Here is a 115,343-nt window from a genome sequence, read left to right on the forward strand (position 1 = left end):
GCCAGTCGATGGACGGCTCGTTGGACATCGCCTTGCGGATAGCCTCCGTCATCCCCTTCCGCTGGATTTCGAACAGGGCCTTGTGATCGACGGTCTCGGCCTCGATCACACCGGGGCTCAGCCAGACCGAGCAGATGATCCCGAGATCGTTGGCTCTGTCTTTGGGAATGTAGCCGAGCCGCACAGCGTCCAGCACCCCATTGGCGATGGCGAACTGCACAGTGCCCATGAGGATTGAGGTGTACTTGCTCTCTGTCACGCTGACCTTGGACACGCACAAGGTCACCGGCCGGACCATGATATCCGTATTCAGCAGCGCAAAAACGCGGCTGTGTCCCACCACCTGATCGCCCGTCAGTGTAGCGAGCGCGGTGCCGACGGGCCCATCGAGTTCCCCGATGATGACTTCCGGCTCGGCGGCGGTGTTGGGCGGGCCACCCGCGACCAGGGCCTCGCCGGCTCGCAGGATGATGCGTTCGCTCATGGGCTTTCCCGTTCCGTCTCGTTGCGTGATGGTAGCCAGATCCCCCCTTGCGCACCGAATGTCCAGCCCCGGCCCCCACCTGACAGATGCCGTCCCCTGTCACGGCGTGATGGGTCCCTGGCGGCTTTCGCCGTCGGAACGCCCGCGCTATGACCCTGCCCGCGGCCGCACGGCATTTGCATGGGGCCCCTCGGGATTTTTGCGGAAGGCCTGACACGCGATGGATAAGATCAAGGTAGCCAAGCCCGTCGTCGAACTCGACGGCGACGAGATGACCCGGATCATCTGGAGCGAGATCAAGACCAAGCTCATCCATCCCTATCTCGACCTCGACCTCGAGTACTACGATCTGGGAGTCGAGCACCGCGACGCCACGGGCGACCGGGTGACCGTCGAGGCGGCCGAGGCGATCAAGCGCCACGGTGTGGGCGTGAAGTGCGCCACCATTACCCCCGACGAGCAGCGGGTAAAGGAATTCAACCTCAAGGAAATGTGGAAGTCGCCCAACGGCACGATCCGCAACATCCTCGGCGGCGTGATTTTCCGCGAGCCGATCATCTGCAAGAATGTGCCCCGCCTCGTGCCGGGCTGGACTCAGCCCATCGTCGTCGGCCGCCACGCCTACGGCGACCAGTACAAGGCGACCGATTTCAAGGTGCCGGGCAAGGGCCGCCTGACCATCAAGTTCGAGGGCGAGGACGGCACGGTCATCGAGCGGGAGGTGTTCAACTTCCCCTCCCCTGGCGTCGCCCAGGCGATGTACAACCTCGACGATTCGATCCGCGATTTCGCCCGCGCCTCAATGAACTACGGCCTCAACCGCAAGTACCCGGTCTACCTCTCGACCAAGAACACGATTCTCAAGGCCTATGACGGCCGCTTCAAGGACCTGTTCGAGGAGGTGTTCCAGAACGAGTTCAAGGCCAAGTTCGATGCCGCCGGCATCACCTACGAGCACCGCCTCATCGACGATATGGTAGCCTCGGCCCTCAAGTGGTCGGGCGGCTACGTCTGGGCCTGCAAGAACTACGACGGCGACGTGCAGTCCGACACCGTGGCGCAGGGGTTCGGCTCGCTCGGCCTGATGACCTCCGTGCTCCTCACCCCGGACGGCCAGACCGTCGAAGCCGAGGCGGCTCACGGTACGGTGACGCGGCACTACCGAGAACACCAGAAGGGCAAGGAGACATCGACCAACTCCATCGCGTCGATCTTCGCATGGTCGCGGGGCCTCGCGCACCGGGCCAAGCTCGACGGCAACGCGGATCTGGCCAAGTTTGCCACGACCCTGGAGACCGTCTGCGTCGATACCGTCGAGGCCGGGTTCATGACCAAGGACCTCGCCCTTCTCGTCGGCCCTGATCAGAAATGGCTCTCGACCACAGGCTTCCTCGACAAGGTCGATCAGCACCTCAAAGCCGCGATGGCCTGATCCGAAGCCGAGCGCGGCCCTGCATCGGGCAGGGCTGCGTTTCAGGCGTTGGCGGCATTCCGCTTGCGCGTCTCGGCACCTTTTTTCGCCGAGGCCGAGCGCTGTTCCGCCGTACGCGCTGCAGACGTCTTGCCGCCAATTTCGCCGCCTTTCCTGGCAGCCGGATGATCAGTCGAGCGGCCGCGGCCGGCTCCGCCAGGCTTTTTTCCACCACCGTCGTCCTTGTTCACGGTGGCCCAGGCACGAGCCTTGGCTTCATCCTCCGGAACACCGCGGGCCTCATACGACTCCGCGATGTGGTCGGCTTTACGAACTTGCTTATCGGTGTAGCGCGACTTGTCTCCCTGCGGCACCGCGTTGTCTCCTTCCGTCGCTCCCCGCCCCAACGACGCTCCCTGATCCACAGAGCGAACATGACGCAACAATCGGGGTTTCGAGGATGCCTGACCTTCACGAGCTCAACTCGCCTATCGCACCTTCGGTTCGCTGCAGGGCTATGTCCGTTAGCACGCGTGCGTAGACGACAAGCGGGACGATGCGAACGAAGCACCGTCCCGGACCCACATCAATCCTTGCGCGCGCCGAAGCGGACGCTGTCGATGTTGGCGCGCTCGAACGCCTGCATCACATGCTGGTATGAACGCTCCATCTCGGTCACCTCGGCGTCCTCGACCTCCTCGGGCTTGAGCACAAACATAAGCATCGAGCGACCCGTGACATCGTAGCGTTCGCCGATCGGTACGCTGACCACTTCCTGACTGTCAGGCAGATTGGTGTCGAGGAGGCGCGTCCACGCGGAAGCGCCTATGGTTGCCGGCAAAGTGAACGACACGAGATCGTGGTAGGCATTGTAGAGCAGCAGCAACGTGGCGTCGCCGCCCCGGCGCTGGATACCCGAGACCTGCGCCCGGCCGTCGAGAACGACCGCCAGTGACCGAGCATCACCCTGCGACCAGTTCTCCGGCGTCATCTCAGTGCCGGCCGGGGTTAGCCACGTCACGTCGCGTACACCGAGTTCCTCGTCGAACTCACCGGTGAGGAACCGCCCACGGGTGAGAATCGGCAACGATTCACGAAGAATCATCAGCCGCTGCGTGAACTCGGTGAGGTCGCGCTCCTCTGGGCCGATGGCGCCCCAATCGAGCCAAGAGATCTCGTTGTCCTGACAATAGGCATTGTTGTTGCCGTTCTGGGTCCGGGCGAACTCGTCACCAGCGAGCAGCATCGGCGTGCCTCGAGACAGAAACAGCGTCGCCATCATGTTGCGCATCTGGCGCAGGCGCACGGCCCGGATTTCTGGATCCTCCGTCGGCCCTTCCACGCCGTAATTGTTGGAGAGGTTGTGGGAGTGCCCGTCTCGGTTGTTCTCCCCATTCGCCATGTTGTGCTTGTCGTTGTACGAAACCGTATCGTTCAGCGTAAAACCATCATGGGCGGTTAGGAAGTTCACCGATGCCCAGGGCTTGCGCCCGCGCTTGTTGAATTTGTCCGCTGAGCCAGTGATTCGGGACGCAAGCGACGGAAGCAAGCCGAGATCCCCCCGCCAGAAGCCGCGAACGTCGTCACGGTACCGGTCATTCCACTCGGCCCAGCCGGGTGGAAAACCACCGACCTGGTAGCCGCCGGGGCCGCAATCCCAGGGCTCGGCGATCAGTTTGACGGAATTGAGCACGGGATCCTGGCGACAGGTATCGAGGAAGCCGCCCCCTTCGTCGAACCCATGGGGCTCGCGGCCGAGGATCGTCGCAAGATCGAACCGGAATCCGTCGACGCGCATCTCGGTCGCCCAGTAGCGTAGCGAGTCGGTAACGAGTTGCAGAACCCGCGGGTGGGAAAGATTGAAGGTATTCCCGGTGCCGGTGTCGTTGATGTAGTAACGCGGCTCCTTGGGCATCAAGCGATAATACGAAGCGTTATCGACACCTTTGTAGGATAGCGTCGGCCCCTTCTCGTTGCCCTCCGCCGTATGATTGTAGACGACATCCAAGATTACTTCGAGACCGGCGCCATGCATGCGCGCGACCATCTCCTTGAATTCGGAGAAGGCAAAATCAGGCACTGCCGAATAACGCCGGGCTGGGGTGAAGAACGAGATCGTGTTGTAACCCCAGTAGTTCACCAGGTCTTTTTCCTGGAGATAGTCGTCCTGCACGAAGGCGTGGACCGGCAGCAACTCGACGGACGTGACGCCAAGGCTCTTGATGTAATCGAGCACCGCCGGTGTCCCAAGACCTGCATACGTGCCGCGCAGCTTCTCCGGAACGGCCGGATGAAGCTTGGTGAAGCCTTTTACGTGCGTCTCGTAGAAGATCGTCTTCTCCCACGGCACATGCGGCTTGCGGTCCCGCCCCCAGGTGAAGGCCGGATCGATCACCCGGCTACGGCGGGTGAACGGCGCGGAATCGCGCTCGTCGTAGGTCAGGTCGTCGCCTGTCTCCATCTGGTACCCGAACAGGGCCGGGTTCCAGGTGATGGAGCCAACGAGACCTTTGGCATATGGATCGATGAGCAGCTTGTTGGGATTGAAGCGGTGACCGGCTTTCGGATCGTATGGACCGTGTACGCGGTAGCCATAAATGGTACCTGGCCTCGCATCGGGTAGATACCCGTGCCAGATCTCATCCGTGTACTCCGGCAGTTCGATGCGCTCGAGTTCCTGTTCGCCCGCATCGTCGAACAAGCAGAGCTCGACCTTCGTGGCATGGGCCGAGAACAGGGCGAAATTTACCCCAAGCCCATCCCAATTTGCCCCCAGCGGATAGGGTGAGCCTTCCTTGATACGCGAGCGGGTGGCGGACGCCTTGCCCGTCTGAGAAAAATCGTCGGCCATAACTGCTCCAGGGACGGCGCCCTGCCCGATGCGGCGCTCTCATCGGGCACGTCGGCACGCCAAAACCGAAACGGGAACGCTCACGCTTCCCTCGAAGGTCCGCGCCCGAGAAAACTTTTTGCGTTGCGAAGCCTGGCGCGGGGCACCATTCTGGGGTCGAGGGTGCATCACGGAGTCCGGCGGGATCGATCGCTTCCCGATGCATCGCCTCACCCTCCCATTGGGTACTCAACGATGACCGACCAACCGAACGGCCTGCAAACCATCGCCGACCGGTACGGAGTAAGCCTCGACGCCATCCGCCATCTCGTCGATGCCTTACAGGCCGGAAACGGCACCATGGCACAGTTCAACCACCGCGAACTCGGCGGCTTCGGTCAGTGGTCCTCGGGTGGCATGACGATGATCGGCAACATGTTCGACGCGGAGCTCAAAGCCCGCGTCGGTGCATTGTGCAGCACTCTGGCCGAAGCCCTGCCGGCAGTCGGCTTTCCAATCACCAGCGTCACGTCGGATGCCTGGTGGCCGCAGCACCTCGGACGGCCCGCGACTTCGGGCTCCCAAAACGGTCTGCGCTATGCTTATTTTCCGCATGCCCAACGCCTCGCCATCGCGATGGATGGGAATGTCATTCTCTATGGAACGGCAGGGCAGCACATCACCGGGGTTTCGCAGCAGCAGGGTGGCACTGGCGGCCTACGGTTCTCCGGTCCTGACGGGGCCATTCCTCTCGAATCCCTGCGTCGGATCGACGACGATCGTGGCGAATCGTTTGTTTCCTCATCGACCTCCACCGAACCCGACACGCTCGTCCAGCGAGATACCACCCTTCAGCCCAAGCCGTTCACGCCTGAACCCATTCATCGGGTGGAAGCGGGCCCGGCGCGCGCGCAATCCCCGGCCGACGAGGTTCTGACGACCCTGGAACGACTGGCCGAACTCCAACGCAAGGGAGTGCTGACGGAAGCGGAATTCTCGTCCAAGAAAGCAGAGCTGCTGGCGCGCCTCTGATGGGTGTCGATGTCCTGCGCCGACGTGTCCACAGCCAGCAGGTTGCATGCGGGTCGCCACCGGCTCGCCGAGTCCCATTTCTCCTCGATGGGACTCTCGCGCGACTTCATCGATGTTCGGACGATCTATCACGAGGCGGCAGTCACGACGTTTCCGCGCGGCCGTGAGATCTTGGATCGCTTCCCCGACGCACAGCGCATCCAGGTACCGTCACATTGGAACATCCCGGACCTCCACGGCAACGCCGGCTCGGTTGACGATTGGGTGCGGATCAAGCGCTCGACGCTTGTCCTGGGGGTGAAGAAGGGGCTGGCCATGCGTCCGAATGGGCGCAGTGCTCACTTCATTGCCCCTTCGACGTCGAACGGCTGCGCTATGGCGTGCGCCTATTGTTATGTGCCGCGCCGTAAGGGATTCGCCAATCCGATCTCACTGTTCGTCAACGTCGAGGCGGTTTGTGCCGCGATCCGTCGGCATGCCGAGCGTCAGGGGCCCTTGTCCGCGCCGGACAGCGTCGACGCCGCCCTCTGGGTCTACGATCTCGGCGAGAACGGCGATCTTTCGGTCGATGCCGCGATCAGCGACACCGTGCGCGACCTCATCGGCCTGTTCCGCGCATTGCCCAACGCAAAGGCGTCCTTCGCAACCAAGGCGGTAAACCGCGACCTTCTCGCCTACGATCCGCAGGGAAAGACCCGCATTCGGTTCTCGCTGATGCCCGAGCGCATCGCCCGTGTCGTCGACGTCCGCACGAGCCCGATTCAAGAGCGGATCGCCGCCATCGACGACTTCGTGGCCGCCGGTTACGAAGTCCATTTGAATTTCTCGCCGGTCATCCTTTACGAAGGCTGGGAAGCGGACTGGGCTGAGCTCTTCACAGCGATCGATGATGGGATCGGGCGCGCAGCGCGGGCGCAGGTGAAAGCCGAGATCATCATGCTGACCCACAATGCCGATCTGCATGCGGTCAATCTGGGTTGGCATCCCAAGGCCGAGGATCTCCTCTGGCGCCCCGACATTCAGGAAGCCAAGATCTCCCAAGGTGGGGGTACCAATCTGCGCTACCGCACAGGCTGGAAAGGCCGGTGGCTCGCCCGTTTCACCGCACTCCTCAGCGAACGGATGCCCTACTGCACCGTCCGCTACGCATTCTGACCATCCGTTTTGAAGCCCGGCCCTGGAGAGCCTTCAGCCATGACCCATGAAGCCCATCTTCTCGACGCCGTCACGCTGGCCCACAGCAATGTGCTCGCCGAAGGCCGTCCGTATGGGGCCGTGATCGTGCGGGACGGGGCTGTCCTCGTACGTGCCGTCAATCGCACGGCCGAGACGCGGGATCCGACTGATCATGCCGAGATGGTTGCGATCCGGGAGGCGAGCCGCATTCTGGGATCGGCAAAGCTCGACGATTGTGTCGTCTATGCCAGCGGACGTCCCTGTCCGATGTGCCATGCCGCCATGCGACTCGCAGGCATCCGCGAAGCCTACTTCGCCTATACAGCGGAGGAGGCCGAAACCTACGGCCTCATCAGTGCGGGCATCTACGCCGAACTCTGTCGCCCCTTGGCTGACCAACCGATGCAGGTGACGCATCACCCGGTACCCGCCGAAGATCATCCGTACGCGGCATGGCGTGAACGCCAAAAGACCAAAGATTAAGTCATTGGCTTTGTAAGTTGCCGGCGCTAGCCTGGGGCCATGACAGAGAACGATCTTCGCGAATCGCGCGCTGCGCTGATCCTGTTGGCTGTGACGGTTACCGCAGTGCTGATCTTCGGTGCAGTGACGATACTGATGCAGCTCTGACCGGAATAGACTCGGCTGCGCTCAATGCGTCCAAGGCGCCGTACGATTGAACTTGAAGTTATCGGAGTAGGACAGCCCCTTCCGAGCGATCGGTTTTTGAGGCTCCTCGACCCGGTAGGATAAGCCGGTACGCGCGGCATAGGCGATGGCCTCGTCGCGCGTCTCGAACTCCAGGCGGACCTGCTGGAGCATATCCGAGGAGCTCGTCCATCCCATCAGCGGGTCGGTCTCACGCGGTGCGCTTTGGTCGAATTCGAGGACCCAAACCTTCGTGCGGGCGAGTCCTGACTGCGACGCGTCCTTCGCAGGTTGATAGATCCGGGCGCTCGACATCGGACGATTCCCAACGGTCTCGGGTTACCAGTCGAAAAATGGTCGGGGCGATAGGATTCGAACCTACGACCCTCTGGTCCCAAACCAGATGCGCTACCAGACTGCGCTACACCCCGACGCGTTCTCGACGCCCTTGGCTCTTAGGAGCTTTGCGTGTTCCCGGCAAGGATGGAAGCGGTCAGGCGAGAATATCGAGGACACGCTTCTCCATATCGAGCGAGGAGCGGAGCATCACGGTGTTCAGGGAAACGTCCGTCTTGGCCGCGAGAAGCTGCATCGCCGTGGTCGATAGATCGACCTGTGCCGCCGCAGGCAGGCTCGTGCCGATCGTGGCGATCCCCTCCGCGGCTTGGGCGAACCGTTGGGTGGCCGCCGCTATGCCGCCGCGGCTGATCGACACCGCACTGATCATGTGCCGCTCCTCGCTTTTCCTGGACGCCCCCCATCAGGCTGCGGCCTCTGGCCAACAACCTGCGGCGGTTGGAGAACTCATTCGTCTCGGACAGAAAGGTGCACGGACCTCGTTAAGCGAAGCGATCCGGGACGCATCGGATTCTAATGATTCGGTGGAAAAAAACGTCTCACATCGACTGGGCAGCGGGTTAGATGATCGACCAGCAAGTCCGGTCCTTCGAGCCGCATAGGGAAAGTTGGACCATTCCGAAATCGAACTCCGGAGCAAAGCCGGACGTCACAGGCACGATCTATGCCCCTTTCGATGGTGACGACGATACTGATCGATTCACGATCGAAACGGACGGTTCTTCCCGTTGACTGTCGTGTTGACTGAATGTCCAACGGTCCCGAGTGCGTACGCAACGGGAGCGCGCACCGGCCGCAACGATACGGCGGCGCGAGCCCCATTGCGGACCGCGTCAGGCAGCGTCGGCCCGGCGCGGCAGCGTCCAGTTCGGCCGTATGAAGTGACAGGTGTAGCCGTTCGGAATGCGCTCCAGGTAGTCCTGGTGCTCTGGTTCGGCCTCCCAGAATGGCCCGACGGGCGAGACTTCAGTCACCACCTTGCCGGGCCATAGCCCGGATGCATTGACATCGGCGATGGTGTCTTCGGCCACTGCCTTTTGCGCCTCGCTCTCGTAGAAGATCGCCGATCGGTAACCCGGTCCCCGATCGTTTCCCTGCCGATCGACGGTGGTCGGATCATGAATCTGGAAGAAAAACTCCAGAAGCTTGCGATAGCCGATCACCTCAGGGTCGAACAGGATCTCGATCGCTTCGGCATGACGGCCGTGATTGCGATAGGTTGCGTTCGGCACCTCACCGCCGGAATAACCGACTCGCGTCGCGATGACGCCCGACTGTTTACGGATGAGGTCCTGCATCCCCCAGAAACAACCTCCTGCCAGCACAGCGCGCTCGGTGGTCATGCATGGGTTCCTTCCATCTGGGCGGCAGGCTGCCGCCGCTACTCAGATGGTGAATCGCGTGGTCGTTTCCAGCACCCTAGGCACCGACCGTGGCATCGCGGCAAGAACGGAGGCGCTCTGAACCGCTCAGGCGGCGCGGACCCTGGCGAGGAACCGCTCGACCTCGGCACTGAGATGGCCGGACTGACGCGACAGGTCGGAGGCCGACGCAAGAACCCGAGTGGCGGCCGTACCGGTCTCCTCGGCGGCCGACGCGACGGCGGCGATGTTCACCGTCACCTCGCCCGTACCCGCAGCCGCCTGGGAGACGTTTCGGACGATCTCCTGGGTTGCTTCACCCTGTTGTCCCACGGCCGCCGCAAGTGAGATCGCGACGGTGCTGATCTCGCCGATTCGACCGCGGATCCCGGCGATGGCGGTCACGCTGTCTCCCGTCGCCCCCTGGATGCGGGCGATCTGGCTGCCGATCTCCTCGGTTGCGCGTGCGGTTTGACTCGCGAGCTCCTTGACCTCCGCCGCGACCACCGCGAATCCGCGTCCGGCCTCGCCAGCTCGCGCCGCCTCGATGGTTGCGTTCAGGGCAAGAAGGTTGGTCTGCGACGCGATATCGGCGATGAGTTTGACCACGTCGCCGATCCGGGCGGTGGCGCCACTGAGATCTTGCACCAGGGCGGCGGTTGCACCAGCCTCGCGCACGGCGACCTCCGCCAGGTGGGCCGAGCCCTGGACCTGCCGTCCGATCTCTTGGACCGTCGAACCGAGTTCTTCCGCCGCGGCCGCCACGGTCTGAACGTTGATGGCAGCCTCTTCGGCCGCCGCTGCGACGGAGACGGACCGAGTGCCCGCCTGAGTCGCCGTCGCGGTCATTGTCTGAGCCGTCGCCTGGAGCTCGGCTGCAGCGCTTCCCACCGAACCGACGATTCCACCGACCGCCCGTTCGAACGAATCGGCCATGTCACGCATGCCTTGCCGGCGCTGGGCCTCGGCTCCGGCACGCGCCAAAGTGGTCTCCTCCTCCAGATGCTTCATGCGGATGAGACCGTCCTTGAAGACCTGAACGGCGTCGGCGATGCGGCCGATCTCGGTGCCATTGCCCTGGTTCGGGATCACGGCGGTGAGATCGCCTTCCGCGAGCGCGGTCATCGGCCGGACGACGGCACCGATCCCGCCGGAAATGCCTCGAATGATGAAAACTGCGAGCAAGATCGACAGGACGAGCCCGCCTCCGACCACGGTCAGCACGATGGTTTCAGTTCGCTCGAACGCCTGCTCGCTCGCGAGGCGTGATTGTGCGGCGAGGCTGCTGTTCAAAGCGGCCAACTCGTTGGATGTGTCGATCGACGAGCGTTGGAGTTCGGAGGCTTTGCCCTGGAGACGCTCGAAAGCATCCTCGTTCAAGCCTCTGCGTGACAGCGCCAGGATCTCCGTGACCTCAACCTGATAGGCAGCCCAATTGGCTTTGATCCGGTCGTACAAGGCTCGCTCTTCGGGCGAACTGATGAGAGCCGCGTACTCTCCGACCACCTTCGCCACATGAGCCCCACGCTCATCAAGCTCGGTGTCGGCCCGCTTCTTGGAATCCGGGTCGAGGAGCGCGCTGTGGCGATAGACACTGATAGCGTAACGCGCCATCCAGGATGTAATTTCGCCAGCCTTCGCCACGCTCGGCAAAGAATCCGACTGAACCTGCACGAGATAATCATTGATGGTACGCGTGGCCTGCAGCGCCACCACCCCGATACCGGTCATGAGAACGATTACGATCGCGAAAGCACCGATCAGACGAGTCCGGATCGACAATCTGAATTGTGTCATCGATATTACCCGATCGAGTTCGGAAAGAGCATCGATCTGGTATAACCATGAGAAATGAAGATTTTCTGAAATCGATCGCGACTTTGACTGCCATTAAATCGCAGGCCGCATCTTTAATTTGAATAAACCCAGCATTTGAATGCAAGATACTTCCAGGCTGGCTAGGCAAGCCGCGTGCTTTGTGCGTCGCGCACTCGGCCTCGCTCGGATATCCGTGCAATGTGTCGGGTCGGCGGACCTTTCGGATCAGCCGAGGAACAACCCGGCCGGAGCCGAGAGTTCTCAGGCTTCTTCCGCGTCGTCCGATCGCCGCCCACCACGATAGCCCGAGGCGAGAACGTAGAGTTCGCTCGAATCGGCACGGCTGGCATTCGGCTTGACATGCCGCACACTGGCGAAATCGCGCTTCAGATCAGCGAGAAGGCTGCCTTCGGTACCGCCTTGGAAAACCTTCGCAAGGTAAGACCCACCGGGGGCGAGAATCTCACGGGCGAACTCGGCGGCCGTCTCGGCCAGACCGATGATGCGCAGGTGGTCGGTCTGCTTGTGACCGGTGGTATTGGCAGCCATGTCAGACAGGATCAGGTCTGCCGGCCCGCCAAGCAGGCCGGTGAGCAGTTGTGGTGCCGCAGGGTCGAGAAAGTCGAGGGTGATGAACTCGACACCGGCCATGGGCTCGATTTCGAGGAGATCGATCCCGACGATGCGACCGGTGTCGCCGACGATCTTAGCCGCCACTTGCGACCAGCCGCCGGGGGCGGCGCCCAGATCGACGATACGCTGGCCGGGCTTCAGGAGTTTGAAGCGCTCGTCGATCTCGATGAGCTTGAAGGCGGCCCGCGAGCGATAGCCCTCGCGTTTCGCACGGGCGACATAGGGATCGTTCAGCTGGCGCTCCAGCCAACGTTTCTGCGAAGCCGTACGACCGCGCCCGGTCTTCACCCGTTGCTTGAGTTCGCCGCGCAACCCTGCACCGGCACCACGCCTGTCACTCACCGGTAACCCCCACGGCGCCACACGCCGTCCTCACGCATCATGTTCATCAGGAGCCCCTCGCGAAGGCCGCGATCGGCGATCCGCAGGCGATCGGATGGGAACGCCCGCCGGATTGCTTCCAAGATCGCACACCCCGCCAGCACCAAGTCGGCCCGGTCACGCCCGATGCAAGGATTGTCCGCCCGCTGGTCGAGACGCGTGTCGAGGAGGTCGTCGATGGCGCCCCCGACCTCGCCGTCGCTCATCCACAGGCCATCGACGCGGCGACGCTCGTAACGGGCGAGGCGCAGATGCATGGCCGCGAGCGTCGTCACCGTTCCCGACGTGCCGAGCAGGTGGAAGTGCCGGGCATTGGCGGCGGGCGCCGCACGGATCGCGAAGCGGGCGAGCATGTCGGCCACTTCTTCCACCATGCCTTCGAAGGTCAGGCGCGTCACGTCGGCGCCGCCGTGACGCTCCGCGAGAGTGACCACGCCCACCGGCAGGGAGTCCCAGGCGCGGATGCGCAGGGTCGGGTCGGTGGACGGGTTCGTGGCCGCGCCGTCGAGCCATGCGATCTCCGTGGAGCCGCCGCCGATATCGAAGATCACCACCGATTCGGCATAGGGGTCGGCCAAAGCCGCGCAGCCCGTGACCGCGAGGTAAGCCTCTGTCTGACGATCGACGATCTCGAGATCGAGACCGACCTCGTCGCGTACACGCTCGACGAAAGCCGCGCCGTTCACTGCGAGCCGGCAGGCTTCCGTGGCGATGATCTTGGCGCGTACGACACCGCGCGCCTGCATCTTCGCACGGCAAACACGAAGGGCATCAATGGTACGCTCGATGGCGGGCTCACTCAGGCGGTCGGCATTTCCGAGGCCTTCGCCGAGGCGTACGATGCGCGAGAACGCATCGATGACTCGAAACCCGTGGGATGCGGGCTCGGCGATAAGGAGACGGCAATTGTTGGTGCCGAGATCGAGGGCGGCGTAAGCGTTCCGCCGCGGCGGCCGGTGGGCGGTGGCCTGCGTTCCGGATCGTTGCATTTCCCCCGGCGCGACCGTGGGGGTGATCGGGCCGGCCATGGAGCGGGCCGGGATGGTCGCGGCACTCTCTTCCCGCATCGGCTGTGCCGAAGTCCTTCCGCGTGATCCCAGGCGGAGAGCCGGATCATCATTCAAGATCCACGCTACAGGTGTCGCGGGCAAACTGCAAAGCCCTGGATTCGTTGCGCGGATCGCCCTTGGCGCGGCGCTTCTGCGTCGGTCAGGCTACGCCTTGCCGGCGGCGGCGAGCCGCGGCACTGGCCGCAGCAGGCTCTTGACCTGGGAGAATGGGCGCGGCCGGTGGATCACCTCGTCGAGGCGCGACCAAAGGGTCTTCGGCGAGAAGGGCTTGGCGATGATCTCGTTGACCCCGAGCGAGATCGCACGGTCGACCACGTTGCGGCGCGGCTGAGCGAGCATCAGAATGATCGGGACCGTCGGAGAAGGCGATGTGGTCGGTGTGCGGGCGAGACGAATGAACTCTTCACCCGAGAGAATCGCCAGATCCCAATCGATGATGGTGATGTCCGGCTTGCTCTCTGCCAGCACCCCGAGCGCCTCGGCCCCGTCGGGAGCCTCGAGGACGCGCTTGATGCCGACGCGCATGAGCATGTCCCGCACAATACGGCGGATGTACAAGCTTTCGTCCACGACCAGGGCGGACAGGTCCGGAAACGTTGGTGTGGCGATCATGCGGCAGCATTCGGCTCCGGTCCGCTCACTCGGATCGGCCTGGCATCACCATTAACCCACGAGCCTTTTCGCTTTCCTAACGTCGGACCCAAATCCGCCCGCGTTCGACGTACAAGGGCGATCGGAACCAAACCTTCCCACAGTCTTCCTGCACCCACCCCGATCCGCTACGCATTTTGCCGCACAAAATTAAGGGAACCGTCGCTCGGGCGCCCAAATGGACCTTGCGAGAGTGGCGCGTTTCAGTCAGGACTAAGGCGTTATTCTTGGTCACCGCTGCCGGGGGTAATGATAGTGCGGAGCGTGGGCTGTCTGGGATGGCGCGCACGCGGTATTCACAAATGATGGTCGGCGGACGGTTTTTGCGAGCTTTCTATGGGACGTGGTCGTGATTTCAGGGGGCCGCAGAAGCGCGGCTTCGATGAGGGTGGAGCCGAGCCGCGTTGGCCCGATCAGGCTCCGCCGAGCGGCGGTGGCTACGGTGGCGGCTTCGGCGGTGGCGGCGGCTTCGACCGCGCCCCGTCGCGCGCGGCGGCAGCCCCCTCGGGACCGGAGCGCGATGCGACGGTCAAGTGGTTCAACAAGGAGAAGGGCTTTGGTTTCGTCGAGCTGGCTGACGGCTCGGGCGATGCCTTCCTCCATATCCGCGCCGTCGAAGCCGCAGGCCATGCCGACCTTCTGCCCGGCACGCGCCTGACGGTCCATACGGCCCAGGGCCAGAAGGGTCCGCAGGTGACCGACGTCACCAGCGTCGACACCTCCACGGCCGAGGCGGCCCCCATGCGCGATGCGCGTCCGCCCCGTACCGGCGGCTTCGGCGGCGGCGACCGCTTCGGCGGCGACCGTGGTGGTTATGGCGCCCCCGCCGGTGGCGGCGATCGCTACGGCAGCGCTGGCGGCGGCGACCGTGGCGGCGGACGCTTCGCCAGCGGCCCCTCCACGGAGATGAGCGGCACCGTGAAGTGGTACGATCCGGCCAAGGGCTTCGGCTTCGTGTCCGTCAACGATGGCGGCAAGGACGTTTTCGTGCACCGTTCAGCCCTGTCGCGCGCCGGCCTCGAATCACTGGCCGAAGGCCAGCAGGTCGTGCTCGGTGTTGTCGAGGGTCAGAAGGGTCGTGAGGCTCAGAGCATCAACGTCGACGATTGATCCGTGAGCCCGGCCGTCCTTTGGCCATGGTTCCAAGTTCAGTTCGAGCGAGCGGCGGTCCCCCGGGGCCGCCGTTTCGCGTTTCAGCCCCGAAATTCCAGGTGGAGAGACCATGCGAATCGTCCCGCTCAGCCTGATCTGGCTCGCGGCCCTGGCCGTCCCGGCCTGGCCGGAAGACTTTACCGGTGCCTATGCGGGCGTGAACGCAGGTTATGCCTTGTCCGGTCGGGACCGGACCGACGCGGGACCCGGTCTCCTCGCTCCGGATGGCGCCCGCGCCCAGGAGATGCCGCCGAGCGCGCAGCAGGCGTCGGAGGCGTTGCGCGCACGGAACCTGAAGGATCGCCCCTTTCTTCCCCGTTAGACATCGGCCAAGCGTGGACGCCGGGTCTCGGTAAGGGCCGATGCGAAACGGCGCCCACCAAACCCACGCCTCGCGAAGGAACGCCCGACCAACAAAAAGGGCCGCCCCATGGGGCGGCCCTTTTCACATCGGCTGCGATCCGGGCGGATCAGCGCGAATAGAACTCGATCACGAGGTTCGGTTCCATCTGGACGGGGTAGGGCACCTCGCCGAGGTTGGGGATGCGGGTGACGCGGGCGGTCATCTTGGCGTGATCCACCTCGATGTAATCCGGTACGTCACGCTCGGCGAGCTGCGATGCCACGACGACGATTTCGAGCTGCTTCGAGGAATCCTTGACCTCGATCACGTCGCCGGTCTTCACGAGGTAGCTGGCGATATTCACCCGCTGGCCGTTGACCTTGACGTGGCCGTGGTTGACGAACTGGCGCGCGGCGAACGGGGTCGGCACGAACTTGGCGCGATAGACCACGGCGTCGAGGCGACGCTCGAGCAGGCCGATCAGGTTCTCGCCCGAATCGCCCCGGAGACGGATGGCCTCGGCGTAGTAGCGGCGGAACTGCTTCTCGGTGATGTTGGCGTAGTAGCCCTTCAGCTTCTGCTTGGCGCGCAGCTGAGTGCCGAAGTCGGACATCTTGCCCTTGCGGCGCTGGCCGTGCTGGCCTGGGCCGTACTCGCGGCGATTGACGGGGCTCTTCGGGCGGCCCCAGATGTTCTGACCCATGCGGCGATCGAGCTTGTGCTTCGCCTGAATACGTTTTGACATCGCGGTTCCTCTCGCAACGGAGATTTATCGAGGAACGCGCCCTCCTCTTTCCGGACCGGCCCTATGGCCTGACCCGGAACGACAGAGCGGCCGAAGCCGACTCACGGGTGCGCTTGAAAACGTTTCGGGGCCCCTCGTCGGGACCCCGTCACGTGCGTTTCCCTAGAGTAGGGCCGTGCCCCCGTCAATGCCGAGCCGGTTTCGTCGTCGGGAAAGTGCTCTCACTGGAGCCCGAGGGGCATCGCCTCCACGGCGACGGAGGTGACGTCGCGCAGGGCGAGGGAGGCCCGCAGGGGCTCGGTGAGCCCGGCGCCGCCCGTGAAGGCGCCGAGTATGGAGCCAGCGCGGTGGTCCATACCACGCGGCGGCGCGCCGAGGAGCTGCGTCACCCGGCGGGCGATGGCAGGAGCGGGGTCGATCCACAGGACCGGCCACGGCGCCAGGGCCTGGAAACGGGCCAGCAGCAGGGGGTAATGCGTGCAGGCGAGGCACACCACGTCGGTGCGGCGCCCGTCGTCGCTGATACTGAAGCACGGGGCGATCTCTGCGGAGAGCCGCGCATCGTCCACGGGGGTACCGGCAAGCTCCGCCTCGGCGAACCCGGCGAGGTTCGGGGCCCCCACCAGGGTCACGGCGCAGGCCGCGGCATAGGATTCGATGAGTTCGTGGGTGTAGGTGCGCGCCACCGTGCCGGGGGTGGCGAGCAGGCTGATCCGGCGCGAGCGCGTCGCTTCCGCGGCTGGTTTAATTGGTGGAACGACGCCGACGAACGGAATCGTGAAGCGCTGGCGCAGGGCCGGCAGGACGAGGGTCGAAGCGGTGTTGCAGGCGATGACCACGAGGTCGGGCCGGTGGAGCGCGACGAGGCGGTCCATCACGGCGAGCACCCGGTCGACGAGGGCTGCTTCGTCCAGGCGGCCATACGGGAAGGCGGCGTCGTCGGCCGCGTAGACGTAGGCCGCGTCCGGGCGGGCGCGGCGCACCTGCTCCAGCACAGTGAGGCCGCCGAGTCCCGAATCGAACACGAGGATCGTCGGGGTCGGGTTCGCGCCCGTCGCCACGGGAATCGTGGCCGTGCCCGCCATGAGATTGTTCCGCATCCGAACCTGGTCCGACGTCCCACCCAAGGGAGCAAGTGTCGATGGCGCCCGGTTAAGAGGATGTGACCAAGGCACGAAAAAGGCGATCGTCCTCGAACACCGCGTCGCAAGCCCGACGAACCGCGACGAACCGACCGGCCCGGCGGCCGTTGCCGAATGTCGCGTCCACCATATGTTCCGAAACCACGAGCTTCTGGAGACATCGGCATGGCAGCGACCGCAGCGTTTCGCGACACCAGACCCGCGTTGTCCGGCCGCCCCGCTTTCCCGCCCCCGAATCTCGGTGCCAAGCCCGTCGACTGCACGGCCTGGATCGCTGCCTTCCACCATGTCCGTGACGAGACCGAGCGCCGGGCCGCCCCCCTGTCGCCGGAGGACCAGCAGGTCCAGTCCATGGCGGATGCGAGTCCAACGAAGTGGCACCGCGCTCACACGACGTGGTTCTTCGAGCAGTTCCTGCTCCGAGCGCACCTGCCGGGATACGCACTTTATGACGAGCGCCTGCACTACCTGTTCAACTCGTACTATGTCGCTGCTGGTCCGCGTCAGCCCCGTATCCTGCGCGGTCTCATCACCCGGCCGACGACCGCGGAGGTGGCGGGCTACCGGGCGCATGTCGACCGCGCCGTGGACGCGCTTCTCGCGCAGGCCTCGGCGGCGGCCCTCGAAACGCTGCTGCCGATTCTTGAAATCGGGCTCTATCACGAGCAGCAGCACCAGGAATTGCTGGTCACTGATATCCTGCATGCCTTCGCGCAGAACCCCCTTGGCCCGGCCTACGACGCGGACTGGCGTTTTCCTGCGCCATCCGCCGCGTCGGGCAAGGTCGACCTGGCCCGGGGCATCACCCGGATTGGACATGGCGGCGAGGGGTTCTCGTTCGACAACGAATCACCCCGGCACGACGTGCTGATCCAGGGCGGCACCCTCGATCGCGCGCTCGTGACGAACGCCGAATGGCTCACTTTCATGGCCGATGGGGGCTACATCCGGCCCGAACTCTGGCTTTCCGACGGCTGGCTCGCGGTCCAGGCCGAGGATTGGAACGCGCCGGGCTACTGGCGCCAGGACGAAGCCGGCTGGGCTTCCATGACGCTCGCCGGAATCCGGCCCATCGACCCGTCCCTGCCCGTCAGCCACGTGAGCTACTACGAGGCCGACGCCTACGCGCGCTGGGCCGGACGCGACCTGCCTACGGAGTTCGAGTGGGAAGTGGCGGCCCGCGACGGTTGCCTCGCCGATGCCTTCGGCTCCGTCTGGCAATGGACCCGCAGTGCCTACACGGCCTATCCGGGCTATCGGCCCGTGGACGGGGCGCTCGGCGAGTACAACGGCAAGTTCATGTCGAACCAGTTCGTTCTGCGCGGCTCGTCGGTGGCGACGCCCGAAGGCCATGCCCGCGTGGGCTACCGGAACTTCTTCTATCCGCATCAGCGTTGGCAGTTCACGGGCCTGCGCTTGTCCGACATCCGCATCTGAACTGAAGCCCGCGTCCCGGAGACTCCAGCGTTGACCATCAATCCCGTCTTCACGAACGCGAAGCCCCTGGCTGCCCGGGACGCCCGCCAGCAATTCGAGGACGACGTCGTCGCCGGCCTCTCGGCGCCGCAGAAATTCCTGTCCGCGAAGTATTTCTACGACGCGGCCGGGTCGGACCTGTTCGAGGCCATCACCCGCCAGCCGGAGTATTATCCGACCCGTACGGAACTCGGCATCCTCGATACCAGAGGTGCCGAGATCGCCGCATGCCTCCCGGCTCGGGCCAATCTGGTCGAGCTCGGCAGCGGCTCAACCGTGAAGGTGCGTCGCCTCCTGGTGCACCGGCCGGACCTCGCCGCCTACGTGCCGGTGGATGTCTCCGAGACGTTCCTGCACAGCGAGGCCGAGACCCTGGCCGCCGACTTCCCGAACCTCGCCATCGCGCCCGTGGCGGCGGATTTCACCCGCGCCTTCACCCTGCCGGACGGGCTGTCGCACGATGCCGTCGCGGGGTTCTTTCCCGGCTCCACCATCGGCAATTTCGAGCCGCCCCAGGCGACGTACCTGCTGGCGCATTTCGGCCGGGTGCTCGGGCCTGGCGCCACCCTCATCGTCGGCGTCGACCTCGTGAAGGACAGGACCGTGCTGGAGGCGGCCTACGACGACGCGGCTGGGGTGACGGCGGCGTTCAACTGCAACCTGCTCATTCGCATCGCGGGCGAACTCGGGGCGATCCTCGACGTCGAGGGGTTCGGCCACCGGGCCCTCTTCAACGCGGACGCGTCGCGCATCGAAATGCATCTTGTGAGCCGGCGGGCGCAGACGATTCACCTCGCGGGCCACACCTTCGCCTTCGCCGAGGGCGAGACGATCCACACGGAAAACAGCTACAAGTACACGCTCGACAGCTTCCGGACCCTGGCTGTCGCGGCGGGCTGGATGCCACAGGCCGCCTGGACCGATGCCGAGGGTCTGTTCTCGATCCACGCCCTGACGCGGGCGTGAGAAGTCGCGCCTGAAACGTCGTCCCGGACATCGTATCCGCGACGAGACCTCAGCTGCGCTTCTCCATCATCGCTTTGACCTGCATCAACTGGTCCCAAACCTGCCCCGGCGACGTGCCCAGCGCGTCGAAACCGGCATTGATTCCCCAATAGAGTCCCACCACCATGATCGGGACGAGGATCCAGCCGAGAATCTCCTCTCCCCTGTGGCGACGGCGGCGGCGCGCGCGTCGATCGTCGCGCCGAGTCGGAGCAGGCGCGGACTGATGTTGTACCGGCGTGAGGGGGCCCTCATGCAGATCGCTCATTCGGATGCCCCCTGATGATTGACTGGACCACGCGCACCGTGCGCTGAACCGAAGCGCCGGCGCCTCAAGGCCCGCTTGCTAACCATCCCAAGCCCGCGTGTCGACCGCTTGAATCGAGGTGCCGTTCGCCTCCCTGAAACAGCAGCGGGACCGGCCGGCACGACTCGACCGATCCCGCTCCATGTCTCGACGGCTCAGGCTTTGACCAACGGTACTTTCGGCACGGTGCGAACGTTTCCGGAGCCCCCGTTGCCGGACCCGTCGTCCTTCTTCCGCGGGGAGACCTTGGCCCGCGTACGCTTGTGCTTCTTGACCGCGTTGGTCACGTCTTTTTCGGGCTTCGGGGTCACCGGACCGGCTGGGAACTCGAAGCCGACGGCCTGCTTCTCACCCTCCTCAGGCGTCTTCACCACCACCCGTACGGCACCGCCGTCCTTGAGGCGTCCGAACAGCACCTCGTCGGCGAGCGGCGTCTTGATGGTGGACTGGATCAGGCGCGCCATGGGGCGGGCACCCATGGCATCGTCGTAGCCGTGCTCCACCAGCCACTCGCGCGCCTCGTCGGACAGTTCGATGGTCACGTTGCGGTCGGCGAGCTGCGCCTCGAGCTGGAGGACGAACTTGTCCACCACCTTGGCGACGACCTCCTTCGGCAGGTGACCGAACGAGATGATCGCGTCGAGACGGTTGCGGAATTCCGGCGCGAACAGCTTGTTGATCGCCTCGACATCGTCGCCCGTGCGCTTGGTCTGGGTGAATCCGTAGGCCGACTTCGCCAGATCGGAGGCGCCCGCATTCGTGGTCATGATGATGATCACGTTGCGGAAATCGACCTGCTTGCCGTTGTGATCGGTGAGCTTGCCGTGGTCCATCACCTGCAACAGGATGTTGAACAGGTCTGGATGGGCCTTCTCGATCTCGTCGAGCAGCAGCACGCAGTGGGGGTGCTGGTCGATGCCGTCGGTCAGCAGGCCGCCCTGGTCGAAGCCGACATAACCCGGGGGCGCGCCGATGAGGCGGCTCACCGTATGACGCTCCATGTATTCCGACATATCGAAACGCAGCATCTCGACGCCCAGGGAGGCCGCGAGCTGCTTGGCCGCCTCGGTCTTGCCCACACCCGTGGGGCCGGCGAAGAGGTACGAGCCGATGGGCTTGTCGGGATCGCGCAGGCCGGCGCGGGCCAGCTTGATCGCCGAGGTCAAGGCCTCGATGGCGCTGGGCTGGCCGTAGACGACGCGCTTGAGGCTGTCGGTGAGGTTCTTCAGCACCACCGCGTCGTCCTTCGACACGGTCTTGGGCGGGATGCGCGCCATGGTGGCGATGGTGGCTTCGATCTCCTTGACACCGATGGTCCGCTTGCGGCGCGCCTCCGGCACCAGCATCTGCGAGGCGCCGGTCTCGTCGATGACGTCGATGGCTTTGTCGGGCAACTTACGATCGTTGATGTAGCGCGCCGAGAGTTCCACGGCCGCCTTCACCGCCTCGGTGGTGTACTTTAGCTTATGGAATTCCTCGAAGTACGGCTTCAGCCCCTTCACGATCTCGATGGCGTCCGGGATCGACGGCTCGTTGACGTCGATCTTCTGGAACCGGCGCACGAGGGCGCGGTCCTTCTCGAAGTACTGGCGGTACTCCTTGTAGGTGGTCGAGCCGATGCAGCGGAGCGAGCCGTTGGCCAGTGCTGGCTTCAGGAGGTTCGAGGCATCCATGGCCCCGCCCGAAGTGGCGCCGGCGCCGATCACCGTGTGGATCTCGTCGATGAACAGCACCGCGTTGGGGTGCGCCTCGATCTCCTTCATCACCTGCTTGAGGCGCTCCTCGAAGTCGCCGCGATAGCGGGTGCCGGCGAGCAGCGTGCCCATGTCGAGGGAGAACACCGTGGCGTCGATGAGGACTTCCGGCACCTCCTTGTGGATGATCTTGCGCGCCAGCCCCTCGGCGATCGCGGTCTTGCCGACGCCGGGATCGCCCACCAGCAGGGGGTTGTTCTTCTGACGCCGGCACAGAATCTGGATCGTGCGTTGCACCTCGGTCTCACGGCCGATGAGCGGATCGATCCGGCCGTCGCGGGCCTTCTTGTTGAGGTTGATGCAGTACGCCTCGAGGGCATCACCCTTCTTCTTCGGACGGGCGTCGTTGTCCTCTCCGCTCGGGCGTTCGGCTGCGGATTCCTCTTCGGCACCCCGTACGGGCTTCGGCTCAGACGACCCGGGCCTCTTGGCGATCCCATGGCTGATGTAGTTGACCGCGTCGTAGCGGGTCATGTCCTGCTCCTGCAGGAAATAGGCGGCATGGCTCTCGCGCTCGGCGAAGATCGCCACGAGCACGTTGGCCCCCGTCACTTCCTCGCGGCCCGAGGACTGCACGTGGATCACCGCGCGTTGGATCACGCGCTGGAAGCCCGCCGTGGGCTTGGCGTCCTGGCGTCCATCGCCGATGAGGTTGGCGAGTTCGGTGTCGACGTACTCGACGAGGCTACGCTTGAGCGTGTCGACCTCGACGTTGCAGGCCCGCATGACTGCCGCGGCGTCCTGATCGTCCACAAGGGCGAGGAGGAGGTGCTCCAGCGTCGCGTATTCGTGCCGCCGCTCACCGGCGAGCGCCAGGGCGCGGTGGAGAGCTTGTTCAAGGCTGCGAGAGAAGCTGGGCAAAGCGTGGCCTCTGTGTGGGGGTGCCTATTTCTTTTCCATAACGCACTGGAGAGGATGTTGGTGTTTGCGGGCGAAGTCCATCACCTGCGTCACCTTGGTCTCGGCGACCTCATAGGTAAATATGCCGCATTCGCCGACACCATTCTGGTGTACGTGCATCATGATTTGGTAGGCGTCTTCCTGAGATTTGTTGAAGAACTTTTCGACGACGTGCACGACGAACTCCATCGGCGTGTAATCGTCGTTGAGCAGCAGAACGCGATACAGACTCGGGCGCTTCGTCTTCGGCTTGGTTCGCGTGATGATCGCCGTGCCGGACCGGCCGTCATCGCCGTTACCCGGATCGTCGGGATTCGAGGCCGCCCTTGGCTCGGGTCGGAGCGGCGCATCGCGTGCGTTGCGATAATCCTCGCGCCGTTGCGTCATGGCTATGCCCTGCTTCAGGACGTCGGACATCTGAATCGCATCGACCCCATGAGGCGGCACGGCACCGTCGAGACACCCCGTCTCGCGAGCCGTGCGGGTGGTGAACACAATCTATAGGGCGATGGGCGACTTCGCCAGTCGGCTGCGCGCACTTGTCCGCCGGCCGACCCCGGCTCGGGGACGAGGCAAGCGAAAAAAAGCCCCACGCGTCTGTGACGCGCGGGGCCGATGGAACGATGGGTCCGGGAGGACGATCAGATGGTGGCGGGCAGCTTTGCACTGGAGCCCTGGGGCTTCATCGTACCGGCGAGGCCGGAATAAAGGTCGCGCATGACTTGGGTCTGGGTCATCAGGCGCTCGTACGAGCCCTTGAGGTAGGCGGCCTGGATTTCGAAGACGGCCTGCGGGGTGCGCGCGGCGGCGAGCTTCTTCATGGTGGCACTGCCCTCTGCAAGGGACTGGCGGGCATAATCCGCCCACTCGATGCTGGCGCTTTGGTTCGCCTTGGCCACGGCCGTGAAGCCTTTGATCGCGGTGCCCAAGCCAGCCTTGTCGTCGGCGCCAGCCTTGAAGAGGGCGGAGGTCTTTTCGAACGCTTGCGTCATCATGTTCATCGTCTGGCACTGCCCTGGCGGGCATCCCCTTGGCATCGACATCGGTCTGCCGCGGACAGCGGCCCGCCCGGCGCGGACCGCCGGCTCCGCTTATTTGTGCGATGCAATATAGAACGTCAAGGGTTATGATGCATCGCAATATAACTGGCAAAATCCAGCGCACCTCATTAACCCGGCCGTAACTGCATCCACCTAGCCTGATTGACAGATGTTGCGGGGTAACGGCGGCGCAGATGCCTCCCCGCCCCGATGTTGCGGTGCAAGCCGGCCCCGTGCCGTGCCTGTCGAGGCAGTGAGTCGTGATGCGTAGCGTTCCCAACCACGCGATGGCCGACCCCGCGCGAGCCCCGCGTCCGGGCCTGAAGCGATCCCTGCCCGCGTTGCTCGCGGCGGCGGCGGTCCTGGCCACGATGGCCTCCCCCGCAGAAGCCAAGCGGCGCGCCCATCATCGTGGCGGCGGCGGCTATAGCCCGCCTTACGCGGCGATGGTCGTCGACGTGAAGACGGGCAAGACCCTGCACGCGGTCAACGAAGATTCCCTGCGTCACCCGGCGTCCATCACCAAGGTGATGACCCTCTATATGCTCTTCGAGCAACTCGAGCGCGGTCGCTACACCCTCGAGTCGCCCCTCACCATCTCATCCTTCGCCGCGTCGCAATCACCGTCGAAGCTCGGCCTGCGTCCCGGTTCGACCATCTCCGTCGAAGACGCGATCAAGGCCATCGTGACGAAATCGGCCAACGATGTGGCCTGCGCCATCGGTGAAAACATCGCCGGGTCCGAGCCGCGCTTCGCCGAGATGATGACCGCGAAGGCGAAGGCTCTCGGCATGGGCCGGACCAATTACGCCAACGCGTCGGGCCTGCCGGATTCCGATCAGATCACCACGGCCCGCGACCTTACGGTGCTCGCCCGTGCCATCCAGGATCGCTTCCCCCGCTACTACCGCTATTTCCAGACCCGCTCCTTCGCGTTCCGTGGTCGCGTGATCGGCAACCACAATCGTCTCCTCGGCAATGTCCAGGGCGTCGACGGGATCAAGACCGGGTACACGCGCGATTCCGGCTTCAACCTCATGACGGCTGCCCGGCTCGACGACCGCCAGATCGTCGCCATCGTCCTCGGCGGCAAGTCCGGGGCGAGCCGCGACAAGATCATGGCTGATCTCGTGCGAGCCAACCTTCCCCGCGCTTATGCGGGCAACCGCCAGACCCCGGCCACGATCGAGGTCGCCGAGCGCGCGCGCCCTGCCGTGGTGGCCGACGGCGCTTCGCGCACGCGCACGCAGATGGCATCGGCGGACGACGAGGATGTCGAGACGACCGCCTCGACGGCGCAACCCCTCGACATTTCCCCGAGCCGGGCAACCACCACTCCGGGTAGCGCCGGCGTCAAGGGACGCCTGCCGGCCAACGCCCAGGCCTACGCCCCGACGGCACCGGGTTCTCCGTTTCCGATGGGCGTGAAGAGCCCGGCGCGGCTCGCCTCCGTCGACGGTCCGCGCACGGAATCCGCGCCCAAGACCGTCTCGGGCGCCAAAGTGACCCCCACCGCCTGGGTGATCCAGCTCGGTGCCATGGACGACGAGGACAAGGCGAAATCCATGCTCGCCGAGGCGCGCAGCCGTGCCGGCGGCTCCCTGTCCCGAGCTGCGCCCTACACGGTGAAGGTCGAGCACGGCGGCGCCACCCTTTACCGCGCGCGCTTCTCGGGGTTCTCCGAGCAGGATGCGGCCCAGGATGCCTGCAACACCCTGAAGCGCAGCGGTTTCAGCTGCTTCGCCACCCGAAGCTGATCCATCCGCGGATTCGCCGATCCCGTCCGGATCGGCGCTCGACCCGAACCGTCCCTCGCGGCGGCGCGGGGCCGGCTCGTCATGCCGGCAGACACGTCCCTACGATCCCTCTGGCACGCGCGTGGAGTATCAGCGATGTCGGTTCGTCAGCCTGTCTCGGGCCGCGTTGACGCGCGCCGCCTGCTCGGCCGTCCCCCCCTGGTCGGGATGGAGCCGCTTCATCAGCGTTCGGTGAGCCGTGCGGACGTCCTCCAGGGACGCCCCGCGCTCAAGCCCCAGGACCTCATAGGCCTGCTCCTGCGTCATCGCCCCTGGGTCCGCCGGACGGCGCGACCGCGGGTCGGCGTCAGCCTCAGCGTGTTCACGCCGGCCGGCGTGCCGGCGGTCGAGATCCGCCTGTAGAGGAAGCTTGCCGCGGACCCGCCGCGACAGCGCGCTCCACCGGTGGCGCAGGCCGGCGTCACCCTCGAGGAGCCAGAGACCCGCGACGACGAGGATCATCCCGAGCTCAGGCCGGCCCCGGACCAGGACCAGTCCGGCCGCAGCCAGGGCCGCGTACCCCCCGATCCGCCGCAGGAGCCGCGTCGTGGCGGCGGGCGAACGGCGCAGGGCGTTTCGGCCGAGCCACCACATCAGCAAGAGGCCGAAGCCCGCGAGCAGCAGGGTCATCGGGCGCTTCCGTACTCGGCGCCAACGCGGCCCCCGACACGCAGACGCACGCCCCCGACATCGCGAAACCCATCCCCATCGCGCGGCCTGGCCGTCGGCAGGGTCGAACAGCCCGGCCGGTCCGGCAGGCGCACGCCCTCCGGCGCATCCTGCGGACAGGGCAGCCGCGCCGCGCGCGGTCGTGCCCCCTCCCCCGCCTGTGCGCTGGAGTTCAACAGAATCAGTGTGAGGATCGCCAGAAGGCGAGGGTCAGGACGCATCGGCCGCTCTCGTGATCTTCGACCTTAGACCATTCGCGCGTCCAAAGGACATGAAGGGCGGCGTCACCTGTCAGCGTCGCGCTTCGGCGACATCCGTCGTGGTGACACGGACGCGCCGAGGACGGCCGTCGCGCTCGACCGTGAGATCCATGGTGGCGTCGATGCCTGCGGCCGCCATGGCGGCGGTGAGGTCGGCCAGGCGATGGATCGGCCTATCCCCGGCCGCCACGATGACGTCGCCGATGGCGCCCGTCTGTGGATCGACGCCGCGCAGGCCGGCTTGCGCCGCCGGCGACCCCCGGATCACCCGTACCACCACGACCCCGTCGATTCCCAGGCGGGCGGTGACCGATTCCTGTCCGGCGATGATGCCGATACCTGGATTGCGCGTGCGCCCGTTCCGGATGAGTTCGGGCACGACGCGGTTGACCACGTCCACCGGGATGGCGAAGCCGATGCCGGCGCTGGCCCCGGACGGCGAGAAGATCGCCGTGTTGACGCCGATGAGGCGTCCGGCCGAATCGAGAAGGGGGCCGCCGGAATTGCCCGGATTGATCGCCGCATCCGTCTGAATCACGCCCGAAAGTTCACGGCCCTCGGCCGTCGGCAAGCGGCGCTGGAGTGCGCTGACGACGCCGGTGGTCAGGGTGTGGTCGAGGCCGAACGGATTGCCGATGGCATAGGTGGCTTGGCCGACCTTGAGGTCGGCGGAGGTGCCGATGGCGAGCGGCGGTGGGGGCGTGGTGCGGCCGAGTCGGAGTACGGCGAGGTCGTAGCTCGGCGCGGCCCCGACGATGCGAGCCGGCACCACCACCCCGGAGGAGAGCCGAACCGAGACGGAGCCGCCCCCCTGCGCCGCAGCGGCCACGACGTGGTTGTTGGTGACGATGTGCCCACCCGCATCCCAGACGAAGCCCGTGCCCGTTTGCGATCCGCTGCCCTCCTGCTCTCCGCCATCCTCGGACTCCGCGCCGAGGAGCGCGCGCCCCTGTGCCGCGGCCTGTGCGAAGACATGGACCACGGACGGGCTCGCTTGGGCGAAAAGCGCAACGGTGGCGGTCTCCGTCGATGCCAGATCCCCCCGAGCCGTGATGGCGCGTGGGGTTCGTGCCGCGAACAGGAAGGCCGTCACGTAGGGCTGCGCCACGAGGAGCGCGAGCAGGACGAGCGCCGCGCCCGCCGCCATTCGCACGAACCGGTCCGCCATCAACATCCTCTTCCAAAAAATGGGAAAACCCATTTGCTGCACTGCGGCATTAACCGCTCGGTGACGCCTCTAGGGTCAACTGATGCTCAAGCGCAGGGACGATCCGGGTGCGTTCGCACACCGTTCAATTCCAAGGCGACAGCTACAGCCTACCTATAGGGCAGACCCAGAGAAGACCCGTATCCCGACAAAGCGGTATCTCCAAAGCAGCATCGGACGCAGCGAGGCTCATACCGTCGGTCTGAGCCTGCGTCGAAACGGACGCAACCTTCAAGATTGCGCCCGAAAAGATCGCGAAGCCGCCCCAGAGATGCTGCCATTGCCGATCACTTTCCGCAGCGGCCGTTCAGGTTGCCCCCCTTACAAAGGGTGAGACCGAACAGCCGGCATCGCGGGGAGCAACCCTCTCGATCAAGGAACAGGACCCATGGAAACCGAAGCCCTCGAACGTCCCGCCGACCTGACCATCTGGCGGACTGCGCCGATCCCGGCTCCTCTCGCTCAGCCCGAGCGCTACGACACCCTGCGCGAGGCTATCAAGGCCGCCGCCGGCGCCCTCACCGATCCTGCCAAGCAGCCTTGGATCATCACCGAGGAAGGCGAAATCCTTTCCCCGAACTGGATTCGGACGTACCTCAACTGAGATGATCGGCGACGCTACCGGCCTTTGCATTGGCCGGCCTTCCCCGTGAGCCGACCGCCGGACTTCCCGCGGCCGGCTCACGAGGGTGACGAGCACATAAGACGCGATCATCAGACGGTCCCACGAGCCGAACTTCCCCCAAGGGTACCACTGCCCATCCGGCGTGCTGGTCGGGATAGCGCCAGACCCGTGCGATGTAGAAGCCGATGCTGGCATAGAAGAAGCCCGTGAAGGGCGGGACGCATGAGAAGCGTGGAACGCTGGCCTCCGGTTAGATCCAGGATCCGACCCTGGTCCTGAAGAGTTTCACGACGGTTCCGATCCCTTGATACGGGGCGATGACTTTCGCCTCCTCCCAGGTTTCCCTCCGCACTGCGAGCATCGCGATCCAGATCTTGACCACCGCCAGGGTGAGGGCATCGTAGCGGTGCAGCGAAGCGTCCGCCGAATCGAACAGGACGCTCGCGATAAGCGGCATCCAGATCGAGCCCCCGGAAGAGGCAGGCCCGGGCCTGCTTCATGCCGAACCTCAAACTCGGACACGCCTGCGACGAGGGGACTTTGTGCCTGCGCCCTAGCTCCCAGCCCTGCCTCGGTAGCGGTAAAATGGGTGAGCACTGGCCACAGCCGAGCGGCGCCGTGATCCAAATCGAAACTTGAATCGTGATCTCAGCGACATTTGCCGGTCTGGGCGGCCGCCGTATCGGACACAGGACGCTCATCGCGCGTGGCTAGTTCACACAGAAAAAAAGGCCGCTCCGAAGAGCGGCCCGAAGTCTAGGGAGGAAACGCCCAAGAAGGGCAACGGGAGCGCGACGCCATCGCGCTCCCGCAATGCACAAACTAGTGTGCGCCGCACAAAACGCAAGAGTTTTCGGAGGATTTGCTCAGCTTTTCGCTGAGGCCGTCCATCGCTCGCGAGCGGCGCGGGTGCCGGCTAAGCCTCAGCCAGCAGACGGGCGATCTCGGCCCGCAACGGACCGCCGAGGTCTTGGCGTTCCAAAGCGTAGGCGAGGTTGGCCGTGAGGAAACCGAGCTTCGAACCGGTGTCGTAGGTCCGACCCTCGTAGCGCATGCCGAAAAAGTCCTGCGACTGCGCCAGCTCGATCATCGCGTCGGTGAGTTGGATTTCGCCGCCAGCGCCCTTCCTGCCGTGGGACAGCACTTCGAAGATTTCCGGCTGAAGGATGTAGCGACCCGAGATGATGAAATTCGACGGGGCGGTGCCCTGCTTGGGCTTCTCGACCATACCGGTGATCTCGAAGGTCTGACCGAAGGTGTCGCCGACGCTGACGATGCCGTACTGGTGGGTCTCCTCGGGGGCGACCTCCTCGACGGCGATCACGTTGCCGCCGTGGCGTTCGTAGGCCGACAGCATCTGTTGCATGCAGCCGCGGCTGAGCATGTCCGGCAGGAGAACGGCGAAGGGCTCGTCGCCGACGATCTCGCGGGCGCACCATACGGCATGGCCCAGGCCGAGGGGTTCCTGCTGGCGGGTGAAGCTGGTCTGGCCAGCCGCGGGCAGATCGCGCTTCAGGTCGTCGTAGGCCGCCTGCTTTCCGCGCTCTAGGAGCATCCGGTCGAGTTCGAACGAGATGTCGAAATGGTCCTCGATCACCGCCTTGCCGCGCCCGGTGACGAAGATGAAATGCTCGATCCCGGCTTCGCGCGCCTCATCGACGACGTGTTGCACCACGGGGCGATCGACGACGGTGAGCATCTCCTTCGGCATCGCCTTGGTCGCGGGAAGGAATCGGGTCCCGAGGCCAGCGACGGGAAGAACGGCCTTGCGAATCGGTTTCATCGAGCGGGACCCGGTATCGAATGGGGTGGGACGAGCCTCGGAGGCGTCGCACGACAGCATCCCGAGACCGGTCTTACAGCGTGACCGTGAGACGGCATAACCGATGCGAAGGTTTTACGATATATCGGGTGTCCACGGTCCTGAGCAGGTTCGCATCGGCCAGCCAACGCCTCACCCGCTTAAGAGTTGGTGAACCGGAGGTTTTCGATGCAGACCCGGTGACCACTCTTGCGCAATCTGCTTGGGGATGTCGGCATGGCTGTTCTGGTGACGGGTGGGGCGGGCTATATCGGTAGCCACATGGTTCTGGCCCTGCTCGACGCAGGTCATGAGAGTGTCGTGGTGCTCGACGATCTCTCGACGGGCTTCGACTGGGCCCTGCCGCCGGAAGTGACCCTCGTCACCGGTGATATCGCCGATCAGACACTGGTGGCCGGCATCATCCGCGAACATGGCATCGACGCCTTGGCGCATTTCGCCGCGCGCATCGTCGTTCCGGATTCCGTCGCCGATCCCCTGGGCTACTACCTCGCCAACACGGTCAAAACCCGCGCCCTCATCGAGACGGCCGTGCGTGAAGGCGTCCGCCACGTCATCTTCTCGTCCACGGCAGCGGTCTACGGCGAGCCCGATATCGTACCCGTGCCGGAAGATCTCACGACCGCTCCGATCAATCCCTATGGGCGTTCCAAGCTCATGAGCGAGTGGATGATCGCCGACGCCGCGAGGGCGCACGGCTTCACCTACGTGATCCTGCGCTACTTCAACGTCGCGGGTGCGGACCCGCGCGGGCGCACCGGACAGTCGACCCCGAACGCGACCCATCTCATCAAGGTCGCGACGCAAGCCGCCCTCGGTCAGCGCAGCCACCTCGACGTCTACGGCACCGACTACCCGACGCCGGACGGATCCTGCCTGCGGGACTACATCCAGGTCTCGGACCTCGCCGAGGCGCACCGAGTCGCCCTCGACCACCTGCGCGGCGGCGGCGAGAGCCTGACCATGAATTGCGGCTACGGCCAGGGCTACTCCGTCCTCGACGTCATCGAGGTGGTCAAACGCGTGTCCGGCAAGGATTTCGAGGTTCGGCTGTGCCCGCGCCGTCCTGGCGACCCGGCGCGGATCATCGCCCAGGCGGACCGGATCCGGGGGTTAGGCTGGACGCCGCGCCATGCCAGCCTCGAAGGGATCGTCGGCCAGGCGCTCGCCTGGGAGGATGCCCTGACGAAGCGCAACCGCACGTGACGGGCCTTCGCCTCGCCGTCGTGCTCCTGCTCGCGGCCTGCGGTACCGCGAGGTCCGAGCCCACGAAGCCCACTTCGAAACTGCCCGCAGCGGAGAAGCCTCCGGCGCCAACGGATCTCCGTGCCTTCATCGAAGCACTGCGCCCCGACGCCCTCAGCCGCGGGGTCTCGCCCAGGACCTTTGCCGCGGCCTTCTCCGGCGTGACCACGGCGGACCCGGATGTCCTCGCACGCACCCGGCGCCAGGGCGAGTTCGCCCGTCCCGTCTGGGAGTATCTCGTCGGCGCGGTCTCTCCGGGCCGCATCGCACGTGGACAGGCACAGGCGGCGCGCCTCGCCCCCACCCTCGCGGCGATCGAGGCACGCTTCGGCGTACCGCGCTGGATCGTCCTGGCATTCTGGGGGGTCGAGTCCGATTTTGGCGCCAGCGCCGGCACGGTGCCGACGGTCCGGGCGCTCGCCACCCTGGCTCAGGCGGGATTCCGCGGCACCCTATTCCGTGATGAACTCCTGGCGGCGCTCGCGATCCTGGAACGCGGCGACATCGCGCCGTCCGGGATGAAAGGTTCCTGGGCCGGGGCGATGGGGCAGGTCCAGTTCCTGCCCTCGAGTTTCCTCGCCCATGCCGTCGATTTCGACGGCGACGGCCACCGAGACATCTGGGGCTCGCAGGCCGACGCCTTGGCCTCGATCGCGAACTACCTGAAGTCCCTCGGCTGGAATCCGGCCCTCTCCTGGGGTTATGCCGTCACCCTGCCGCCGGGCTTCGACCTGACGGCCTACCGAGCCGACCTGTCGGACTTTGCCCGGCGGGGCGTGCGCCGAACAGATAACGCGCCCCTGCCGTCCTCGGGAAACGCCAGCCTTTTCCTGCCCGGAGGCCTCGGGGGGCCGGTCTTCCTGATCACCGACAATTTCGAGGTGGTGCGGGCCTACAACACCTCCGACTCCTACGCCCTCGCCGTCGGCCACCTCGCCGACCGTCTCGCCGGGGGACCTTCCCTCGTCGCGCCATGGCCGAGCGACGCGGCCCGCCTCGACAAAGGCGGCCTCCAGGCCCTGCAGACGGGCCTGTCCGCCCGAAAGCTCTATGCCGGCGAGGCCGACGGCCGGGCCGGGCCGAAACTGCGCGAGGCGGTGCGCCGCTATCAGATCGAGCAAGGATTGCCGGCCGATGGTTACGCGACACCCGCGCTTCTCGAACACCTGAAGCACCGTCCCTGACGACGTTGCCCTTAGACCGAGGGCCCGTCCTCGGTTAGGATTAGGTCTACCGCACCGGCCCGTCCGGTTCTCGAGAAGGTTCGTCATGACGCTGCCGGCACCTCGCGCGGCTTGGTCCTCCCTCGTCGGCCTCGTCCTGCTCCTCGGTGCGGCCCCGCCCGCCGCTGCGCAATGGGGCGATTCCTACGACGCGCCTTCGCGAAGGGCGCGGGAGTATTACCGCGACGACGGCGGCTATGGCGCCCGGCAGTCGAACCGTCGTTACGCGCCGCCGCAGCAGGAAGCACCGCGCCAGTTCTATTGGCCGTGGGAGGACCGGCCCCAGCAGGCACAGCCGGCGCCGACGCCGACCATTCGCCCGACGCCGCGGCCGCGCACGCCCACCTATGCCGACGATCCTCGTGCGGTCCGGCGCAAGCCGCGCCCGGCGCCGGTCATCGCGCAGCCGAAGCCCACCGTGCCCAAGGCCGAGCCCGCCACCCGGATCGCGGTATTCGGGGATTCCCTGGCCGGCTCCCTCGGCACCGGACTCACCGATGTGTTCGAGGACAACACCGAGATCGGCATCGTCGACCGATCGCGCGCCGACAGTGGCCTGGTACGCAAGGATATCGTGGATTGGCCGAAGGCCGTCGAGGACACTCTCAAGTCCACTCCGAAGGTCGCGTATGCGCTGGTGATGGTCGGTGCGAACGACCGTCAACCGATCCGGGATGGCGACCAGACCATCGAGCCCCTGAGCGAACGTTGGCGCCAGATCTACGGGGAGCGCGTCGAAGCCCTGGTGAAGGTATTCTCCGACCACAAGATCCCGCTGATCTGGGTCGGAGTGCCGCCGATGCGCAGCGAATCCCTCACCAAGGATCTCGCTGAAATCAACGATATCGCCCGCGAGCGCGTTGCCAAAGCGGGTCAGACCTACGTCGATATCTGGCCGGGTTTCGTCGACGACCGCAACCGCTACGCCGCCACGGGGCCGGATCTCGACGGACAGGACGCGAAGCTGCGCGCTGGCGACGGCGTCCATTTCACCAAGGCCGGTGCGCGCAAACTCGCGCACTTCGCCGATGTCGAGTTGAAGCGGATGATGGGGACGAGCGCGACGCCGGCCGTCCCGGTCGCAACCGCTCCCGCTGTACCGGCCGAGGGTGAGACCCCTCGCCTCGACGATGCGGCGGCCATCGACCGCCAGATCACCGCCATGCTGCCGAGTCTCCCAGAGCCACCCGGCATCCCAGCCCTGCCGGTCAAACCGGCCGCCGGGCCGGTGATTCCGCTTGGAAGGGCTGAACTCGCGCCTGGAGGAACGCTTGTCAGCGGGCGGCCCCGCGACGCCGATCCATCCGGCAACGTCGAGCGGGCACTCCTACGGGGTGCCGCACCCGTGACGCAACCGGGGCGGGCAGACGACTTCCGCTGGCCGCCGGGCTGAACCGGCGACCCTGCTTTCCTATCGCGGCAGGACGCTGGCGCCCATGAGCGCCTCGTCGATGGACCGCGCGGCCTGCCGGCCCTCGCGGATCGCCCACACCACGAGAGATTGCCCACGGCGCATGTCGCCGGCGACGTAGATCTTTTCGTTCGAGGTCCGATAATCGACGGTGTCGGCAGTGACGTTGCCACGCTTGTCCATGGTCACACCGGATTCTTCCAGCAAGCCCTTACGAACGGAGCCGGCGAAGCCGATCGCCAGGAAGACGAGATCGGCCGGCAGCACGAACTCGCCGCCCGGGATAGGCTGGCGCTTCTCGTCGACGCGGGTGCAGACCACGCCGGTGAGCTTGCCCTTCTTGCCTTCGAGACGCAGGGTCGCCGCCTGGAACTCGCGCTCGGCGCCCTCGGCCTGGCTCGACGAGGTTCGCATCTTCGTCGGCCAGTACGGCCAGACCGAGAGCTTGTCCTCGCGCTCCGGCGGACGCGGGCGGATATCGAGCTGCGTCACAGACAGGGCGCCCTGGCGGAACGAGGTCCCGACGCAATCGGACGCCGTGTCGCCGCCGCCGATGACGACGACGTTCTTCGCCGTTGCGAGGATCGGCTGTTCGCCGTTGCCTGGCATCGGCTCCGCCCCGACCCGGCGGTTGGACTGGACGAGGAACGGCATGGCGTAGTGCACGCCGATCAGGTCCTGACCCGGCAGCTGCGGGTTACGCGGGTCTTCTGCGCCTCCGGCGAACAGAACCGCGTCGTGCTCGGCCGAGAGCTCGTCGAGGGGCTTCGTCACGCCGACATTCACGCCGTAGTGGAAGCGGACGCCCTCCGCCTCCATCTGCTTCACACGCCGGTCGATATGGCGCTTCTCCATCTTGAAGTCGGGGATGCCGTAGCGCAGCAGGCCACCGGCCTTCGGCTCACGCTCGAAGACATGGACCTCGTGGCCGACGCGAGCGAGCTGCTGCGCCGCGGCCATGCCGGCGGGACCGGACCCGATGACCGCAACCTTCTTGCCGGTCTTGTGGCTGGCCGGCTCGGGCTTGACCCATCCGTTGTTCCAGGCGCGATCGGCGATGGCCTGCTCGATGGTCTTGATCGCCACAGGCTGATTCTCGAGGTTCAGCGTGCAGGCCTCCTCGCAGGGCGCAGGACAGATGCGGCCGGTGAACTCGGGAAAGTTGTTCGTGGAGTGCAGGTTGCGCGCCGCCTCCTCCCAATCCGACTGGAACACGAGCTCGTTCCAGTCCGGAATCTGGTTGTGGACCGGGCAGCCGGTATCCCCGTGGCAGAACGGAATGCCGCAATCCATGCAGCGGGCCGCCTGCTTTTTCAGGTCATGCTCGTCCAGCGGCAGCGTGAACTCACGAAAATGCCGCACGCGGTCGGCGGCGAGCTGATACTTCTGCTCCTGCCGGTCGAATTCGAGGAAACCCGTGACCTTGCCCATCGTCTGACTGTCTTTCGCGAGTCTGTCTGATCCGTCGCACGGAAAGTGGCCGGATCGGCCTGTTCCGCTTTCTTCCTCCGAACCGGCTTCTTCGCCAGTTCGCTTCTCATGTCGTTCGCCCGGTCGCGCAAACCGCCACCCTCTGGGTAGGATCACCCGAGCGACGATCGTGTCGGGTTACGACACGGGTCTGCAGTGCGGAGCCTACTCGGCTGCCACAGGCATCCGCGCCATTTCCATCTCGCGCAGTGCCCGGCGGTACTCCACCGGCATCACCTTGACGAACTTGGTGCGGTAGCCGGCCCAATCGTCGAGAATTTCCTTGGCACGCGGGGAGCCCGTGTACTTCAGGTGGTTGGTGATGAGTTGGCTCAGGCGCTCCTCGTCGTGGCCCGACATGTCGGCCAGGATATCGACGCGGCCCTTGGTCTCGAGATCGCCGTCCTGATGGAAGCGACGCATCAGGTCGTCCTCCTCCTCGATGGGCTCGAGATCGACCATGGACAGATTGCATCGTGCCGAGAAGGAGCCATCGGCATCGAGGACGTAGGCGATGCCGCCCGACATGCCGGCCGCGAAGTTGCGCCCGGTCTCGCCAATGGAGACGACGACGCCGCCGGTCATGTACTCGCAGCCATGGTCGCCCATGCCCTCGACCACCGCGATGGCGCCGGAATTGCGCACGGCGAAGCGCTCGCCGGCCGAGCCCCGGATGTAGGCCTCGCCCGCGATGGCGCCGTACAGCACGGTGTTGCCGGCCATGATCGTGTGCGCGGACGGCGCCCGCAGAGCGTCGGACGGGCGGATGATGAGCTTGCCGCCCGACAGGCCCTTGCCGACGTAGTCGTTGGCATGGCCCGTCAGCACCACGGTGACGCCTGCGGCGAGCCAGGCACCGAAGCTCTGACCGGCGGTGCCCGACAGGTTCACCCGGATGGTGTCGTCGGGAAGCCCCTCGTGGCCGTAGCGCTTGGCCACGGCGCCGGACAGCATGGCGCCGGCGGTGCGATCCGAGTTCTTGATCACATCCTCGACCACGACAGCCTCGCCGCTGTCGAGCGCCGCGCTGGCACCGGCAATGAGGCGCCGATCCAGGACGTGGTCGATGGGGTGCTTCTGCTTCTCCGTATGCCGGATCGCCACGTGCGCCGGCACGTCCGGACGGTGGAACAGCTTCGAGAAATCGAGGCCCTTCGCCTTCCAGTGCTTGATCACCTCGAGGGTATCGAGGAAGTCCGCCCGGCCAATGAGGTCTTCGAGCTTAGTGTAGCCCATGGCCGCCATGAGCTCGCGCAACTCCTCGGCGACGAAGAAGAAGTAGTTGACCACATGCTCGGGCGTGCCCTTGAAGCGCTTGCGCAGGACGGGGTCCTGCGTCGCCACACCCACCGGGCAGGTGTTCAGGTGGCACTTGCGCATCATGATGCAGCCGGCGGCGATGAGCGGCGCGGTGGAAAAGCCGAACTGGTCGGCACCGAGCAGCGCCGCGACGAGGACGTCGCGACCTGTGCGGATGCCGCCATCGGCCTGAAGCACCACGCGGCCGCGCAGGTGGCTCAGCACAAGGGTCTGCTGGGTCTCGGCGAGACCCGTCTCCCACGGACCACCGGCGTGCTTGATGGAGGTGAGCGGCGCCGCGCCCGTGCCGCCATCGAATCCCGAGATGGTGATGTGGTCGGCCCGTGCCTTGGCGACACCAGTCGCCACGGTGCCGACGCCGACTTCCGACACCAGCTTGACCGAGACGTCGGCATCCGGGTTGACGTTCTTCAAGTCGAAGATGAGCTGGGCGAGATCCTCGATGGAATAGATGTCGTGGTGCGGCGGCGGCGAGATCAGGCCGACGCCCGGGGTGGCGTAGCGGACCTTGGCGATCTTGGCGTCGACCTTGTGACCGGGCAGCTGGCCGCCTTCGCCGGGCTTGGCGCCCTGCGAGACCTTGATCTGCATCATGTCGGCGTTGACGAGATATTCCGTCGTCACGCCGAAGCGGCCGGACGCCACCTGCTTGATCGCCGAGCGGCGCGAACGCCCATCGGCCATGGGCTTGAAGCGCTCGACCTCCTCGCCGCCCTCGCCCGAATTCGAGCGGCCGCCGAACGAATTCACGGCGATGGCCAAGGTTTCGTGTGCTTCCTTCGAGATGGAGCCGTACGACATGGCGCCCGTGGCGAAGCGCTTGACGATGTCGACGGCCGGTTCGACCGCCTCGATGGCGACGGGCGCTCGGCCGAGCTCGGCCGCCTGCTTGATGCGGAACAGGCCCCGGATGGTCTTGAGGTGGCTCTCCTGCTCGTTCACGAGGCGGGCGTATTCGCGGTAGCGCTCGGGAAGGCCGAGGCGCACGGCGTGCTGGAGCGTCGCCACGGAATCCGGCGTCCAAGTGTGGCTCTCGCCGCGCAGGCGGTAGGCGTACTCGCCGCCCACATCCAGCGCCGTGCGGTAGACCGGTGCATCGCCGAACGCGTCGGTGTGCCGGCGCGCCGTCTCCTCGGCGACCTCGGCCATGCCGATGCCCTCGATGGTGGTGGCGGTGCCGAAGAAGTCGCGCGCCACGAAGGCCGAGTTCAGGCCGATGGCGTCGAAGATCTGCGCACCGCAATAGGATTGGTAGGTCGAGATGCCCATCTTGGACATGACCTTGAGCAGGCCCTTATCGATGGACTTGATGTAGCGGTAGACGATCTCGTCGGGGGTCAGGTCCGGCGGGAACTCGTCCTTCATCGCGATCAGCGTCTCGAAGGCGAGGTAGGGGTTGATCGCTTCGGCGCCGTAGCCGGCGAGACACGCGAAGTGGTGCACTTCGCGTGGCTCGCCCGATTCCACCACGAGACCCACGGAGGTGCGAAGCCCCTTGCGGATGAGGTAGTTGTGTACGGCGGCCGTGGCGAGGAGCGCGGGAATCGCGATGCGATCGGGGCCGACGCCGCGATCCGACAGGATGATGATGTTGTAGCCACCGCGCACGGCGACCTCGGCCCGGTCGCACAGGCGGTCGACGGCGCCCTCCATGGCGGCCGCCCCGGTCTCGGCCGGGAAGGTCATGTCGAGGGTCTTCGTGTCGAACCGGTCCTCGAAGTGCGAGATCGAGCGGATCTTCTCGAGATCCCCGTTGGTGAGGATCGGCTGCCGGACTTCCAGGCGCTTCTTGCGGGACGCGCCTTCCATGTCGAGGAGGTTCGGGCGCGGACCGATGAACGAGACGAGGCTCATGACAGCCTCCTCGCGGATCGGGTCGATGGGCGGGTTGGTGACCTGCGCGAAGTTCTGCTTGAAGTAGGAGTAGAGCGACTTCGGCTTGTCCGAGAGGGCCGAGAGCGGCGTGTCGGTGCCCATGGAACCCACCGCCTCCTGGCCGGTCACGGCCATGGGCGCCATGAGCAGCTTGAGGTCTTCCTGGCTGTAGCCGAACGCCTGCTGGCGATCGAGCAGCGACACGTCCGAGCGCGAGGCGCGCGGGATCACGGGCTTCAGGTCCTCCAGCACGATCTGGGTGTTCTTCACCCACTCGGCATAGGGGTGGGCTGCGGCGAGCTCGCTCTTGATCTCCTCGTCGGAGACGATGCGGCCCTTCTCCAGATCGATGAGCAGCATCCGGCCCGGCTGCAAACGCCAGGACTCAACGATCTTCTCGTCGGGGATCGGCAGCACGCCCATTTCGGAGGCGAGCACCACGAGGCCGTCGTCGGTGACGAGGTAGCGCGCGGGACGCAGGCCGTTGCGGTCCAGCGTCGCGCCGATCTGGCGGCCGTCGGTGAAGCACACGGCGGCCGGACCGTCCCACGGCTCCATCAGGGCGGCGTGGTACTCGTAGAACGCCTTGCGCTCCTCGTTCATGAGCGGATTGCCCGCCCACGCCTCGGGGATGAGCATCATCATGGCGTGGGCCAGCGAGTAGCCGCCCTGCACGAGGAATTCGAGGGCATTGTCGAAGCACGCGGTGTCGGACTGGCCCTCGTAGGAGATCGGCCACAGCTTCGAGATGTCGTTGCCGAACAGCTCGGAATCGACGCTGGCCTGGCGCGCAGCCATCCAGTTGACGTTGCCCCGCAGGGTGTTGATCTCGCCGTTATGCGCGACCATCCGGTAGGGGTGCGACAGGCGCCAGGTCGGGAAGGTGTTGGTGGCGAAGCGCTGATGCACGAGGGCGAGGCCCGAGACGTAACGCTCGTCCTGCAGGTCGCGATAATAGTCGCCGAGCTGGGTCACCAGCACCATGCCCTTGTAGACGATGGTCCGGGTCGACAGCGAGACGGGATAATAGACGTCGGCCCGCGGGTCCTTGAGGCCGTAGACCTTGTTCGAGATCACCTTGCGGACGGTGAAGAGGCGGCGCTCGAAAGCGTCCTCGTCCGTGATGGCGGCCGGGCGGCCGATGAAAACCTGGCGGTGGTGGGGCTCGGTCTCCTTGACCATCACCCCGAGGTCGCTCGGGTCCACGGGAACGTCGCGCCAGCCGAGCAGCGGCAGGCCCTCCTCGGCCAGGGCCTTCTCGACGATCTCCTCGATGAGCCGCCGCGCCTCGTCGTCCTTCGGCAGGAAGAACTGGCCGATGCCGTAATGGCCCGGCTCCGGCAGGGTGATACCAAGCGTGGCGCACTCGGCCGTGAAGAAGGCATGCGGAATCTGCGTGAGGATGCCACAACCGTCGCCCATCTTCGGATCGGCGCCCACGGCGCCGCGATGGTCGAGGTTCTTCAGGATTTGAAGCCCTTGTGCGACGATGGCGTGGGTCCGGCGATCGTGCATGTCGGCGACGAAGCCGACACCGCAGGCATCGCCTTCGCGAGCAGGATCGTACAACCCCTGAGCCTTGGGCAGCGCCTGATCCCGCACGACGAGGGGCGCACCGCCGTCTCGGGTGGCTGGAATGGACGCCTGAAGCGCCCCGAATTCAGCAGATGCGACCACGCTCACCATTCCTCGCCTCCGACGTGCTCGCTTGCGAGCATGTTTCGTGCCCAAGCGCCAAACGGCTCCCGGGTGCATCCTCTCGACGACGTCGGCTCTCAGCGGATCTGTTTGTCAGCGGGACTTCGGTGAGGAAGCGCCCGCGACCCGCGGGCACGACGCCGGCTTGGTCTCAAGCCACGCGGACCCGAATCGCCACGATGGCGATCGTCTTCGAATCTCGTTTGTTCGCCGGAAACGTCACCCGCGGAGATCCTTGGCCATCCAGGAAGTCACTACCCCGGAAATGGGACAGCGTTGCTGTCCTAACGACGGAAAGTGACAGATTTTAAACGCTCCAGCAAGGCCCGTTCCGACGGCTTGTAAGCCTTTTCCGCGCGCGCGAACGTTTCACGGCCCGCTCCGTTGCCGCAGGTACGGGTTTGGATCGAGTCCTGCTTCGGCATACCCCGACAGAAACCCGCCTCGAAGCCCTCGCATTCCCGCCCCAATCCCACGCTTAACAGGACCTTGCCGGGCACAAGCGGCATGCGGGGGCGAGGCCCTGGCGGAGACCCACCGGAGGACCCGCGCCAACAGCGGGCCTCCGGATCGAACCTTCTGAACGAGGCCTCATGATCGTGCGTGGTCAGAACCAGCGCAGCAAGCCCCGTCCGCGCGCGTCAATGCCGCGCCTCTCAAAGATACTGTGCGGCCTCACCCTGTCCGTCTTCGGATCGGGAATCGCCATGGCGCAGTATTTTGACGACCGCGACATGCCGATGCCGCCGCGCGCCGTGGTGTGGCGACTGAACGACCGCGGATTCACTGCCGTCACCCGACCCCAATTCGACGGTCGTGCCTACGTCGTCGAAGCCGACGACCCCTATGGCGAGCGCGTGCGCGTGTTCGTCGATGCCCACGATGGCGCAATCCTTCGTCGCCAACGTCTGAACGTCGCCCTCGGCTCGCCGCCGGTGCGCGTTGCGCGGCCGGCGCCGGGATACGGTTGGACCGAGGAGGAGGCGGTTCCGCGCCGTCCCGTCCGTGAAGCGGAGCGAATCATACCGCCCAGCACCGTTCCGAACGCACCGCTTCGCCGCGCGCCGCTCGATGCCGTTCGGGTGGGCCGAGCCGAACCCCTGGACCGCAATCCAATGGGCTTGAATCCCGATGCGCCGTCGCAAGCTCAAATCCCCCCCCAAGCTCCGGGTAAGGTGGTCCGGCTCAATCCTCCGCCGAAGCCGGCCGCTACCCGGATCACCCCGCAGGCACCCCGCCTGTCCGAGACACCTTCGTCAAAGCCGGAGGTGCGGGAGCCGGCCGCTGCCTCCCTCGAAGCCCCGAAGTCCGTGACGCCAGCGACGAACGCCACTGCGCCGACACCAGCTGCCGTGCAGCCGCAAATCGACGCGAAGGCGCCTAAAGCGTGGAAGGACCCACCCGCGGATCAGAAGAAGTCGGTTCGGGTGATCGGCGGCGCCACCATCGTGCCGGGGGCAACACCGCCGAGCGAGCCAGCCAAAGACTGACGTCCCCCAGTCAGCCGGCGTCGCTCGCGCCGGCGCCCTGAAGCGCGGGGTCCCGGGTGGCAGCGCGCACGGGGCTCTCTGCCTGAGGCTTCTCGGTGATCGCCTGGAGTGCGAGCGGATCGAGCCCACTCCCTTCCGTGGGGCCGAAAGCGACGAGGGCGTGGCGCATCTTGGGAGTCCAGAACGCCACGATGTGCTTGTGGATGCCGGCAACAGCCTCGTCGTCCGGATACGAGCGGAAGAAGGTGGCGATCTGGTTCGCCATGCGGACGAGTTTCTGATCGGATGTCATGGCGCTCATGGGGACGCTCGCGTCGTTTGCGTTGCAGGATTGATCAGAGAGACGGGGCGAGGATCAAACGCTCGCGACCGTGAAAGACCGTGAGGGTGTCGGAGCGGGCGATAGCGCAAAGGGTCATGCCGTGCAGCCGCGCCCGGTCGATGGCCAGCGATGTCGGAGCGGAGATGGCAACGAGGATCGACGCGCCGAGGCTGGCCGCCTTTTCGACCATCTCGAACGAGCAACGGCTCGTAATCACGAGGAAACCGGTCGCCGGATCGATCCGCTCGCGCATCAGAGCGCCGATGAGTTTGTCGAGGCCGTTGTGACGCCCGACATCCTCCCTTACCGCGAACAGGGACCCGTCGAGATTGGCCCAGGCGGCGGCGTGAACCGCGCGGGTCCGACGATTCAGCACCTGTGCCTCACCGAGTGTGGTGAGAGCCCGTTCGATGGCGGCGATTCCGACACTGCCCGCCCCATCGACGCGAGCTTCGGCCATGGGAAGTGCGGAGAGATCGTCGATCCCGCATACGCCGCAACCGGTCCGGCCACTGATGGCACGTTTGCGGGCAAGGTGCTCACGAAGGCGCCCCGGAGCGAGGTCGACGAGGAGACGCAGGCCCCCATCGGCGATCTCGACCGTGACGTCCCGGATCTCGCCGGCCGAGGCCACGATGCCCTCCGTGAGGCTGAACCCGTAGGCAAAATCCACGAGGTCGGCCGGCGTCGTCATCATCACCGCATACGGCACGCTGCCGTAGACGAGGTTGACCGGCATCTCGACAGCGAGGTCGCGCTCGCTCGGCCGGGCCGCGGGATCGTCGTAGGCGACGACCAAGGTCTTGACGCGCCGGGCGGTCTCGGCCGGCGCGTCGTTCTCGTTCAGGTCCTGGCTACTCGGCAGCATTCAACTGGGTCGCGATACGGGTCAGGGAGAAGTCCTCTTCATAGAACTTCGCCTGCCAATCGGAAGGCCGGTTGGTGCGCCGGACCTGCACCGCCGTCACCTTGTACTCGGGGCAGTTGGTGGCCCAGTCCGAGTAGTCCGTGGTGATGACGTTGGCGCCGGTCTTGGCATGGTGGAACGTGGTGTAGACCACGCCCGGTTGCATCCGCTCGGAGACCACGGCCTTGAGGGCGATGTCGCCCGAGCGGCTTTCCAGCGCCACGAGGTCGCCGTCGACGACGCCGCGCACCTCGGCGTCGAACGGATGGATCTCCAGCACGTCCTCCTCGTGCCAGCGCGAGTTCTCAGTGCGGCGGGTCTGAGCGCCGACATTGTACTGCGACAGGATACGCCCGGTGGTGAGGATGAGCGGGAAGCGCGGACCCGTGCGCTCCTCGGTCGGTACGTACTCGGTGATCATGAACTTGCCCAAGCCCCGCACGAAACGGTCGACGTGCATCATCGGCGTGCCACGCGGCGCCGCGTCGTTGCACGGCCACTGGATCGAGCCGAGCTCGTCGATCTTGGCGAAGCTCACACCCTTGAAGCTCGGGGTGAGCGAGGCGATCTCGTCCATGATCTCGGACGGGTGACTGTAGTTCATCGGGTAGCCCAGGGCGTTCGAGAGCAGCATCGTGCCCTCCCAGTCGCCAACGCCGGAGAGCGGCGGCATCACCTTGCGCACGCGGGAAATACGGCGCTCGGCATTGGTGAAGGTGCCGTCCTTTTCAAGGAACGAAGCGCCCGGAAGGAAGACATGGGCGTACTTTGCCGTCTCGTTCAGGAAGATGTCCTGGATGACGATGCACTCCATCGCCATCAGGCCGGCGGTGACGTGGTGCGTATCGGGGTCGGACTGGGCGATGTCCTCACCCTGGATGTACATGCCCTTGAAGGCGCCATCGACGGCCTCGTCGAGCATGTTGGTGATGCGCAGGCCAGGATCCTTGTCGAGCGAGACGCCCCACAGGGATTCGAAGGTCTCGCGGGTCGCGTCGTCGGAGACATGACGGTAGCCCGGCAGTTCGTGCGGAAACGAGCCCATGTCGCACGAACCCTGGACGTTGTTCTGACCGCGGAGCGGATTCACGCCGGCGCCCAGCATGCCGATGTTGCCGGTGGCCATGGCGATGTTGGCCATGCCCATGACCATGGTCGAGCCCTGGCTGTGCTCGGTGACGCCGAGACCGTAATAGATGCCGGCCGCGCCACCCTTGGCGTAGAGGCGGGCGGCGCCACGGAGCTCGGCCGGATCGATGCCGGTGAAGCGCTCCTGGGCCTCGGGCGAGTGGCGCTCGTCGGCCACGAACCGCGCCCAGGCCTCGAAGTCGCCGAGATCGCAGCGCTCGCGGACATAGGCCTCGTCGATAAGCCCCTCGGTGACGATGACGTGCGCCATCGAGTTGATGAAGGCGACGTTGGAGCCGGGCTTGAGGGGCAGGTGGAAGTCGGCTTTGACGTGGGGCGACTTCACCAGATCGATCTTGCGCGGATCGGCGACGATGAGCTTAGCGCCTTCGCGCAGGCGCTTCTTCATCCGCGAGCCGAAGACGGGGTGGCCGTCGGTGGGGTTGGCGCCGATGACCAGGATGACGTCGGAATGCGCCACCGAGGCGAAGTCTTGGGTGCCGGCCGAGGTGCCCAGCGTCGACATCAGGCCGTAGCCGGTAGGCGAGTGGCAGACGCGGGCACAGGTGTCGACATTGTTGTTGCCGAAGGCGGCGCGAACCAGTTTCTGGACGAGGTAGGCTTCTTCGTTGGTGCAGCGCGACGAGGTGATGCCGCCGACCGAATCCTTGCCGTATGTCTTCTGGATGCGCTTGAACTCGGACGCGGCGCGGTCGATGGCGACCTCCCACGACACTTCCTGCCAGGGGTCCGTGATCTTGTCGCGGATCATCGGCTTGGTGATGCGGTCCTTGTGGGTGGCGTAGCCGTAGGCGAAGCGTCCCTTCACGCAGCTATGGCCCTCGTTGGCCTTGCCGCCCTTGTAGGGAACCATCCGCACCACGCGGGTGCCCTGCATCTCGGCCTTGAACGAGCAGCCGACGCCGCAATAGGCGCAGGTGGTGATCTCGGAGTGATCGGGCTGGCCGTGCTCGATGATCGACTTCTCCTGGAGCGTCGCCGTAGGGCAGGCCTGCACGCAGGCGCCGCAGGACACGCACTCGGACTCCATGAAGTTCGTTGGGCCGGCGGCGACGCGGCTGTCGAAGCCGCGGCCCTCGATGGTGAGCGCGAAGGTGCCCTGCACCTCTTCACACGCGCGGACGCAGCGATTGCAGACGATGCACTTCGACGGATCGTAGGTGAAGTAGGGGTTCGAGGTGTCCTTCGGCAGGTACTGGTCCGAGGACGGCTTGACGTGGTTGGCGCCGTCGTAGCCGTAGCGCACGTCGCGCAGGCCGACCGCGCCGGCCATGTCCTGCAACTCGCAATCGCCGTTGGCCGCGCAAGTCAGGCAGTCGAGGGGGTGATCGGAGATGTAGAGCTCCATCACGCCCTTGCGGAGCTTGGCCAGCTTGTCCGTCTGCGTCGAGACCACCATGCCGTTCTCGGCCGGGGTGGTGCAGGAGGCGGGGGTACCGCGCCGGCCCTCGATCTCCACGAGGCAAAGGCGGCAGGAGCCGAAGGCTTCCAGCGAATCGGTGGCGCAGAGCTTGGGGATCTGCGTGCCGGCGTGCATGGCGGCGGCCATGACGGAGGTGCCGGCCGGCACTGTGACGTGCATGCCGTCGATGGTGAGCGTCACGGTCTGCTCGGACACCCGGATCGGGGTGCCGTAATCGATCTCTTTGATGAGGGCCATGGGTCGCGCCTCCTTACTCGGCGGCGACGGACATGTGTCCGCCACGCTCGAAATCCTCGGGGAAATGGGTGATCGCGCTCATGACGGGCATTGGGGTAAGCCCGCCCATGGCGCAGAGCGACCCGTCGGTCATGACGTCGCAAAGGTCTGAAATGACGGCCAGATTGCGCTGCGTGTCCGTGCCGGCGATGACCTTGTCCATGGTCTCCACGCCGCGCGTCGCCCCGATGCGGCAGGGGGTGCACTTGCCGCAGGATTCCACCGCGCAGAACTCGAAGGCGAAGCGCGCCTGCTTGGCCATGTCCACGGTGTCGTCGAACACCACGATGCCGCCGTGGCCGACGAGGCCCTTCTTGGCCGCCATCGCCTCGTAATCGAGGGGCGTGTCGAGGAGGTGATCGGGAAAGTAAGCCCCGAGCGGGCCACCGACCTGAACCGCGCGCACCGGACGGCCGCTCTGCGTGCCGCCGCCGAAATCCTCGATGATCTCCCGGAGGGTGATGCCGAAGGCGTACTCGATGAGACCGCCATGCTTGATGTTGCCGGCGAGTTGGATCGCCAGCGTGCCGAGCGACCGGCCCATGCCGTATTCGGCATAGGCCTTGGCGCCGTGCTCGAGGATGTAGGGCACGGCCGTGAAGGTCATCACGTTGTTGACCAGTGTCGGCTGGCCGAGGAAGCCCTTGAGCGCCGGGATCGGCGGCTTGGCGCGGACGATGCCGCGACGGCCTTCGAGGCTCTCCAGCAGCGAGGTCTCTTCGCCGCAGATATAGGCGCCGGCGCCGAGGCGCACTTCGAGGTGGAAGGCTTTGCCGGAGCCCATGACGTCGGCGCCGAGGAATCCGGCCTTCACCCCGTTGGCGATGGCTTCCTTCAGGGTCGCGAAGGCCTGCGGGTATTCCGAACGAAGGTAGATGTAGCCGCGCGTAGCGCCCGTCGCGATGCCCGCGATGGTCATGCCCTCGATGAGGTTGAAGGGGTCGCCCTCCATCATCATGCGATCGGCGAAGGTCCCGGAATCACCCTCGTCGGCGTTGCAGACCACGTATTTCTGGTCCGACGCGGCGAGCATCACCGTGTTCCACTTGATGCCGGCCGGGAAACCGGCGCCGCCGCGCCCGCGCAGGCCGGACTCGCGCACCTCGGCGACGATGCCGGCGGCATCGAGCTTCAGGGCCGCTTCCAGACCCCTGTAGCCACCGTGCGCCCGGTAATCCTCGACGGAGACCGGATCGACGACGCCGCAGCGCTGGAAAGTGAGGCGATGCTGGCGTGCGAGGTAGGGGATCTTCTCGGGGTCGCCGAGGCGCAGGGGATGCTCCCCGCCGTCGACCAGGCCGGCGTCGAGCAACGCATCGACATCCCCGGGAGTGACCGGACCGTAGGCGATGCGCCCGTCCGGCGTGCCGACCTCGACCATAGGCTCGAGCCACAGCATTCCGCGCGATCCCGTGCGGACGATGGTGACGTCGAGGCCCCGGCGCTCGGCACCGGCGAACAGGGCGCGTGCGACGCGGTTGGCCCCGAGCCCCAGGGCCACGGCATCGCGGGGAACGTAGAGGGTGATGCTCATGACTTCACCTCGGCGAGGGCTGATTCCAGGGAGTCAGCGGTGAGCCGGGCCAGGGGCTCGTCATCCACGAGGGCGCCGGGGCCGTTGGCGCAGAGGCCGAGGCAGTAGACCGGCTCGACGGTGACCTGCCCATCCGAAGTTGTGCCGTGCCAATCGATCCCGAGGCGGGCGAGGATGTCGGCGTGGAGCTTGTCCGAGCCCATGGCCTGACAGGCCTCGGCCCGGCACAGCTTCACCTGATGCTTGCCCGACGGGGCGCGGCGGAAGTCGTGGTAGAAGGTGATGCAGCCGTGGATCTCGGCGCGCGACAGGTTCAAGGCGTCGGCGATGAGCGGTACGGCCCCCTCGTCGACGTAGCCGAAGGTTTCCTGAAGGGCGTGCAAGATCGGAAGGGTCGCCCCTTCGAGATGAAGATGTTCGGCGATGATCCCGGCGGCGCGGGGCTCGCTCCAGGGCTCGTTCGGCAGCATTGTTCCACCCGGTTTATCTTGTTCTCGTTCCAAGGTGGTATATCACCGAGCTTGAATCAATCGCGCCTTTCCGTTGGTCGACAACGGATTTTTGTCAAAACTCGATTGTGCAACGCAAAAACTCATAGCGATTGCAGAGATCGCCGGGACGGCAAACCTCACAGAGAGGCAATATCCTGCGCGATGGTGGATGCGGCGGCGCGGGCCTCGACGATCAGGGCGGCGCAGAGCGGCGTCATCGGTTCACGCTCGGGCACGACGAGGCCGATGAGGTGGCTGACGTCGGGCTCGACGATGGGCACGGCCCGTACCCGCTCGCTGAGGCGGAAGCTGTCGGCCAGCACTGCCGGCATGATGCTGGCCCACTTCGCGGTCCGGACATGGGTGAGCAGCACGATCATCGAGTTCGATTCGAGGAGCGGCGCCGAAACCCGCCCGACATTGGTGAGGTGCCGGTCGATGATCCGGCGGTTCTGCATGTCGGGGGTGAGGAGGCAGAGCGGGATGCGGGCCACCTCCTCCCATGTCACCGAGTCCCGGGCGCCGAACACGCCGTCCACCGCCGTGAGCAGCCGGTAGCGCTCGCGGTAGAGCGGCACGGCGGTGAGGCGTCCCAGCGGCTCGTTCTCCAGGTAGGTGATGCCGGCATCGATCTCGAGATCGGCGATGAGGCGACCGATCTCCCCCGAGGTGGTGGAGTGCACGGAGAACCGTACCTCGGGGTGGCGCATCCGGAACGGTGTCGTCAGGGCTGCGACGATGGGCGTCGCCGTGGGGATCGCGGCGAGCCGCAGGGTCCCGGACAGGCCGCGCCGGAGGCTCGCCACCTCCTCCCGCATGGCACGTGCATCCCCGACGATGCGGCGCGCCCATTCGAGCACCCGCTCGCCCTCCGGGGTGAAGCCCTGGAAGCGTGAGCCGCGCTGGACCAGCATGACGCCGAGGCGTTCCTCGAGCTGCTTCACGCCGGCCGACAGGGTCTGCTGCGAGACGTTGCAGACCTGCGCGGCCCGGCCGAAATGACGCTCGCGGGCGAGAGCGAGGATGAATTCGAGGCGTTCGATCACGGACCGGCACGAACCTCCCTGACGACGGGACTCCCCTTTGGGGGAACGCGCGCATCGCGCGAATCCGACCCGGCGTAACCCGCTGGAATGCCGCCGATGCGACGCTGTTGCGGTTGCGCCCCCACAATCCATGTGGTCTGACACGCCGATCGGCATTCAAGGTGGGCAAAATCCGCGGGATGCCGCAACACCCGCAGAACGCACTTGCGCTTTCGTCTAAATATAGCAAGAGGCGCGGGGACAATCGATCACGTCATGGGGAGCCGAGAGAGGCAGATGCGGACGACGCAGGCGCAACACCGGTCATCATGGGGGCTTGCCGCGCTTGGCGCCGTCCTCGTCTCGTCATCCTCCGCGTTGGCGGCGGGCATCGGTCAACCCGTGCCCTGGCAGATGGACCGTCAGGTCCCGGTCACCGAGAATGCACGGGACATCCACACGTTCGAGCAGGGCATGCACTGGCTCTCGTTCGGCATCTCGCTCTTCGTGCTGGCGCTGATCCTGTATTGCGTCTTCCGCTTCAGCGAGAAGGCGAACCCAACGCCGTCGAAGACCACCCACAACACACTCATCGAGGTGGCCTGGACCATCGTCCCGGTGCTGATCCTCGTCGCCGTCGCGATTCCCTCTTTCCGCCTGCTGCGCACGCAGCTCTCGGACCCGAAGGCCGACGTGCTGGTGAAGGTGATCGGCCACGCCTGGTACTGGTCCTACGAGTATCCGGCCGTGGAGAACGGCGGGGGCTTCACGTTCGACGCCAACCTCGACGAGGACAAGCAGCCCAAGCTGCTCGGCACCGACAACGACATGGTCGTGCCGGTGAACAAGATCGTGAAGATCCAGGTCACCGCCGCCGACGTGCTTCATTCCTGGGCGATCCCGTCTTTCGGCTTCAAGATCGACGCCATCCCCGGCCGCCTCAACCAGTTCTGGTTCAAGGCCGAGCGCGAGGGCACCTATCACGGTCAGTGCTCCGAGCTCTGCGGCGCCCGTCACGCCTACATGCCGATCACGGTCCAGGTCGTGAGCGACGAGGCGTACGCGAAGTGGCTCGCCGAGGGTAAGACGAAGTTCGCTCGGATCGACAACGACACCTCGAAGTTCGCTGCGGCCCGCTGACGGGTCCGGCCTCGTTTCATGAGATTCAAGAGAAACCTGGACTGAGGTCTATCCATGGCTAACGCCGCAGCACATTCGGGGCACCACGACGCCCACGCCCACGATCACAAGCCACCGTTCTTCTCCCGCTGGTTCCTGTCCACGAACCACAAGGACATCGGCACTCTCTATCTGCTGTTCGCCTTCTGCGCGGGCATCATCGGCGCGTTCCTCTCCTTCGGCATCCGCATGGAGATGGAGGAGCCCGGCCTCCAGTATTTCGCCAACCCCGGCACCTACAACGTGTTCGTGACCGGCCACGGCCTCATCATGGTGTTCTTCATGGTGATGCCCGCCCTCATCGGCGGCTTCGGCAACTGGTTCGTGCCCCTCATGATCGGCGCGCCCGACATGGCGTTCCCGCGCATGAACAACATCTCGTTCTGGCTGACGGTGGCGGGCTTCCTCAGCCTCGTCTGCTCGCTGTTCGTCGAGGGCGCTCCGGGCTCCAGCGGCGCCGGCACCGGCTGGACCGTCTACCCTCCGCTCTCCAGCGCCGGACATCCCGGCCCCGCCGTCGACTTCGCGATCTTCGCTCTCCACCTCTCGGGCGCCGGCTCGATCCTCGGCGCCATCAACTTCATCACCACGATCCTGAACATGCGCGCGCCGGGCATGACCCTGCACAAGATGCCGCTGTTCGCCTGGTCGATGCTGGTGACCGCGTTCCTGCTGCTCCTGTCGCTGCCGGTTCTCGCCGGCGCGATCACCATGCTGCTCACCGACCGCAACTTCGGCACGACCTTCTTCGATCCGGCCGGCGGCGGTGATCCGGTGCTCTACCAGCACCTGTTCTGGTTCTTCGGTCACCCCGAAGTGTACATCATGATCCTGCCGGCCTTCGGCATCGTCTCGCACATCATCTCGACCTTCTCGCGCAAGCCGGTGTTCGGATACCTCGCCATGGCCTACGCCATGGTGGCCATCGGCGTCGTCGGCTTCGTCGTGTGGGCACACCACATGTACACCGTCGGACTGTCGCTCCAGACCCAGTCCTACTTCGTGTTCGCCACCATGGTGATCGCGGTGCCCACCGGCGTGAAGATCTTCTCGTGGATCGCCACCATGTGGGGCGGGTCCATCCGCTTCACCGCCGCCATGCACTGGGCCGTCGGGTTCATCTTCCTGTTCACCGTCGGTGGCGTCACTGGCGTCGTGCTCGCGAACTCGGCCGTCGATAAGTACCTGCACGACACCTACTATGTCGTGGCGCACTTCCACTACGTGCTCTCGCTCGGCGCGGTGTTCATCATCTTCGCCGGTGTCTACTACTGGTTCCCGAAGATGACCGGCCACATCATCCCCGAATGGGCAGGCAAGCTGCACTTCTGGCTCGCCTTCATCGGCGCGAACGTACTGTTCTTCCCGATGCACTTCCTCGGTCTCGCCGGCATGCCGCGTCGCTATGCCGACTACCCGGAGGCGTTCGCCGGATGGCACAAGGTCTCGACCTGGGGCGGGCACATCTTCGCCCTCGGCATGGTGGTGTTCTTCATCGGTGTGGTTCTGGCGTTCCGCTCCAGCCGACGCGCCGCCGACAATCCCTGGGGTGAAGGTGCGACCACCCTCGAGTGGACGCTGTCGTCGCCGCCGCCCTTCCACCAGTTCGAGACGCTGCCCCGCATCGTCGACGAGCCGGGCCACTAAGAGAAAAGCCACAGCTTTTCGGATTGCGAGGACCGCGCCAGCGGTCCTCGCTCTTTCCCGGATGCCTTCCCACCGAACTCGCGGGCGGGCATCCCGAAAAGGGCGGCGCCAGGACGTCACACTCGATGACGGCGCGATCCGAAGCCCCATTCGCTACGACAAACTCAATCAGGTCCCCATGCAGGTCCCCATGACGAGCCTGTCGAACAGCCTATCCGCTGACGCCGAGCCGCAACCGGTCATCATGGCCGTCGGCGGCGAAGTCTCCGACTTCTTCGCCCTGTTGAAGCCCCGGGTGATGGTGCTGGTGATCTTCACCGCACTCGTCGGCATGGCGGTATCGAACGTCCACATCCAGCCGGTGGTGGGTACGATCTCGCTGCTCATGATCGCGGTTGGTGCCGGCGCCTCCGGCTGCCTCAACATGTGGTGGGACGCCGACATCGACGCGGTGATGACCCGGACGGCCAAGCGCCCGATTCCGGACGGGCGCATCCAGCCCAACGAAGCCCTGGCCTTCGGCATCGTCCTATCCGTCGGCTCGGTCCTTGTTCTCGGCCTCGCCTCGAACTGGCTCGCCGCCGGGCTCCTCGCCTTCACCATCGTGTTCTACGCGGTGTTCTATTCCATGTGGCTGAAGCGTGCGACGCCACAGAACATCGTTATCGGGGGTGCCGCAGGCGCCCTGCCCCCGGTCATCGGTCAGGCCGTCGTCACAGGCTCCGTCGGCATCGAGTCGATCGTCCTGTTCCTCATCATCTTCATCTGGACGCCGCCGCACTTCTGGGCGCTGGCGCTGATCAAGTCCGGAGAATACGCCAAGGCCGGCATCCCGATGATGCCGAACGTGGCTGGGCCGCAATCGACCCGCCGCCAGATCATCTACTACTCCCTCGTCCTGTTCCCCATCGGCCTCGCCCCGGTCTTTCTCGGCTTCGGTGGACTGCTCTACGGCGTGACGGCGCTGCTGGGTGGCCTCGGCATGCTGGCTTTCAGCGTTCACGTTTTCCGCAATCGGGAGGGCGAGGCAGAGCGCAAGGCGGCGCTCGGCATGTTCGGCTTCTCGATCCTCTACCTCTTCCTACTGTTCTCCGCCCTTCTGGCCGAGCACAGCCTTGGCCTGTTTCGGACGGTGATCGCGTGAGCGGCCTTCAGAACCAGCCGCGGCCGTTGACGCCGGAGGAGGCGCAGCGCCGGCGCAAGCGTTCCCTCGCCATCGCGGCCGTCCTCTTCACCCTCGTGGCGATCTTCTACGTTCTGACCATCGCGAAGCTCGGACCTCAGGTCCTCAATCGCGCACTCTGACGCGTGGCGAGGGAGACACCATGACCGATCGCACGAATCCCTCCCGCAAGGCCGCCGTCACGGCGTTCGCCTGCGCGGGCCTCGCCTTCGGAATGATCGGCCTCGCCTTCGCGTCGGTGCCGCTCTACGACATGTTCTGCAAAGCAACGGGCTTCGACGGCACCCCGCGCAAGGGCATCGCTCAGGTGGCGGCCGCCACCGACGACGGCATGCTGGTCCGGTTCGATACCAACGTATCCTCCAGCCTGCCCTGGCGCTTCCAGGCCGAGGCCGCCGAAGTCACGGCCCGCCTGGGCGAAACCAAGACCGTTTTTTTCAAGGTGAAGAACACCGGCACCGTACCATCCACCGGCATCGCGACCTTCAACGTCCAGCCGGCGCTGATGGGCGCGTTCTTCGTCAAGATCGAGTGCTTCTGCTTCAATGAGCAGACCCTGCAGCCGGGCGAGACCATGGACTTCCCGGTGGTGTTCTACATCGATCCGGCCGTACGCCAGGATTCGAACACCGCGCACCTCTCGGAGATGACGCTGTCCTACACCTACTTCGCGTCGAAGAACGGTCAGCCCACGGCCGCGCTTGCGACAACGGGCGGCACGGGAAAGAAGTCGAATTTCTGACGCAGCAAGCGTGACAAGAGCGCGCCCGGCCGATTAAGGGTCTGAGCGTGGAAGCCGGGCATCCGGTCGAGCCGAAACAATGAGAGAGCCCGGGGCCGTCACGGTCGGGGCCCAGGGGTCAGGAGAGACGTTAGATGGCCGAGGCGCACGCCAAGAACCACGATTTCCACATTCTCGCCCCGAGTCCGTGGCCGCTCATCGGCGCCTTCTCCGGCTTCCTGATGGCGTTCGGGGCCGTCTTCTGGATGAAGAGCCTCACCATCGGCACCCTCAGCCCGGGTCCGTACATCTTCGGTGCCGGCACCATCGGCGTGCTCTACACCATGTACGCCTGGTGGAAGGACGTGGTCCACGAGGCCAACACCGGCGATCACACCCGCGTGGTGCAGCTCCACCACCGCTACGGCATGATCATGTTCATCGCCTCGGAGGTGATGTTCTTCGCCGCGTGGTTCTGGGCCTATTTCGAGGCAGCGCTCTACACCGCCGACCCCATCCAATCGACCCGCGTCGATTTCACCGGCGGGACGTGGCCGCCCAAGGGCATCGAAGCCTTCGACCCTTGGCACCTGCCGCTTCTCAACACCCTGATCCTGCTGACCTCGGGCACGACCATCACGTGGGCGCACCACGCCCTGCTGCATGACGACCGCAAGGGCCTGAAGTATGGTCTGTGGCTGACGATCATCCTCGGCGTGCTGTTCTCGGCCTGTCAGGCCTACGAGTACGCCCACGCCCATTTCGGCTTCTCGGGCAGCATCTACTCGGCGACCTTCTTCATGGCGACGGGCTTCCACGGCTTCCACGTCATCATCGGCACCATCTTCCTGGCCATCTGCCTCTACCGTGCGTATCTCGGTCAGTTCACCGTGAAGCAGCACCTCGGTTTCGAGTTCGCCGCTTGGTACTGGCACTTCGTTGACGTGGTCTGGCTGTTCCTGTTCGCCTCGATCTACGTCTGGGGATCTGGCATCGGACACGCCGCCCACTGATCGTAAGCGGCCCTCGGCTGCATGGGAGATATGAAAGGGCGGCGCGAGCCGCCCTTTCGCGTGTCGAGACCAACTCCTATCCCCATATCCAGATCGAGCTGATGCTCACCCGGGCTCGAGGAGTACGAATCTTGGACGCTACGCGGCCGCTTCCCCCACCGATTCCCACAGGACTGCGCGGTCGCTGCCCGCGCTGTGGGGAAGGTCACATGTTCGACGGCTTCCTCACCTTCGCGCCGTCCTGCGAAGCCTGCGGTCTCGACTATTCCGGCTTCAATTCCGGCGATGGTCCGGCCTTCTTCGTCATGTCCATCGTCGGTACCATCGTGGTCGGCCTCGCCCTGTGGATGGAGATTTCCTACGAGCCGCCGATCTGGGTCCACGCCGTCGTCGCCGGGTCGCTCTCCATTGGTCTGAGCCTCGCCATTATTCGGCCTCTCAAGGGCGTGCTCGCGGCCCTTCAATTCGCCAACAAGGCCGAGCAGGGACGCTTTCGCTAGTGTCGGCCGTTCGACCTGGGGCCGTGCGAGCTCTGATCGCGCCCGGCCTCGTCTCGCTCGTTTGTCTCGCGATTCTCCTCGGCCTCGGCGTTTGGCAGCTCGATCGCAAGAGCCAGAAGGAAGCGCTCATCGGGCGCATCCTCGACCGGTCGCGCATCGAACCACCGGCGTCCTTGCCGGCGCCGGGCACGTGGAACCCAGAGGCCGACGAGTTTCGGCGAGTGCGGGTGACCGGCACGCTACTCAACGACCGCGAGACCCTCGTCCATGGCTTGGCCGCCGGCGCCGCACCCGGTCGCGCGCTCCAGGGCTATTATGTCCTGACGCCGCTACGGCGGTCCGAGGGCGATACGGTGCTGATCAACCGCGGCTTCGTACCCACGGAACTGAAAGCGCCGACGAGCCGGACGGTCGGGCAGATCGCGGGCGAGACCACGATCACCGGTATCCTGCGGGGTTCCGAGCCGCGGACCATGTTCGTCCCCGCCCCCGATGCGGCGCGCAACGAGTGGTTCAACCGCGACATCGCCGGCATCAGCGCGGCAGCCGGGCTGGCGGCCCCTCTGCCCTATCTCGTCGAAGCCGACGCCACTCCCAATCCGGGCGGCTGGCCGAAGGGCGGTCAGTTGCGGGTCGACCTGCCGAACAACCATCTGCAATACGCCTTCACGTGGTTCGGCATCGCCGGCTGCCTCATCGGTGTCTTCGGTGTGTTCGCCTGGAAGCGCCTCTTCGACGCACCCGACCCTGCCTGACCGTTCTCCGTCGGCTTGCCGGCAACGGGGTGTGCGCTACTCTCTGGGAGGGCGGATCACGCCCTGGAGTGTGCCCATGCGCGCCGCGATCCTGTTGCTGACCCTCGGTTTGACGTGGAGCGCGGCGCACGCCGCCGATGAAGCTGGGCGCGAGGCTGCCCGCGCCACCGTCACCCGACAGATCGAGGCTTTCCGGAAGGACGATGCGGCGACGGCCTACGCCCAGGCTGCACCTGCGATCCAGGGGATGTTCCCCTCGCCCGACACCTTCCTCGCTATGGTGCGACAGGGCTACGCCGCCGTCTATCGCGCTCGAAGCTACAGCGTGGACCGGGTGGAGGATGTCGATGCCAACGGTGTCGCCCTCGGTGTGAAGCTGCAGGACGAGGCCGGCATCGACTGGGTGGCCCTCTACACCCTGGAGAGACAAGCAGACGGTGCATGGCGCATCACGGGGTGCCAACTCAAGAAGGCGCCGGGCACCAGCACCTGAGGCGCATCAGGTTTCGACAGGCCGGACGGCTTGGTGTAGACGGGGCGCCTTCCTGGAGGCCCCTTTGCTTCACGTTTCGACCCGCGGCGCAGCGGCGCCCCTTTCCTTCTCCGACGCCTTGCTCGCCGGGCTTGCCCGCGACGGCGGTCTCTACGTGCCCGAGAGCTGGCCGCAACTGTCGCACGAGACCATCGCGGGGCTCGCGGGCCTGCGCTACGCCGATGCCGCCAAGATCGTCCTGCGCCCTCTGATCGACGGCGAGATCGCGGATGCCGATTTCGATCGGATGATCGAGGACTCGTACGCGACGTTCCGGCACCCGGCCGTGTGTCCGCTGACCCAGCTCGACGACAACCTATTCCTGCTCGAACTCTTCCATGGGCCGACGCTCGCGTTCAAGGACGTGGCGATGCAGCTCCTCGGGCGGCTCATGGACCATGTCCTGCGGGCGCGCGGGTCGCGGGCGACCATCGTCGGTGCCACCTCGGGCGACACCGGCTCGGCGGCCGTCGAAGCGTTCCGCGGCCTCGATCAGGTCGACATCTTCATCCTGTTTCCGGAGGGCCGCGTCTCGGAGGTCCAGCGTCGGCAGATGACGTCGGTCGGGGCGGACAACGTCCACGCCATCGCCATCGACGGCAATTTCGATGATTGCCAGAACATCGTCAAAGCCCTGTTCCAGCACGCCGAGTTCGCCGATGCGGTGAAGCTCTCGGGCGTGAATTCCATCAACTGGGCGCGGGTCGCCGCCCAGGCGGTGTATTATTTCACCAGCGCGGTCGCTCTCGGCGCACCACATCGGCGGGTCTCGTTCGCCGTGCCCACGGGCAATTTCGGTGATATCCTGGCCGGTTGGGTCGCCAAGCGCATGGGCCTCCCCATCGATCGCCTGATGATCGGCACCAATGCCAACGACATCCTGGCACGTACCTTGGAGCACGGGTCCTATGAGGTCCGCGGCGTCCAGCCTACCTCCTCGCCCTCCATGGACATCCAGATCTCTTCGAATTTCGAGCGTCTGCTGTTCGAGGCCCTCGGCCGGGATTCGTCCAGCCTCGGCCGGCTCATGGCCGGGCTGAAACAGTCGGGCGGGTTCAGCCTCGACGAAGCGGTCCTCGACACCGTGCGCGCCGAGTTCGACGCTACCGCCGTGCCCGAGGATGCCGTGAAGGCAGAGATCGCCCGGACCTTCGCCGAAACCGGTCACGTCATCGATCCGCACAGCGCCATCGGCGTCCATGCCGCCCGACGGCTCCTCGATAAGAATCCGCGCACGCCCGTCGTCGCCTTGGCGACCGCACACGCGGCGAAGTTCCCCGATGCCGTGTCCGAGGCCGTCGGCGGAGCGCGCCCTGCCCTGCCGCCGCATCTCGCCGACCTCCTCGACCGCGAGGAAAAATTCTCCCGCGTCGCCAACGATCAGGCGGCCGTGGAGAGCTTCATCCGCACCCACGCCCGCATCACCAAGGCCGGCTGAATTCCATGAACCAGCACTTCGCCACCCATGGCGCCTCCCCTGACCTGCGGATCACCCGCCTGGACAATGGAGTCACCGTCGTCACGGAGGCGATGCCGGGTGTCGCGACGGCGACCCTGGGCGTCTGGGTCGGCGCAGGCTCCCGGCACGAGCGGCCGGACGAGAGCGGGCTCAGCCATCTCATCGAGCACATGGCGTTCAAGGGCACGACCACGCGCTCGGCCCGGCGCATCGCCGAGGACATCGAGAACGTCGGTGGCGACATCAACGCCGCCACCTCCGCCGAGGGCACGAGCTACACCGCCCGCGTACTGGGCGAGGACGCCGGCGTGGCCCTCGACGTCATCGGCGATATCCTCACGGATTCGGTGTTCGAGGCCGGCGAGCTGGCGCGTGAGAAGGGCGTGATCCTACAGGAACACGCCGCCATCGAGGATACCCCCGACGACGTGGTCTACGAGGCCTTCACCGAGGCGGCCTTCCCCGATCAGCCCATGGGTCGGCCGATCATCGGGACGCCCGAGACGATCAACAGCTTCGACCGCGCCGGCATCGAAGCCTACATCGCCCGCGAGTACACTCCGGACCGCATCGTGCTCGCGGCGGCCGGTGCGATCGCGCACGACGCCATCGTCGAATCGGCGCGGGCCCATTTCGGGGATCTCAAGGCTGCGACGCCCCCCGAGACGGTCCCGGGTGTCTACAAGGGCGGCGAGAAGCGGATCCAGAAGAAGCTCGAGCAGGCCAACGTGGTCCTCGGCCTGCCGGGCCTCTCGTTCCGCGATCCCGGCTACTACGCCCTGCATATGTTCGCTCAAGTGCTCGGAGGCGGCCTGACCTCGCGCCTGTGGCACGAGGTCCGCGAGACGCGGGGCCTCGCCTACGAGATTCAGGCGTTCCACTGGTCCTTCTACGATTGCGGGTTGTTCGGCATCGGCGCCGGCACCTCGGGCGGCGATCTCGGCCAACTGATCGACGTGACCCTGGAGGCCACAACCCGGGCGGCCCGCGACGCCGACACCGTCGAGGTCGCCCGCGCCAAGGCACAGCTCAAGGTCGCCCTGCTGTCGGCCCTCGAAACACCGGGGGGCCGCATCGAGCGCAATGCCCGCCAGATCCTGGCCTGGGGCCGGGTGATTCCGGCGCAGGAGGTCATCGCCAAGGTCGATGCCGTGACCGTCGATGATGTGCGGGCTGCCGGCAGAAGGCTTCTCACCGGCGCCCCGACCCTCGCCGCCATCGGCCCGATCAAGAAGCTGCCGTCCCTCGAGCGGATCACCGCGGCCTTGAGCGCGGCCTAAGGATTTCACGGGCGGCTTGTTTTGGCCGCAAAGGAACGTGATCCAGCGGGTCCGGCGTCACGGTTGAGAAACAGTGGGTGCCTCCGCTTCGGCGAGCACTCCGCCTTGCCGGTGGAGGTCGCCGCCGATACGACTGGGCACCCTAGCTGAGCCGTATTCGTCACACTCGCCCGCCCGGCCGGAACACTCGCCCGTTGCGTCAAATCCTCCTCGTCTTCGCCGCCGTCTTCACGGCCCTGTTCGGCGCCCTGGTCTTCAGCGCGCCGGCGCGCGCCGTCGAGGCCGTGCGGGTCACCCTCGATGCGCCGGCCATCGACCTCACGACGATGATCGAGCGCTACCGCTCGGACGGCGACCTCATCCAGATTTCCACGGCCCCGGGTAAGGACGGCATCGTCCGCCGCATCGTCGTCAAGGCGCGCGACACGGGTGCACGCCCCGACTGGATGGTGTTCGCGCTCACCAACGACACCGACGAGCAGATCGACCGGGTCCTCGTCGCCCCGCATTTCCGCCTCGTCGGGTCCGGGGTGATCTGGCCAGATCTCGGTGGCTCGCGCATCGCCGCCATCACGGCGAGCCAGGGTATCCGCCCGGAGCGCGACGAGAACCCGGAAGCCGACCAGTTCGTCATCACCCTCGATCCCGGCGCCACCGTCACTTATGTGGCCGAGTTGCGTGGACCGAACATCCCCCAGGTCTACCTCTGGGACCAGGAAGCCTACCGGAAGAAGTCCACCGGCCTGACCCTCTACAAAGGGATCATCATCGGCATCGCCGGCCTGCTGGCTCTGTTTCTAACGATCATCTTCGTGGTCAAGGGCGCGATCATCTTCCCGGCCGCCGCAGCGCTGGCGTGGTCTGTGCTCGCCTACGCGTGCATCGATTTCGGATTTCTGCAGCGCATTCTCCCCGTCACCGAGGTGGCGGAGCGAATCTATCGTGCGTCGGCCGAGGCGGTGCTGGGCGCCACCCTGCTGGTCTTCCTGTTCGCCTACCTCAACCTCAGCCGATGGCACGTGCGCTACAGCCACGTGGCGTTCTTCTGGCTCGCGTTCCTCGCGGGCCTCGTCGCGCTCGCGGTATTCGATCCGCCCGTTGCCGCGGGCGTCGCCCGCATCTCCATCGCGGCCGTGGCCGGCGTCGGCCTGCTCCTCATCGTCTATCTCGCCGCCCATAACGGCTATGACCGGGCGATCCTGCTGATCCCGACATGGTTCCTTCTTCTTGTGTGGGTGGTGGCGGCGGGGTTCGCCATCACCGGCCAGATCGGTTCCGATCTCGTGCAGCCTGCCCTCATCGGTGGTCTCGTCCTTATCGTCATGCTCATCGGGTTCACGGTGATGCAGCACGCCTTCGCCGGGGGTGGCCTCACCCACGCCCTCGTGTCCGACACCGAGCGTCGAGCGCTGGCGCTGACCGGCGCAGGGGACGTGGTGTTCGACTGGGATGTACCCGGCGACCGGGTCTTCGCCGGTCAGGAGATGGAGGGGCAACTCGGCCTGAAGCGGGGAACCCTCGAAGGTCCGGCGGTGAACTGGCTCGCCCTGGTGCATCCCTTCGACGTGGAGCGCTACTCGGCCGCCCTCGATACGGTCATCGAGGAACGGCGCGGCCGCATCGTCCACGATTTCCGCCTGCGCTCCACGGCCGGGCCGTACTACTGGTATCGCCTGAAGGCGCGCCCCGTGATCGGCACCGACGGCGAGGTGGTGCGCATCGTCGGCACCATCGCGGACGTCACCGAGGTGAAGACCGCCGAGGAACGCCTGCTGCACGATGCCGTGCACGACAGCCTCACGGGACTGCCCAATCGCGAACTGTTCCACGACCGACTCGACGCGGCACTCGCTTTTGCCAGCCAGGATGCGCGTCTGAAGCCGACGACCATCGTTCTCGACATCGACCGGTTCAAGGCCATCAACGACGCGATTGGTCTCTCGGCCGGCGACTCGATCCTGCTGACCCTGTCGCGTCGCCTCGGCCGGCTCCTCCGCCCGCAGGACACCCTGGCCCGGGTGGCGGGCGACGAATTCGCCCTCATCCTGCTGTCGGAACGCGATCCCGACCGTATCCTTTCGTTCGCCGAGATGATCCGCAAGGCCATCGCCACGCCCATCACCTACGCCGATCGCGAGATCTTCCTCACGGTGTCCGTGGGCATCGTCCTGCACGAGGTCGGAGCCACCCTGAAGCGCGAGGAGGTGTTCAAGAACGCCGAGATCGCCATGATCCAGGCCAAGCGCGGCGGCGGCGACCGCATCGAGGTGTTCCGCGCCGATATGCGCAACGAGCGCGGCGACCGCCTGATGCTCGAAGGGGACCTGCGCCGGTCCCTCGAACGCAACGAGATGAAAGTGCTGTTCCAGCCCATCGTCCGGCTGGAGGACCGCACCGTCGCGGGTTTCGAGACGCTCCTGCGCTGGGACCATCCGAGACTCGGCCGTATCCCGGCGTCCACCTTCATGCCGGTGGCCGAGGAATGCGGCTTCGTGGTCAACCTCGGAATTTTCGCCCTGGAGCGCACGGCCCTCGAACTCGCCGCCTGGCAACGTTCCCTCGACGTCGAACCGCCGATCTTCGCCACCGTCAACATGTCGTCGCGTCAGTTGCTGCGCCACGATCTCCTGCACGACGTGAAGACGATCCTGGCGCGTTCCGGCGTGCTGCCGGGGTCTCTCAAGCTCGAGCTCGCCGAGAGCCTGGTGATGGAGAATCCGGAATACGCGGCGCAGATGCTCGCCCGCATCCATGATCTGGGCGCCGGCCTGTCGCTGGATGATTTCGGGACGGGCTACTCCGCCCTGTCGTACCTCCAGCGCTTTCCGTTCGACACGATCAAGATCGACCAATCCTTCGTTCGCCAGATCGCGACGGGACGCACGGGGATCCTTCGTTCCATCGTCAAGATGGCGCAGGAACTCGGCCTCGCCATCGTGGCCGAGGGTGCGGAATCGGAAGCCGACGCGCAGGCGCTGGCGGAACTCGGCTGCGAGTACGCTCAGGGCTTCGCCTTCGGCGAGCCCATGTCGATGCTCCAGGCTCGACAGCTCCTTGGAGCGGCCCCGGAAGCCGCCTGAGACCGCCCGGTCGATCGACACGCCGAATGGCTTCGTCGAGACGGCGCGTCACGCAGGGTCGGTCGAACGCCACACGTCTGCTCGGGTCGGGACGAGTTCGTCCGCCGCCTCGGTAGAACGCCCCATCGCGTGAATGTCTTGGATCGGCTTAAACCTCCCTTAACCATGATCCGGCATCGTTCTCGATGACGAAAGGCCAGATTCGAGTGGCCGTGCGAGAGGGAATTGCGTGATGGCCGAGGCCGCACTCCGGACCGACGAAGGTTTCGACTCCACCATCGTGCGGCGCCTGATGGCCCGGCCGCTTCGACTCGTCGAGACCCCCATGGCCGAGGTCGTCACGCTTCACCCGGGCGCCGCGGCCCCCGAGAATCGCGCGCAGGCCTCCGAGGAGGTTGCTCACCTGAAGGCCCAGCTCCTCGTCATGAAGGCGGTTCTACGCTCGGAACGCGACGAGGCCGCCCACCTGCGGGCCTGCATCGCGACCATCGCCGACCCGGAGCCGCTGACGCCCGAGGCCCAGGCCGTACGCGACCGCTGGGCCGCCCTCGTCGACCAGCTCCTGCACACCGCACGATAGCCGCCCCTCCGCGACGCGCGACGCGCCGCCCTGCCCCGTTCGAGGGATACTGATGAGCGCCCGCTGCTCCCTCGTGGTCAACGGCAGGTCCGTGCGTGTTTCCACGGGTGATACGCCCCTGGAAGCCGCCCTGGCCGACGGGATGATCGCCGCGCAACCCGGTCTCCTGGGCCAGGGGTCCGGCCCCCTCCCCCGGCGTGCACAGGCACGCAGCCACCGCTCGGATACCGTCAAGCTCACCCTGCCCCGCCCCAGCCTCATCGAGCGGTCCGAGACGGTCGCTGCCCCGGTGAAGCCCGTTCCTGCGCAAAAGCGCGCCGGAACGGTCACGCAGATCACCCCACTCGGGCCCCACACCCTCGAAGTCGTGGTGACGATCACCAAGCGGCTCGCCTTCGAACCGGGCCATGGCGTGGTGGCCACCTTCGAGGGCTTCGATCCCGTCACCCTCAGTCCGACCCTGCGCGTCGATGGCGCGGCGGAACTCAACGAACTCGTCTTTCACCTTCGCCTCACCGGAGACCGCGCGGCCCTGCCCGACGCGTTCGGGGACGGCATCCGGCTCGACCATCCGGTGAAGATCAAAGGGCCCGTCGGCCGGGGCTACTACCGGCCCGGTGGCGGTCGCCTCGTCCTCGTCGCCGCCGAGACCGGATTCGCTCCGATTTGGTCCATTGCGCGGGCCGCGCGGTACATCGAGCCGGCGCGCGAGGTGGCGATCCATGTCGGTGCCCGCGACCCCCTCGACCTCTACATGCGGCCCTCCCTGGATTGGCTGCGTGCCACGGGCGTCGGCCGCGTCGTGCTCGTCGCCGACCGCAGCCGCCAGCGCCCGCCCGACGTGCGACCCGGCCCCCTGACGGCGCATCTGCCGTCGCTGCGCACCACCGATGTGGTCCATGTCGCGGGAGATGCCTCGACCGTCGGCGCCGTGGAAGTCCTGGCGGCGGCGGCCGGCGCGCGTTGCTATCCGATCCTGCTCGACCCCATCCCCTGACACGAAAAATCGGCTTCTCGTGACGAGAGCCCGGTTGGAATCGTTCGGGCGCGGCTAGAGACGTGCCCGACCACGTTGGGTCGGGACACACCGCGAGGCCTTTGTTCGGCCGCGCTCTCCGACGTACCGGCATCCACTTCTGCGGAGAGCGCTCCAGTCGGGCCGAACCCCTATTCGGGTCCGACCTGACGCACGGCCCCGCGCGCGGCGCTGGTGGCGAACATCGCATAGGCCCGCAGAGCCGTGGTGATCCGGCGCTTGCGTGGCTCGGCCGGCTTCCACCCGGCGGCGTCCTGTGCGGCTCGGCGAGCGACGAGTTCAGCCTCGTCAACGGCGAGATGGATGCTGCGTCCCGGAATGTCGATCTCGATGCGGTCGCCGTCGCGCACGAGGCCGATGAGGCCGCCCTCCGCCGCTTCCGGCGAGACGTGTCCGATGGACAGGCCGGACGAGCCACCGGAGAACCGCCCATCGGTGACCAAGGCGCAGGCTTTGCCGAGGCCCTTCGATTTCAGGTAGCTCGTCGGGTACAGCATCTCCTGCATGCCGGGACCGCCACGGGGACCTTCATAGCGGATCAAAACGACTTCGCCGGCCTTCACCCGCCCGCTGAGGATGGCGTCGACCGACGCGTCCTGGCTCTCGAACACCCGGGCGATGCCGGTGAAGGTGAGGATCGAGGCGTCGACACCCGCCGTCTTCACGATGCAGCCGTCGACGGCGAGGTTTCCGTACAGGACGGCGAGACCGCCATCCTGCGAATAGGCATGCGCCGCCGCGCGGATGACGCCGCCCTCGCGGTCGAGGTCGAGGTCCTCCCAGCGCGCCGCCTGGCTGAAGGCGACCTGGGTCGGCACACCGCCCGGCGCGGCGCGGTAGAACTCGGACACCGTGGTACTGGCCGTGCGACGCACGTCCCAGCGGTCGAGGGCTTGAGCCAGTGTGCCGGCGTGCACGCTCCCGGCCTGCGCATCGATGAGGCCGGCGCGGTCGAGTTCACCGAGGATCGCCATGATGCCACCCGCCCGGTGCACGTCCTCCATGTGGACCTCGGCCACCGCCGGGGCGACCTTGCACAGCACGGGTACGCGCCGTGAGAGCCTGTCGATGTCCGCCATGGTGAACGGCACCTCCGCCTCGTGGGCGGCGGCCAGCAGATGCAGCACCGTGTTGGTGGAGCCGCCCATGGCGATGTCGAGGGTCATGGCGTTCTCGAAAGCCGAGAAGCCCGCGACCGCGCGGGGCAGCACGCTGGCGTCGTCGCCCTCGTAGTAGCGCTTGGCGAGATCGACGATGAGGTGGCCGGCCTCGACGAACAGACGGCGGCGGTCTGCATGGGTCGCCAGCACCGAGCCGTTGCCGGGCAGGGACAGACCGAGGGCCTCGGTCAGGCAGTTCATGGAATTGGCCGTGAACATGCCCGAGCACGAGCCGCAGGTCGGACAGGCCGCGCGCTCGATGGCGGCCACATCCTCGTCGGACACTCGGTCGTCGGCCGCCGCCACCATGGCGTCGACGAGGTCGAGCTTCTTGATCACGCCCTTGAGCTGAACCTTCCCGGCCTCCATGGGGCCGCCGGACACGAACACCGCCGGGATGTTGAGGCGCAAAGCCGCCATCAGCATGCCGGGTGTGATCTTGTCGCAATTGGAGATGCACACCATCGCGTCGGCGCAGTGGGCGTTGACCATGTACTCGACGGAATCGGCGATGAGCTCGCGCGAGGGGAGCGAGTACAGCATCCCGTCATGGCCCATGGCGATGCCGTCATCGACCGCGATGGTGTTGAATTCCTTGGCGACGCCGCCGGCCGCCTCGATCTCCCGGGCCACGAGCTGGCCGAGATCCTTCAGGTGGACATGGCCGGGCACGAACTGAGTGAAGGAGTTCACCACGGCGATGATCGGTTTGCCGAAATCGCCGTCCTTCATACCGGTCGCACGCCACAGGCCGCGGGCGCCGGCCATGTTGCGGCCATGGGTGGTGGTGCGGGAACGGTAGGCGGGCATCGCATCTCTCACGGTTCGCCGCGCTTTTGCGGGCGGGAGGCGATGCGTGGCAAGGGCCTTTTCGCAGGTCTTGGGGTTCGGCCCCCGTGGAGTGTTATCGCATCAGGCCGCGCGGGCCCGCAGGCCGGCGCCATTGCCGAACGCGCGGGCGTAGAGCGAGGCGTAGGTGGTCGCGGCCTCGTCCCAGCCGAAGGTGCGCGACATGGCGGTGCGGCGCATGGCGTTGAGGCGCTTCTTCTGACCGAAGGTGTCGAGGGCCCGCCGAATGGCGCCGGAGAAACCGCGCGCCGACGCATCGCCGAAGGTGAAGCCGGTCACGCCGTCCTCGACGGTGTCGGCGAGACCGCCGGTACGATGGACGATGGGAAGCGAGCCGAAACGCTGGGCGTACATCTGAGCCAGACCGCAGGGCTCGAAGCGCGACGGCATCAGCAGGAAGTCGCTGCCGGCGAACATTCGGCGGGCATCCTGCTCGTTGAACCCGACATGGACACCGACGGCGTCGGGATGGCGGCGGGAGAGATCGCGCAGGGCCCCCTCGAACCGGCTCTCGCCCTGCCCGATGACCACGAGCTGGCCGCCCTCCGCCACGATGGTGTCGGCGGCCGCCAGGCTGAGGTCGATGCCCTTCTGGTGAACGAGGCGCGAAACGATGGCAAAGAGCGGTCCGCGTGAGACGGCCAGGCCGAACTGGCGGCGGACGGTCTCCGCATTGGCGCGCTTGCCCTTCCAGTCGTCGGCCTCGAAGCGGGTGGCGAGGTACGGATCCGTGCGCGGGTCCCAACTCTCGTCGATGCCGTTGAGGATACCGGCCAGCCGCCCCTGGGACGCGCGGGTGCGCAGCAACCCGTCGAGGCCGCAGCCGGCGTCCGGCGTCGTGATCTCGCGGGCGTAGGTGTCGCTCACCGTCGTGACGTGGGAGGCGTAGTAGATGCCGGCCTTGAGGAAGGAGAGCTGCCCGTAGAACTCGACGCCGTCCATCTGGAAGGCGTGGTCCGGGACGCCGAGACGGCCGAGGGATTCGTGCGGGAACAGGCCCTGGTAGGCGAGGTTGTGCACCGTGAGGATGCTCGGCACCCGCACTCCGGACCAGGCGAGGTAGGCCGGGGCGAGGGCCGCCTGCCAGTCGTTGAGGTGGAGAAGGTCGGCGGCCCAGGCCGGATCGACGCCACGAGCGATCTCGGCGGCGGCGAGACTCAAGCGGGCGAAGCGGATGTCGTTGTCGGCGAAATCGCCCTGCCCGTCGCCGTAGGGCGTGCCGTCGCGCTGGTAGAGTTCGGGGCTGAGGACGACGTAGATCTGGAGGCCGTCGGCGCTCTCGACCAGGCCGAGTTCGCAGGGCGGCACACCGGCATGGCCGGGCAACTGCGCGACAACGGGGATGTGGTCGAAGCGATCCACCACCTGACGGTAGCCGGGGATGAGGACGCGGATGTCGTAGTGCCGCCGCAGGGCCCGCGGCAGGGACGCCGCGACTTCGCCGAGACCGCCGGTCTTCACGAAATCCGCCATCTCGGGCGTGGCGAACAGGATGCGGGGCTGATGCAGCGGAGGGATCGTCTGGCCGAGAAGGCCACGGGCGGAGGCGGAGTGAGCAGTCGCCGCAGACGTCATTTTATCCTTGCCGCTCCGGGCACCTTGGACGTGCAGGGCGAAACAACCCGTGGCTGACGTCGGCATCGTGAACGCCCCGATTGGTAAATGGTTCCGTTGCGATGCACAATCCAAGCCACGATTTCGGTTACGAATTCCTTGCTTTTGGTGCGGCGCAAACGGTCGCAGCCCGTCGAATTCAGGGTCGGTTCAGGACGATGGCCGCGACCGAATGCCGAAGGCCCGGCGCGAAGGCGAGGCAAACGAAGGATCAGGTTTCGGCAATCCAGGCGCGCAGACCGCTCAGCGTATGGAAGGCATCGGCCGAGCGAACGGCGAGCTGCGGCGCGTGTGTCCGCATCATGTCCGCCAGGGCGTGGCCCGGACCGAGTTCGAGGCTCCGTTCGGCGCCGCGCTCGACCACGGCATCGAGGCAGGCAGTCCAATCGACGAAGGTCGCGACCTGTCGGGCGAGCGCACCGCGGAATCGTCCGGCGTCGAAGATCGGCGTGCCATCCGTGCCGTTCAGGAGGATCCGGCCTGTGATGGGCCGGCGCACGGGTACGGGGGCGAGCTGCGCATGGAACGGGTCCACGGCCCGTTCGAGCAGTGCCGTGTGCGAGGCGACCCCGACGTGCAACCGGCTCGCCCGCGCCGCGCCCATCTGCGCGGCTTCGGCGCAGAGGGCATCGAGAGCGTCACCCATGCCGCCGACCACGAACAGGTCCGCGGGGTTGCGGATGGCGATTGCGCAGGCATGACGCGCCACGAGAGGATCGAGGGTCGCACGCGGCAGGCCACGGATGGCGGCGAGCCCCTGGCCGGGGCGGCTCGCCGCGTCCATGGCCTCGGCCCGCGCAGCGGTGAGGCCGAGGACCTGCTCCGGCGTCCAGATTCCGGCAACGCCCCAAGCCGCCATCTCGCCGACGCTGTAGCCGGCGACGACACAGCGCCGTGGGAGAATGTCGGCGACGCACTCTGCAAGGGCCAGGGCGGCAGTGACGCACAGGATCTGCCCGATGCGGTTGGCGTAGAGTTCCGCTGGATCGGCCTGCGCCACGAGGCTTCGCGGATCGCACCCGAGATACGCGGCGGCATGGGCGAAGATCGGCGCGGCGGCGGGGGCATCCGCCGTCAAGGCGAACAGATCGGGCGATTGCAGCCCCTGGCCGGAGCAGAGCAGGGCCAACGTCATGGCCCCACCCCGTCGAGGAACAAGGTCATGGCGAGGAGATCGGCGCAGCCGCCCGGACTGAGGTTGCGGCGCGTGAAGGCGATGTGCAGCGCCTGTGCCCGCGCCCGCCAGTCGGCAGATGCGATGCCGCCGGCCGCGAGAAACGCGCGGGCGGCCCCCTGCACGTAGGCGAGGCCCCCGGTACCACCGCGATGCAGAAGGTTCGTATCCTCCACGCCGGCCATGAGGGCGAGGCAGAGCTGCACCCGCACGGCTTCCGGGTCATCGGGTCGTATGGCCTCGGCTTCGCGCAGAGCCGGGAGTCCGAGGGCGTAGAGAGTTGGAAACCCGAGCGCTGCCTCGCGTCGCGCACCGCCGGCCCGGTATTGTCGCAAGGCGGCGGAACCGTGGCTGTGGAGGGGGATGGGACCGTTCGCGATGGCGGCGCCCCAACGGTCGGCGACGAGACGCCCGAGGCGTCGGCGATCGCCAGAGGCGTCGCGGAATCCGGCCGCGGCCACAAGGAGGCCCAGACCGAAAATCGCGCCGCGATGGGTGTTCACCCCGCCTGTGGCTGCGAGCATCGCCGCCTCGGCCGCGAGGCCGATGGCCCTCAGGGTGTCCATGCCGGCGCCCCGCCCGCCGGCCTCGGCGAGATCGGCGAAGTACGGCTCCAGGGTGTCGGCGCTGCGGTTCAGCAGAGCCGCATCCATATCCGCATGGGCGCCCGGATCGACGTGGCTGACGAGGCCCGGCTTCGGGTAGGTGGCGACCTCGAGGCGCAGGCAGGACACGGCCGTTGCGGCGAGCGCGTCAGCCGGTGTGGAGAGCGCCGACACCCGCGCGGCGCTCAGCATCCGGCACCCGCGAGGAAATCGGAGCGGGCGACGAGGCTCACGCCGCGGGCATCCTTCGCCAGTATCTCGGGCATCCCCTCGGCGAGTTCGCGCCACTGCACGGCCATCCCGCCGGCTCCGAGGCACTCGCCGTCGATCCGCATGGGGGCCTCGCTGGCGATGGTCGAGAGACCGGCGAGGAGCGCCTCGGGCGCCCCGTCGAGGCGCCACAGCAGATCGATGTCGGACGTCGGCGACAGGTAGGGAAGGCCCGTGAGGTGCTGCCAGGCGAGGCTGCCGAAAGTCCGTACCTCGGGGTCGAGATCGAGGAGGCGTCGCAGGGTCGGTTGCCACTCGGGCGACGCCGCGGGCGCGGCCTCGGCAAGACGGGGCGGAGGTGCGATGGCACGGAGCGCGGACGCCTCCAGCACGAAGGACAGACGTCGTTTGCCCTGAGCGGGTGGCAGGGGCAGCCCCATGGGAATACCCGCCTCGCCCCCGGCGGGACGCCGGACGACCAGGGGCCAGTTCCGTTCGGCCCAGTCGGCGACGTAGGGCAGGCCATCGTACTCGGGCCGCCGCATGAGGAGCGTGCGCCAGGCGGCGGGGGCGACCCGGACCATCTGATGGCGCCCGAGCGCGTCAGGCATGGTCCGCGACGCGCGCCGCAACCCGCTCGGCGATGGCGGCAGCCCGAGTCCGACCGCCACGCTCCCACCCGAGACGGTCGCGACAATCGCCAGAGGCCTGTGGCGCGGCAAGGCAAGCCTCCAACTGCTCGGCCAGGGATCTCCGCGGGTCCCAGGTCTCGTGGATCGCCCCCGTCTGGACGAGATTGTCGAGGCCCGGGGCGAACACCGCGGTCGCACGGGCCTTCTCGGTGAGAACGTCGAGGGAGAGTTTCGTGACCCGCGCCATGGAGGGCAGGTCCATCACCTCCGGGTGGGCGCCCGGCAGGGCGACGAGGTGGCCGGTGGCCAGCGCCGTGGCGATGAAGGCCCCGGCGGCGCTGCGGCCGTAGAGCAGGCCGAGGGTCCGGTGCCCCTCCGCCTCGGCGAGCATCAGTGCCTTGGCGAGGTGGGCGAGGTACTCGTTGAGACCGAGGAGCTCGTCCCGCCGGCTCATGCGCTGACTGGACGAATCGACGGGCATCAGGATCGGCGCACCGTCGCCGGAGCGGGCGATGGCGAGGACCCGCCCCGCCAGGGTCAAGGCTCCCTCGATGCCGAGGGGTGTGCCCTCGGCCAGGCCGAGCACATGGACGGGCTTGCCGCCGGCGCGCCGCCCGGTGCCGAGGATGAGCCCATCGGCGACAGCCACATCATGGCCGTCCGGAAACAGTCCGACGAGGATCTCAGCGAGCGTCATCGGCACTCTCCCGGCAGGTGGCGATGGCGTGGAACGCCTGCGTGGACAGGCCCGGAACGCCGGGTGCGTCCTTGACCCCGAGGATCGACCAGACCGCGACCGCATCACTGGCGGTACCGAAGCGGACGAGCCGCCGCTCAAGCCGCGCCTGCTCGGCGTCGAGGGTCGCGAGATCGAGGCGTTCGGGCTTTGCCAGGATCGCCTGCACCGCCGCGCGAAACGCGCCCGGCCCGTCGTCGACGAAAGCGTCCGCGCCACCGAGGAGGTAGCGGTGCTTACCCCCCATGGTGCGCCAGACCAGTGCGCGGTCGCGGGAATCGAACTCCTCGACGCCCCGATTGGTCTCGATCACCTCCGGGCCCGTGACGCTGATGCGTCCTTGTTCGGTGACGATGAGGGCCGAGCAACAGCCGGCGATGAGCCCGCCGCCGCCGTAGCAACCCGAACGCCCACCGACGAGGCCGACCACGCGCGATCCGGAACCACGCGCTTCGATCAAGGCCCGCATGATCTCCGCGATGGCGGTCTCGCCTGCATTGGCTTCCTGCAGGCGCACGCCGCCGGTGTCGAACAGGATGAGCACATCGCGGCGGAGAGCCTTGGCGGCGCGGAGCAGGCCGACGAGCTTGGCCCCGTGAACCTCCCCCACGGCCCCGCCCATGAAACGTCCCTCCTGGGCGGCGACCAGAACCTCGGCGCCGTCGAGGGTCGCGCTTCCGACGATCATGCCGTCGTCGAACTGCTCGGGCAGGTCGAACAGGGCGAGATGCGGGCTCGTCGCCCGTTCCTCGGGACCGACGACCTCGTGAAAACTGCCGGGATCGACGAGGGCGGCGACGCGCTGGCGGGCGCTGCCCTCGTACCAGCTCAGGGCCTCGGTCTCGAAGGCGGGATTCATGGCGCGTCTCCGGCGATGAGCCGTGCGCCCTGGGCGAGGCGCAGGGCGACGGTGTCGGGCCGGGCGCCTCCGTCGTTGATGGCGATGCGCAGGCCGCCCGCGCCGCGGCGCGCCACGAAATCCGCCACCACGGCGGCCCAGACTTCGCCGAAGCCATGGGCGGCCGTGGCGATCTCGATGGTGCACCGGTCGGGCGCGAGCACCCGCTCCAGCAGCACTTCCAGATTACCGGAGGCGACGATCCCGACGAGGGCCTGGGGCTTGGTGCCCCCGGCGGGGATCGGCGCGTCGAGGGTGTAGCTGAGGCGTTCCATGCTTCACCGTCACCAGTTGCGGAATTGGCTCGGCGGCCGGTACAGGCCACTCGACGAGAGGGCGAGATCCTTGATGGAGCGGGCGGCGAGCAGGCTACGGTCCGCGTCGAGGGGGTCGATGCCGAGATCTTCCGGCCTGCGAATCACGCCGCGCTCGCGCAGGCGCGCCACCATGCCGGCATCGCGCCGGCGCCCGATCTCCGTGTAGCCGGCCACCCCCCGGATCGCCTGCTCGCGCTCGTCGACGTTGCGGCACAGCAGGAGATTGGCGATGCCCTCCTCGGTGACGATGTGGGTGACATCGTCGCCGTAGACCATCACGGGCGCGAGCGGCAGATCGAGCTTCTCGGCGAGCGCGAGGGCATCGAGCCGCTCGACGAACAGGGGTACGTTGGCATCCCCGAATGTCTCGCCGATCTGCACCACGAGCTTGCGGCCCCGGCGCAAGGGGGCGGGCGTATCGGGATCGGCCTCCGCACCGGCCTTGAGCCAGGGCTCGCTCGGATGGCGCCGGCCGCGTGGATCGGACCCCATGTTGGGCGCCCCACCGAAGCCCGCGATGCGGTTGGTGGTGACCGTCGAGCTGTGACCCGAGAGATCGATCTGCAGGGTCGAGCCGATGAAGAGGTCGCAGGCATAGAGGCCCGCGGTCTGGCAGAAGGCCCGGTTGGAGCGTAGCGACCCGTCCGAGCCCGTGAAGTAGATGTCCGGCCGGGCGGCGATGTAATCGTCCATCCCGACTTCCGAACCGAAGCAGTGGATCTGCTCGACCCAACCGGCCTCTATGGCGGGGATCAGGGTCGGGTGCGGGTTCAGCGCCCAGTGGGTGCAGATCTGTCCGCGCAGACCGAGCGCTTCGCCGTAGGTCGGCAGCAGCAGCTCGATGGCGGCGGTGTTGAAGCCGATGCCGTGGTTGAGTCGGCGAATGCCGTAGGGCGCGTAGAGGCCCTTAATCGCCAGCATCGCCGTGAGGATCTGGGTCTCGGTGATGGCAGCGGGATCGCGGGTGAACAGGGGCTCGACGTAGAACGGCTTGCCCGCGTCGACCACGAAATGGACCCGGTCGCCGGGGATGTCGACGCGGGGCACCCGGTCGACGATCTGGCCGACCTGCGCCACCACGAGGCCGTCCTTGAAGCTAGTGGCCTCGACGACGGTGGGCGTGTCCTCGGTGTTGGGGCCGGTGTAGAGATTTCCGTCGCGGTCGGCGCTGACGGCCGCGATCAGGGCGACCTGCGGCGTCAGGTCGATGAAGTAGCGCGCGAAGAGCTCGAGGTAGGTGTGAACCGCACCGAGGGCGATCTGTCCGCCATAGAGCATCCGGGCGATGCGCGCCGCCTGCGGGCCGGAATACGAATAGTCGAGCCGACGCGCGATCCCCTTCTCGAACACGTCGAGATGGGACGGGAGAACGATGCCCGACTGCACCATGTGGAGGTCGTGGATCACCCCCGGGTCGACCTCGGCCAGGGCGTCGGCCAGGACGTCGGCCTGCTTCTGGTTGTCGCCTTCGAGGCACACCCTGTCCCCCGGTCGGAGGACCGCTTCGAGGAAGGGCGCGAGATCGGACAGGGCGACGACCTTGCCGCGGGCGAAGGGGGCGCCGGCCGCGATGCGCGCCGCGCGGGCACTCCCTTGCGTCGCCCAGTCCCTCATGGTCGGCCTCCGTGAAGCGGATAGCTAATATGCAATCATGAAGCTCTTTGTATGCAATTGGCAAGGCAGTGCATACGGAACTGGGCGGCTCCCGCACAATGTGGCCGCTGACTGCGCGTTTCCGCCGCATTCATCGAACCTTCAACCTATCCCTGTCTCATTCCCGTGCGGATTCGATGCGACGCACGGTGTTGTCGGACCTCAGGGTCCGAACGCATCACGGAGACGGGAGCGGCTCTCGCAGACCGGCGAGAGAAGCGACCCACAGCGCGATTCAACAGGTGGCAACCGCGAAACCCCGAGGCGCACGCCCGCATGGAGGCGATGCCTCGGGGGCTCGCGCTCAAGCGACCGGCCGCGCGCCTGCAAGCATGAGGGGGATCGACACGTGTTGAATGAGAAGCTCATCGCACCCGAGACCGGTGAGGACGCATCCGGTCAGGCGAGCGTCCACCGGGCGGTCGCGCGCACATTGCCCGTCGTCTCCACATCGGGCGACGCCGTGGCCGACCTGCGCGAAGCGATCCTCGCCAAGCTCGCCTACGCCATCGGCAAGACCCCGCAGAACGCCCGCGAGCGCGACTGGTTCGCCGCGACCGCCCTGGCCCTGCGCGACCGGATCGTCGATGCCTGTATGGCGAACGGTGAATCCGTGCCGAACAAGCGGGTCTACTACCTCTCCCTCGAATTCCTCATCGGCCGTCTGCTGTCGGACGCGATGAACAATCTCGGCCTCGTCGAGACAACGCGCGCGGCCTTGCGCGACCTCGGCGTCGACCTCGACACCGTCGAGGGCGCCGAACCCGACGCGGCCCTGGGCAATGGCGGCCTCGGGCGCCTCGCCGCCTGCTTCATGGAAAGCATGGCGAGCCTCTCGATCCCGGCCATCGGCTACGGCATCCGGTACGACCACGGCCTGTTCCGGCAATCCCTGGAGGATGGCTGGCAGAAGGAAGCCCCGGAGACCTGGCTCGCCGAGGGCAACCCTTGGGAATTCGTCCGCCCGGAGGCGACCTACACCATCGGGTTCGGTGGCCATGTCACCATGTCGGCCGTGTCCGAGGGCGTGATTCGCCGTCACTGGCACCCGGCCGAGACGGTCCAGGCGGTGGCCCACGACGTGCCGGTGGTGGGCTGGCGCGGGCGCCACGTGAACACCCTGCGCCTTTGGAAGGCCGAAGCGGAAGCGCCCGTCGAGCTCGCACGCTTCAATGGCGGCGACCATATCGGCGCCGTGGCCGCGCGGTCCCGGGCCGAGGCGATCTCACGGGTGCTGTATCCGAGCGATTCGTCGGATTCCGGCCAGGAACTGCGCCTGCGCCAGGAGTACTTCTTCACCTCCGCGTCCCTGCAGGATCTCGTGCGCCGGCACGCGGCCGAGCGCGGCGATCTCCGCACCCTGCCCGACCACGCCGCGATCCAGCTCAACGACACCCATCCGGCCATCGCCGTGCCGGAGCTGATGCGCCTTCTCCTGGAGGATCATGGCTTCAACTGGGAAGACGCCTGGCACGTCACCACCAACACGCTCGGCTATACCAACCACACCCTGCTGCCCGAGGCCTTGGAAACGTGGTCCGTCGAGCTGATGGAGCGCGTGCTGCCGCGTCACATGCAGATCATCTACCTCATCAACTGGATGCACCTCGAGGAGCAGGGCCGGCACGGCCGAGCGGATGCGGCGCAGCTCGCCTCCGTGTCCCTCATCGAGGAGGCCAACGGCAAGCGTGTGCGCATGGGGCACCTCGCCTTCCTCGGCGCGCGGCGGGTCAACGGGGTCTCGGCCCTGCACACGGACCTCATGCGCTCGACGGTCTTCAAGGATCTGCACGCCCTCGATACGGACAAGATCGTCAACAAGACCAACGGCATCACCTTCCGCCGCTGGCTGCACAACTGCAATCCGGAACTGACGCGCCTCGCCGTCGAAGCCGTGGGCGCCGGCGTCCTCGACAATCCCGAGCTGCTGACCGGGCTCGCCGACCACGCTTCGGACGCCAGCTTCCAGGACCGCTACCGGTCCATGCGCCGCGCCCGCAAGGAGGCGCTGGCCCGGGTGGTGGTCGAGCGCACGGGCGTCACCATCGATCCGTCGAGCCTGTTCGACGTACAGATCAAGCGCATCCACGAGTACAAGCGCCAACTCCTCAACGTCATCGAGACGGTGGCACTCTATCAGGCGATCAAGGCCGAGCCGCACCGGGACTGGACGCCCCGGGTCAAGATCTTCGGCGGCAAGGCCGCGCCGAGCTACGTCCAGGCCAAGCTGATCATCAAGCTCGCCTGCGACGTCGCCCGGGTGGTCAACGACGATCCCGATGTCGCCGGGCGCCTCAAGGTGGTGTTCCTGCCGAACTATTCGGTGAGTCTGGCCGAGGCGATCATCCCGGCAGCCGACCTGTCGGAGCAGATCTCCACCGCCGGCATGGAAGCGTCCGGCACCGGCAACATGAAGCTCGCGTTGAACGGTGCCCTCACCATCGGCACCCTCGACGGCGCGAACATCGAGATCCGCGATCATGTCGGTGCGGACAACATCTTCATCTTCGGCCTCGACGCGGCTGGGGTGCAGGCCCGCATGAACGAGCCGGACTACGCCGGGGCCGCCATCGCCGCCTCGCCGCGCCTCGCGGCCGCCCTCGACCTCATTGGGACGGGTGGATTCTCGCCCGACGATCCCGCTCGGTTCCGGCCCATCGTGGACAGCCTCGTTCACAACGACCGCTACCTGCTGACCGTCGATTTCGAGGATTACTGGCGCGCCCAGCGGGCCGTCGACACGGCCTGGAACGATCCGGCCGCGTGGTGGCGCTCGGCCATCCTCAACACGGCCCGGATGGCCTGGTTCTCGTCCGACCGCTCCATGCGCGAATACGCCGCCGAGATCTGGCGCGTTCGGGTCGCCTGACGCTCAGGCATCCAACCGTCGCTCGAACACGACACCCCGGCCGATCCCCATCGGCCGGGGTGTCGTCACTTGGCAGATCTCAGTGCGCGGTCCCGAACGCCGCATGCAGCAGGGTATGCTGCGCGGCGACGGGGCTCGCGACCGCGACGGGAGCCGGACGCTCGTCGGTGATCAGCCCATCGAGGTGGAGGATGCGGGCATGCATCCGGCGCGAGCGCACGATGAGGTCCTGCAGACGGGCCGGCAGGATCCCGAAGACGTCCGCCTTGAACGGATCGGGGGTGGCGAGGCGCACCCGGGTCTTCTCTTCCAAGGCCTCGTTGGGCGTCAGCTCGCCCTCGGCGACGGCGCGCTGCACCAGGAGCCAGGACGCGATCTGCATGAGGCGGGTGGTCAGCCGCATGGTCTCGCTGGCGTAGCTGAGGGTGCCGTCCCGCGACATCAGGCGCGACTCGTCGCGGCCCTCGCCATCGAGATAGGCCGCCGCCTCCTCCACCATGGTCATGCCTTCGCGAAACAGCGTCTTGAAGGCATCGGAGCCCACATAGGTATCACCGAAACTGACCCAGTCCCGCTCGTCCCGAATCGTGACGTCGAATCCGTTCATCGTGCCTCCCGTGCGGCGCTTCGTCGGTCCATCGTCCCGATCGGGGACAATCCCGCCGCTTTCATCCGATGGTCCGCAATGCTAACGCCGCGAACGAGCGAGCGCCTCTTTCACCTAAAGTTAACCTTAACTCGAGCGGGCGCGGGCAGCCTGTTCCACGGCCTTCGATCCGCCGATGCGCGTTGACTCGGCGCCGGCCATCCGCCATAAGCCGCGCCATCGCGACGCGGCGCCCTTCTGGGCGCTCTTCGCGCTTGCAGACACATTCTGGACGAGTGACGGGGCCTGCACTGGCGGTGAAGCCTGCGGCACCCATCCTTGGCTATCGGAGATCGTGCCGTGAAGAGAACCTATCAGCCCAGCAAGCTCGTGCGTAAGCGTCGCCATGGGTTCCGTGCCCGCATGGCGACCGCCGGCGGCCGCAAGGTCATCGCCGCCCGCCGCGCCCACGGCCGCAAGAAGCTGTCGGCCTGAGAGCGACCGGGGTGCCGTGCCGCCTTCGGGCGGCCGGTCCTGTCTGAACCCGGTCTTATGACCTTGGCCTCCGGCCACGAGATCGGATTGGCCGTGGCAACGATCGGACGGCTCACGCAACGCTCGGACTTCCTGACCGCGGCGAGCGGACGACGCTTCCATACGGAGCGCTTCTCCGCCCAGGGCCGACTGCGCAGCGAGTCTGTGCAGAAGTCCGGCGAGGAACCCGCCGCAGTGGCCGAAGGCCTGCGCATCGGCTTCACCATCACGAAGCGTGTCGGGCACGCCACGGAGCGCAACCGCATCCGGCGGCGTCTTCGCGCGGCCCTGCGCGCGGCGGAAGACGTCTTGCCGAGTCCGGCGGCCGACGTGGTGCTCATCGCTCGGCGCCCGGCTCTGTCCGCCGCGTTCGAGACCCTGATCGAAGACCTGCGCCGCGCCGTACCCATCGTGACCAAGCCGCAGACGCGCAAGGATTCGGCTGGCGAGGCGGCAGTTCGCTCCAGCCCCCGGCGTGGTCGGGGCAAGCCTGCATTCGACAAGCCGACATCCGACCGGCCGGCGTCTGGCGCTGACTCCACGATGCCGCTATTGGCCTCTGGTCCCGGGGCTGACGCCTCGCAGGGCCGCGCCACGGCGCCCTCCCCCATTCCCTACGCATGCGACGGACCGACCGATGGGTAATGACAAGACGAACATGATCGTCGCGATCGCCCTGTCGCTGGCGGTCCTGCTCGGCTGGAACTACTTCATCGCCGCCCCGCGCGTCGAGCAGCAGCGTCAGGCGACCCTCCAAGCCCAAGCGCTCCAGGGCAAGGCGGCGACCTCGGCCGACGGCGTACCGAGCCCGAGCCCGAAGGAAGGCGGCCCGGCCGCCCCCGTGCCCGGGACCCTTCCGGGTGCCACCGGCAACGGCCAAGGCGCTGTCGAGTCCCGCGAGGCGGTGATCGCCCGCTCGCCCCGCGTGACCATCGACACGCCGGCACTCGCCGGCTCCGTCGCCCTCAAGGGTGGCCGCATCGACGACGTCCTTCTCAAGAACTACCACGAGACCGTGGACGACAAGAGCCCGCGCATCGTGCTGCTCTCCCCCACCGGCACGGCCAATCCCTATTACGGCGAATTCGGCTGGGTCGGCCAGAATGCCGGCCCGCTACCCGGCGGCGACACGGTCTGGACCGCCGACGCCACCACCCTGTCGGTCGGCAAGCCCGTCACCCTGAGCTTCGACAACGGCGCCGGCCTGGTCTTCCGCCGCATCATCGCCGTGGACGACAAGTTCATGTTCACGGTCCGCGACGAGGTCGAGAACAAGGGTGCGGCCGCCGTCAGCCTTTACCCGTACGGCCTCGTCTCGCGCTGGGGCAAGCCGACGACGCAGGGCTACTACGTGCTCCACGAGGGCATGATCGGCGTGCTCGGCGCCGAGGGCCTGCAGGAATACACCTACGACCACCTCGCCAAGGAGCCGGTGCTCGGCAACGTCGCCACCAAGGGCAAGGCCTGGACCGGCGTCACCGGTGGCTTCGTCGGCATCACCGACAAGTACTGGGCCGCGGCAGCGATCCCCGATCAGGCGGCGCCATACACCGGCAGCTTCACCGAGCGCACGGACGGCGCCACCAAGGTCTATCAGGCGAGCGTGCTCGGCGGCGTGCGCGTCGTCGATCCCGGCGCCACGGCGACGGCGACCCAGCAGCTCTTCGCCGGGGCCAAGGAAGTCAACACCATCAACGGCTACCAGAAGGACCTCGGCATCGAGAAGTTCGATCTGATGATCGACTGGGGCTGGTTCCACTTCATCACCAAGCCGATGTTCCGGGCGCTGGACTTCTTCTTCCACCTGTTCGGGAATTTCGGCGTCGCGATCCTGGTCGTGACCCTGTGCCTGAAGCTCCTGTTCCTGCCCATCGCCAACAAGTCCTACCAGTCGATGGCCAAGATGAAGGCCGTACAGCCCGAGATGGCCTCCATCCGCGAACGCTACGGCGACGACAAGCTGAAGCAGCAGCAGGCGATGATGGAGCTGTACAAGAAGGAGAAGATCAATCCGGTCGCCGGCTGCTGGCCGGTGCTGATCCAGATTCCGGTGTTCTTCGCCCTCTACAAGGTGCTGTTCATCACCATCGAGATGCGGCACGCGCCGTTCTTCGGCTGGATCCAGGATCTGGCCGCGCCCGATCCGACGAGCTTCCTCAACCTGTTCGGTCTGCTCCCCTACGCGGCGCCGGACATCGTCCACCTCGGCATCTGGCCCATCATCATGGGCATCACGATGTTCATCCAGATGAAAATGAATCCCGCGCCGCCGGACCCGGTCCAGGCGCAGATCTTCACCTTCATGCCGATCGTGTTCACGTTCATGCTCGGCTCTTTCCCGGCCGGCTTGGTGATCTACTGGGCCTGGAACAACACCCTCTCGGTGATCCAGCAATACGTCATCATGCGCCGCAACGGCGTGAAGGTGGAGTTGTGGGACAACCTCTCGGGGATGTTCAAGAAGAAGCCCGCCGACAAGAACGCGCCGGCCAAAAGCTGATCTTTTCGAAAGACGCCGGTCCGACACGAACCGGACCGGCGCCTTCACGGCTCGCCCTCTCCCCGTCGGTCCTCCGTGTCCTGCGACGGGGAGGACCGTCCTGTTTCTCGCGTGTCGGCTCTCGAATGGCGGATACGCCCGCCCCGATCGGTCCCGACCCATGTCTCAATCAGAATCCCAGACCGAAGCCGACGCCGCGCTCCTCGAATCCGGCCGCCTCCTGTTCGCCGGCGCCGCCGACTTCCTCTCCTCCGCCCCCACCGTGGTGGCCCTGCCGCCCATGAAGGGCGTCGAGATCGCCTTCGCGGGGCGCTCCAACGTCGGTAAGTCGAGCCTCGTCAACGCACTCACCGGCCGCAACACCCTGGCGCGGACCTCGCACACGCCCGGCCGGACCCAGCAGCTCAACTTCTTCGACATCGGCGGCCGCCTGACCCTCGTCGACATGCCGGGCTACGGCTACGCGGCGGTGGAGAAGACCAAGGTCGAGGCCTGGACCGACCTCATCCACGATTACCTGAAAGGTCGGGCCAACCTCGCCCGGGTGTTCATGCTCATCGACTCGCGCCACGGCCTGAAAAGCATCGACACCGACGTCCTCGACGGCCTCGATCAGGCCGCCGTGAGCTATCAGGTGGTGCTGACCAAGGGCGACGCCCTGAAGAAGTCCGAGATCGAGGCGCGCATCGAGAAGACCCGTGAAGCCCTGTCGAAGCGCCCGGCCGCCTATCCGGAGATCCTGATCACCTCGAGCCGCGACGATCGCGGCGTGCCGGAACTGCGCGCCAGCGTCGCCCGCCTGCTCAAGGAGCGCGGCGCATGACCCTGCCCGACCGCATCCTCATGGCGCTGGGCGCCCTCGCCGGCCTCCTCGGGGTCGCGGCAAGCGCGAGGGCGGCCCACGGGGCCGGGGCCGACAGCCTGAAGACGGCCGCGCAGTTCCTGTTGTTCCACGCCCCCGCCCTCCTCGGACTGGTGGCTTTGGCCGCCACGGGCGCGACGCACCGTCTCCTCACCCGGCTCGCCGCCGCCGCCCTCGTCGTGGGCCTGGCCCTGTTCTCCGGCGACCTCACCCTGCGGGCGCTCCACGGCACGCCGCTGTTTGCCATGGCCGCGCCCACGGGCGGGGTCCTGCTCATGGGCGGATGGCTGCTGGCCGCCGTGGCGGCGTTCGTGCCGGTTCGGGGCCGGTCGTGAACCGGCAACGCCTCGCGCGACGGTCGACCCAATGAGCATCGTCTTCAACGAACAGACCAAACTCCTGGCGACTGCGCTCAACACGGCGGCGACATCCTGCTTCACCGTCGGGATCGCAACGCCCGTGGCCGGCTACATCTACAATGTCAGCAATCTGCAGGTGACGTTGAAACCGCTTGCTCTGATGCTGGGGATTGCCGGTTGGCTTACCGCTGCGACCATCCTACATCTGTTGGCGAGGCGTACGCTGAAGGAGCTTACCCCATGACCGAGCTTGCCATTCTCGCATTCGTCGTCACGCCCGCCATCGTCGTCGTGATGGGATATGTCGCCGTCCGCCTGCACGAGGCCGCAGGTCGTCGTCAGGCGCGTGATCCGGTTCCGACATCGAACCGCGCCGCCGGCCAGCGGGCACGATAGAAACTCGAGAACTACCCGACCAACGGCGGCAATTGCGGCGTCGCTCCGTCCGGCAGGGCCGTCCGGGCCATGTTCATGCTCATGGCGAGCAACGTATAGTAGCCGTTGATCCCCGCCATCTCGATGGCGCCCTGCTCGCCGAAGGCCTCGACCACGCGGGCGTAGGTGGTGTCGCTCACCGCCTTGTTGTGGTGAAGCTCCATCGAGAAAGCGTAGACCAACGCCTCTTCCCGACCCATCGCATCGGGACGCCGCCCCTCTTGGATCGCCGCGACGAGGGCCGGATCGAGCCCGGCCTCCACGGCGATGGGCGCATGGATGTGCCACTCCAGCTGCTGGGTCCATTCCCGCGCCGTGATCAGGATGATCAGTTCCGACAGATGCAGGGGCAGCACGCTGCGGTAGCGCAGGTGCAACCCCATGGTGCTGGCGTTGGTCATCAGTTCGGGACTGCGCAGGAGCGGCACGAACGGCCCGAAGACCGGTCCCTTGCGTGCCACGCGAAACGCCTCCGACGCTGCCTTCTGGGCGTCGGTGAGTTGCTCGACCGGAAGTTCCGGCATGCGGTCGGGGTTGGACATCACGCGGCCTACGGCATCACGGGCGGGTGGTAGGTCAGGGTGAAGGCCAATGCCCAGAGCAGGAACAGCACCACCGGGAGGTGGATGATGAGTTGCAGGAAGCTGAAGCCGACGATGTCGCGGGCCTTCAGGCCGAGGATGCCGAGCAGCGGCAGCATCCAGAACGGATTGATGAGGTTCGGCAGGGCTTCCGCCGCGTTGTAGACCATCACCGCCCAGCCGAGATGGACCTGAAGTTCGTTGGCCGCCTGCATCACGTAGGGCGCTTCCAGGAGCCATTTTCCGCCGCCGGACGGCACGAAGAAGCCGAGCACCGCCGAGTAGACGCCCATGGAGATGGGGAAGCTGCCCGTGGTGTTGAGGCTCACGAACGCGTGGGTGATGACGTCGGACACGGACGTGCCGGCCCCGTTCTTCGGGCCGGTAAGCATGGCGCTGATGGCGGCATAGAACGGAAACTGGATCAGGACGGCGGCGGTGGCCGGCACGGCCTTGCCGACGGACTTCAGGAAGTTCTTCGGCCGCCAGTGCAGGAGCAGTCCGAGGGTGAGGAACAGGAAGTTGTAGGTGTTGAGGCTCGAGATCGCGGTGATCCAGGATTGCCGGGCGAATTCCTGCACGAGCCAGCCGACCGCCAGCACCGCGAGGAGCAGGGTCAGGATCGGCGAATGCTCCAGCCACTCGCTCGGCTGGCTCGGACGCGTGGTGTCGGGCTTTTCGCGCGAGACATCGACGCCCATGGATTCCGCGGTGACGGCATTGGCCGGCCCGGGTGCCGAGACGTAGGCGATGATGATGGAGATCACGAACAGGATCACGGCGATCAGCATCGACTGCCACAGGAAGATGGTCTCGCTGAACGGGATCACGCCCGTGATGGCGAGGAGGTTCTTCGGCAGGCTCGCCGGGTTCGCCTGAAGCTGCGCCGCGGACGAACTGAGGCCCATGGCCCAGGTGGCACCGAGCCCCAGATAGGCGGCGGCACCCGCCGCGCGGTAATCCATCTTCAGGTCCGTGCGCCGCGCCAGCGCCCGAGCGAGGAGGCCGCCGAAGATCAGGCTCAGGCCCCAGCTGAGGAACGACGACAGCATGGTGGCCGCCGCCACCAGACCGACGGCGCCGCGACCGGATTTCGGGATCGCCGCGAGGCGGTCGATCAGAGCCTGCACCGGAGGGGCGGTGGCCACGACGTAGCCGCCGATGGTGACGAAGGCCATCTGCATGGTGAAGGGGATCAGGCTCCAGAACCCGTCGCCGAAGCTTTTCGCGATGGCCGCCGGCGGGGCGCCGTTGGCCAGCGCGCCGAGCGCCACGATCACCACCGCGATGGCGACGAAGACGAACGCATCCGGAAACCACTTTTCCGCCCAAGCGGTGAAGCGGATCCCCAAGCGGGACAGCGCCCCCTCGGTGGCCGGGTCCCCCGTCGGGCCGGCGGGCGGGCGGGATGTGTTCGACATGGGCGGAATTCCGTGGCGTTCGGAGCGGTGGCCGCATCTTGCGCAAACCACCGCTACGCTCAAGCGGGCGTCACCGGTGATGAACACGTTCGGCCCGAGATGTCAGACGATCGCTCAGATCTTTGCGGTTCCTTCAAGATTGGAGGCCGAACATCGCTCGTGTGCAGCTTGGACCCGGGGCAATCGCCTCGGACGACGGGGGCGCCGGACCAGGGGGATGTGTTGGCCAAGGCTTCTCAGGGCGTCGATCTCGACCGCCTGATGGCGACCCGGCGTGGACCGCCTCCGTCCGTTCGTGACCTGACGACGGGAAACGATGCGGCACGGCCTGCTCCATCCGGCGGCCGTGCATTCGGCAGCGGAAGGGCCTGGCTCGCCGCGGCGTTGATCAACGTCGGCATCGTGCTCGTCGTGGCGCTGGGAGTGGTTCTCGGGCCGCCCCTCCTCGAATGTCGTCGCCAGGCCGAAATCGGCTTCTTCGCCGGCGACAGCTTCCGGGGATGCCTCCACAAGGCGGCGACCCACCGTCTCGCTCGCCTGGAAAGCCAACTCCGAATGGCCGTACGCGATTCGGGGCACTGACGCGGTTCGATTTCCAGCGCGCGAAACCGCTTGAAACGAACCCGCGACGGGACTAACTAAAGCACATCAGTTCTGGTTGCAGTCTTGAGGCTGCGGTTCGGGAGTGGGCCCCACCGGGTCCGCTCTTTTTTATTGCCGCAAGCTCAGCGCCACCGGATCCCTTCGACCAAGGCCGGACTTTAAGCGCAGCATGGCGGACTCTCCCGAAAAACGTCTGATCACCGAGACCGGCGTCGCCGCGCGCGTCGTCCAGGTCATCGAGGCTTCCATCGAAGGCTTGGGCTTTCGGGTGGTGCGGGTGCGGGTCTCGAGCGCCAACGGCTGCACGGTGCAGATCATGGCCGAGCGGCCGGACGGCACCATGTCGGTGGACGATTGCGAGGCGGTGAGCCGGGCGATCTCGCCGCTCCTCGACCTCGATGACCCCATCGGCAAGCCGTACTACCTCGAGATCTCCTCGCCGGGCATCGACCGTCCCCTGGTGCGGGCCGTCGATTTCGAGCGCTGGGCCGGCTACGAGGCAAAGATCGAGCTCGCCGTGCCCCTCGAGGGTCGCAAGCGGTTCCGTGGGATCATCCGCACGCCCAATCCGGACGGGCTCACGGTGCCCATCGACCTGCCCGACGTGAAGGAAGGCCTGCCGAGCCGGATCGATCTGCCCTTGCGCGATCTCGGCGATGCCTATCTCGTCCTGACGGACGATCTGGTGCGTGAGTCCCTGCGCCGGGGCGGTGGCCCGCCGCCGATGCTGGACGACGAGGACGAGGACGAGGACGGCCCCGAGGCCGAGCCGGCGCCCCCCCTTAAGAAGAAGATTTCACGGCCGCTTAAGCCGAAGGCTTCGGCCCGGCCCAAGTCCGAGAAGATCGAAACCGAAGCGAGCCTCGCCATCAAGGCCCAGAACAAGGCCAAGCCCATCCGCACCAAGGCGGTCCGGGTGAAGGATGACGGCAAGCTTCACTAGAAACGCCCGGATCGCGCTCGAACGCGCGACGCGATCACGAAAAAACCACGACGAAGAGAAGGACGAAAACCGATGGCCGTCGTCAGCGCCAACAGGCTCGAACTCCTGCAGATCGCCGAAGCAGTCGCGCGCGAAAAGGTGATCGACCGCTCCATCGTCATAGACGCCATGGAGGAGGCCATCGCCAAGGCGGCCCGCTCGCGCTACGGCGCCGAGACGGACGTGCATGCCGAGATCGATCCGAAGACCGGCGCGCTCCGCCTGTCACGCCACCTCGTGGTGGTGGATCAGGTCGAGAACGACGCCCGCGAGGTCACCCTCGATCAGGCCCGCCGCTACAACCCCGGCGCCCTCGTGGGCGACGTGATCTCCGACACTCTGCCGCCCTTCGATTTCGGCCGCGTCGCCGCCCAGTCGGCCAAGCAGGTCATCGTCCAGAAGGTACGCGACGCCGAGCGCGACCGTCAGTTCGACGAGTACAAGGACCGCATCGGCGAGGTCGTGAACGGCCTCGTGAAGCGCGTCGAGTACGGCAACGTCATCGTCGATCTCGGACGCGGCGAGGGCATCGTCCGCCGCGACGAGATGATTCCGCGCGAGACCTTCCGCCCCGGCGACCGAATCCGCTCCTACCTGTTCGACGTGCGCCGCGAGGTGCGTGGGCCGCAGATCTTCCTGTCGCGCTCGCATCCGCAGTTCATGGCCAAGCTCTTCGGCCAGGAGGTTCCGGAGATCTACGACGGTATCGTCGAGGTGAAAGCGGTGGCCCGCGATCCGGGCTCGCGCGCCAAGATCGCGGTGATCTCGCGCGATGGCTCCATCGATCCGGTCGGCGCCTGCGTCGGCATGCGCGGTTCGCGCGTCCAGGCCGTCGTCGGCGAGCTTCAAGGTGAGAAGATCGACATCATTCCGTGGTCCGAGGATCAGGCCACCTTCATCGTCAACGCGCTCCAGCCGGCCGAGGTCGTGAAGGTGGTGCTCGACGAGGAGGCCGACCGCATCGAGGTGGTGGTGCCGGACGACCAGCTTTCCCTGGCCATCGGACGCCGCGGCCAGAACGTGCGCCTCGCCTCGCAGCTCACCGGCTGGGATATCGACATCCTCACCGAGGCCGAGGAGTCGGAGCGCCGCCAGAAAGAGTTCGCCGAGCGCACCGCCATCTTCATGGAAGCCCTCGACGTCGACGAGACCGTCGGTCAGCTGCTGGCGGCCGAAGGGTTCCGCAACGTCGAGGAGATCGCCTACGTCGAACCCGGCGAACTCGCCAACATCCAGGGCCTCGACGAGGAAAGCGGCACCGAGATCCAGGCACGTGCGCAGGACCACCTCGCCCGGATCGAATCGGAATTCGACGCCAAGCGCCAGGAGCTCGGCGTGCAGGACGAGTTGCGCGAGATCGACGGCATCACCACCCCGATGCTGGTGGCGCTCGGTGAGAACGACGTGAAGACCATCGAGGATCTCGCCGGCTGCGCCACGGACGATCTCGTCGGCTACACCGAGGGGCGCGGCCCCGAGGCGACGCGCCACGCCGGCTATCTCGATGGGTTCGAGGTTTCCCGCACGGAAGCAGAGGCCATGGTGATGGCGGCCCGCGTGCATGCCGGCTGGATCGAGGCGCCGACGGAAGCCGCCGAAGCGGACGGTGCGGCCGAGGATGCCGAGGCGCCTGCCACCGCCTGATCGCCGACACCTGAACATCGAGCGGAGGGAACCGGCGAGCCCGGCCCCTCCGTTTTCGCATAAATCCCCCCGTCCCTCAGGATGCCATGGCGCCCATCCCCGACGATCCCATGGCTGTCGATCCCGCGGCCGAGGCAACGGAGACGGAATTGAGCGCGTTGCTCGATGCCGGGCTCGGCCGTGGCCGCCAGGGCGCGGAGCGGAGCTGTATCGTCACCCGCACGAAGCGGCCGCCCGACGGGCTCATTCGATTCGTACTCTCGCCCGACGGTGAGGTGGTGGCCGATCTGCGGGCCAGGCTTCCCGGGCGAGGCGCGTGGCTCACGCCGACGCGCGCGGTGGTGATCGAAGCCTTGAAGAAACGCGCGTTCCAACGGGCGTTCAAGACCAAGGACGCTGCGGCACCGGCCGACCTCGCGGACCGAATCGCGGAAGGCCTCCGGGCAGATTTGCGTCAATCCCTGTCGCTCGCCAACAAGGCCGGCTGCGTGGTGGCGGGCTTCGCCAAGGTCGAGGCGGCCATCGGCGACAAGGCCGGCGTCGCGGCGGTGATCCAGGCGCACGACGGCAGCGCCGACGGCCGCCGGAAGATCGCGGCGGCATTGCACCGCCGCCATGGCGATGCCATATCCCGCATTCCCGTCATCGATAGCCTGTCCAATGAAGAATTGGGCGTGGCCTTGGGCCGGGATCATGTGATACATGCGGCTCTCGTCGCAGGAGTCGGGAGTTCCGGCTGCCTTGCGCGTTGGCGTCGGCTCCGTTCCTTCGAAGGTTTGGCGACGACGGCCGAGGAGGCCGGTTCCGCCCGTTATGGGCGAACCACTTCCGATCTGCACGACGACGAAGTGACGGATTCGCCCGGCGCACAGCAGTTTGCCGGTTCTCGGGACGATGGAAACCCTCAGGGTTTGGACTGAATGAGCGATACGAACAATCCGGGCGACAAGACGCAGGCGAGACCCCCTTCGAAGCCGCTGTCCTTGAAGCGCCCGATCGAGCAGGGAACGGTGCGTCAGAGCTTCTCCCATGGCCGTACCAAGCAGGTCGTGGTCGAGACGGTGAAGCGTCGTGTGATCGGCGCGGCACCGGCCGCACCCGTACGGGAAACGACACCTGTCGCTCCGGCGACGCGCGTTGCGCCCCCTCCGCCCCCCGCAGCGCCCCGCCAGGCTCAGCGCTCGGCGTCGGGCGTCGTGCTGCGCACGCTGAGCGAGCAGGAGAGCAACGCCCGCGCGGCCGCCCTCGCCGATGCGAAGCGTCGCGAGGCCGAGGCCAAGCAACGTGCGGAGGCGGATGCCGCCGCCGAACGCGAACGCTTGGCCGTCGAGCAGCGCGAGCGTGAGGCCGCCGAAGCGCGCAAGCGCGACGAGGAAGCCCGTCGCCGTCAGGAAGAAGAGGCTCGCCTCGCCGCCGCCGAGGAAGCGCGCCGCGCGGCCGACGAGGCCGCCAGGGAGGCTTCGAAGGAAGCCGCGAAGGCTGTCGCTGCCGACGACGCGGCGCCTGCACCGGCGCCCACCGTCTCCAAGACGGCGCCGATGCCGGCGGCCCCGACCATCGTTCGCACGCCGCCCGCGGCTCCGCGCGCGCCGGCGGCCCCTGCAGCCACCGCTGCGGCTCCGGTGCGTCCCGCCGCTGCACCTGCAGCGCCTGCGTCACGTCCGCCCCTGACTGCGCGCCCGGCTTCCTCCGAGCCGCGCAAGACGATCACGGCGGACGTGCGCAAGCCGCGCGACCTCAACTTCATGGCCCGCCCCGCCCCGGCCCCCGAGCCGGAGCCGACCACGCCGACGACGGCCACCGCCGCGCGTCCGGCCGGTGCTGCCACCACGGCCCGCACGCCGGGTCGTCCGCAGGCCGCCGAGGAGGAGAACGAGCAGAAGCGCGTGATCCGCCGTCCCGGCATGCCGCTCAAGATCATCACGCCGCCCAAGACCCCGAAGCAGCCGGGCGGCGACCGGAATCGCGGACGTCTCACCATAGCGACCGCGACTTCGGGCGAGGACGAGCGCACGCGCTCCGTCGCTTCGTTCCGCCGTCGCCAGCAGCGTATGAGCGGCAACCGTCACGTCGAGCAGAAAGAGAAGCTCTCGCGTGAGGTGACGATCCCGGAGACGATCACGATTCAGGAACTCGCCAACCGCATGTCGGAGCGGGCCGTGGACGTGATCCGACTGCTGATGAAGCAGGGCGAGATCCACAAGATCACCGACGTGATCGACTCGGACTCAGCGCAGCTCATCGCCGAGGAGCTCGGCCACACCGTGCGCCGCGTCGCGGAGTCGGACGTCGAGGAAGGCTTGTTCAGCGACGAGCCGGAACTGGAGGAGGATCTCGATCCCCGTCCCCCCGTCGTCACGATCATGGGTCACGTCGACCACGGCAAGACCTCGCTGCTCGATGCCATCCGCAAGACCACCGTGGTCTCGGGCGAGGCCGGCGGCATCACGCAGCACATCGGCGCCTACCAGGTCGCGGCCCCCAGCGGCGACATGGTGACGTTCATCGATACCCCCGGCCACGCGGCCTTCACCTCCATGCGCGCCCGTGGCGCCAAGGTGACGGACATCGTCGTGCTGGTGGTGGCGGCCGATGACGGCGTCATGCCCCAGACGGTGGAGGCCATCGCCCACGCCAAGGCGGCGGGCGTGCCCCTCATCCTGGCGATCAACAAGATCGACAAGCCCGAGGCGAACCCGCAGCGGGTCCGTACCGAGCTGTTGCAGCACGACATCCAGGTCGAGTCCATGGGCGGCGAGACCCTCGAATTCGAGGTCTCGGCCAAGACCGGCGACGGTCTCGAGGAACTGCTCGATGGTCTGCAGTTGCAGGCCGAGATCATGAACCTGCGCGCCAACGAGACGCGCGACGGCGAGGGCACGGTCATCGAGGCCAAGCTCGATCGCGGTCGCGGCCCCGTGGCCACTGTCCTCGTGCAGCGCGGCACCCTGTTCACCGGCGACATCGTCGTGGCCGGCGCCGAGTGGGGTCGTGTTCGCGCCCTCATCGACGACAAGGGCGAGAACGTTCCCTACGCCGGTCCCTCGGTACCGGTGGAAGTGCTCGGCTTCAACGGAACGCCGGATGCGGGTGACCGTGTCGTGGTGGTGCCGAACGAGGCCCGTGCTCGCGAGGTCACCGAGTACCGTGCCCGTCAGAAGCGCGAGCGCATCGCAGCCCGCACGGGCGGCGCTAACCGTTCGCTCGTCGACATGATGCGCGACCTCAAGGAAGGCGCCGGCCGCAAGGAACTGGCGCTGGTCGTCAAGGGCGACGTGCAGGGTTCGGTGGAAGCCATCACGGGCGCCCTGGAGAAGCTCGGCAACGACGAGGTGTCGGCGCGCATCCTGCTCTCGGGTGTGGGCGGCATCACCGAGTCGGACATCACCCTGGCGGAGGCTTCCAAGGCCGTCGTCATCGGCTTCAACGTGCGGGCCCACAAGGAAGCGCGCGAGTCGGCCGAGAACAAGGGCGTCGAGATCCGCTACTACAACATCATCTACGACCTCGTGGACGACATCAAAGCGACCCTGTCGGGCATGCTGCCCCCGACGCTCCGCGAAGAGCGCTTGGGCGAAGCCCAGATCCTGCAGATCTTCGACGTGTCGAAGGTCGGCAAGATCGCCGGTTGCCGCGTCACGGACGGCGTGGTCCAGCGTGGCGCCCACGTTCGCCTCATCCGCGATAGCGTGGTCATCCACGAGGGCAAGCTCTCGCAGCTCAAGCGCCTCAAGGACGACGCCAAGGAGGTCATCTCCGGCTACGAGTGCGGTATGTCCTTCGAGAACTTCCAGGACATGCGGGCCGGCGACACCATCGAGTGCTACCGGGTCGAGGAAATCCGCCGCACGCTCTGAGCGTACGGGCAGGATCCAGACGAACAGGGCCGCGGCATCCGTCGCGGCCCTGTTCTCGTTTCCGGCCACAACGCGCGGCACGCGGGGTTCACCGGTCGGCAGCGGGTGTCCGTCGTTGCACCAGACGGGGATGATCGACCATGGCGGGGAATCGCGTCCCGCGCAGGCATGCCCTGGTCGCGATGTCGGGCCTTAACCGCATCGTCGAGTTTGGCTGGGGGAAGGCACACGGCCCTCTCGTCGCTACAGGTGCGAGGCGGCTATATGGGCCGCGGAACGACCGGCATACGGCCCGGTCGAGGCGGGCACGATGCTGAACTCATACGCCCTGCGACGGGCCCTGTCGGACAACAAGTACCGGAAGATCTTCGTCGAGCGGCTCACCGAGCCCCTGCATCTGAACATCATTTCGGCGGGCGTGGCCCTGTTCGGCAGCTACCCGGCCAAGGTCGCCTTCGACCTCGTGGTGCGCCAGCAATACGCTTACCCGATCCTGTTCGCCGCGGAATCGGCAAAGAAGCTCGGCCTCAAGCGGATCGCGATCCTGGAGTTCGGCGTGGCCACGGGAGCGGGCCTCCTCAACATGTGCGCGCTCGCGGCACGCACGGAAGCCGCGACGGGGGTGAGCATCGACGTCGTCGGCTTCGACACCGGCACCGGCATGCCCCCCGCCGTGGATCACCGCGACCTGCCGGAATATTTCCAGGAGGGCGATTATCCGATGGATTTCGAGGCCCTGCGCCGCGCCCTGCCTGAGCGCTGCCGCCTGCTCATCGGCGACGTCGCCGAGACGATCCCGGGCTACCTCGCCGGCGTCGGCCCCGACGCCCCCATCGGCTTCGTTTCGGTGGACGTGGACTATTACTCCTCGACGGTACGAACCCTGCCGGTGCTCGACGGTGCCCCCGACCGGTACCTGCCCATCGTGCCGGTCTACCTCGACGATGTCGCCATGGACGGCTGCAATCCGTGGAACGGCGAGCTGCTGGCGGTGGCCGAGTTCAACGCAGCCCACCCCATGCGGAAGATCGCGCCGTTCAACCTCCTGCGGTCGAAGCGCATCTTCAAAAACGCGCAATGGATCGACCGGATGTTCGCCGCGCACATTCACGACCACCCGGCCCGTACCCCGGCGACGGCGAAACGCGCACAACAGGCCTATATCCGGAACGAGTATTTGGGCTAAGAGAGGCCCCTTCGACATCCGCTTCGGTCTGGCCGGCTTCCGTTTTCCAAGCGGCGGCGGATCGATGCTCCGTATCAGTGACGGACCGATGGCGGTCTTCCCCTCGAGCTCCGTCCGCCGGGCGGTGGGGGGCGGGTCGCCAACCCTCCGTTCCGACAAGACGATCAGAACCGTTCATGGCTCAGAGACAGACCCCGACCGGACCGAGGCAGCGCCAGCAGCGCGTGGCCGAGCTCGTCCGCCACGCCATCGCGGAGGTGCTCCAGCGCGGCGACATCCAGGATCCGGTGCTGAGCGCGCACGTCATCACCGTGCCGGAGGTCCGCATGTCGACGGACCTGAAGCTCGCCACGGCCTACATCATGCCGCTCGGCGGCCAGAACGAAGCACCGGTGATCGCCGCCCTGGAGCGCAACAAGAAGGCCCTGCGCCAGGAGGTGGCCCGCCGGGTGAACCTCAAGTTCGCGCCCGACCTGCGCTTCTTACGCGATGCGACCTTCGACGAGGCCGACCGGATCGACGCCCTCCTGCGCACGGACAAGGTCCGGCGCGACCTCGACGCGCAGAAGTCCAACGAGGACGGACCGGACCCGGAGGCGGCCTGATAGTTCCGTCGGTGTCCCGAAGCGGACCCCGAACGTACGACCAGGGGACGCCGTAGCATTCCCGCGCCGATCTTTTTTCCAGACACCAAGACCGGACGGCCCTGGCCCCGCGTGCGCCCCGTCCCTCGACCGAGGACAGCATGACCAACGACACGACCATCGAATCCCCCGATGAGGGTGTTCCGCCGCCCCTCGGCGCGGACGACACGGCCGCCGATGCTCGCCCCGCCGAAGGACGCCGGCCGCCGCGCGGCGGGCCACGGCCCGACCGCCCCAAGCGCCGCGACGTCAACGGCTGGGTGATCCTCGACAAGGGCGTCGGCATGACCTCGACCCATGCGGTCGCGGTGGTGAAGCGCGCCTTCAATGCCAAAAAGGCCGGCCATGCCGGCACCCTCGACCCCCTGGCATCCGGCATCCTTCCCATCGCGCTGGGTGAGGCGACCAAGACCGTTCCGTTCGTCATGGACGGCCGCAAGGCCTACGTGTTCACGGTCACCTGGGGCATCGAGACGGACACGGACGACGCCGAGGGGCGCCCCGTCGCCACCAGCGAGAGCCGGCCCGAGCGCGGGGCCGTGGAAGCCGCTTTGCCGAGCTTCGTCGGCGCCATCGAGCAGGTGCCGCCGCGCTACTCGGCCATCAAGATCGCCGGGGAACGCGCCTACGACCTCGCCCGCGACGGCGAGGAGGTGGTGCTTGTGGCTCGCCCCGTCCAGATCGACCACCTCGCCGTGGTGGAGCATGACGGACAGCGCACGGTGATCGAGGCGGAGTGCGGCAAGGGCACCTATGTGCGGGCGCTCGCCCGCGACCTCGGGCGGATGCTCGGCTGCTACGGCCATGTCTCGGCCCTGCGCCGTACCCGCGTCGGTCCCTTCGCCGAGGCCGAATCCTGCGTCGTCGCCACCCTCGAGGAAGCCGGCCCCGACGGGAACGGTCCGCACCTTCATCCCGTCGAAACGGCCCTCGACGCCGTTCCGTCGGTGCCCGTCTCCCGCGACATGGCACTACGCCTGATGCGCGGTCAGGCGGTGATCCTGCGTGGGCGCGACGCCCCGGTGGAGGGCAAAGCCTTCGCCACCTGCGGCGGCATCCTGGTGGCGGTCGGCGATGTCGAGCGCGGCGAACTGGTGCCACACCGGGTGTTCCATCTCGGCGGTACCGCGCCCCAGCGGGGCTGAACCGGACCTCAGGCCGGGTCGCCCGACGCGGGCGTGCCCGACCGGAGGGGCAGCCCGGTCTCGATGACGCGCGCCCAGAGCGAGGCGCCGTACGGGGCGGCCGCATCGTTGAAATCGTATTCCGGGTGGTGCAGTCCGGCGCTGGCTCCGTTGCCGAGGAAGATGTAGGCACCGGGCCGGTGGGCGAGCATGTAGGAGAAATCCTCCGCCGCCATCATGGGCGCCACAGCGCGCTCGACCTGTGATTCGCCCACGAGACCGGCCGCCACGTCGGCGATGAAATCCGTCTCCGCCGGGTGGTTCTCGGTCACCGGGTAGCCGCTGCCGAACACGATGCTTCCGTGTGCGCCGAAGGCCGCCGCGACGTTGGTGACCACCGCTTCGATGCGTCCCTGGACCAGAGTCCGCACGGGTTTCGACAGGGCCCGCATGGTCCCCCGCAGGGTCACGCATTGCGGCAGGACGTTGAAGGCCTCTCCGGCTTCCAGAGCGCAGACCGAGACCACCGCGCTGTCGAGGGGGTCGACGGAACGCGCCACGATGGATTGGAGGGCAACCACGACGTGGCTCGCCACCAAGACACTGTCGATGGCCGCGTGCGGCTGTGCGGCGTGGCCGCCCTTGCCCTCGACGGTGATGGTGAAGCGGTCGGTGGAGGCCATGATCGGGCCGGGCCGAATGGCGAAGTGACCGACCGCCAGACCCGGAATGTTGTGCATGCCGTAGACGGTCTCGATGCCGAAGCGCTCCATGAGCCCATCGCGGACCATGGCCTCGCCGCCGCCGCCGCCCTCTTCCGCCGGCTGGAAGATCATCACCGCCGTTCCGTCGAAGTCGCGGGTTTCGGTGAGATACCGCGCCGCGCCGAGCAGCATGGCCGTATGACCGTCATGCCCGCAGGCATGCATCTTCCCGGGGTTCGTCGAGCGATAGGGCAGATCGCGCACTTCCCGGATCGGCAGTGCGTCCATATCCGCGCGCAGGCCGATGACCCGGTTCGAGCCGTGCGCCCGCCCCCGGATCACCCCGACGACGCCGGTACGACCGATGCCGGTTACCACCTCGTCGCAGCCGAAGGCCCTGAGCTTGTCGGCGACGAAGCCAGCGGTCCGGTGGACGTCGTATTGCAGTTCCGGATGGGCGTGCAGATCGTGGCGCCAGGCGGTGATCTCCGGCGCCAGGGCTGCGATCCGGTCGAGGACGGGCATGGGACTGACTTTCGAAGGGGCGGCCCCTCTCAGGATGGACTTCGGGTGACAAACGCAAGACGACCCAGCAAACAAGGGGCCAGACGCGTGATCGGGCCCACGACCGCATCGAACCTACCCGATTTCGGGATGTGGCGGCGAATCACCCGGTGACGACCTCGCGCGCCCCGTCGGCCCGGCGCAGGCGAAGGGCGTTGGCCAGCACGAAGACGCTCGACACGGCCATGGCGGCCGCAGCCAGCACCGGCGACAGCAGGGGACCGCCGAAGGCGTGGAGCAGGCCCGCCGCCACGGGGATCAGGGCGACGTTGTAGGCGAACGCCCAGAACAGATTCTGCCGGATGTTGCGCATCACCGCCCGCGACAGACCGATCGCGGTGACGAGGCCGTCCAGGGCACCGGACATCAGCACCACGTCGGCACTCTCGACGGCGATGTCCGTACCCGTGCCGATGGCGATACCGATCTCCGCCTCCGCCAGGGCCGGTGCATCGTTGATCCCGTCGCCGACGAAGGCCACGGTGCCGTAGCGTGCCCGCAACGCGCGCACGGCCTCGACCTTGCCGTCGGGAAGAAGCGCGGCGAAAACCGTGTCGATCCCGAGGGTTCTGGCCACGCCTTCGGCGGCACCGCGTGCGTCGCCGGTCACCATGGCAACGGCGAGGCCGCGCCTCTTCAGGGCTGCGACGGCCTCGGCTGCACCCGGCTTGATCGGATCGGCGACGGCGACGAGGGCGGCCAAGCGCCCATCCACGGCGACGTAGAGAGGACTGCGGCCTCGCATCTCCAGGGCGGCGGCCTGCGCGGCGAGTGCGGCGGTGGCGATACCGAGCCGGGCCATGTGACGGTCCGCCCCGACCGCCACCGATCGGCCGGCGACGCGCCCGGTGACGCCGTACCCCGGCGAAGCCTCGAACTCGGTCACCGGCGCGAGGGTAAGCCCCCGCGCTTCGGCCGCTTCCACGATGGCACGGGCGACGGGATGTTCCGAACGCGCTTCGAGGGCCGCGGCCAGCGCCAGAACCTCGTTGTCCGAGAAGTCCGGTGCCGGCACGAGATCGGTCAGGCTCGGCCGACCCTCCGTGAGGGTCCCGGTCTTGTCGAGGGCAACCACCTGCGCATCGCGCAAAGCCTGGAGAGCGGTACCACTGCGAAACAGAACGCCGCGTTCGGCCGCTCGCCCCGTACCGACCATGATCGAGGTCGGCGTCGCCAGGCCCATGGCGCACGGACAGGCGATGATGAGCACCGCGATGGCGTTGACGAGGGCGAAGCCCAGGGCCGGGCTCGGGCCGAGGACGAACCAGGCGACGAAGGTCAGGGCCGAGACGATCATGACGGCGGGTACGAACCAGGCGGTGACCCGATCGACCACGGCCTGGATCGGGAGCTTACCGCCCTGCGCGGCCTCGACCATGGCGACGATCCGGGCCAAGGCCGTTTCGGTCCCGATGGCTCCGACGGCGAGGTCGAATCCGCCCGTGGTGTTGAGCGTCCCGCCGATGACGGCATCGCCGACGCCCTTGGAGACGGGCACGGGCTCGCCCGTCACCATGCTTTCGTCGACGAAGCTCGTTCCCGCGACCACGGTGCCATCGGCCGAGACGCGCTCGCCGGGGCGGACCCGCACCACGTCCCCGAGGCGCAGATCCGCCTGCGCCACGGACCGCTCCCCGCCGTCGCGGATCACACGGGCAGTGGTGGGCGACAGACCCACGAGGCGGGCGATGGCGGCACCCGTACGGCTCTTGGCCCGTGCCTCCAGGGTGCGCCCGAGGAGGATGAGGGTGACGATGAGCACCGCCGCCTCGAAATAGAGATGCGCGGTGCCGGGCGGCAGCCAATGCGGGGCGAAGGCCGAGACCAGGGAGTACAGGTAGGCCGCGCCGGCCCCGAGGGCGACGAGGGCGTTCATGTCGGGGTGACCGCGCAGGAGACTCGGAACGCCCTGAACGAAGAAGCGGCGGCCTGGACCGGCCAGGACCAGGGTCGCCAGGATGGTTTGAATCCAGGCCGTGATCATCGTCCCGGTGGCATGGTGAAGGCCGGGGACGATGTGGCCGCCCATATCGAGGACGACGACGGGTGTTGCCAGGAGAGCGGCGACAAGAAGATCGCGCTGGAGGGTGGCTCGCTCCGCCTGCCGACGGCTTTCGGTTGTCTCCCGCGCGGCGACGGCGCCCGAAACGGCCTCGTAGCCCGCCCCCCTTACGGCTGCGGCGAGTCTATCGAACGCGACCACCCCTTCCGTGTGACGCACGGTGGCGCGCCCCGTGGCCAGATTGACGGACGCTGCGATCACCCCCGGGACGCCCACGAGGGCACGCTCGGCTCGAGCCACGCAGGAGGCGCAGGACAGGCCGGTGATATCGAACGCCGTCGTCGCTTCCGGGACGCCGTAGCCCGCCCGGGCGATGGCTTCCACGGCCGCCCCCGCACCGGTGCCGTCGAGGCGCAGGCTGGCACGCCCCGTTGCGAGGTTGACCACAACCTCCGATGCTCCCGGTAGCGCCGTCAGGGCACGCTCTACCCGCCCCACGCAGGAGGCACAGGACAAGCCGGTGACCGGAAAGTCGAAGCGGTTGGGCAACGAAGGAGGAGAGGCGTGCGCAGGGCGTGTCATGCTCCTCATGTGGGGCTTCGGCCCGGGGAGGAAAATCGAACGTGGGCGCACGCCCGGTATGTCGCAAATGCGTCGCGCTCGGGGGATTCGTCCGAGCGCATGGGCTCACCGTCCGGCCGTCTCGGCCGCGTTGCCGGGCTCCATGACGAATTCGGGAAAGGACACCCGCACGGTGGTCCCGGCACCCGGAGCGCTCTCGATGACGAGGCGGCCACGGTGGCGGTTGACGATATGCTTGACGATGGCGAGGCCCAGGCCCGTGCCGCCTTGATCCCGACTCGAGGCGACGTCGACGCGGTAGAATCGCTCCGTCAGGCGCGGGATGTGCTCGGGCGCGATGCCGGGGCCTTCGTCACGCACGGCGAGCACGATGCGGGCGCGGCGTGGCGGCAACTCCACGAGGCGGGCGACCGAGACGGCGACGCGGCCGCCGCGGCCGCCATATTTCACGGCGTTCTCGACGAGGTTCTCGACCACCCGCAGGAGTTCGTCGCGTTCGCCCGGCATTGGGTGGACGCCGTCCGCCTCGAACGTCACTTCGACGCCGCGCTCCCGCGCAAGGGGACTTTGCGTCTCGACCATCTCGCGGGCGATCCGGGCGAGATCGACGGGCTTCGTCGGTGGCACGTGCTCGCGCAGTTCGATGCGGGACAGGGACAGCAGGTCGTCGATGAGGCGCGTCATTCGATGCGCCTGGGTCTTCATGATGGCAAGGAAGCGCTCGCGGGCCGGGGCGTCGTTCCGGGCCGGCCCCTGAAGAGTCTCGATGAAGCCGAGGAGCGAGGCGAGCGGGGTGCGCAGTTCGTGGCTCGCGTTGGCGACGAAATCCACCCGCATCGCCTCCAAGCGACGAGCCGAGGTGAGGTCACGCAGGAACAGAACGACGTTGGGCTGGCCGCCCGCTGGCCCGTCGGGCATCGGCAGGGCGCCGATCTGCACCTCGAAGGCACGCTCCGTGGGCACCCGGGTGGCGTAGAGCGTCTTCAGGGGGGCGCCGGTGCGCAGCACCTCCTCGATGCCATCGAGAACATCGGGCGCGCGCAGGGCGAACGAGAGCGGATGGCGAAGTTTCAGGGCCGGAAGGAGCGCGCGGGCGGCGGGATTGACCTCGATGACCACGGCGCGCCGGTCCACCAGGATCACCGGATCGGGAATGTTGGCGAGGAGCGCCTCGGCGACGGAATGCCGTGCGTGGGCCGAGGCCTCGGGCGCTGCCCGGATACGGGTGCGGAACAGGCCACCGACGACGCCTCCGAGGGCTAGGGCCGCGACGGAGGCGGCGATCCACGGCGCATCCAGAGTCCCGCGCGCCCAAGCGCACAGGGCGAGAACGACGCTCGCGCACGCGGCGGCGGTCCAGGCGGATCGACGCGCGCCCCGTGCCATGCTGCCCTCCCTGCCGCTTTTCAGACGGCGGCGATCACGTCCCTTCAGCGCGCCGGAGACGCCCGGCACGGACGCGCTTCAGCACTTCGTAGCCCCCCAACATCGACAGGGCGATGACGAACGGCACGAGGTAGTAGCAGACCCGGAACAGCAGCAGGGAGCCGAGCACCTGATCGCGCGGCAGGCTCGATAGGGCGAGCAGGATCGTCGCTTCGAACACACCGAGGCCGCCGGGCGCATTCGAGGCGATGCCCAGCATGGCGGCGAGCACGTAGATGGCGACGAAGGTCGTGAAGCCGATGGAGGTTTCAGCCGGCAACAGCACGTACAAGGTGGCGGCGGCCGCGCAGACGTCGCCGATGCCCACCACCATCTGGCTCAACGAAACCGAAGCTCCGGGTAGCTCGAGGCGCCAGCCCTTCACCCGGACGCTGCGGCGCTTGAGCGACACCCAGGCGAGGTAGGCGACGACGGACAGGAGTGCGGCGAGGCCGACCCCCTGGTTGAGGCGGATGCTGGTGAAGGTGAGCCCGGCGAGTTGCCCGGCCTCCGCGATGAGGCTCAATCCCAGCACCACGCCCATGCCGAGCCAGAAGGTGAAGCCTGCGATCACCGTGAGGGCGGCGATCTTGGCGGCGCTCAAGCCGCGGCCGGAATAGATCCAGTAGCGGATGGTGCCGGCCGTCAGCAGCGGGAAACCGAGGGTGAAGCTCACCGCATAGCTGGTGAACGAGGCGAGCGCCGTCGTACGGTAGGGGACAACGATCTGGAGTTGTCGCAGGGCCAGGGCGTCGTAGCAGGTCAGGAACAGGTAGCTCACGGCGACGAACAGGAAGGCGAGTCCGAGCTGTCCCGGTGTCGCCGCCGTGAAGGCCGCGTGGAGTTCGGCCCACGTGACCGTCTCGACGAGCCGCCACAGGACGTAGACCGACACGGCGAAGATCACGATGCTGGCGATGGTGCCGATCCAGGCGTAGCGCCCCTTGAAGGAACGCTTGGCGGCGGGAGCCGCGGGGATATCGCTGGGGCGGGAATCGCTGGAATGAGCATCGTCGGGCTCGACGCCGGACGCGTCCTCGCCGATCGTCTCGGCCCGGCCGAGCTCCTTGTGCTGTCCCGCAAAGTTCATCGTATCGGCGTCCGCCTCCGCCGGGCACCCCGCTCGGCCTTGGCGGCGGCATGGATGGCCCGGGCTTGTGCCGGACCGCGGCCCGTGGCCCGCATTTAGGGGCATCGGCCGGCAATTGCCAGCGATGGACCGATCTTGCCCGTGGGTTGCACTGGATCGGAGCATCCCGTCAGGCCAGGATGGCGGCGGCTTCGCCGAAGCCCCGTCGGATGCGTTCGGCGACGCTGGGCGCCGTACAGACATAGGTCGGGCTCGGATGCGGCACCGCGATCACCGGCAGGTCGGGCCGCAGACTCGCGAGTGCGGGACGGTTCAGTCCTGCCACGCGCCCGGCCAGAATCACGACGCGCAGGCGTGGCAGACAGGTGAGCAACGGCTCCAGGTAGGGCGCGGCTGCGGCGATTTCGGATCGGCGCGGCGCGCGGTTGCGCGCGCCCGGCGCGTGGATCACCCACGGGACCGCATTCCAGATCACCGTGTCGCCCCGTGCGATGCCAGCCTCTTGGAAGAAGCGAAACAAGTTGGCGGCCGTGCCCGTGGGGTTGTCGCGCGAAACGAAGCCGGTACCGCGCGGGCCCGGCGTTTCCAGCAACAGCAGAAGCCGCGCATCGACACCGCCATCGAAGGGGTCCGGCTCCGGCACAGGGGCGTCCCGCTCGGCCGCGATGCGGTGGGCGAGCGTGCGCAAGGGTGCGAGATGCGGAGCCGCCAGGAGGTCGCGGCGCGCGGCGAGGTCGGCGGGGTCTCGCAGGCTTTTCGGGTGATTCGGGATCACCCGACGAGGCGTGCAACAGGGTCCGGCAGGGCGCCGCTCAGCCGGAAGCGTTCGACGCCGCCCTCCCGTGTCAGTTGCTCGGCGAGGTTGTCAGGTCCGCCGAACTGAAACCCAAGCTGGCTCGCATAGGCCGCGCAGGCCGCGTACTTGGCCGCTTGTGCCGCCGCATCGAACGCGATGACCTGCACCGGCAGTTCGGCGAAGCGATCGCGCAGGGGCTCGCGCGGTTCGGCGTCACGCACGGTGTAGGGAAAGTCGCGCCACCACAGGATCGGGACGCCGGTGGCGATGGTCGTGAGGGCGTCCACGACCTGAACGTGATCGACGTGACCGCCGACGGCTTGCGGCGCCAGGATCAGGTCGGGTTGCGTCTCGGCCATGAGTTCTCCGAAGGCGCGCACGAGATCCGGTACGATGCCGTCATCGCCCCGAAGCTCCGCGAACAGCTCGGGCGCGCTGGCATAGCCCCGGTGGGGCGCCTCGCGGAACGGCAGATGCCGTGGCGCAGCGATGCCGAGGGCTCGGGCGGCGTCCGCGTCCTCGTCCCGGCGCAGCGCCATGTAGTCGATCTCCGGCCCGAGACCCTTGTCGGTCTGGCAGGCCAGGGCGAACCCCTTCGGATCGGCCACCGAGCCGGTGAACACCGTCGCCATGGTGACGTGCCAGCCGGCCCGCGCCAGCACCGCGAGGGTGCCGCCGCACGAGAAGGCCGCATCGTCGAGGTGCGGCGACAGGGCGAGAACCGCCGGCATCAGAGCAGGTGGGGTTCGGCGCGAAAGCGACAGGTAGGGTCGTGCGGCAGATCGCCGGCGAAGTCCGTGGCCGGCTTCATGCCCGCGACGACATCGTACACGTCCATGATCCGGCGTCCGACCGCACCCCAGGAATAGACGCGGCGGCATTCCTCCAGGCCGTCCCGGGCGAGGCGCGCGCGCAGGGCGTCGTCCTCGATCACCCGCGTCAGGGCCTCCGCCAAGGCCGGCACGTCACCGGGCTGGACCATAAGCCCGTTCTCGCCATCGCGCAGACAATCGGACACGCCGACCGAATGGGTCGAGACCACGGCGAGACCCGCCGCCATGGCCTCCAGGATGGTGTTGGAGAAGCCCTCCGCATAGGTCGGCGACACGAACACATCGGCGGCCCGATAGAGGTCCGGCACGGTGTCGTAATCGGCGTAGCCGGTGAAGCGGATTTCAGACTCCGAAAAGTTCAGTTCCGCGGCACGGGCCTTCGAGGACTCCACATCCGGCCCAATGCCCGAGATGATCGCTTCGAACGGCACCCCACGCGCGCGCACGAGACCGAGGGCGTCGATGAAGTCGAGGACGCCTTTCCGGCGGTCGACGCGGCCATGATAGAACAGGCGCACGGGACCGGCATGGTCCCCGGGTCCCGGCGTGAAGCGCGCGGTGTCGACGGCACCCGGCACGATGGTGAAACGGGCCGGGTCCGAGCCGAGGCGGTCGCAGACTTCGTCCACGAAGGACGGGCCGCCGATGAGCAGGGCGTTGGCGTGGGCCAGCACGTCGCACATGGCGACGCGGTGGGTCTCGCAGCACGAGCCGACCCAGTGACCGTCCCCGCCCTGGATCGAAACCACCGTCGGCACGCAGATCGCCTTGGCGGCCAGCAGAGTCGCCCAGCCGGTGGGATACCCATACTGGGCGTGCAGAATATCGAAGGGCTGCCTCTCGTGCTCGCTCCGGATGGTCGCCACCATCGTGCCGATGTCGCGCTCGAAATCGCCGTCGGTCTGCTCGCCGACCTGTTCGAGGCCGATGACGTTCACGCCCGGAACCGGCGGAGGCGGACCGCCGCCGTAGACGCGGGTGCCGAAATCGTCACCGCGATACTGGCTGATCATCGTCACGTCGTGGCCAGCTTGCACGAGTTCGCGCAGAAGGTTCTGGGCGTAGACGCTCATGCCGGAAATGGCCGGGAAGTAGCGCCGGCTGACGAAGCAGATTCTCACTGGACCGGCTCCGCCCTGAGCTTGCGGCAATCGCGAAGGAATTGGAGTGATGCCGGGACCATGACGTCGGCCCGGTGGCTCTCGCGGGAGAGTTCGACGCAGATGAGTTGTCGGAAGTCGATGGCATCCAGGGCATCGAGGACGGCGGGTACGTCCATGTCGCCCTCGCCGAAGGGCAGGTGGATGTGCTCGCCGCGCTTCATGTCCTCGATGGCCACCGTGCCGATCCGGTCCTGGAATTCGGCGACCGCCGCGGCGGGATCACGCTCGCCGGTGACGAGGCAGTGGCCGGTGTCGAGGGCGAGGTGCAGGCCCGGAATATCCAGGGCGGCGAAATCGTCGAGGGTCTCGATGAGCATGCCGGGCTCGGGCTCGAGGCATGCCACCACGCCGTGGGCGCGGGCGTAGTCCGTCACTTCCGCCAAGCCTTCGATCAGCCAGTGCCGCGCCTCGGCCCGATCGATCCCGGGTTTCGGCACGCCGGCCCAGAACGAGACCGCCTCGGCCTGAAGGATGGCGCCGATGTCGATGGCACGCTTGAGGAAACCGATGCGCCGGACACGACCCACGGCGTCGCCGGTGACCAGGGTCGGCTCGTGCTTGGCTTTCGGATCGAGGAGGAAGCGGGCGCCGGTCTCGATCACCGCACCGAGGCCGAGGCGCTGGAGGCGGCTCGACAGGCTTTGCGCGTCCTGCACCCAATGCTCGGCGAAGGGGTCGAGGTGGTGGATGTCGAGGGTCAGCGCCACGCCCTGGTAGCCGGCATCCGCGATGAGATCGACGGCATCGGTCAGGCGATGATTGGCGGTGCCATTGGTGTTGTAGGCAAAACGCAGGCTCATTCACCCCTCTCCTGCTGGGCGAGGCGGAACGGTGCGTGGTGCGATTCCGGCTCGCGATAGAGGGGATAATGCGACCCGACGATCTGGTCGGCCAGTGCCGTATCGAACAGGGGCTGACCGCCGAAGCGCTCCAGGGCCTCGGGTGTCAACCGCACGGGGCGAAGGGTCTCGCTGGCCTCTCCGAACCGGATCAGCGGGTGGTCGCGCGCGATGAGCTTTTGCGTGTTGCGCTCGCCGATGCGGTGGTAGCTCATGGTTTCGACCTCGAGCCCCGGCACGATCGCCTTGACCACGCCGACGGAACCGCCGGGCGGCGCGCAATCGACGTAGAGCACGTCGAAGCCGGCCTCTTCCAGGCGCTCGCGGGCGATACGGCCGCGCGCGTGTCCATCGGGAGCGGCGGTCGTCGGCAAGTCCGTGAATTTCTTCGTGCCGCGCTCGGAATACACCGTGTCGCGCAAGGTCGCGGCCAGATCCTCGGGCGGCAGGACGATCCATTCCAGCATGGCCTTGAGGGCCCGGCTCTCTTCGAGATCGAGGCTCGGCAGGGCTTTGTCGATGAAGGCCTGAACGTAGCCCGGCGGGGTGACACGCTCGGCGAAGGACAGAGGCCCGTGGCCGAAGGCCTTGCGCACGCGGGCGGCCTGAAATTCGAGCAATGCCTTGCGCAGGGCCCGCTCGCGGTCCGGATCGCAGGCCTCGCCGCAGGCCGACAAGGCGATGGGCACAGGCGTGTCGGCCAAGTTCCGATCGTGGCCCACGACGTAGATGTTGGTCAGGCCGAACTGGTCGGTGGCGAATTTCGGCAGGGCCTTGATGCCGAGCACATCGAGGCGGTCGAGCATGCCGCGCGTCTCAGGACCGAGCCCCTCCGACAGGTCGAGCATCACCCCCTGGTCGAGGGCGCGGAACAGCAGGCCGTTGCCGTCGCGCTGCAGGAGTTCGAGCAGACCATGACCGAGGGCGAAATCCGTGTCCGGCCCTGCGCCGAGGCCGTTGGTGATGAGGTTGGTGAAGGGCTTGTAGCCCTCGGACAGTTCGAAATAATCCGTCGCGGCGATGTCGAGGGGCATCAACACGGTCTCGCCCGTGCGGGCACGGATGGCGGGCGTCCATTCAAGCACCGAGCCTCGTCCGACGGGGCTGCCGGCCGGCAGGCACAGGGTCAGCGGGTCGGCGACGGAGCCGGCGCCGAACACCTTCACGAGGTCCTCGTAGCTGCCGCGCTCCTTCTTGCGCGGCATCACCGCCAACGACGGCATCAGGTTCTCGGCGATCTCGGCCACGGCCCCGATGAGGGCCTCGTCGTCCGTGGCGCCGTACCCGATGCCGCTCGGCATGGCACCGACGAAGAACGGGTCGTCGAGGAAGAGCGAGACGAACCAGACGGGGATGCCGGTACGATCCAGGGGCGCCAGGGGAAAGCCGACGATGCGCCCCTGCGGCAGGATATCGAGGTAGGCGCGGACGGGCTCGGGCAAGTCGGAGGGCAGGCCTTCGATCTGGCGCGCGGCGCCGTAGGGGTAGGCGCGCGGAGCCTTGACGCGCGGATTGCGGGCTCTGGCGTCCTGATCGTGTTCGCTCACGTGATGATCCGTTCTCAGGCCAGGGCGTCGTAGGCGCGAGCCAGCAGGCGCATGGTGTGGAGGTCGCGGGCCGCGCTGTAGGCGGCTCGCTCGCCGGGACGCCGCAGGGCGGAGCCGAAGGCGCGGACCTGTTCGAGGAAGGGCGAGGCCGCGCCGTCGAAGGCGATGTCTTCCGACACGCCGGTTGACCCGTCGATGAACGTGAGACTGCCGCCCGCCACCTGCCCCATGGTGTCGATGGCCGTGAGCTGCCCCGCCGTCCCGGTCACTTCGAGGCGCCGACGTGGCAGGGCGTCGGGGCAATTGTAGGCGACATGGAGATTGGCGAGCACGCCCGAGCCCGTGCGGCCGATGAGGAGGGCACCGTCATCGACGGCGTAATCCTGGGCGCGGGCCTGGGTAAGGGCCGCGAGATCGACGATGGATTCGCCGACGAGGAAATCGACGAGGTCGAGGCCGTGGGGGGCGAGATCCATCAGGGCGCCGCCGCCGGCCTTTTTCGGATCGATGCGCCAGTTGTCCTGCCCCGGGACGGAGGTCCAGCTCCGCGGAAGCCAGCAGGCATAGACGATTCTGACCGCCGTGATGGTGCCGAGTCGGCCGTCCGCGATCCAGTCTCGCATCGCCCGGTGGGCGGGGTGATGGCGCTGGTCGAAGGCCGTGCCGTAGAAGGTACTCCCCGCGCCGACCGCCGCCGCCATGGCTTCGGCGTCTGCGAGGCTGGCCGCCATGGGCTTCTCGCATAGGATCGCCTTGCCGGAGCCGACCAACGCCTCGATGGCTTCGCGGTGGAGGTGATTCGGCGTCGCGACATAGACCGCCTCGACCTCGCGGTCGGCGGCGAGATCCGTGAGGTTCGCGTAGGCACGGGCACCCAACGCTTCCGCGGCCGCCCGCGATTCCGAGCCTGGATCGACCACGGCCACGAGCCGATGCCCGGCCGCCCGGATGCCCGGCGCCATATAGTCCCGCGCGACCCAACCGAAGCCGACGATTCCCCAGGCGATCGAATCCATCACCACCGCTCCGGCAGATCGACGAACTCGCGCGCACGGATGCGGTCGAGATCCGGGCTCTCAAGGCCGCCGCTCCAGGCGAGGCTTTCCGGACCGCCCGAATGCGGAGGATAGGTCGCGAGACCGGCATACTCCGCCTCGTAGCGGTCCGACGGCCAGACGATGCGGTAGCCCCCAGTCGGGTCCGGAGCGTAGAGCGGATTGAGGCGCAGCCGCGTTCCGGCGCGTGGCAGGGTGATGCCGTCGACGATGGCACGCGGAGCCGGACGCATACCGGGACCGGCGACGACCGAAAACGCTTCGACTCCGGTGAGATCGCTCGGCGCACGCGGAGAGGGTGCGCGGGCCTCAACGAGGGCGCGGGTCAGCTCCGCGTCATCGTAGACGAGACCATCGGGAAACAACTCCTCGATCTCCGCCGCCGAGACGGCGCGCCCGGCCGAGAAGCCCGGGCAGCCGCTGTTGTGGATGTGGCTCAACACCAGCCAGCCGTCGTCACCGGCATTCTGGCGCAGGTTGTCGAGGACCTCGGCCTTGCCGTCGAGAAAATAGAACGCATCGTTGCAGACCACGAGATCGACGGGCGCACCGGGGATCGGCCAATGCGGTGAGCCGGCATCGAAGCAGACGAGTTGCACGCCCTCTCCGACCACCCAGTGCCGGGCGACCCAGAGCTTGGCGAACACCACGTCGGCCCCGGCGACCTTGAGACCGCGCAGGGCGAAATCCCGCAGATAATGGCCGATGCCGCATGCGAACTCGAACACGCAGACGGGATCGTTCCAATGCGCTTCCAGCAGGGCGAGGCCGCCAAGATAGGTCGGGTCGGTCCAGCGATTGACGAAGTAATCGCCGACCCGGCCCCACCCGAGAAGGCGCACGGCATCCCGCAGGCTGAGCTTCGCCCGGTCGCGCACGAGTTCGTGCAGATCGAGGGCATCGGCCGGTGGCCCGGTCCACCAATCGTCCTGATCCGCGAGCAGGCCTTCGAGGGCGAGCCCCGTCTCGCCGGCGTCCAGGAGCTTGAGAGTCCTGGCGACGAGCTCGGACCGGTTCGTACGCAGATAGGGAATGCCGTCGATGACAGGCCAGCGCGCGCCCGTTCCGCTCTCGCGCAGGGAATGCGGGGTGTCCGCCTTGAGGGATTCCCCAGTCTCGGGCGACAGGAGCGCGAACGGAATCATGACGCGGTGTCCACGTGATCGAACCAACGGATCACGGGATATGCATGTCCGTCAGGACGCGATCATGAAACTCCTTCACCGGACCCGCGTGAACGAGTTCCATCTCATCGAGGACCGTACCCATGGTCAGGCCGGCGGCACGCAGGTGCTGGGCGATCTGTAGGACACGGTCGATGCAGTCGGCGGCGTGGAAGGCGCGCCCCTCGGCCGTCGCGTCGTCGGGCAGCACCGCACGGGCACGCGCCACGGTCTCGCGCAAGGCGGGATCGAGTTCGTCCAACGCCCACTGGGTCGTACGGGCCATGATCGGCAGGAGATGCTCACCGAGCAGCATCTCGCCGGTAAAGCCGGCATCGGGCATCGCTGCGTTGTGGAAGTGGTGGCTCATGGCAGCCAGGAACACCAAGGTCGGATCGGCCCGGTAGAACGGGCTCAGGACGACCCCGTAGACCGCGACCATCAGGCAATGTTCCGCGTGATTCTCGGGTGGTTCCAACAAGATGCGGGGCTTGCCCGGACAGGTCACGCCGGCTCTCGGCTGATGGGCCAGGGCGGAAACAAACCCTGGAAGCGGGCCGGGTACGACGCCGCCCGGTTCACGCAGGCGCGCCCGAAGGCGATCGCGCAAAGCCGTGTCGACGCTGTCGGTGACGGCATCGAACCCGGCGACCAGAACTCCGGATGCGGCGGCAGGATCGAGGCCCACGGCAGCCAGGAAAGCCGCGTCGAGGTCGCAGAGGCGTGCGGCCGCCAACGCCTTGGCGGTGATGTCGAGGGCGACATCCTCCGCAGAAGCGCCGCCCGTGAGGGCACCCCATCCCTGCGCGAACAGACGCTCGGCAATGGAGCCGGTGCGGCCGGCGGCATGAACCCGCTTGAGGTCGTTGAGTTCGACCAGTAGCGGGCGCAGGGCGAGGGGGGCGGCCGGGCCGCCCTCCAGGGACATTGTCATCAGTTCACGCCGAGCCAGTCGAGGAGCATGGTCTGCTGCTTTCCGAAATCGTGCTCGGGACCGCGGCCGTTCTTGACCATGGGTGCCTTGAAGAACGACGACAGCTGCTCCTGGACGCCACCGTCGCCGCGCGACTTGGCGAGATCGAGGACGCGGGCGATCTCGATGACGAGGGGGGCCGCCAGGATCGAGTCCTTGCAGAGGAAGTTGACCTTGATCTGCATGCGCTGACCGAGGAAGCCGGTGACGTCGATGTTGTCCCAGGCTTCCTTGTCGTCGCCGCGCGGCCGGTAATAGTGGATGTGGACCAGATGGTCCTCGACGGGATAGCCAAGGATCGAATCCAGCACCGTGCCCTTGGTGTTGAGCTTCGACTGGAGCGAATCCTTGTCGTTGAGGGCGAGGCCGTCACGATTGCCGAGGATGTTGGTCGAGAACCAACCGTCGACATGGAGTGCGCGGGCCTTGAGAGCCGGGGCCAGGACCGTCTTCATCATGGTCTGGCCGGTCTTGCCGTCCTTGCCGGCGACCGGAACGTTCAGGGTCTTGGCCATCTCGAGCAGGGCCGGAACGTCCGCGGCGATGCTCGGGGTGAAGTTCGCATAGGGAACGCCGCTCTTGATCGCCGCGTAAGCGTAGAGCATCGCCGGGCTGATGGATTCGTCGCTGGAATCAAGGCCCTTCTCGAAGGCTTCCGGCGAGTTCAGGGTCGCGGCGGTGAGATCGGGCCAGCGCTCCGTGGAGGCAAGGTTGATCACCACCACATCGTCGAGATTGCTCTCGGCCTTGAAGCGGCGAAGGTCGTTGGCGATGACGGACACCGCCTCGCGATGGTCGGCCGCCACGATGCGGTTGGCGCCCTCGATGTTCTTGCAGAACTTCGCGCTGCCCACGGCCGGCCAAGGCTTGATGCCCTTGAGCACCTGGGCGCCGTTCTCGATGTCCTGCTGGCTCAGCACGCCGTGACCCGTGGCCGCGGAGGCGAGATCGTCGTCGTTGAGGTCCCAGCCGGCGAAGACCAGATCCTTGTAGTCGGCCAATCCGGCGACGGAGAGACCGGCCAGAGGCAATCCGTCGAGGCGGTTCGATCCGGATTTGATCATCTCGATGCCCGCGATGGCAGTGGTGGCAACGGCGCCACCCATGCCAACGAACGCAACGCCGACACGGCGACCGGTCTGCATGCTCATTGGAAAAAGGCTTCCTTCATTGGGTCCACGGGGATTGCCGCTCCGCAGATCGGAGCCTCCCGTTAGGCCCTGCTAACTGGACCGCGTGTGCGTCATTCCAAGTCCAGCGGGAAACGCTTTTTTGCCGCGGTCTGCCTGAACGGCGACCGAACGCTTCGTTAAAACTTCGTGAAAACAGAGCCTTAACCGTCCGTTAAGCGTGCCACGGTTGAATCACGCCGCTGTCCCATTCTGGTCACAGCCGGCGGCGAGACATCGCCGCGCTGAACAAATCGAAGCCGCGCCCATGAAGGCAGCGGCACGAACAAGGACGAAAGATGGGGGTTTTCCCGGAGCCGGCGCCCTGCGCCGACGACGTGAGCCGTCTCGTGCCCAACGAGACCTTTTCCGCAGATCCTTCCGTGGCTTGGTTGCCCCGGACCGAGCGCCGCGCGCGCCGAACCCTCGCCAAAGCTGGACGCCGGACCCTCGCTACCCTCGTGGCCGGGCTGGTGATCGGTGCGGCCCTGCCGCAGAACGCCCTGGCGCCCGCAGCGGCCGCTCACGCTCGTATCGACGAGCGAGACTTTGCGATCCGCACATCAGTGCGACCACAGGTCGAACATCAGCCAAACGCACAGGACTGGGCCGGAGTTCCCGTCGTCGAGCAGGAACCGGCGACGCTGGCCCTCATCGCCGACGACCTCGCCACGCTCGTCCCGATCCGCGACGGCGCCGGAACGGAACGCCTCCGCTTCGGTGACATGGCCGTGCCCCGCGAGATCGTCGAAACGATCCTGCGCGCGGCCAGCGAGACCGGCGTCGACCCCGTCTACATGATGGCGCTCGCCGACAAGGAATCGAGCTTCTCCACCACGGTGAAGGCGGCCACCTCTTCGGCCGAAGGACTGTTCCAGTTCCTCAGCAGCACCTGGCTCGAACTCATCCGCACCTACGGCGCCCGGCACGGTCTCGAGACCGAGGCCGCTGCGGTGTCGGGGCGCGGCAGCGCCATCACGATTTCCGACGATGCCACCCGCACCCGCGTCCTGCGCCTGCGCCAGGACCCCTATGTCGCGGCTCTGATGGCTGGGGAACTCATCAAGCGCGACCGCGGCCGGATCGAGCAGCGCATCGGCCGGGACCTCACCACGGCGGAGCTCTACTTCGCGCATTTCCTCGGGACGGCCAGCGCCGGACGCTTCCTCGCCCTGAACGCGGACAAGCCGGGCCAGGTGGCCAAGCAGGTGTTCAAGGCCGCGGCGAAGGCCAATCGCAGCCTGTTCACGGAGAAGGCCGGCAAGGGCCGACGCAGCCTCACGGTCGCGGAAGTGCGCGAGAAGATCGGCGGAATGATCGACCGGCGCCTCGATCAGTACGAGGGCGTCGCGGCCCTCGTCGCGCCCGAGATCAAGGTCGAACTGCCCGCCCTCGAAGCCGATGCCGGGGAGGCGGCCCCCATCCACCGCGTCCGGGTGACCGAGGCGACGCCGGCTGAGTAGGGCGACGGAACATAGCCCGCCGCGAAAGAAACGGTTTAGAACCCGCACACGCGACGGCCCCGCCCCTGTGGGTGCCGACGACCGTCGAGTGCCCCCATGAAGTCCGTCGACCCCGAACACCCGCGTCCCGATGGGCCTTCGCCGCAGGATGCCCGAGGCAAGGATGCCCAAGGCAAGGGAGCGTCGTCCGAGAGCGAGGCGGCCCGTGCCGCAGCCCGCGAGGCCGCCGCCGCAGCCCGCACCCTCGGGCGCCAGCTCGGAGTCCTCCTGGGGAGTGCGGCCCGCACGGGCGGACGTGGCGCGACCGGCGCCGCGCGCGCATCGGGGCAAGCCTTCACCCGATTGGCCGGTCGCCTCGGATCCGGCCGACGGCAAGGGCCGGAGACGGCGGCAGGGCCCGCCGCTGCGTCCCCCGTGTCCCCCACGCCCGCGCCCATTGCCGCCCCAAATCCGCGTTGGGGCGGGCGCCTGCGCGGGCGACCGGTCCTCCTGGCGATCCTCGCCCTCGTCGCCCTGCCGATGGTGCTTCTGGCCGGCCTCGTCCTCTACAGCTTCGTCACCCTGCCGCCGCTCGGCGGCGTTGTGCCGGAGGCCGGCCAACGGGCGCTCACGGTCGAGGCCGACGACGGCCGGGTCTTCGCCACACGCGGTGCGTTCCAGGGTCAGAAGCTCGTTGCCGCCGATCTGCCGCCGCACATGGCCCAGGCGATCATCGCCATCGAGGACCGGCGCTTCCGCTCGCATTGGGGCGTCGATCCGCGCGGGCTCCTGCGGGCGATGTGGCGCAACACGTCGGGCGGCGGCGTCCGCGAGGGCGGTTCGACCATCACGCAGCAATATGTCCGCCTCACCTCCCTGACCCAGGAGAAGACCCTGCGGCGCAAGATCCAGGAAGCGTTCCTGGCCCTGCGCGTCGAGGCGACGATGTCGAAGGACGACATCCTCCTGGGCTACCTCAACACCGCCTATTTCGGAGCCGGCGCCTACGGCCTCGATGCCGCCAGCCGGCGCTACTTCGGCAAGGGCGCCAAAGCGCTGACCCTGCCGGAATCGGCGATGCTCGCCGGCCTCGTGCGCGCCCCTTCGCAGCTGGCGCCCACCCGCAATTTCGGCGGCGCCAAGGAGCGGGCCGACGTCGTGCTCCAGACCATGGTGGAGACCGGCGCGATCACGGCCGTCGAGGCGGACAAGGCCCGCACCGAGACCATCACGCTCCGGACGCCACCCGAGACCCCGCCGGGCACCAACTATTTCCTCGATCTGGTGTCGGGCGAAGCCAAGCGACTCGCCGACACCACCGGGGACGTGACCGTCCGGACCACACTGAACCTCGATCTGCAGAGTCTAGCCGAGGGTGTGGTGGCCCGGCGGATGGATGCCGAAGGGGCGAAGAAGAAGGCGGGCCAGGCCGCCATGGTGGTGATGAACAAGGAGGGCGCGATCCTCGCCATGGTGGGTGGGCGCGACTACGAGGACAGCCAGTTCAACCGCGCCACACAGGCCAAGCGTCAGGCCGGCTCCCTATTCAAGCTGTTCGTGTACCTCACCGCCTACGAGACCGGGTTCACGCCGGAGACCGTTCTCGTCGATCAGCCGACGCAGATCGGCGACTGGGAGCCGCAGAATTCCACCGGCCGGTTCAAGGGCGCGATGCCCCTGCGCTCGGCCTTCGCGCAGTCGATCAACACCGTGGCGGCCCAGCTTGCCGACGAGATCGGCATCCCGGCCGTCATCGCGACGGCCCGCCGCCTCGGCGTCGTCTCCGAGTTGCCCAACGTGCCGAGCCTCGCCCTCGGCTCGGCCGAGGTGACACTGCTGGAGATGACCCGCGCCTACGCGGGCGTGCTGGCCGGCGCCGTGCCGGTGGATGCCCACAGCGTCCATGCCATCCGGGGCGGCGCGCCGCAGCCGCTCTACCTGCGCCCCGAAGCACGGCCCGGCACAGCCCTGCCGACCCAGGCGCGGGCGATGATGCTCGATTCGCTTCAGGCCGTGGTCGACGGCGGCACCGGTAAGGCCGCGCGGGTGCAGGGCATGCCGGTGGGTGGCAAGACCGGAACGACCCAGGATTATCGCGACGCCTGGTTCGTCGGAATGACCCCGGATCTCGTCGTGGGGGTCTGGGTCGGCAACGACGACAATACGTCGATGAACCGCGTCGGCGGCGGCGACATTCCAGCCGCCCTGTTCCGGGATTTCGTCCAGCGTGCCGCCGCCCAGATGGCGCGCGGGCGCAAACGCCCCTCCGCCGCCCGGGCCGAACCGGCGCCCGCCCGGGATGTGGCACCCGCCGTGTCGGGAGCGGCGATCCGCGGCGTCCCGGAGGTGGTGGATACCGGAACCCTGGCCTTCCGCGGCCGCACGGTTAGGCTTCTGGGCGTCGACGGCGAGGGTGGAGCACTCGCCCGCCAGCTCGCACGCTATCTGCGTCGACGCGAAGTGATCTGTACGGCCGCCGCGGGGGCCGATGCCGGACCCCTGCGCTGTCAGATCGACGGCGACGACCTGGCATCCCTCATTCTCGCGGCCGGCGGCGCCCGGGCTTCGGCGGATGCCCCGTCCGATCTCCTCGCGGCCGAGGAACAAGCCCGCTCCGAGCGTGCGGGACTGTGGCGGCGGGAGCGCTGACGCCGGGGGGGCACTTGGCCTCCCGCCCTGAAAAAAGTCCCGGCGAGCGAAGCTGACCGGGACTTTCCTAACGTCAGGCCCGGGGGAGACGCCGGCTCAGGCCGCCCGCACGGTGGCGAGGAAACGTCCGACTTCCGAGCCGAGATGCTCGCTCTGGCGCGAGAGGTCCGAGGCGGCGGTGAGCACGTGGCCGGCGGCCTCGCCCGTGCCGGCAGCGGCCGTCGCGACGCCACCGATATTGGCGGTGACCTCGTTGGTGCCGACGGCGGCCTGGGCCACGTTGCGCACGATCTCCTGGGTCGCGGCGCCCTGCTCCTCGACGGCGGCGGCGATGGTAGTCGCCACGGAACTCATCTCGCGGACGCGACCGGCGATGCCGTCGATGGCCGAGACGGCCTGATGGGTGGCGGCCTGGATCTCGCCGATCTGGCGCGTGATCTCCTCCGTGGCCCGCGCCGTCTGACCGGCGAGTTCCTTCACTTCTGTGGCGACGACGGCGAAGCCCCGTCCGGCCTCGCCTGCGCGCGCCGCCTCGATGGTGGCGTTGAGCGCCAACAGGTTGGTCTGGCCCGCGATGGTGGTGATCAGACCGACGACATCGCCGATCTTGGCGGCGCCCCGGCTCAGGGCCGCGACCAGACCCGCAGTCTCGGCCGCCTGCTCCACCGCACCGCTCGCGAGGCTTGCGGCCGAATCGGCCTGGCGACCGATCTCCTGCACGGACGCTCCGAGTTCCTCGGCGGCGGCGGCCACCATCGTGACGTTGGTGGCGGCGAGATCGGCGGCGACGGCCACCTGATTCGATTGGCTGCTCGTCTGCGAGGCCGTCACGGTCATGGACTGTGCGGTGGCCTGCAGTTCCGTGGAGGCCGACGACACGGCGGTGATGATGCCGCCGACGGCACCCTCGAAGGACTCGGCGAGTTCGCGCATGGCGGCCTTGCGCTGGGCTTCGACGCCGGCGCGGGCCAGCTCGGCGTCCGCTTCGAGCTGACGCGTCCGGATCATGGTGTCCTTGAAGACGGACACGGCCTGCGCCATCGCGCCGATCTCGTCGCGCTGCCCGAGCCCCGGAACAGCGACGGTGAGATCGTTGCCGGCAAGGCGGCTCATGGTGCGCGTCATGCCGTCGATGGGGCGGCCGATGCCGATCTGGAGCAGCACCAGGGCCAACCCGGCGATGAGCACCATGCCGGCCAAACCGAGCACGCTGGTGAGCCAGGCGGCATCGCTCGCCCGAACGGCCTCCTCGGCGCGAATCTTGAGTAGCGTCGACTCCACCCCGGCGATTTCCGTGGCCTTGGCGCGGAACGCATCCATGCCTGCCTTGCCGATCCCGGAGGCTTCGAGCCCGCGCGCCTCCTCCCGCGTCGCAGGATCGCGCATCAGTCGG

Annotated in this window: 100 protein-coding genes and 1 tRNA gene (2 of these 101 cut by a window edge); 46 read left to right on the forward strand and 55 right to left on the reverse strand. The window is 67.2% G+C overall.

Features of this window, described 5'->3' with window-relative positions:
* Positions 1–484, reverse strand: the 5' portion of a protein-coding gene (locus tag ASF52_RS10655; RefSeq protein WP_056171605.1) for a formaldehyde-activating enzyme. The gene continues 65 nt to the left of window position 1, outside the view; the window shows 484 of its 549 coding nt (coding positions 1–484); it begins with the start codon at positions 482–484; its stop codon lies beyond the left edge, outside the window.
* 220 nt (positions 485–704) lie between these two features.
* Between ASF52_RS10655 and ASF52_RS10660 the strand changes: the two genes are divergently transcribed.
* Positions 705–1,916, forward strand: a complete 1,212-nt coding sequence (locus tag ASF52_RS10660) for an NADP-dependent isocitrate dehydrogenase (protein WP_056093930.1) — start codon at positions 705–707, stop codon at positions 1,914–1,916.
* 41 nt (positions 1,917–1,957) lie between these two features.
* On the opposite strand, the gene ASF52_RS22025 is transcribed toward ASF52_RS10660, so the two are convergent.
* Both ASF52_RS22025 and glgX read right to left on the reverse strand, forming a co-directional pair.
* On the reverse strand, positions 1,958–2,269 hold the full coding sequence (locus ASF52_RS22025; RefSeq protein ID WP_082515284.1) for a plasmid stabilization protein: 312 nt from the start codon (positions 2,267–2,269) through the stop codon (positions 1,958–1,960).
* 212 nt (positions 2,270–2,481) lie between these two features.
* Positions 2,482–4,746 carry a glycogen debranching protein GlgX gene (glgX, locus tag ASF52_RS10665; protein WP_056171607.1) on the reverse strand — a complete coding sequence of 755 codons (2,265 nt, stop codon included), beginning with the start codon at positions 4,744–4,746 and terminating at the stop codon, positions 2,482–2,484.
* A gap of 234 nt (positions 4,747–4,980) precedes the next feature.
* Here glgX and ASF52_RS10670 point away from each other — a divergent pair, with 234 nt between their 5' ends.
* The 3 genes from ASF52_RS10670 (at position 4,981) to ASF52_RS10680 (ending at position 7,416) form a co-directional block, all read left to right on the forward strand.
* Positions 4,981–5,757: an SHOCT domain-containing protein gene (locus ASF52_RS10670; RefSeq protein ID WP_056171609.1), complete on the forward strand. Its 777-nt coding sequence runs from the start codon at positions 4,981–4,983 to the stop codon at positions 5,755–5,757.
* A gap of 87 nt (positions 5,758–5,844) precedes the next feature.
* Positions 5,845–6,912, forward strand: a complete 1,068-nt coding sequence (locus tag ASF52_RS10675; protein WP_056172154.1) for a spore photoproduct lyase family protein — start codon at positions 5,845–5,847, stop codon at positions 6,910–6,912.
* A gap of 39 nt (positions 6,913–6,951) precedes the next feature.
* Positions 6,952–7,416, forward strand: a complete 465-nt coding sequence (locus ASF52_RS10680; protein ID WP_056171611.1) for a nucleoside deaminase — start codon at positions 6,952–6,954, stop codon at positions 7,414–7,416.
* A 168-nt stretch (positions 7,417–7,584) separates the two neighbouring features.
* Here the strand turns inward: ASF52_RS10680 and ASF52_RS10685 are convergent, their stop codons facing one another.
* The 8 genes from ASF52_RS10685 to ASF52_RS10720 all read right to left on the reverse strand — a co-directional run bounded on the left by ASF52_RS10685 (position 7,585) and on the right by ASF52_RS10720 (position 13,813).
* Complete coding sequence (locus ASF52_RS10685; protein ID WP_056171613.1) at positions 7,585–7,896, reverse strand: ETC complex I subunit; 312 nt, start codon at positions 7,894–7,896, stop codon at positions 7,585–7,587.
* A gap of 39 nt (positions 7,897–7,935) precedes the next feature.
* A tRNA-Pro gene (locus ASF52_RS10690) sits at positions 7,936–8,012 on the reverse strand.
* A gap of 62 nt (positions 8,013–8,074) precedes the next feature.
* Positions 8,075–8,308: a hypothetical protein gene (locus ASF52_RS10695; protein ID WP_056171615.1), complete on the reverse strand. Its 234-nt coding sequence runs from the start codon at positions 8,306–8,308 to the stop codon at positions 8,075–8,077.
* A gap of 463 nt (positions 8,309–8,771) precedes the next feature.
* Positions 8,772–9,281 carry a peptide-methionine (S)-S-oxide reductase MsrA gene (gene msrA / locus ASF52_RS10700; RefSeq protein WP_056171617.1) on the reverse strand — a complete coding sequence of 170 codons (510 nt, stop codon included), beginning with the start codon at positions 9,279–9,281 and terminating at the stop codon, positions 8,772–8,774.
* A gap of 126 nt (positions 9,282–9,407) precedes the next feature.
* Entirely contained in the window at positions 9,408–11,096 is a 1,689-nt protein-coding gene (locus tag ASF52_RS10705; RefSeq protein WP_056171620.1) for a methyl-accepting chemotaxis protein, read from the reverse strand.
* A 282-nt stretch (positions 11,097–11,378) separates the two neighbouring features.
* Positions 11,379–12,092, reverse strand: a complete 714-nt coding sequence (locus tag ASF52_RS10710; RefSeq protein ID WP_056171622.1) for an RlmE family RNA methyltransferase — start codon at positions 12,090–12,092, stop codon at positions 11,379–11,381.
* Positions 12,089–13,198: a Ppx/GppA phosphatase family protein gene (locus ASF52_RS10715; protein WP_056171624.1), complete on the reverse strand. Its 1,110-nt coding sequence runs from the start codon at positions 13,196–13,198 to the stop codon at positions 12,089–12,091. The genes ASF52_RS10710 and ASF52_RS10715 overlap by 4 nt, the downstream gene beginning before the upstream one ends.
* 147 nt (positions 13,199–13,345) lie before the next feature.
* Entirely contained in the window at positions 13,346–13,813 is a 468-nt protein-coding gene (locus ASF52_RS10720; protein ID WP_056171626.1) for a response regulator, read from the reverse strand.
* Between the two features lie 375 nt (positions 13,814–14,188).
* On the opposite strand from ASF52_RS10720, the gene ASF52_RS23485 reads away from it, so the two are divergent.
* Together ASF52_RS23485 and ASF52_RS10730 are read left to right on the forward strand one after the other, a co-directional pair.
* Positions 14,189–14,962 (forward strand): cold-shock protein, encoded by a 774-nt coding sequence (locus tag ASF52_RS23485; protein WP_056171628.1) that lies wholly within the window; start codon positions 14,189–14,191, stop codon positions 14,960–14,962.
* 112 nt (positions 14,963–15,074) lie between these two features.
* Positions 15,075–15,326: a hypothetical protein gene (locus tag ASF52_RS10730; protein ID WP_056171630.1), complete on the forward strand. Its 252-nt coding sequence runs from the start codon at positions 15,075–15,077 to the stop codon at positions 15,324–15,326.
* Between the two features lie 148 nt (positions 15,327–15,474).
* Here the strand turns inward: ASF52_RS10730 and rpsD are convergent, their stop codons facing one another.
* Entirely contained in the window at positions 15,475–16,092 is a 618-nt protein-coding gene (rpsD, locus tag ASF52_RS10735) for a 30S ribosomal protein S4 (RefSeq protein ID WP_056086744.1), read from the reverse strand.
* A gap of 221 nt (positions 16,093–16,313) precedes the next feature.
* Positions 16,314–17,192, reverse strand: a complete 879-nt coding sequence (murI, locus tag ASF52_RS10740) for a glutamate racemase (protein WP_056171632.1) — start codon at positions 17,190–17,192, stop codon at positions 16,314–16,316.
* 207 nt (positions 17,193–17,399) lie between these two features.
* Between murI and egtB the strand changes: the two genes are divergently transcribed.
* Both egtB and egtD read left to right on the forward strand, forming a co-directional pair.
* On the forward strand, positions 17,400–18,671 hold the full coding sequence (gene egtB, locus ASF52_RS10745; protein ID WP_056171635.1) for an ergothioneine biosynthesis protein EgtB: 1,272 nt from the start codon (positions 17,400–17,402) through the stop codon (positions 18,669–18,671).
* Positions 18,672–18,701: 30 nt separating this feature from the next.
* Positions 18,702–19,676, forward strand: coding sequence for an L-histidine N(alpha)-methyltransferase (gene egtD / locus ASF52_RS10750; protein ID WP_082515285.1), 975 nt, complete (start codon positions 18,702–18,704; stop codon positions 19,674–19,676).
* 49 nt (positions 19,677–19,725) lie between these two features.
* Here egtD and ASF52_RS10755 read toward each other — a convergent pair whose 3' ends face one another.
* From ASF52_RS10755 to ASF52_RS10770, 4 genes are all read right to left on the reverse strand, one after another.
* Entirely contained in the window at positions 19,726–19,983 is a 258-nt protein-coding gene (locus ASF52_RS10755) for a hypothetical protein (RefSeq protein ID WP_056171637.1), read from the reverse strand.
* 194 nt (positions 19,984–20,177) lie between these two features.
* Complete coding sequence (clpA, locus tag ASF52_RS10760) at positions 20,178–22,637, reverse strand: ATP-dependent Clp protease ATP-binding subunit ClpA (protein WP_056171639.1); 2,460 nt, start codon at positions 22,635–22,637, stop codon at positions 20,178–20,180.
* 24 nt (positions 22,638–22,661) lie between these two features.
* Entirely contained in the window at positions 22,662–23,063 is a 402-nt protein-coding gene (clpS, locus tag ASF52_RS10765; RefSeq protein WP_056172158.1) for an ATP-dependent Clp protease adapter ClpS, read from the reverse strand.
* Between the two features lie 254 nt (positions 23,064–23,317).
* Positions 23,318–23,668 carry a phasin family protein gene (locus tag ASF52_RS10770; RefSeq protein WP_056172160.1) on the reverse strand — a complete coding sequence of 117 codons (351 nt, stop codon included), beginning with the start codon at positions 23,666–23,668 and terminating at the stop codon, positions 23,318–23,320.
* 335 nt (positions 23,669–24,003) lie between these two features.
* On the opposite strand from ASF52_RS10770, the gene ASF52_RS10775 reads away from it, so the two are divergent.
* Positions 24,004–25,473 carry a D-alanyl-D-alanine carboxypeptidase gene (locus tag ASF52_RS10775; RefSeq protein ID WP_056171641.1) on the forward strand — a complete coding sequence of 490 codons (1,470 nt, stop codon included), beginning with the start codon at positions 24,004–24,006 and terminating at the stop codon, positions 25,471–25,473.
* A gap of 129 nt (positions 25,474–25,602) precedes the next feature.
* On the opposite strand, the gene ASF52_RS22030 is transcribed toward ASF52_RS10775, so the two are convergent.
* A complete protein-coding gene (locus ASF52_RS22030; protein ID WP_082478726.1) occupies positions 25,603–26,142 on the reverse strand; it encodes a J domain-containing protein in 540 nt (179 codons plus the stop codon).
* A gap of 330 nt (positions 26,143–26,472) precedes the next feature.
* Positions 26,473–27,609, reverse strand: coding sequence for a S1C family serine protease (locus ASF52_RS10785; protein WP_056171643.1), 1,137 nt, complete (start codon positions 27,607–27,609; stop codon positions 26,473–26,475).
* Between the two features lie 427 nt (positions 27,610–28,036).
* On the opposite strand from ASF52_RS10785, the gene ASF52_RS10790 reads away from it, so the two are divergent.
* Positions 28,037–28,252, forward strand: coding sequence for a hypothetical protein (locus ASF52_RS10790; RefSeq protein WP_056171645.1), 216 nt, complete (start codon positions 28,037–28,039; stop codon positions 28,250–28,252).
* A 271-nt stretch (positions 28,253–28,523) separates the two neighbouring features.
* Here the strand turns inward: ASF52_RS10790 and ASF52_RS23610 are convergent, their stop codons facing one another.
* Together ASF52_RS23610 and galU are read right to left on the reverse strand one after the other, a co-directional pair.
* Positions 28,524–28,730 carry a DUF817 family protein gene (locus ASF52_RS23610; RefSeq protein ID WP_056171647.1) on the reverse strand — a complete coding sequence of 69 codons (207 nt, stop codon included), beginning with the start codon at positions 28,728–28,730 and terminating at the stop codon, positions 28,524–28,526.
* Positions 28,731–29,189: 459 nt separating this feature from the next.
* Complete coding sequence (galU, locus tag ASF52_RS10800) at positions 29,190–30,056, reverse strand: UTP--glucose-1-phosphate uridylyltransferase GalU (RefSeq protein ID WP_056171649.1); 867 nt, start codon at positions 30,054–30,056, stop codon at positions 29,190–29,192.
* A 255-nt stretch (positions 30,057–30,311) separates the two neighbouring features.
* On the opposite strand from galU, the gene galE reads away from it, so the two are divergent.
* From galE to ASF52_RS10815, 3 genes are all read left to right on the forward strand, one after another.
* Positions 30,312–31,301 (forward strand): UDP-glucose 4-epimerase GalE, encoded by a 990-nt coding sequence (gene galE / locus ASF52_RS10805; RefSeq protein WP_056171650.1) that lies wholly within the window; start codon positions 30,312–30,314, stop codon positions 31,299–31,301.
* Between the two features lie 80 nt (positions 31,302–31,381).
* Positions 31,382–32,524, forward strand: coding sequence for a lytic murein transglycosylase (locus ASF52_RS10810; RefSeq protein ID WP_056172162.1), 1,143 nt, complete (start codon positions 31,382–31,384; stop codon positions 32,522–32,524).
* Between the two features lie 85 nt (positions 32,525–32,609).
* Positions 32,610–33,956, forward strand: a complete 1,347-nt coding sequence (locus tag ASF52_RS10815) for an SGNH/GDSL hydrolase family protein (RefSeq protein WP_056171652.1) — start codon at positions 32,610–32,612, stop codon at positions 33,954–33,956.
* Between the two features lie 18 nt (positions 33,957–33,974).
* Here ASF52_RS10815 and ASF52_RS10820 read toward each other — a convergent pair whose 3' ends face one another.
* Positions 33,975–35,405, reverse strand: coding sequence for a glutamate synthase subunit beta (locus ASF52_RS10820; protein WP_056171654.1), 1,431 nt, complete (start codon positions 35,403–35,405; stop codon positions 33,975–33,977).
* A 204-nt stretch (positions 35,406–35,609) separates the two neighbouring features.
* Positions 35,610–40,325 carry a glutamate synthase large subunit gene (gene gltB, locus ASF52_RS10825; RefSeq protein ID WP_056171656.1) on the reverse strand — a complete coding sequence of 1,572 codons (4,716 nt, stop codon included), beginning with the start codon at positions 40,323–40,325 and terminating at the stop codon, positions 35,610–35,612.
* A gap of 605 nt (positions 40,326–40,930) precedes the next feature.
* Here gltB and ASF52_RS10830 point away from each other — a divergent pair.
* Positions 40,931–41,827: a hypothetical protein gene (locus ASF52_RS10830; RefSeq protein WP_244473780.1), complete on the forward strand. Its 897-nt coding sequence runs from the start codon at positions 40,931–40,933 to the stop codon at positions 41,825–41,827.
* A 10-nt stretch (positions 41,828–41,837) separates the two neighbouring features.
* On the opposite strand, the gene ASF52_RS10835 is transcribed toward ASF52_RS10830, so the two are convergent.
* The 6 genes from ASF52_RS10835 to ASF52_RS10860 all read right to left on the reverse strand — a co-directional run bounded on the left by ASF52_RS10835 (position 41,838) and on the right by ASF52_RS10860 (position 48,975).
* Positions 41,838–42,128 carry a formate dehydrogenase subunit delta gene (locus ASF52_RS10835; protein WP_056171658.1) on the reverse strand — a complete coding sequence of 97 codons (291 nt, stop codon included), beginning with the start codon at positions 42,126–42,128 and terminating at the stop codon, positions 41,838–41,840.
* Between the two features lie 34 nt (positions 42,129–42,162).
* On the reverse strand, positions 42,163–43,017 hold the full coding sequence (fdhD, locus tag ASF52_RS10840) for a formate dehydrogenase accessory sulfurtransferase FdhD (protein WP_056171659.1): 855 nt from the start codon (positions 43,015–43,017) through the stop codon (positions 42,163–42,165).
* The gene (gene fdhF, locus ASF52_RS10845; protein ID WP_056171661.1) at positions 43,004–45,865 is read right to left on the reverse strand and encodes a formate dehydrogenase subunit alpha; all 2,862 of its coding nucleotides are present in this window, start codon (positions 45,863–45,865) and stop codon (positions 43,004–43,006) included. Before fdhF ends, fdhD begins: the two co-directional genes overlap by 14 nt.
* Positions 45,866–45,878: 13 nt before the next feature.
* Positions 45,879–47,438: a formate dehydrogenase beta subunit gene (locus tag ASF52_RS10850; RefSeq protein WP_056171662.1), complete on the reverse strand. Its 1,560-nt coding sequence runs from the start codon at positions 47,436–47,438 to the stop codon at positions 45,879–45,881.
* Positions 47,435–47,908 carry a formate dehydrogenase subunit gamma gene (locus ASF52_RS10855; RefSeq protein WP_056171665.1) on the reverse strand — a complete coding sequence of 158 codons (474 nt, stop codon included), beginning with the start codon at positions 47,906–47,908 and terminating at the stop codon, positions 47,435–47,437. The genes ASF52_RS10850 and ASF52_RS10855 overlap by 4 nt, the downstream gene beginning before the upstream one ends.
* 158 nt (positions 47,909–48,066) lie before the next feature.
* On the reverse strand, positions 48,067–48,975 hold the full coding sequence (locus ASF52_RS10860) for a LysR family transcriptional regulator (RefSeq protein ID WP_056171667.1): 909 nt from the start codon (positions 48,973–48,975) through the stop codon (positions 48,067–48,069).
* A 276-nt stretch (positions 48,976–49,251) separates the two neighbouring features.
* On the opposite strand from ASF52_RS10860, the gene coxB reads away from it, so the two are divergent.
* From coxB to ASF52_RS10930, 14 genes are all read left to right on the forward strand, one after another.
* On the forward strand, positions 49,252–50,094 hold the full coding sequence (gene coxB / locus ASF52_RS10865) for a cytochrome c oxidase subunit II (protein WP_056171669.1): 843 nt from the start codon (positions 49,252–49,254) through the stop codon (positions 50,092–50,094).
* A 54-nt stretch (positions 50,095–50,148) separates the two neighbouring features.
* Entirely contained in the window at positions 50,149–51,780 is a 1,632-nt protein-coding gene (ctaD, locus tag ASF52_RS10870; RefSeq protein ID WP_056171670.1) for a cytochrome c oxidase subunit I, read from the forward strand.
* A gap of 190 nt (positions 51,781–51,970) precedes the next feature.
* On the forward strand, positions 51,971–52,924 hold the full coding sequence (locus ASF52_RS10875) for a heme o synthase (RefSeq protein WP_056172166.1): 954 nt from the start codon (positions 51,971–51,973) through the stop codon (positions 52,922–52,924).
* Positions 52,921–53,085: a hypothetical protein gene (locus tag ASF52_RS22955; RefSeq protein WP_056171672.1), complete on the forward strand. Its 165-nt coding sequence runs from the start codon at positions 52,921–52,923 to the stop codon at positions 53,083–53,085. Before ASF52_RS10875 ends, ASF52_RS22955 begins: the two co-directional genes overlap by 4 nt.
* A 20-nt stretch (positions 53,086–53,105) precedes the next feature.
* Positions 53,106–53,705: a cytochrome c oxidase assembly protein gene (locus ASF52_RS10885; protein WP_056171674.1), complete on the forward strand. Its 600-nt coding sequence runs from the start codon at positions 53,106–53,108 to the stop codon at positions 53,703–53,705.
* A 134-nt stretch (positions 53,706–53,839) separates the two neighbouring features.
* Positions 53,840–54,697: a cytochrome c oxidase subunit 3 gene (locus ASF52_RS10890; RefSeq protein WP_056171676.1), complete on the forward strand. Its 858-nt coding sequence runs from the start codon at positions 53,840–53,842 to the stop codon at positions 54,695–54,697.
* Between the two features lie 101 nt (positions 54,698–54,798).
* Complete coding sequence (locus tag ASF52_RS10895; protein ID WP_056172168.1) at positions 54,799–55,197, forward strand: DUF983 domain-containing protein; 399 nt, start codon at positions 54,799–54,801, stop codon at positions 55,195–55,197.
* A 23-nt stretch (positions 55,198–55,220) separates the two neighbouring features.
* On the forward strand, positions 55,221–55,952 hold the full coding sequence (locus tag ASF52_RS10900) for an SURF1 family protein (protein ID WP_244472850.1): 732 nt from the start codon (positions 55,221–55,223) through the stop codon (positions 55,950–55,952).
* A gap of 76 nt (positions 55,953–56,028) precedes the next feature.
* Positions 56,029–56,445 (forward strand): DUF4864 domain-containing protein, encoded by a 417-nt coding sequence (locus ASF52_RS10905; RefSeq protein WP_056171677.1) that lies wholly within the window; start codon positions 56,029–56,031, stop codon positions 56,443–56,445.
* A 64-nt stretch (positions 56,446–56,509) separates the two neighbouring features.
* A complete protein-coding gene (gene thrC, locus ASF52_RS10910) occupies positions 56,510–57,922 on the forward strand; it encodes a threonine synthase (RefSeq protein WP_056171680.1) in 1,413 nt (470 codons plus the stop codon).
* A gap of 5 nt (positions 57,923–57,927) precedes the next feature.
* Entirely contained in the window at positions 57,928–59,223 is a 1,296-nt protein-coding gene (locus ASF52_RS10915) for a M16 family metallopeptidase (protein ID WP_056171682.1), read from the forward strand.
* A gap of 194 nt (positions 59,224–59,417) precedes the next feature.
* A complete protein-coding gene (locus ASF52_RS10920) occupies positions 59,418–62,303 on the forward strand; it encodes a sensor domain-containing phosphodiesterase (RefSeq protein WP_056171684.1) in 2,886 nt (961 codons plus the stop codon).
* A 232-nt stretch (positions 62,304–62,535) separates the two neighbouring features.
* Entirely contained in the window at positions 62,536–62,883 is a 348-nt protein-coding gene (locus tag ASF52_RS10925) for a hypothetical protein (protein WP_056171686.1), read from the forward strand.
* 52 nt (positions 62,884–62,935) lie between these two features.
* Complete coding sequence (locus ASF52_RS10930; RefSeq protein ID WP_056171687.1) at positions 62,936–63,880, forward strand: hypothetical protein; 945 nt, start codon at positions 62,936–62,938, stop codon at positions 63,878–63,880.
* 170 nt (positions 63,881–64,050) lie between these two features.
* Here ASF52_RS10930 and ilvD read toward each other — a convergent pair whose 3' ends face one another.
* The 9 genes from ilvD to mdcA form a co-directional block, all read right to left on the reverse strand.
* Entirely contained in the window at positions 64,051–65,889 is a 1,839-nt protein-coding gene (gene ilvD, locus ASF52_RS10935; RefSeq protein WP_056171689.1) for a dihydroxy-acid dehydratase, read from the reverse strand.
* 102 nt (positions 65,890–65,991) lie between these two features.
* Complete coding sequence (gene glgA, locus ASF52_RS10940) at positions 65,992–67,503, reverse strand: glycogen synthase GlgA (RefSeq protein ID WP_056171691.1); 1,512 nt, start codon at positions 67,501–67,503, stop codon at positions 65,992–65,994.
* A gap of 250 nt (positions 67,504–67,753) precedes the next feature.
* Positions 67,754–68,677, reverse strand: a complete 924-nt coding sequence (locus ASF52_RS10945; protein ID WP_056171693.1) for an acyltransferase domain-containing protein — start codon at positions 68,675–68,677, stop codon at positions 67,754–67,756.
* Positions 68,674–69,513, reverse strand: a complete 840-nt coding sequence (mdcB, locus tag ASF52_RS10950; protein WP_056171695.1) for a triphosphoribosyl-dephospho-CoA synthase MdcB — start codon at positions 69,511–69,513, stop codon at positions 68,674–68,676. Before mdcB ends, ASF52_RS10945 begins: the two co-directional genes overlap by 4 nt.
* Positions 69,507–70,142, reverse strand: coding sequence for a malonate decarboxylase holo-[acyl-carrier-protein] synthase (gene mdcG, locus ASF52_RS10955; RefSeq protein ID WP_056171697.1), 636 nt, complete (start codon positions 70,140–70,142; stop codon positions 69,507–69,509). Before mdcG ends, mdcB begins: the two co-directional genes overlap by 7 nt.
* Positions 70,135–70,860: a biotin-independent malonate decarboxylase subunit gamma gene (locus ASF52_RS10960; RefSeq protein WP_056171700.1), complete on the reverse strand. Its 726-nt coding sequence runs from the start codon at positions 70,858–70,860 to the stop codon at positions 70,135–70,137. Before ASF52_RS10960 ends, mdcG begins: the two co-directional genes overlap by 8 nt.
* Positions 70,847–71,758: a biotin-independent malonate decarboxylase subunit beta gene (locus tag ASF52_RS10965; protein ID WP_056171702.1), complete on the reverse strand. Its 912-nt coding sequence runs from the start codon at positions 71,756–71,758 to the stop codon at positions 70,847–70,849. Before ASF52_RS10965 ends, ASF52_RS10960 begins: the two co-directional genes overlap by 14 nt.
* A complete protein-coding gene (gene mdcC / locus ASF52_RS10970; protein WP_056171704.1) occupies positions 71,755–72,072 on the reverse strand; it encodes a malonate decarboxylase acyl carrier protein in 318 nt (105 codons plus the stop codon). Before mdcC ends, ASF52_RS10965 begins: the two co-directional genes overlap by 4 nt.
* 9 nt (positions 72,073–72,081) lie before the next feature.
* Entirely contained in the window at positions 72,082–73,728 is a 1,647-nt protein-coding gene (gene mdcA / locus ASF52_RS10975) for a malonate decarboxylase subunit alpha (protein WP_056171706.1), read from the reverse strand.
* Positions 73,729–74,116: 388 nt separating this feature from the next.
* Between mdcA and ASF52_RS10980 the strand changes: the two genes are divergently transcribed.
* A complete protein-coding gene (locus tag ASF52_RS10980; protein WP_056171709.1) occupies positions 74,117–76,636 on the forward strand; it encodes a glycogen/starch/alpha-glucan phosphorylase in 2,520 nt (839 codons plus the stop codon).
* A gap of 79 nt (positions 76,637–76,715) precedes the next feature.
* Here the strand turns inward: ASF52_RS10980 and rcdA are convergent, their stop codons facing one another.
* Entirely contained in the window at positions 76,716–77,243 is a 528-nt protein-coding gene (gene rcdA, locus ASF52_RS10985; RefSeq protein WP_056171710.1) for a protease adaptor protein RcdA, read from the reverse strand.
* A gap of 339 nt (positions 77,244–77,582) precedes the next feature.
* Between rcdA and rpmH the strand changes: the two genes are divergently transcribed.
* The 7 genes from rpmH (at position 77,583) to ASF52_RS22595 (ending at position 81,873) form a co-directional block, all read left to right on the forward strand.
* The gene (gene rpmH / locus ASF52_RS10990; protein ID WP_055947927.1) at positions 77,583–77,717 is read left to right on the forward strand and encodes a 50S ribosomal protein L34; all 135 of its coding nucleotides are present in this window, start codon (positions 77,583–77,585) and stop codon (positions 77,715–77,717) included.
* A gap of 57 nt (positions 77,718–77,774) precedes the next feature.
* Positions 77,775–78,401, forward strand: coding sequence for a ribonuclease P protein component (gene rnpA, locus ASF52_RS10995; RefSeq protein WP_056171712.1), 627 nt, complete (start codon positions 77,775–77,777; stop codon positions 78,399–78,401).
* Entirely contained in the window at positions 78,394–80,256 is a 1,863-nt protein-coding gene (gene yidC / locus ASF52_RS11000) for a membrane protein insertase YidC (protein WP_056171714.1), read from the forward strand. Before rnpA ends, yidC begins: the two co-directional genes overlap by 8 nt.
* A gap of 160 nt (positions 80,257–80,416) precedes the next feature.
* Entirely contained in the window at positions 80,417–81,079 is a 663-nt protein-coding gene (gene yihA / locus ASF52_RS11005; protein ID WP_056171716.1) for a ribosome biogenesis GTP-binding protein YihA/YsxC, read from the forward strand.
* Complete coding sequence (locus tag ASF52_RS11010) at positions 81,076–81,453, forward strand: DUF423 domain-containing protein (RefSeq protein ID WP_056171718.1); 378 nt, start codon at positions 81,076–81,078, stop codon at positions 81,451–81,453. Before yihA ends, ASF52_RS11010 begins: the two co-directional genes overlap by 4 nt.
* 31 nt (positions 81,454–81,484) lie before the next feature.
* Positions 81,485–81,721 carry a hypothetical protein gene (locus ASF52_RS11015; RefSeq protein WP_056171720.1) on the forward strand — a complete coding sequence of 79 codons (237 nt, stop codon included), beginning with the start codon at positions 81,485–81,487 and terminating at the stop codon, positions 81,719–81,721.
* Positions 81,718–81,873, forward strand: a complete 156-nt coding sequence (locus tag ASF52_RS22595; RefSeq protein ID WP_156368798.1) for a hypothetical protein — start codon at positions 81,718–81,720, stop codon at positions 81,871–81,873. Before ASF52_RS11015 ends, ASF52_RS22595 begins: the two co-directional genes overlap by 4 nt.
* 11 nt (positions 81,874–81,884) lie before the next feature.
* On the opposite strand, the gene ASF52_RS11020 is transcribed toward ASF52_RS22595, so the two are convergent.
* Together ASF52_RS11020 and ASF52_RS11025 are read right to left on the reverse strand one after the other, a co-directional pair.
* Positions 81,885–82,454 (reverse strand): carboxymuconolactone decarboxylase family protein, encoded by a 570-nt coding sequence (locus tag ASF52_RS11020; protein ID WP_056171722.1) that lies wholly within the window; start codon positions 82,452–82,454, stop codon positions 81,885–81,887.
* Positions 82,455–82,462: 8 nt separating this feature from the next.
* Complete coding sequence (locus tag ASF52_RS11025) at positions 82,463–83,914, reverse strand: short-chain fatty acid transporter (protein ID WP_056171724.1); 1,452 nt, start codon at positions 83,912–83,914, stop codon at positions 82,463–82,465.
* A gap of 222 nt (positions 83,915–84,136) precedes the next feature.
* On the opposite strand from ASF52_RS11025, the gene ASF52_RS22600 reads away from it, so the two are divergent.
* From ASF52_RS22600 to truB, 8 genes are all read left to right on the forward strand, one after another.
* Positions 84,137–84,496: a hypothetical protein gene (locus tag ASF52_RS22600; protein WP_156368799.1), complete on the forward strand. Its 360-nt coding sequence runs from the start codon at positions 84,137–84,139 to the stop codon at positions 84,494–84,496.
* Between the two features lie 190 nt (positions 84,497–84,686).
* Complete coding sequence (rimP, locus tag ASF52_RS11035) at positions 84,687–85,460, forward strand: ribosome maturation factor RimP (protein ID WP_056171729.1); 774 nt, start codon at positions 84,687–84,689, stop codon at positions 85,458–85,460.
* Between the two features lie 72 nt (positions 85,461–85,532).
* Entirely contained in the window at positions 85,533–87,143 is a 1,611-nt protein-coding gene (nusA, locus tag ASF52_RS11040; protein ID WP_056171732.1) for a transcription termination factor NusA, read from the forward strand.
* Between the two features lie 110 nt (positions 87,144–87,253).
* Positions 87,254–88,063, forward strand: coding sequence for an RNA-binding protein (locus tag ASF52_RS11045; RefSeq protein WP_056172172.1), 810 nt, complete (start codon positions 87,254–87,256; stop codon positions 88,061–88,063).
* Positions 88,064–91,000 carry a translation initiation factor IF-2 gene (infB, locus tag ASF52_RS11050; RefSeq protein WP_056171733.1) on the forward strand — a complete coding sequence of 979 codons (2,937 nt, stop codon included), beginning with the start codon at positions 88,064–88,066 and terminating at the stop codon, positions 90,998–91,000.
* A 310-nt stretch (positions 91,001–91,310) separates the two neighbouring features.
* Positions 91,311–92,186, forward strand: a complete 876-nt coding sequence (locus ASF52_RS11055; RefSeq protein ID WP_056171735.1) for a hypothetical protein — start codon at positions 91,311–91,313, stop codon at positions 92,184–92,186.
* 176 nt (positions 92,187–92,362) lie between these two features.
* On the forward strand, positions 92,363–92,791 hold the full coding sequence (gene rbfA, locus ASF52_RS11060) for a 30S ribosome-binding factor RbfA (protein WP_056171737.1): 429 nt from the start codon (positions 92,363–92,365) through the stop codon (positions 92,789–92,791).
* A 140-nt stretch (positions 92,792–92,931) separates the two neighbouring features.
* Positions 92,932–93,975, forward strand: a complete 1,044-nt coding sequence (gene truB, locus ASF52_RS11065) for a tRNA pseudouridine(55) synthase TruB (RefSeq protein ID WP_056171739.1) — start codon at positions 92,932–92,934, stop codon at positions 93,973–93,975.
* An 8-nt stretch (positions 93,976–93,983) separates the two neighbouring features.
* On the opposite strand, the gene ASF52_RS11070 is transcribed toward truB, so the two are convergent.
* From ASF52_RS11070 to ASF52_RS11130, 13 genes are all read right to left on the reverse strand, one after another.
* On the reverse strand, positions 93,984–95,183 hold the full coding sequence (locus ASF52_RS11070; RefSeq protein ID WP_056171740.1) for a M20 aminoacylase family protein: 1,200 nt from the start codon (positions 95,181–95,183) through the stop codon (positions 93,984–93,986).
* 142 nt (positions 95,184–95,325) lie between these two features.
* Positions 95,326–97,806 carry a heavy metal translocating P-type ATPase gene (locus tag ASF52_RS11075; protein ID WP_156630074.1) on the reverse strand — a complete coding sequence of 827 codons (2,481 nt, stop codon included), beginning with the start codon at positions 97,804–97,806 and terminating at the stop codon, positions 95,326–95,328.
* A gap of 105 nt (positions 97,807–97,911) precedes the next feature.
* On the reverse strand, positions 97,912–99,192 hold the full coding sequence (locus ASF52_RS11080; protein ID WP_056171744.1) for an ATP-binding protein: 1,281 nt from the start codon (positions 99,190–99,192) through the stop codon (positions 97,912–97,914).
* 34 nt (positions 99,193–99,226) lie between these two features.
* Positions 99,227–100,321 carry a lysylphosphatidylglycerol synthase domain-containing protein gene (locus ASF52_RS11085; protein WP_056171746.1) on the reverse strand — a complete coding sequence of 365 codons (1,095 nt, stop codon included), beginning with the start codon at positions 100,319–100,321 and terminating at the stop codon, positions 99,227–99,229.
* Positions 100,322–100,490: 169 nt separating this feature from the next.
* A complete protein-coding gene (locus ASF52_RS11090; RefSeq protein ID WP_056171748.1) occupies positions 100,491–101,096 on the reverse strand; it encodes a uracil-DNA glycosylase in 606 nt (201 codons plus the stop codon).
* Positions 101,093–101,848, reverse strand: coding sequence for a PIG-L deacetylase family protein (locus ASF52_RS11095; protein ID WP_056171750.1), 756 nt, complete (start codon positions 101,846–101,848; stop codon positions 101,093–101,095). Before ASF52_RS11095 ends, ASF52_RS11090 begins: the two co-directional genes overlap by 4 nt.
* Complete coding sequence (locus ASF52_RS11100; RefSeq protein ID WP_056171752.1) at positions 101,848–103,071, reverse strand: glycosyltransferase family 4 protein; 1,224 nt, start codon at positions 103,069–103,071, stop codon at positions 101,848–101,850. Before ASF52_RS11100 ends, ASF52_RS11095 begins: the two co-directional genes overlap by 1 nt.
* Positions 103,068–103,913, reverse strand: a complete 846-nt coding sequence (locus tag ASF52_RS11105; RefSeq protein WP_056171754.1) for a sugar phosphate isomerase/epimerase family protein — start codon at positions 103,911–103,913, stop codon at positions 103,068–103,070. The genes ASF52_RS11100 and ASF52_RS11105 overlap by 4 nt, the downstream gene beginning before the upstream one ends.
* Positions 103,910–105,499 (reverse strand): YcaO-like family protein, encoded by a 1,590-nt coding sequence (locus ASF52_RS11110; protein WP_056171756.1) that lies wholly within the window; start codon positions 105,497–105,499, stop codon positions 103,910–103,912. The genes ASF52_RS11105 and ASF52_RS11110 overlap by 4 nt, the downstream gene beginning before the upstream one ends.
* Before the next feature lie 14 nt (positions 105,500–105,513).
* A complete protein-coding gene (locus ASF52_RS11115; RefSeq protein WP_056171758.1) occupies positions 105,514–106,515 on the reverse strand; it encodes a Gfo/Idh/MocA family protein in 1,002 nt (333 codons plus the stop codon).
* Positions 106,515–107,699 carry a class I SAM-dependent methyltransferase gene (locus ASF52_RS11120; RefSeq protein WP_056171760.1) on the reverse strand — a complete coding sequence of 395 codons (1,185 nt, stop codon included), beginning with the start codon at positions 107,697–107,699 and terminating at the stop codon, positions 106,515–106,517. Before ASF52_RS11120 ends, ASF52_RS11115 begins: the two co-directional genes overlap by 1 nt.
* Positions 107,700–107,730: 31 nt before the next feature.
* Positions 107,731–108,651, reverse strand: coding sequence for a hypothetical protein (locus ASF52_RS11125; RefSeq protein ID WP_056171762.1), 921 nt, complete (start codon positions 108,649–108,651; stop codon positions 107,731–107,733).
* Positions 108,651–109,841 carry an inositol-3-phosphate synthase gene (locus ASF52_RS11130; protein WP_056171764.1) on the reverse strand — a complete coding sequence of 397 codons (1,191 nt, stop codon included), beginning with the start codon at positions 109,839–109,841 and terminating at the stop codon, positions 108,651–108,653. Before ASF52_RS11130 ends, ASF52_RS11125 begins: the two co-directional genes overlap by 1 nt.
* A gap of 317 nt (positions 109,842–110,158) precedes the next feature.
* Here ASF52_RS11130 and ASF52_RS11135 point away from each other — a divergent pair, with 317 nt between their 5' ends.
* Together ASF52_RS11135 and ASF52_RS11140 are read left to right on the forward strand one after the other, a co-directional pair.
* Positions 110,159–111,322, forward strand: a complete 1,164-nt coding sequence (locus ASF52_RS11135; protein ID WP_056171765.1) for a transglycosylase SLT domain-containing protein — start codon at positions 110,159–110,161, stop codon at positions 111,320–111,322.
* Positions 111,323–111,418: 96 nt separating this feature from the next.
* On the forward strand, positions 111,419–113,950 hold the full coding sequence (locus ASF52_RS11140) for a PBP1A family penicillin-binding protein (RefSeq protein ID WP_056171767.1): 2,532 nt from the start codon (positions 111,419–111,421) through the stop codon (positions 113,948–113,950).
* Positions 113,951–114,046: 96 nt separating this feature from the next.
* Here ASF52_RS11140 and ASF52_RS11145 read toward each other — a convergent pair whose 3' ends face one another.
* Positions 114,047–115,343: the 3' portion of a methyl-accepting chemotaxis protein gene (locus ASF52_RS11145; protein ID WP_443136672.1), read on the reverse strand. It continues 392 nt past the right edge of the window; the window shows 1,297 of its 1,689 coding nt (coding positions 393–1,689); its start codon lies off the right edge, out of view; the stop codon is at positions 114,047–114,049.

The organism is Methylobacterium sp. Leaf112 (assembly GCF_001423295.1).
Classification (GTDB): domain Bacteria; phylum Pseudomonadota; class Alphaproteobacteria; order Rhizobiales; family Beijerinckiaceae; genus Methylobacterium.

Bases quoted from the DNA above. Each gene is read 5' to 3' on its own strand.
- ASF52_RS10660 (WP_056093930.1), top strand. From the start codon at position 705: ATGGATAAGATCAAGGTAGCCAAGCCCGTCGTCGAACTCGACGGCGAC.
- glgX (WP_056171607.1), bottom strand. From the start codon at position 4,746: ATGGCCGACGATTTTTCTCAGACGGGCAAGGCGTCCGCCACCCGCTCG.
- ASF52_RS10670 (WP_056171609.1), top strand. From the start codon at position 4,981: ATGACCGACCAACCGAACGGCCTGCAAACCATCGCCGACCGGTACGGA.
- ASF52_RS10675 (WP_056172154.1), top strand. From the start codon at position 5,845: ATGGGACTCTCGCGCGACTTCATCGATGTTCGGACGATCTATCACGAG.
- ASF52_RS10680 (WP_056171611.1), top strand. From the start codon at position 6,952: ATGACCCATGAAGCCCATCTTCTCGACGCCGTCACGCTGGCCCACAGC.
- ASF52_RS10685 (WP_056171613.1), bottom strand. From the start codon at position 7,896: ATGTCGAGCGCCCGGATCTATCAACCTGCGAAGGACGCGTCGCAGTCA.
- ASF52_RS10695 (WP_056171615.1), bottom strand. From the start codon at position 8,308: ATGATCAGTGCGGTGTCGATCAGCCGCGGCGGCATAGCGGCGGCCACC.
- msrA (WP_056171617.1), bottom strand. From the start codon at position 9,281: ATGACCACCGAGCGCGCTGTGCTGGCAGGAGGTTGTTTCTGGGGGATG.
- ASF52_RS10705 (WP_056171620.1), bottom strand. From the start codon at position 11,096: ATGACACAATTCAGATTGTCGATCCGGACTCGTCTGATCGGTGCTTTC.
- ASF52_RS10715 (WP_056171624.1), bottom strand. From the start codon at position 13,198: ATGCGGGAAGAGAGTGCCGCGACCATCCCGGCCCGCTCCATGGCCGGC.
- ASF52_RS10720 (WP_056171626.1), bottom strand. From the start codon at position 13,813: ATGATCGCCACACCAACGTTTCCGGACCTGTCCGCCCTGGTCGTGGAC.
- ASF52_RS23485 (WP_056171628.1), top strand. From the start codon at position 14,189: ATGGGACGTGGTCGTGATTTCAGGGGGCCGCAGAAGCGCGGCTTCGAT.
- ASF52_RS10730 (WP_056171630.1), top strand. From the start codon at position 15,075: ATGCGAATCGTCCCGCTCAGCCTGATCTGGCTCGCGGCCCTGGCCGTC.
- rpsD (WP_056086744.1), bottom strand. From the start codon at position 16,092: ATGTCAAAACGTATTCAGGCGAAGCACAAGCTCGATCGCCGCATGGGT.
- murI (WP_056171632.1), bottom strand. From the start codon at position 17,192: ATGCGGAACAATCTCATGGCGGGCACGGCCACGATTCCCGTGGCGACG.
- egtB (WP_056171635.1), top strand. From the start codon at position 17,400: ATGGCAGCGACCGCAGCGTTTCGCGACACCAGACCCGCGTTGTCCGGC.
- ASF52_RS10755 (WP_056171637.1), bottom strand. From the start codon at position 19,983: ATGAGCGATCTGCATGAGGGCCCCCTCACGCCGGTACAACATCAGTCC.
- clpS (WP_056172158.1), bottom strand. From the start codon at position 23,063: ATGACGCAACGGCGCGAGGATTATCGCAACGCACGCGATGCGCCGCTC.
- ASF52_RS10770 (WP_056172160.1), bottom strand. From the start codon at position 23,668: ATGACGCAAGCGTTCGAAAAGACCTCCGCCCTCTTCAAGGCTGGCGCC.
- ASF52_RS10775 (WP_056171641.1), top strand. From the start codon at position 24,004: ATGGCCGACCCCGCGCGAGCCCCGCGTCCGGGCCTGAAGCGATCCCTG.
- ASF52_RS22030 (WP_082478726.1), bottom strand. From the start codon at position 26,142: ATGACCCTGCTGCTCGCGGGCTTCGGCCTCTTGCTGATGTGGTGGCTC.
- ASF52_RS10785 (WP_056171643.1), bottom strand. From the start codon at position 27,609: ATGGCGGACCGGTTCGTGCGAATGGCGGCGGGCGCGGCGCTCGTCCTG.
- ASF52_RS10790 (WP_056171645.1), top strand. From the start codon at position 28,037: ATGGAAACCGAAGCCCTCGAACGTCCCGCCGACCTGACCATCTGGCGG.
- ASF52_RS23610 (WP_056171647.1), bottom strand. From the start codon at position 28,730: ATGCCGCTTATCGCGAGCGTCCTGTTCGATTCGGCGGACGCTTCGCTG.
- galU (WP_056171649.1), bottom strand. From the start codon at position 30,056: ATGAAACCGATTCGCAAGGCCGTTCTTCCCGTCGCTGGCCTCGGGACC.
- galE (WP_056171650.1), top strand. From the start codon at position 30,312: ATGGCTGTTCTGGTGACGGGTGGGGCGGGCTATATCGGTAGCCACATG.
- ASF52_RS10815 (WP_056171652.1), top strand. From the start codon at position 32,610: ATGACGCTGCCGGCACCTCGCGCGGCTTGGTCCTCCCTCGTCGGCCTC.
- ASF52_RS10820 (WP_056171654.1), bottom strand. From the start codon at position 35,405: ATGGGCAAGGTCACGGGTTTCCTCGAATTCGACCGGCAGGAGCAGAAG.
- gltB (WP_056171656.1), bottom strand. From the start codon at position 40,325: ATGGTGAGCGTGGTCGCATCTGCTGAATTCGGGGCGCTTCAGGCGTCC.
- ASF52_RS10830 (WP_244473780.1), top strand. From the start codon at position 40,931: ATGATCGTGCGTGGTCAGAACCAGCGCAGCAAGCCCCGTCCGCGCGCG.
- ASF52_RS10835 (WP_056171658.1), bottom strand. From the start codon at position 42,128: ATGAGCGCCATGACATCCGATCAGAAACTCGTCCGCATGGCGAACCAG.
- fdhD (WP_056171659.1), bottom strand. From the start codon at position 43,017: ATGCTGCCGAGTAGCCAGGACCTGAACGAGAACGACGCGCCGGCCGAG.
- fdhF (WP_056171661.1), bottom strand. From the start codon at position 45,865: ATGGCCCTCATCAAAGAGATCGATTACGGCACCCCGATCCGGGTGTCC.
- ASF52_RS10850 (WP_056171662.1), bottom strand. From the start codon at position 47,438: ATGAGCATCACCCTCTACGTTCCCCGCGATGCCGTGGCCCTGGGGCTC.
- ASF52_RS10855 (WP_056171665.1), bottom strand. From the start codon at position 47,908: ATGCTGCCGAACGAGCCCTGGAGCGAGCCCCGCGCCGCCGGGATCATC.
- coxB (WP_056171669.1), top strand. From the start codon at position 49,252: ATGCGGACGACGCAGGCGCAACACCGGTCATCATGGGGGCTTGCCGCG.
- ctaD (WP_056171670.1), top strand. From the start codon at position 50,149: ATGGCTAACGCCGCAGCACATTCGGGGCACCACGACGCCCACGCCCAC.
- ASF52_RS10875 (WP_056172166.1), top strand. From the start codon at position 51,971: ATGACGAGCCTGTCGAACAGCCTATCCGCTGACGCCGAGCCGCAACCG.
- ASF52_RS10885 (WP_056171674.1), top strand. From the start codon at position 53,106: ATGACCGATCGCACGAATCCCTCCCGCAAGGCCGCCGTCACGGCGTTC.
- ASF52_RS10890 (WP_056171676.1), top strand. From the start codon at position 53,840: ATGGCCGAGGCGCACGCCAAGAACCACGATTTCCACATTCTCGCCCCG.
- ASF52_RS10895 (WP_056172168.1), top strand. From the start codon at position 54,799: ATGCTCACCCGGGCTCGAGGAGTACGAATCTTGGACGCTACGCGGCCG.
- ASF52_RS10905 (WP_056171677.1), top strand. From the start codon at position 56,029: ATGCGCGCCGCGATCCTGTTGCTGACCCTCGGTTTGACGTGGAGCGCG.
- ASF52_RS10915 (WP_056171682.1), top strand. From the start codon at position 57,928: ATGAACCAGCACTTCGCCACCCATGGCGCCTCCCCTGACCTGCGGATC.
- ASF52_RS10925 (WP_056171686.1), top strand. From the start codon at position 62,536: ATGGCCGAGGCCGCACTCCGGACCGACGAAGGTTTCGACTCCACCATC.
- ASF52_RS10930 (WP_056171687.1), top strand. From the start codon at position 62,936: ATGAGCGCCCGCTGCTCCCTCGTGGTCAACGGCAGGTCCGTGCGTGTT.
- ilvD (WP_056171689.1), bottom strand. From the start codon at position 65,889: ATGCCCGCCTACCGTTCCCGCACCACCACCCATGGCCGCAACATGGCC.
- glgA (WP_056171691.1), bottom strand. From the start codon at position 67,503: ATGACGTCTGCGGCGACTGCTCACTCCGCCTCCGCCCGTGGCCTTCTC.
- ASF52_RS10945 (WP_056171693.1), bottom strand. From the start codon at position 68,677: ATGACGTTGGCCCTGCTCTGCTCCGGCCAGGGGCTGCAATCGCCCGAT.
- mdcB (WP_056171695.1), bottom strand. From the start codon at position 69,513: ATGCTGAGCGCCGCGCGGGTGTCGGCGCTCTCCACACCGGCTGACGCG.
- mdcG (WP_056171697.1), bottom strand. From the start codon at position 70,142: ATGCCTGACGCGCTCGGGCGCCATCAGATGGTCCGGGTCGCCCCCGCC.
- ASF52_RS10960 (WP_056171700.1), bottom strand. From the start codon at position 70,860: ATGACGCTCGCTGAGATCCTCGTCGGACTGTTTCCGGACGGCCATGAT.
- ASF52_RS10965 (WP_056171702.1), bottom strand. From the start codon at position 71,758: ATGAATCCCGCCTTCGAGACCGAGGCCCTGAGCTGGTACGAGGGCAGC.
- mdcC (WP_056171704.1), bottom strand. From the start codon at position 72,072: ATGGAACGCCTCAGCTACACCCTCGACGCGCCGATCCCCGCCGGGGGC.
- mdcA (WP_056171706.1), bottom strand. From the start codon at position 73,728: ATGAGGGACTGGGCGACGCAAGGGAGTGCCCGCGCGGCGCGCATCGCG.
- rcdA (WP_056171710.1), bottom strand. From the start codon at position 77,243: ATGAACGGATTCGACGTCACGATTCGGGACGAGCGGGACTGGGTCAGT.
- rnpA (WP_056171712.1), top strand. From the start codon at position 77,775: ATGACCTTGGCCTCCGGCCACGAGATCGGATTGGCCGTGGCAACGATC.
- yidC (WP_056171714.1), top strand. From the start codon at position 78,394: ATGGGTAATGACAAGACGAACATGATCGTCGCGATCGCCCTGTCGCTG.
- yihA (WP_056171716.1), top strand. From the start codon at position 80,417: ATGTCTCAATCAGAATCCCAGACCGAAGCCGACGCCGCGCTCCTCGAA.
- ASF52_RS11010 (WP_056171718.1), top strand. From the start codon at position 81,076: ATGACCCTGCCCGACCGCATCCTCATGGCGCTGGGCGCCCTCGCCGGC.
- ASF52_RS11015 (WP_056171720.1), top strand. From the start codon at position 81,485: ATGAGCATCGTCTTCAACGAACAGACCAAACTCCTGGCGACTGCGCTC.
- ASF52_RS22595 (WP_156368798.1), top strand. From the start codon at position 81,718: ATGACCGAGCTTGCCATTCTCGCATTCGTCGTCACGCCCGCCATCGTC.
- ASF52_RS11020 (WP_056171722.1), bottom strand. From the start codon at position 82,454: ATGTCCAACCCCGACCGCATGCCGGAACTTCCGGTCGAGCAACTCACC.
- ASF52_RS11025 (WP_056171724.1), bottom strand. From the start codon at position 83,914: ATGTCGAACACATCCCGCCCGCCCGCCGGCCCGACGGGGGACCCGGCC.
- rimP (WP_056171729.1), top strand. From the start codon at position 84,687: ATGGCGGACTCTCCCGAAAAACGTCTGATCACCGAGACCGGCGTCGCC.
- nusA (WP_056171732.1), top strand. From the start codon at position 85,533: ATGGCCGTCGTCAGCGCCAACAGGCTCGAACTCCTGCAGATCGCCGAA.
- ASF52_RS11045 (WP_056172172.1), top strand. From the start codon at position 87,254: ATGGCTGTCGATCCCGCGGCCGAGGCAACGGAGACGGAATTGAGCGCG.
- infB (WP_056171733.1), top strand. From the start codon at position 88,064: ATGAGCGATACGAACAATCCGGGCGACAAGACGCAGGCGAGACCCCCT.
- ASF52_RS11055 (WP_056171735.1), top strand. From the start codon at position 91,311: ATGCTGAACTCATACGCCCTGCGACGGGCCCTGTCGGACAACAAGTAC.
- rbfA (WP_056171737.1), top strand. From the start codon at position 92,363: ATGGCTCAGAGACAGACCCCGACCGGACCGAGGCAGCGCCAGCAGCGC.
- truB (WP_056171739.1), top strand. From the start codon at position 92,932: ATGACCAACGACACGACCATCGAATCCCCCGATGAGGGTGTTCCGCCG.
- ASF52_RS11070 (WP_056171740.1), bottom strand. From the start codon at position 95,183: ATGCCCGTCCTCGACCGGATCGCAGCCCTGGCGCCGGAGATCACCGCC.
- ASF52_RS11075 (WP_156630074.1), bottom strand. From the start codon at position 97,806: ATGACACGCCCTGCGCACGCCTCTCCTCCTTCGTTGCCCAACCGCTTC.
- ASF52_RS11080 (WP_056171744.1), bottom strand. From the start codon at position 99,192: ATGGCACGGGGCGCGCGTCGATCCGCCTGGACCGCCGCCGCGTGCGCG.
- ASF52_RS11085 (WP_056171746.1), bottom strand. From the start codon at position 100,321: ATGAACTTTGCGGGACAGCACAAGGAGCTCGGCCGGGCCGAGACGATC.
- ASF52_RS11095 (WP_056171750.1), bottom strand. From the start codon at position 101,848: ATGCCGGCGGTTCTCGCCCTGTCGCCGCACCTCGACGATGCGGCCTTC.
- ASF52_RS11105 (WP_056171754.1), bottom strand. From the start codon at position 103,913: ATGAGCCTGCGTTTTGCCTACAACACCAATGGCACCGCCAATCATCGC.
- ASF52_RS11115 (WP_056171758.1), bottom strand. From the start codon at position 106,515: ATGGATTCGATCGCCTGGGGAATCGTCGGCTTCGGTTGGGTCGCGCGG.
- ASF52_RS11120 (WP_056171760.1), bottom strand. From the start codon at position 107,699: ATGATTCCGTTCGCGCTCCTGTCGCCCGAGACTGGGGAATCCCTCAAG.
- ASF52_RS11125 (WP_056171762.1), bottom strand. From the start codon at position 108,651: ATGACAATGTCCCTGGAGGGCGGCCCGGCCGCCCCCCTCGCCCTGCGC.
- ASF52_RS11130 (WP_056171764.1), bottom strand. From the start codon at position 109,841: ATGAGCATGCAGACCGGTCGCCGTGTCGGCGTTGCGTTCGTTGGCATG.
- ASF52_RS11135 (WP_056171765.1), top strand. From the start codon at position 110,159: ATGGGGGTTTTCCCGGAGCCGGCGCCCTGCGCCGACGACGTGAGCCGT.
- ASF52_RS11140 (WP_056171767.1), top strand. From the start codon at position 111,419: ATGAAGTCCGTCGACCCCGAACACCCGCGTCCCGATGGGCCTTCGCCG.